Source organism: Rhizomonospora bruguierae (assembly GCF_018397995.1).
Taxonomy (GTDB): Bacteria; Actinomycetota; Actinomycetes; order Mycobacteriales; family Micromonosporaceae; genus Rhizomonospora; species Rhizomonospora bruguierae.
Map to the genome: position 1 here is coordinate 1 of NZ_BBQH01000024.1, position 115,343 is coordinate 115,343.

Genomic DNA, 115,343 nt, shown 5'->3' on the forward strand with positions numbered 1-115,343 from the left:
TTGGGCCTTGACACTCCCGGCACGGGCCACGACTGGTGGACCGCCGATCTCCCGGACCCGACCGGTGACACGGCAACGACGATCCACATCGACGAGCTGGGCAACATTCGGCTGCCGGATGGCACGCTCGTGCCGGCGCAGGGCTGGTCCCTGATGCCGGCCGAGGATGACGGGCCGATCCGTCTCGTACACGAGAGCGGGACGGAGATCGTTGCCCCCGCCGCGGGCGGCAATCCGTGGCTGCGCAGCGGGGCCGCCGGCGTCGGTCTCGGGATCAGCCCCCAAGGGAGGCTGGCGAGGACCGAGCGGGGCGTGGCGCTGCACGGCACCGATGTTGATCTTCCCTTCACCAGCAGGGACGGTTCCTCCCATCCCGCGCCACCGCAGCGCAGCGTTTCGGCGGCCGAGGTGACGCGGATTCGGTCGGCGGCTACCTCACCCAGGCCGGGGGCCCTCCGCCGCGGCGGAACCTGGCCGTCCGCGCCGGCCGATGACGTCGCGCCGTGGCGGCCGGTGCACGTCCCGTCGGAGCACCGGTCGGCGGCATCGATGTACTACGTGTTTTCCGACGGCAGCATCCTGCTGCCCGGCGACGAATGGGCGCGCGCCGACGAGTGGGTCCACGTCGCCGGGCAACCCGACATGCCAGGCGGGGGACTGCTACACCGCCGCACAGGCACCCTCATCACCGGTACCGGGCACGGACGAATCACACAGCTACCGGCGGAAGTCGCCGCCGCCATCGACGCCAGCGAGTCGCAGGGCCGGCTGACCCGCACCGACGCCGGCGTCATGCTGGACGACCAGCACTTCGCTCTCCCCTATGGAGAGCCGGAGTTGGCGGCGCCGCCGCCCATCAGGATGCCTGCGCACCCGCGGCCGGCCGGCCGGACCCGCCCATCCCTGCGGCGGGTCATTTCCGGCGGGTCCGAACTGGGTACGCCCGAGACGATCAGTTCGAGGACCCTGTCGGTGTCGAGCAAGGGGAAGAGCTCGGAACCGACAACTCCGGTCCTCGACGAGGAGTGGACAAGCGCGGAGACGAGCGCGCCGATGAGCCCGGTCCCCGCCGAGGGCGCGAGTCCGCTGGTGGACCCCGGCGACAAGTCTCCCGTTGTGGCTTCCACCACCCGCCGGGTCTCCTTCGCCCCCGACGCCGTTGTCGGCGGGGACGAGCTGAAGCGCCTGGTAGCGGAGGCTCCGAGCCGATGGTTGCGTCCGGTCAACGTCCCCGAAGCGGTGGCGGACGTACCGGAGCCGGACCGCCCCAAGACGCCGGAGCGCCCGCGTCGGCTGGTTCCAGCCGCCGACACCTGGTACACGCCGGTGCGGGCCGGCATCTACGGCCTGGGCCGGGCGCACTTCAGCGGCGACGGACGGACAGTGCTGCGCAACGGAGTGATGGTTGCGGCGGACGAGTGGCGCTGGTCCGGCAATGTGCTGGTGGACCCCGCACGAGGGCTGGTCCTGGACCTCGACGAGGGGATCGTTCGGGATGCGACGCCGGAGCAGGTGAGCGCCGCCGCTGACGAGCGGGTGACGCTGGTCGCCGACATCCTGGGCCTGACGGCGACCAGCGATGCGCAGGTGCGGTTCGCGCCGCTGGTGATGAGGCCGCTACAGGGACTGCACGGCCCGTACCGGGGAAGGTCGGCGCCGCTGAACGAGCAGCAGCAGATCCTGGTTGATCTCGCCCACGAGCACGCGGTGCAACGGGCGAGGACGGCCGACGATGTCGTGGCGACGCTGCCCACCGTACGGGACAGGGCGGACTATCGGCTGCGCGACGAACTGGCGATGTGGCAGTACCGCAATGACCGGCCGCGGCTGCTGCCGCCCGGTTTCGGCGATCCCGACCCGTACGGCCCCACGAACGAGCGGGGACGGCCGACGCGCCGCCGGTGGGCGACCGGCCACCACGGGCGGCTCCTGTGGTTCCGCCCGGCACAGCCGGAGGGGGCCGGTACCGCCGGCCAGCGGCGTTCGTTGACCGACCCGGAGTCGTTCGTGGACACGATGGTTGACGCGCTGGACCCGTCGCTCGATGCCAGGCTGTCTGCCGCGGTGCGGGAGGCGCTGCTGGCCCGCATCGCGCTCGACGGCACGCGCGGCGTGGCCCAACAGATGCTGGAGAACGTCGACGGCGTGCCGCTGGACGTGACCGTGCGGCGAGGGCTGCGCACGCGGACCTATCGGGTCCGGTACCGGATGGACATGGGCCGCCTGGGCCTGGCCGAGTACGTGCCCCTGCAGCTGGCCGAACAGAACGCGCCGGGCGAGGAGTGGCACAGCCCGCCCGTCGCCGGCCGCGAGGAGCACCATCAGCACGACACGGACGTCGGCGACCGGAAGCAGGCGATGGCGACTATTGGCATGCGAGATTTCATTCCCGCAGCCGAGAACTTCCTACGCGCCGGCCCGTTCGCGACCAGCTCGCGCACCGACGCCAGCAGCCACGCCGTGGTCTCGACGACCAGAAGCTTCCTGGAGTTGTCGGGCCTGTCGGTGTATTTCGACTTCGGCGACTGGTCGGTGCGCACCGAGGTCCGCCGCGTGGCGATGCCACGACGGTGGTCGCGCTCGAAGCCGCGGATCGGCGAGGAGTCCTGGACCGGCTCGCTGCGCGGAGTGGTCCGGGTCGAGTTCCCGGAGGAGGAGGTGCCTGCCGCGCCGGAGACCACCATGCCCGCGCGGTTGCCCGCCGCCCCGCTGTCCGACGGGATCGGCCTGGTCGGGCCGCGGGAGAAGCCGGACCGGACCCGACGTGTGGGCATGGACGCGCAGACGTACCTGGACGCGATCGAGGACGTGGCGCACCCTGGGGCCGCGCGGCCGCTGACGCGGGCGGAGGCGCAGGCGGAGGCCCTGACGATCGCGTTGCAGCACACGTTCTTCACGCTGGACTCGGTGCCCGGCCTTGACCGGCCCCGTGCGGCGGTTCTCGCCCGGCTCGACAGCGGCCGCAAGCCGCTGACCGCGAAGGCCCGGGACGCGATCTCGTCATGGGTCAGCGAGTCCACGTTCCACGCGCACATCCACAACCTCATCGCATCCGGGGCGCCGTCGCCGGGCTTCAAGAGCCGCAGGAAGGTGTCAGCCGCCCCGCTGAAGGTGAGGTTGCTCAACGCGGAGCCGATGGACACCACGTTCGCTCCCGTGGTGCAGAGCGCGCAGCGCGTCGTCACCAGCGCCGGGGAGACGGAACATCGGGGCACGTTCGGCGTCATCCTGGCCGACCTGTTGGCGGCCTTCGAGGTGCTGTTCAAGCGGATCAGCGTCAGCTTCGTCGGCGGTGTCAAGATCGACCTTGAGCACGGGTCGGCCCGTTCGTCCGGTGCCAAGGCGGGCGGCGTCGACGTGCGCAACATGACCTATGTCGGTGACTCCGTCCGCTATCGACTGACCGTGTACGTGGGGTCGGATGTCGTCACGGAGATGCCGGGCGTGCCGGCGAGGTCCACGGTGGGCGACGCCACCGAACTGTTCGTCTGGGTTCCGGTGCAGCAGCAGGAGCGGTTCGAGGACATGCTCCGCAGGGCGATGGCGCATCCGGAGACCTTCCCGATGGATGTCTGGCAGGACCTGGCTCCGGACCGGGATCCGGGCCCGAAGGATCCGGCCGAGGCGGCGACCCAACCGGCCGCGCAGGAGCGGCGTGAACCGCCGGACGCCCTGGCGGCGGGACGGAGCACGGGCTCTGCCGCCGTGGAGTGGCTGGCCGTGGCCGATGATCTCCCGGGCCACCTGGTGGCGATGACCCGGGAGGCGCTCGGGAAGGTGACGCGCCCGGGCCGCCACGATCCGCTCGCCGGGGCGTTCGAGCGCTGGAAGGCCAGCGCCCGGGTCGGCGGCGAGGCACTGCGCAACCACCACGTCCAGCTCGGCGGTGGCGACACGCTGACCTGGGTGGACGAGGTACCGGTCCGCGGCGGGCAGGCCCGCGTCCACTATGCCGTGCGGTTCCACCGCGACGCCGAACCGCGTGGCCGCGGCCGGGTCGCGGAAGCCAAGATCGACTTGGCGCCCGGCGGCCTGTCCGCGGTGACCGAGGCGTCGAAGCCCTCGTGGAGCATGACCCTCACGGTCAAGTTCGGCCTGTTGTTCAGGTTCATCACGTGGTCCCGCCCCGGACCGTACGGGTGGTTCAGCGCCACGGCCGGGCGCGAGCACACGACCTCCACGGCGACCACCGCGGTCCGGATCCGTGCGGTCCGCTACCAGGGGCCAGCGCGGTCGTTCGACTACAACGCCCACCACGAACTCGCCGTCACCGTCGAGATCCGTCGCGGGCTGATGAGCTGGTTCCTGTCGCTGCCGCGGTCGGTATGGCGCGCGTTGCGCGGCAACGGCTGGCAGTGGCGGCTCATCGAGTCCGCGGAGGCCACCCCCCGAAGCGCGCGTTCGGCCATCCGCTACCTGGTTCCCGAGTTCATGACGGTCACGCCGGCCACGGCGACGGCGGACGCGCCCCGGGTGACCGATCTGACCGAGCAGGAGGCCGAGACCGCCGCGGTGTCGACGGACGACGTGTCCACAAACGCGTCCGACTCCGGTGACCTGACGCGGCGAACGGCCACGGCGAGGGCCGATGCGCGCGGGGTGACCGACCTGCCCGAGCCGAAGGCTGAGGCCGCGTTGGGGGCGGAGGACGGCACCGGGCGCGCGCCGGTGACGATCGACGACGTGCCCACGGACGTGCTCGGCTCCCGTGCCCTGCGGGAACGAATCGAGAAGATGCTGCCGCGCCGACGGGCATGGTGGCGCCGGGGAGTGACCGATTCCGAGGCGCGGGTGTTGGCCGCGCGGGCGGTGGACACGTCGCTGCTCCTCGGTGCGGTCATGCACGGCCAAGGGCATGCCAGCCTGGTGACCAAGCGCTGGCTGACCTCCCGCAGGTACGACGTGTTCCTGTCCCCGCAGCCGTTGCGCCAGCGCCGCACGGGCGAGCCGCCGGTCGAGTTCATGCGGATGGACGAAAAGCTGGGTGGCCCGTCGATCGGCCATGGCGCGGCGAAGACCCCGGGCTTCGCCGGCGGTGGGGGACTCATGGAACGGTCCCAGATCGGTTACTCCGGGACCCTCGGCGAAGGCGGCATCGGCGGTTTCCGCGGCAAGCGCCGCGAGCGCACGCGGTCGCACGAGGCGCAGGCGGGTAGCCGCACCGAGACCACCCAGCGCCACGAGCGCACGGTGAGCGATGTGATCTGGCAGGTCACCGTCGTCAGAAGCCGCGCGGACGGCCGCCCCGTCGCCGCCCCGGTTGCGGTCGGCCGCGACGGCAGGACCCGGCTGCGCAAGGCGAAGCGCTTGCTGGACCCCCGGTACGTACACATCGAGGACGGACTGACGCGATTCCGGCCGATGGACCGGCAGGCGCCCGAACAGCTGCCTGTCGTTCCGGAACTCCCCGAGAACGGCACCCCGGTCACCACCCTGCCGGCTGATGCGGGTGCCCCTGCCGGCATCGACTCTCCTGTATCGCAACCTGACTGGGCCATGACCGTCCCGCCATTCGCCGGACCGTTCATCGAGGAGTGGACCGACCCCGAGCTGCGCGACGATCGAGTGGCGTGGGAGTTGGAAAGGCATCGGGAGGCCCAGCTACACCCTGGCACCATGCCCGGCCCGGTCGGCCGGACACTGGACCTGGACCAGCGAGCCAACCCGCCCCTGGCGGAGCCCGACGACCACGAGCGGCCAAGGCCGGTCACCATCGACAGGTCGACGACCGCCACCGACCTGCCGTTCCGGCTCGGCCTCGGTCCGTTGGCCAAGCTCGACCCGGTCGTGGAGCACGACTGGGAGGACACGGCGTCGTCCTGGGGTGACTCGCAGGAAACCCAGGGATCGGAGCCCGACCACGGCCCGCGGGTCCCCGAGGAGCTGGCGGAGCTTCCCGCCGGCGCCCTGACCGACCAGCTCGCCCTGATCGGCGGTGAGCAAGCCGCGCCGAACACCAACCCCTGGCAGGCCGCGGTGGCCGCGGTCCTGCCGCCCGAGTTCCGCGATGCCACCTGGGTGGTCGAGGGCAACCCGGTCCTCAACGAGAGCAGCATGACCACGCTGGCCGACTCGCTGCTGACCGGCATCACGCTGGTCGCGACCAAGTCCGGTCCCCTGCATCGCAAGGTCGCCCGGGTGGTGCTGAGCCTGGAGCCGCCGAGCGACGCCGATAGCGCCGGTAGTAGCGCCGGTAGTAGCGCCGGTAGCGCCGCCGGCGCCGACGCGCGTCCGCGCTACCGGCTGCAACAGGTGGTCGCCAAGACCGTCGTGACGGTGTTCACGGTGCACCGGAACCAGACGACGGCGGTGACGGAGCGCAGAGTCGGGGTGGCGGTAGCCGCTTCCGACCTACTGAACAAGGTGCTCGGCACGTTGCTCGGGCCCATCGCCGGGTTTAGGAGCGCGCGAAGCAGCGTCAACCGGCACGGACTCGGGCACGGCGGCGAGGCGTGGGACGAGATCGCCGTCCCCGGCCAGGCCGGCCAGTACGTCGGATCCCGCCAACTGCGGGCCCAAACGGTCGTGACCTGGGTGCCGTCCCGCCTCCTCGCCACCCTGCTGCTCGGGTTCGGGCGCTGGCTCGTCCGTACGAAAACCTACCCACCCGTGCTGGACGAGGTGCTACACCGGGCGATCGTCCCGCGGGACCTCTTCCTCGCCCCGATCGAGCCCGTTCCGGCGCCGACGGAAGGCCGCCGCGTGTGGGAACTGTCCGGCGGCGAACTCCCGGCGGACGCCGCGCCGCTGCCGGTCTCGAAGCGCCAACTCGACGAGCGGGATCTGATCGCCGTGCGGCCGAATCCCGAGGCGATTGCCGCGCTGAACCGCGCGGTGCTCGCACGCCTGCGGGGCCTGGCGGGCGCGGCGGAGGGGGCACCTTCCGTGCCCGGCGCCGTGCGCGAGCTGACCAATCCCTCCCAGAGCAGCCTGAACGCGATCAGCGACCTGCTGTCGGCTCCAGTGTTCATGCGGCTGGCGTCGTTGCTCGAAGGACTGACGATGCCGCTCGTCGCCGCCGGGGGCGCGTGGACCGATACGCACGGCGAGCTGACGATCAAGGCCGAACTGTTCAACCCGCGGGTACAGAACTACATCAACAGCTGGCAGACGTACTCGGATCTGTTCAGTGTCGACCACAGGCAGGGTCAGGGTTCCGCGCAGGAGCGGTCGCAGGAGGGCCACCTGCTGGTGCTGTGGGCGGGCATGTTGGTCACGCTCGGCGTCGGGTTGCGGCAGGCGTCCGGGTCGACCACGGCGGCGGCGCTGCGGACGCTGCCCCAGATGGTCGCCCGGCTCCGGGCGATGCCGGGTCTGCGGATGAACGCCGACGCGCTGGTCCACGTCACGGTGGACGCGCGCGCGGCCCGCGGCCTGCTCCGGATGCCCAGGCGGGGTCCGGTCACGCTGACCTTCTGGGTGCACGATCTGTTCGTGCTCCTGGCCTCGCCCAGGATGAGCATCGAGAACAACCTGGTGCCCTCCTTCGGGGTGGTGACTCCCGCCGGGTACTGGCTGCCGAGCCGGCACTCCACCCATTCGTCGTCCGGGTCCGACGTACGGCAATCCATTGCGGATTCGCCGCTGGCGGCCGGGGTGCGGGGTGCTGTGGCGGGTTCGCCGTCGGAGCCTGAGGTTCCGGACGCGGATCCGGCGCTGGTGGCTGAGATGTCGGCTGCTGTGGCGGGTGCGCCGTCAGGGACCGAGGTACGGCCTTCCACCGCCGATCCACGGTCGGACCCCGACGCGCGCCGCTCGAACGAGTTCCACGCCGCGATGGCGTTCCCGCACATCGAGGGCGTGGAAGTCTTCCACCTGAGGTCGGTGGTTGTCGGGGACACGGTCTATATCGAGAACGGCGATCGCCTGCCGATGACCGCGGAGGACTTCCACCGCGAGGTGCTCGTGCCACTCGGTTTCGGCGACCCGCGTCACCGTCCGGGCACGGTGCTGGCGTTCACCGGTTCGTGGTTGGGCCGCGGTGAGTCGTCCATCCTGGAGAGGCTCGCCACGCTGACCGGCAGGCTCATTGTGGGCTCGGCCGGCCGGGTGCACACCGACCCGGCCACCGGCGATGTGTTCGCCGCGGACCTGCGCCGGAGCGAGGGCCAGAGCTATCTGGTCGACATCGATACGTTCCAACTGTTCGACGGGTCCGCCGACGCGTCCCAGCCGCGGCCGATGCTGGGGATGGGGCTCGCCGACAGCCTGCGCGGGGGCATCTCGCCGCCGATCCGCAAGCCCGTCCTCCCTCCGCCGGAACCGGTCTTCTGGGACGACGGCCCGAGCGAGCCGACCGAAGCCCACCTCGGCACCGAGAGCTCCGCTGTCCCGCGGACGCCGGTCAGTTCGACGCGGTCCGCCGGCGACAACGGCGTCATCCTCATCCACCGGACGGACCAGCCGCCGAGCCCGGATGAGCGCGCAGCACTCGACGACGAGCGGACTCCGGCGGGCACGGCGACCATCCGGGTCTCCGGAGTCGACGACGTGCCGAGCCTGCTCGCCGAGATCGTCCGGGTCTTCCGCGAACTTCCGCCCGGGCGTCGCGGGGCCCTGCGGCTTCCGCTGCCGCTCGCCGAGCTGCGGGACCCGGGCGGGGTGTCGCTGGCGCGACGGGTCGAGCTGTTGGGGCTGGCACCGGTCCGTGTGGTCCTGGGCGACGAGGAGCGCCAGCGGATCTTCGACGAGCACATCGAAGCCAACGAGTTCGAGCGCCTAACCGCGCGAGCGCGGCCGGTCGCGGAGTTCGTCGCCGGCCCGGCCGGGGCAATCCTGAGCCGCCTGACCGAGCATGCACGCTCATCCCGCGCGCGCGGCGTGGCTGGTGCGGTCGTGAGTATCGAGACGCTGGCGGAGTATCACCCCGGCTACGCCTTGGCCCGGGGCGAGAACCCGGCAACCGCCACGGACCGGGTGAGCGAGGATACGCGGTTCTGGTGGGACCGGGCGCACGCCAGGGTCAGCTCCGGCCCCTTCGACGTCACGGTCGAAGCGGCGATGGCAACCGGGGACGGGTTCGAGGATCTGCTGGCCCACTACCGATCGGCGGGCTACCGGATCCATGTGCACCTGCTGGCCGCGCCGGAGCACGTCGGCGTCATGGACGCCCTGTTCGCTGACTACGGCAGCGCCTCGCCGGCACAGGTTCGCCTACCCCGTGACGCGAATGAGCGGATGCTGCACCTCGCCCAGGCCCTGGACAGCGCCGGCCCGGACAGCCCGGTTCGCGCCGACAGGGTGTTCGTGCGGCGGCTCACCGGTGAGTTCATCTACCGCAACGAGCACGACCCCGCAGACGGCTGGCTGTTGCCTGCCGCGGCCGCCGAGGCGCTCGCGTACGGGCGAATGGTGGAGACGGGGCCCGAGCGGCGATGGCGCCATCAGATGACCGACTACCTGCTCGACCAGGCGCGCAACGTGGCGGGGGTACGTCGTATCGAAGAACTCGCCGAGGTGGTCAAGGCGTACCAGACGCCGTTGCCGGCGGCGACGCCGCTGTCACCCGATCCCGATCCCGATCCCGGTGACGAGCCGCTGGCGATGGTGTTCAGGCCCGCACCGTACGCGCCGGAGATAGCCGCCTGGTCGAGTCGTCCGGCGCTGGACGATTCCGGAGCGGCTCGTTCACCGCTTGGCCGGGGCTGGGACGAGGATCTCCGTGACCTGTGGGCCAAGGTGGTGGAGGCCGACAACCGGGCCCGCCAGGAGGCCACCGTGGAGTACCGGCGACGGGTCGAGCGGATGGTCGGTCGTCGCCGCCACATCAGTGTGGACGGGGACCCGACCCGCGTCGAACTCGTTCTGCTGGCGTCGTTCTTTGACCCGATCGTAAAGATCCTGCGCAGGTTCGCCGATCCTGTCGCGGGCGCGAGAGAGTTGCGGCGGTTCGTGCTGGAGCGCCTGCGCGACGACCTCGACCGGTACGCGGCTGGCCAGGGTGACCACCCGCTGGCCGACCTGCTGCGCAGTCGAGGGCTTGACGTGGACGACGCGACGGTGCGGGCCCGGTACCTGCACGCGGTCGAGTTCGTCGGCCCGCGCAGCGCCGAGGAAGCCCAGTCGCTGGCCGACATCGAACTCGCCGCGCTCGGTCTGGCGGCGGTCCTGCTCGACCCCGTCCGCCCGCTGCGCATCGGCCACCCCGACCGCGAGCCGGTGGGCTACCTGTGGGGCGGGCACGGCGGGGTGGACGCGGTGTTCCACTTGAACCCCGATCGCCCGGTGCTCGCGCCCGAGGAGCTCTATCCGCGCCTGCAACCCGTCCGTGAAAGTCTCCGGCGGCGGGCGATCGACTTCATCACCCGGACCGAGGGCCTGCGCTCGTCCCGCTTCGAGCTCGCCCGGCTGGCCGCCCTCGCCGGCTCATCCCACACCACCCTCCGCGAGCTCGACGAGGCACTCGAGCAGTACGAACGGGCCGGCGAGGCGTTCGGCGGCTGGGTCTTCTCGAGGACGGACGAGCTCTACCGGGACGACGAGGAACTGCCACCGATCGTCGTCCAGGTGGACGAAGAGCTGGGGGCCTCGCCTGACCCGCGCTGGCACCGGACCGCGTCCGCGCTCGGCATGGTCCTGGCGGCGCACCGGCGCCTGGTCGAACTGGTGGTGCCCGACCCGCTGCCGGACGAGGCGGACCGGGGCGACGCGGCCCGCACCCGTGCGGTCGCCGTGCGGGCGCTGCGGGCGTTCAACGAACGGTTCGGTACGTCGTACCCGGTCGACGACCCCGAGCGTCTCGCGGACCTGATCGACACCGCGGAAAAGTCCATCGTGGACGGTCTAGCGCTGATCCTGCCGCTGGCGGCGGCCGACCGTCCAGCCGGTGAGCTCTCGCCCGGCCCGGCGCTGCCCATCATCGACCTGGCGCCGGCGTCCGAGCCGCCCCATGGTCTGGTCGTCGCCCGGCTGCACAGCGAGTCGGTGGTGGAAAGGTTGAACCCGGCCGACCGGGACCTGTTCGCCCGTCAGGGACCGCTCGGGTTGCTGATCGCCCGGTTCCCGCTTCCGCGGGTCTGGCGTCGCGTGGCCGCAGCCACCCACTACACCCATGGCGCCGAAGCCGCGGGGCTCGACAACCGCCGGATGCGACGCCATGAATCCGCGCTGCAGCCGACCGACCTGCTCTGGACAGACGTCGCTCGCGTCAATGTCTATTCGGGGGTACGTGCGGGCACCCCGGAGCCGCAGGCGTTGACCGAGCGGCAGGCGCACGCCCTCGTGGAGCACCTCAACGCGCAGCCCGGCAGGTCGTTTGCGGCCGAGTACGCGGGGTCGATCGGCTTGCCGGACGAGGCCGAGGCGTACGCGGCCCGGCGCATCCACGAGGTGTTCGGTGTGCCGGGCGAATGGCCCATGACCGAGGATGACCTGGTCGCCGCCCGCCGCATCGACGACGAGCTGGGCGGGCGCCCCGACTCGCCCTTCGCCTCCCGGCAGAACCTGCTGCGTCTGGCGCAGCGCAGGGGCCTCGCCGGCGCTGACACCACCGAGGCGCAGGCGCTGCGGGACCTGTTCCAGTGGGCCCGGTGGGCGTCGCTGGTCGAGCAGCTCTCCTCCTTCAACGATAGGGAGGGTGCCGCCTATCCAACCCACGACGCGAAGGCGCTCCTCGCGATCCTGGACGCCGTCGCCGCTCACCCCGTCCGCGAGGGCTACTTCATCACGCTCACGCCGGGCCGGGCGCTGGCACTGGGCGGCGCGGCGAACGTCGTGGAGGCCGGTGCGGTGCCGGTCTTCGTCACACCGCCGACGGCGGCGACCGCCCGTGACGTCACCGGGCAGGCGGGGCCCGCCTTCGTGGCGGTGTGGATGAGCCACTCCACAATGGCGCGGATACTTGAGCCCGACCATGTCGATTACGTCGAGCGGGCGGGCCTACTAAAGACACTGATAGATATCGAGCACATCGTCGCCCGCCGGGTGTTCGGACTTGTCACGTCCTACGGTTACGACCCGGCATTGTCCTTCGACCTTTATCGCGACAACATCCGCGCGTTGGAGGGTTTCGAATTGGCGGCGCCACTCACGTGGGGCGACGTCGACCGGCTTCATGTCAACTATGGAATCGACCCCGCCGCGGGGCTTGTGTCGCCGGTGCCGACCCGCCAGCACGCGCAACTGCTTGCCGATCACCTCAACCGCACGGCCTTCGCCGAGCGGGGTGAGGTCGCGCGGGTGGGCGCCGACGGCGGCCCGGCCGGTGCCGGGCACGAAGCAGCGGTGCTGCGCCTGTGGAGGACCTACGGCATCCCGCTCGACTTCCCGGAACTGGAGCGTGCGCTGGAGACGGCCGCCCGGCTCGACGTCGTGGCGACCGGGGGGGCCGCGGCGTCGTTCGCCGCGGACGAGCAGCTGCGATCCCTGGCCACGGACGCGGGCATCGCCCCGGCGAGCCCGGCCGACGGTCTGGTGGAACTCTTCGACATCGCCCATCACCTCCCGCAGCCGCTGCCCGCGGCCGCGGCCGGCCGCCAGGCGCTGCGCGCGGCGGTGGACGCTCGCGCACGGGTGGCCGCCGCGCTCCGGTCCGCCGAGCCGGAACCGGCCGATCCGGTCGTCACCGTCGCCCGGTCGGTGCTGTCCACATTGCGGGTCGCGTTGGCCGAGCGGGAGGGCGACCTGCACCTGACCCGCGTCGCCGCCGATGTCGAGGCGTCACCAGATCCGGCGACGGTCTGGCGTGCCGTGGTCGGTCACGTCCTGGACGATCCGCACCTCGCGGCTCAGGTCCGCACGGTCACCGACCGGGTGCGCCGGCCCGGCGACGAGGCCGGTGAAGGTCACCTACAGGTCGTGTCCCTGCCACGCGACGTGAATCGGCTCCTGGGTCTGGACCACCCCGGCCACGAACCGGAGGGGCTGTGGCAGCAGGGTGAGCTGACCCGCCCATACCCGCGCGAGGACGGGTCGGGGAATCCGCCAGCGGGCCAGCTGACGGACGACCGGTTGGATCCGGAGCCCGATCCGGCAGTGCCGGAGCGGCCAGGCTCGGTTGCGGGTTTGGACCCGTCGACCGGTCCGGTGGGCCGCGCCCTCGCCGACGCCGCCGACGGGGTGGTGAAGGGGAAGTGGGTGGATCGGGCGGCCGCGCCGGAGGCGGGGCTGGCTCAGCTGGACTTGCTCGTGGCCCGCGTGTACGGCCGCTACTCGGCGATCGAAGAGCCCGCACTGGGGGCGCTAGCGCGGTATGACCGGCTGGTCGAGGCGGAAGCCGCTATCGACGGGCTCAGGCCAAACCTCGGGGAGCTGAGGGAGGCTCTCGCACGGTCTGACAGACCCGCGCTGGAGATCATCCAGCAGATGGCCAACGACACCTGGTCGTTGTGGGGCGCTCCGGTAATGGAGCGGTTGGCGGCGATCGGGGTTGTCCTGGTGCTGCCGCAGCCGGCGGAGCCGGTTGCGACCGAGGAAGGCGTGACGGCTGACGACTTCCTGGCGGCGGCCGACCGGGTGGATAAGCTGTGGAACCGCCTTCACCGGTTGCGCGATGCGCTCGGCACGATGGAGATCGACCAGGTGCAGGACCTGGCCGATCGGGTCCACGCGTCGGGTGTCAAGCTGAGGCGGGCGTTGCGGGTTGTGGGCGTGGGTGTGGGCAGGATGGGCCGCCCGCGGGCCGAGCAGCTGTGGCAGGTGGCACGCCGGGCGACACCGAGCCTGGTGCGGTCTTTCGGGCAGCGACTCGCGGCCCTGAGCGGCGAGGTGACCAGCGCTGATGTGGCTCAGATCGACGCCGACTCGGTGGTGTCGTTGTGGGAGCGGGCCGAGGCGGTGTGGTCCGCCGGTGACGAGCTGCTGCGGGGCTTGGCACGGTTGGGTGTTGCGGTGCCGAGTATGCGTCGGTTGCTGGCCGAGGACGCGCTGCCGAGGTCCGTCCGGCCCGACTGGTCGGATGTTCCTCTGGTGGGTGTTTCGTCGACGCCGCCCCGTGTGGGGTTGACGCAAGGTTTGGGCTCTGCGCTGCCCACCGGAGCTGAGTTGACGTTGCGGGCGGTGGTGGCCTTCGCCAACGGTTATCGAGGTGCGCTGGCCTGGCGGGTGGACGAACTGCCGGCCGAGGGTGTCGAGGTGGGCCAGACGATTTACGAGGCGTATCTGCCCGAGCCGGTGGACTTCCGAGCGACTTTGACCGCCGGTGGCCCCGATTGGTGGGCTGGGCGCGCGGCGGTGCCGGATGCGGTGACCGGGGCGATCGAGGGCGAGCGGTTGGCGGTGGCCTGGCGGGTGACGAAGTCATCCGCGGCCGCGGTGACGCTGGTCGCTCACTTCCCCCAGGGGACCGACGACCAGCACCGGGCCCGCTTGATCAAGCGGATGACCACCCGGTTCGCGATGCGGGGGCAGGACGTCTGGGTCGAGCAGTCCCAGCCGCTTCAGGTACGTGACCTGCCCCGGCGGGGACTGCTGGATCCGGAGCGGGTGGTGGTGCTGCACACGTGGCTGCGCGAGGAGTTGGGCCACCTGACCGAGGTGGCACGGCGGGAGGGCCGCTCGGTCACGGAGGACGAGTACGCGTCGCTGCGGACGCGATGGATATCCGAGCTGGCCGAGGTGGCCGACGTGCCCGTGCCGGGCGTCGACGTGGAAGATGCCCTGCCCGCGGGTGACGGCTGGGTCGACCTGCCTGACTGGGCGCTAGTGGTTTCTTCCCCGTCGCCGCCCTGGGAGTGGTACGTGGCGATGCTGGCGACGGCCCAGGTGCACAAGCTGGCGGAGCCAGCGGTGCGCCGGTCGACCGAGGAGCATTGGCTCACGGCGAGCCCGCTGACGCAGGAGGAACCCGCGCCGCGGGACGACCCCCCGGAATTCGCGACCGCGACGGCGGTCTGGGACGAGGACGGCGATGACGCCCACCTGCACGTGGCCGGGCGGGCCGCTGAGTGGGCGGTGAACGTCTTCCGATCGTTGGGGGCCTTGCCGGGCTGGGAGTCGCGGCTACGCCTGCCGGCGGTGGCGGGGTTCAGGGCGACGTTCACGGCGGCCGGTGTGGAGTTGGTGGGCCGCGGCGTCCCTGATGCGGATAGCGACTCGGCGCCGCACCGGCGTAGCTACCCCGATCCGTTGCCAACGCCGGAGCGGTTGTGGGTAACCGTGGTGTTCCCTGATGCCTCGCTGGATTCGGCGGAGCCGGCGATGGTGGGGCTGGCCGGGTGGTTGGCATCGCTACCGGTTGATGTCGGTGACAGCGCAGTCGTGGAGCTGCGGGTCGCGGGTGGGCGCGGCTTCGCCGTGGATGAGTTGGCGGCGTGGCTTGCCGCCCGGCGGCTCGGTTTGTCGCGGCGGCTGGTGGCGGTGCCGATGTCCGGTGCGTCGCAACAGCCGACCCGGTCGCAGGCGACGTTGGCGGGGCCGACGTTGGTCGAGACGGCGCCGGGCGTAGGCGCGGGCTACTACGTGCTGAGCGGAGACGGGCGGGCCGCGCAGTTGCCGTCCCCATCCCTTGGTTCCTGGAGCGAGGCGTGGGAGTTGCCCCTCATCGATGGATACGCGCTGGTCGGGCTTGGCTCGGATGCGTGGGTGCGTCCGCCGGGTGTGGGCTCGGATGCTGTGCCCTGGGCTAGGGCGGCCCGTGGGGAGGGGCACGATGGCCGGTTGTTCCTGGGTGCGCCCGGAATGGCGGTGTCGCACGAGGTGCGGGCCGAAGCCATCGCGGTGCTGCGTGAGGTGGCCGGTCGCTTTGCCGAGGACAGCGTCGTCGATCTGAGTGGACCGGCCGGCTGGCTCGCGCCGTGGCGTACGGCGGTGTTCGGCGCCGGAGGTGGGGCCGATCCGGGTGCCGCGGCGCTCATGGACGAGCTGATGGAGGTGGCGCTGCGGGAGGCGGGGCACCGCTCGGACCCGGTCGACGAGGCGGCGATAGTCACGGCGATGACGGCGCTGGGCGCCAGGCTGAGCGACGGCCGGTCCACGGTCGACGCCACGGAGTTGCTGACGGTATACCGGCATGCCCGGGTGCTGTTCGCCCAGCCTTCGATCGACAATCTCCTCGGTATGGCGGTGCTGCTGGAAGCCGGCCGCGTGGCCGGCCTGCCGGGGCGGACCGGGCCCATTCAGCACATCCTCGACCGTCCGGGTGACCCGATCGGGCGTGCCCGAGCCGGACAGGTCGTCGTGGCCGCGGCCGCAGCGGCTCGCCGGCATACCCGGCCGGTCACCCTCGACCAGATCCGCCGGCGGTATCGGCCGGTCGAGGAACTGGGCCAGTTGCGGTCGCTCCTGGTGCACATGACCCGCTGGTACTGGGAGCTGACTGAGTCAGCGGTGTCGCCGGAGCCGGATCTGACGATGTCGTTCGAGGACAGCCTGAACGCCGTGGTGGCGGCCGTGCTCTCGGTTGACCTCGCCGGGGTCGACCGCGCTGAACTGGAGCGCCTGTGGGTGCGGACAGAGAAGGTGCGGTCGGCCGGCGACGAGCTGACGCGGGTTCTGGCGGAATCGGGTGTGGCGGTCCCGAGTCTGCGTCCGCGGCAGGCGCGGCGTGATGACACCGGCGGCATCGACCCGGCGCCGGCGGCGCCGCGGCGAACGGCGGTTGATGGCGATCGAAACGTGGCGGTGGGGGGTGGTCGCGAATCCGGGTCTGTTGCGGGGTTGGACCCGGCGACGTCTGTTGGGCCGGGTACCCCGCCGGTCGGGGGTCCGCAGGCGGCAGTCGAGAGTGGTGTGTTCTCGGCGAGCTGGGCGGATGTGCCGGGCAGCCGGGCCGTCGACACGTTGGGCAGCTCGTGGGTGTTTGTGGAGCGGGCCGCGTGGGGCCGGTCCGGCACTGCCGGTATGCGGGTGACGTGGCTTCGGCAGGCGTCGTTGCTGCCCGGGGAGGACCCGTCTCACACCGCTCCGGATGTTGGGCCGGCGGGTGCGGTTCCGGAGGGTGCCCGGGTGTTTGTGGTGGGTGCGCGGGATCCGTGGCAGCTGAACCCGGAGGTGGCGTTGCGGGGATTGCTGGACTTCCTGAACGCGGAGGTGCCGGCGGGTGGTCTGCGGTCGGAACCGGTGTTCGTGGTGGTGCATGGGTGGCCGGGTGGGTGGGAGTCGACGGTGGTGGCGGCGCACTGGGGGGCGGACGACATATGGCCCGTCATCGGTGCGGAGCACGAGACGTACGGCTGGCTGCCGGCGGGGTGGCACCTGCGCCCGGCCGAGGAGGGCGACCAGGGTCTGGTGGCGTTGTCGGCGCGGCTGGGTGAGGTAGCGGACCTGGTGGGCGCGCCGGAGCAATGGGGTCCGGCGCTGCGGTCGTGGCAAAGCCGAACGGCGGATCTGGCCCGTCGCCTGCCGCAGGTGCCCGACTCCTCGCGGCGGCGGGGTTCGGGTGAGGTGATAGGGCTGGCTCAACGGCTCGACCAGCTGAGCTCGTTGGGTCTGAGGCTGGCCGAGACGTATTGGTCGTGGCCGCGCGCGGCGGTGTGGCGGTTGCTGGAGAAATGGGCCGAAGAACCTGGTTGGGCGCTGTTGGCGGAATGGGCGGAGTCGTACTCGAACTACTATAACGATCCCGTGGCGCGCTATGTGGCGGACTGGTTGGATACAGATTTGATTTCAGCCGATGGCCGGACATTGTTGAAGGCATTGGTGATGATCGACTTTGCCCGCTGGGTGGGGTGGGCGCCGGTCATCGAACCGGCCGCTGCCCGCGTCGATCCCGGCGTTTCGCCCGGCACGTTCGAGTGGGTGATTCACGAGCGGTTCGATGAGTACCGGGCCGGGGGCGGCCAGGTGCCGGCGTTGTTGCGCCCGGTGGAGGAAGACCCGCGGGATGGGGCGGCGCAGCTGCGGCGCCTGCTGGCGCCGCTCGGGTTTTCCCCCGCGGTGGTGATGGTGCCGGATCTGTCCACGTCGGAGCGGGTGAATCTGTCGTGGGCGGTGAGCGCGTTCCTGATGGGGGTGCGGTGGTTCGAGGAGCGGATCCGGGACCTGGACGCGGCTCAGCCCGAGCCGGGCGCCGGCCCCGAGTGGATGGTGGACGGGGCCACGGGGCCGGGCCGGGTGGTGCTGGCTCGCCTGGGCGAGCCCGCGCGGGCTCTGCCGCGGTGGGTGCGGCAGGGTGTTGGCCGCGGTGCGTCCGCGGTGCGGCTGTTGGACACGTTGGCGCAGGTGCTGTATGACGCGCGGCCGGGGTGGTATCCCGACCTTGCGTCGCCATGGGATCGGGCCCGGAACCTGATGACCGTGATGGAGCTCGAACTGGGGGCGGAGCACCCGGCGTTGGTGGACCTGCGGGCCGGGCGGGGGGCCGACAGCTATGAGTCGGGCGCGCTGGCGGCGTTTGCGACCAACTTCGCGGTACGGATCCAGGTCATCCGCCGGGACGGCCAGGGGTGGGTGGCCGACCGGGTGCACGGCGGGTCAGGTCCGCTGCTGCTGGCGTCATACACGCCGGAGGGCTGGGACCCGTTGTTCGTCAGCGACAACCGCGTCCGCGCGGATCTGAACGGCGACGCCGCCGGGTGGGAGGCGGGGCCGGATCTGGCGGAGGTGGCCGGCCCTACCGCCGCGGGCACCGTCGCCGACGGGCAGCGCTCCGGCGGGGTGGGCCGCTTCCGCCCGGCCGTCTTCGATCTCAGCGAAGAGCCGGACGCGGGTACCGCGCAGCACATGGACGAGCTGATGACCCTGGCGCTGCGGGCGTCCGGCTTCCGGCCGGAGCTGGCCGACGCCTCGCGTGTCCTCGCCGCGATGGGCGATCTGGCGGAGCGGCTGCGCACATCGGACAGCCTCTTCGTGCACGACACCCGGCGTGCCGTTCGGCACGCCAATGACGGATCTTTGCGGATCTACCGATACGCCCGGACGTTGTTCGACTCCCCGACGATCGAGCAGCTGGACGGGGTGGCGATGATCCTGACGATGGGCCGGCGGGTCGGGATCAGTGGATTCACCGAGTCCCTCCGGGACATCCTCCGCGGCCCGGTCCACGGCAACTCCGCTGCTCGCATGGTCGATGCCGCCGCGGCTCGCACGAACCGGGCGATCACCGTCGAGGACCTGCGCGGTGCCGCGAGGGGCGACGGCCCCACGGCCACGGTGGCGGGCGAGCCCGACGACACGGCGGTGATTCGGACTGACCTGGGCCAGCGGTGGGCAGCCGCCACGGACGCCGCCGCCAACGTCGCGCGCATGAGGCGGGTGCAGCAGGCGCAGCGGCTCAACCGGTCGCGCACGTACTTGGGCCGGGTGCAGGCCGAGCTGACCAAGGCGACCGAGACGTACCGGACCCACCTGCGGACCGCGCGGGCGGCCGGTGCCCAGACCGTCGTTCAGCGGGCCAGTACCGAGGACCCCGTTGCGTCGCCGTCTGGCCCGCCGCTCGCCGGGTTGCTCGACCAGCTGGAGCAAGCCGTTCAGGACGTGGATGCGGCACTGGACGTGGCAGTGGCAATGGCTGGGGCTTGGGTTGCTTGGAATGGTTCGAACGAGATGACCCTGGCGGCGTTGGGGGTGGAGCGAGGTGTGGTAGAGCGGCTCAAACCGCGAGTGGAAGGGCCGCATGGCACGAGGGTTGATGGGGACTGGACCGACCACGATCTGGGGCGGCTCGGCTTCGTTCCCGTGCGGAACGTGGACGGGTTCGTGTTTGTCGAGCACCGCGAATGGGGCCGGTTCGCGGGTGATCGTTTGCGGTTGACCTGGTTGCGGCAGGCCGCGTTGCTACCCGGGGAGGATCGGTCTCGGACCGCTCCGGATGTTGGGCCGGCGGGTGTGGTTCCCGATGGTGCCGCGGTGTTCGTGGTTGGCATGCCGGACAGCCGGCAAAAGGACCCGGAGCAGATGCTGTGGGGGGAATGGGCGGGGTTGCCGCTCTACCTGAGCTTGGGCACGACGGAGTCCGGGCTGGCGTCGCACCCGGTGTATGTGGTGGTGCACGGGTGGCCACGTGGGTGGCTGTCCACGGTGGTGGCGGTGCATTGGGGTGATGATGATTTTTGGCCGGTGGGCATGGACGGTTTGTGGGTGGGATCGGAGGTGGACGAGGCGAGCGCGGCCGTGCTGCGGCCGGCGGGGTCCGCCGATGACGGTTTGCTGGCGCTGCTGGATGGCCTGGCGGAGGCGGCGGGGGTGGTGGGTACCCGGCAGGAGCCGGGCCGGGAACTGCGGTCATGGCTTGAGCGGCGGGGGGATCTGGCCCGTGGCCTGCCGCATCTGGATGTCGATTCCGCTTCGGTGGGTGGCTCGAGTTCCGCGGCCGCCGGTCCTGGTTCGTTGGTTGGGGTGCGGGCGCGACCCGGTCAGCTGGCGGAGCTGGGTTGGCGGCTGGCCGAGGTGCATCGGGTGTGGTCGGAGCAGCGGGTGCGCTCGGGTGCGCAGCGGGTGCCGGATCTGTCGTCGCAGGTGGCTGCGCGGTTGTCGTCGGCGGTGAGCGCGTTCCTGATGGGGGCGCGGTGGCTGCGGGAGCGCGTCGCCGATCTGGGGCCGGCCCGGCCGGAGCCGGATGGTGGTTCGGATGGGGTGGTGGAGTGGGAGGCGGGCCCGGGTCAGGTGGCGTTGGCCGGGCAGCGCGAGTCGGCGCGGTCTTTGCCGGGATGGGTGCGGGAGGGTACGGGGCACGGTGACGGCACGGGGCGCCTGGCGGACTCGTTGGCGCAGGTGCTGTTCGACGCGTGGCTGCTGCTCGACGCGCAACCCGACAGATATCCCGAGCTGGCCCGTTCCCAATCCCGGTCCGGCTACCTCCTGCGTGAGGTGCGCATGCGGGAAGCGTTGCGGGACATGTCCCTTGATGCCGAGCCTTACGATCCTGGTCTGCTGGTGGCCTTCACCGAGGCGTACGAGCTGCGGGTCCAGGTCATCCGGGTGGTGGAGTCGGGGTGGGTGGTCGACCCGGTCTACGGCAAGCAGGGGCCGCTGCTGCTGATCCGGTTCATCGAGGGTCGCTGGGATCCGTTGTTCCTCACGGACGACGAGGTTCGCGCGGTTCTTCACGGTGGTGTGAGCGAAGCCGTGGAACAGTTCGACGATCCGCAGGTGCGGGCCGACCTGGCGCAGCGATGGGCCGCTGTCACCGATCGCAAGGCGCGCGAAGCGCGCATGGACCGGGTGACAGAACTGGAGGGTCAGCTCGCTCACGGCGGGGCCGGGCGACACCGGGTCACGTCCAAGCAGTTCACCGACCTGACCGACACGTACCTGGCCCAGCTCGGGTCCCTCCAGGCGGCCGGTGAGCACCTGCTTGGTGTCCGGCCTGACACCCAGCAGGAGCTTCGGGCGGACCAGGTCGCGACGCTGTCCCCCTGGCGGCTCGCGGTGCTGGCAAGCATGCTCGACCGGCTGGAGCGAGCCGCCCGGATGGTGGACCAGAGCATGCCTGATCCCTATCGGCGGCCAACCGGGATGGTGACGCAGGCACTGATGGTGTTCAGGCGCCAACCTGCCGTCCCCGCTAGTTGGCGATCGTCGGGATCTCGTCTGGAGGATGCCGCTTCACGCTGGCAGGTGCCATCGGATGTGGCGCCGACCGCGGGGGACTGGGTGGCTGGATTGTCGGCTCGGTTGCGGGCGCTGGCGGCCGAGCACCCACACGGTTGGTTGGGGTTGGTGGCCGCGGTGACCGGTCAGCGCGGGGTCGATGCCGGGCTGGATGCGGCAGAGCGGATGGTGTGGGATGCGGCGCACCTGGCCGGCTGGACAGCCGGTGGCTATTTCACCGGCGAGGATCTGGTTGCGGCACATTGGATGCGATTCGCGGAGCTTCCGGATGGCCGGCCCGGGCGGGATATGCCCGGTGTGGCGGAGCTGGTGGATGACGTGCTGGGCGATCCGATGGTGCGCACTGCCGGGGCGCTGTCGGCCCAGACGACGCAGGAGTGGGCGGGCTTGCTGCTGAGCCTGGTGGCCGAACTCGGCCCGAGTGCGACCGTGGACGCGCTGGTCCGGCAGATGGCCGGCGTGGATGCGGTGGCGCGGCTGCGCGCCGGGAGCCGTACGCCGTGGCTACGGGCGCCGGGCGTCGGGGCTACCCCGCTGGACGGCATCGAGCCGGTCCGTGGGTGGGATGTGGAGCGTGGAATCCTCCGGCTGATCGCGGATGAGGCCGCAACCGATGACCCGGGGCGGTTGGTTCCGCGCCAGGTGGAAGCGGTGGTCTCGCTGGTGCGTCGCGCGGTCGGAGACCTGTCGCGGCAACCGACGCTGGACGAGTTGCATGGAATCCTGGCGCGTTCGCCGGAGGTCATGGCGGCGCTGCGCTGGCGGGTCCCGGCGGATGAGTTCGGGGTGCGGGTGCAGAAGTGGGTGGGCATCGGCGGGTTCTTGACTCGGCTGCGAGAGCTGGCGGACGGGCAGGAGGGAGGTTGGCCGGGGCTGGTGGCCGCGGTGACCGGCCAACGCGGCGATGCCGCCGGACCCGTTGCCGCCGAAGGCATGGTGCTCGACGCGGCGTATCTGGTGGCCGTGGTCATGAGGCCGCGCTTCAGCGTGGCGGATCTGGTGGTGGCACACCGGGCCCGGTTCGCGGGACTGCCTTCGAGCGACCGGAGCGGAAGGGGAGTGCCGGATGTGGTGCGGCTCGCCTGGCGGGTGCTGGGTTACCCGGAGCCCGAACCGGTGGCTTCGTTGGCGGATCAGGTGGCGGCCCTGGCCGCCGTGCTGGGCTTGGTGGGTGCGTTCGGCCGGGAGGTGACGGAGGCGGACCTGCACCGGCAGGTGATTGAGGTCGATGCGCCGGTTGATGCGGTGGTGCCGGAGTTGGTGGCCTCGCGGCGGGAGCGGTTGCGGGAGTGGGCTCGGCGGGATCTCGACGGGCTGCGCCAGGGTCTGGGGGTGCGGTTGGGGTCTGGTCAGGGGCGGCGGGTCGATCGGGTGCTGCGGTCGGATGACCGTACGTATCCGGACGAGGCGGAGGTGATCGCGGATGTCGTGGATCTGTACTTCGCGCTGTTCCCGGGCCGCACGTGGGACATGGCCACGGCGCAAGATGTCCGCCGTCTGTTGTATGTGCCGTACGAGCGCCGGCCGGCAGGGCAGCGGTGGAGGTCACTCAACGACGTATTCGGGTTCATGCGCGAGCACGGGTTGTTCGACTCACGACTGCGGTCGGGGCCGGGCATCGAGGACGTGGTACAGCTGCTGGGGGCGGTGCGGACGGCTAAGGAGGCCGCCCGCAAGTGGAAAGCGGTGGGGGAGAACGATCTGATCCGCGGTTTCCGGCGATCGATGCCCTCTCCCGCGGTGTGGACGCTGAGGGTGCCGCCGTCGTCGCAGCCGGATCGGTGGGTTGCTTGGTCGGGTGGTCTGGCGGGGTTGGCTGAGGTGGCGTCGGTGGTGGGGCGGGTGGGTCGGCGGCTGGGTCGGTTTGGGGGTGTGGAGGTGGCGGGTGGGTTGACGGCGCAGCTGAAGAAGCAGCGTGAAGCGTTGGCGGCGGCGGTGTCCGGTCTTGCGGGGGAGGTGTCGTTTACCGCGGCGGATGTGGTGCGGGTGCAGTGGCAGGCCGAGCAGTTGTTGTGGACGGCTGATCAGTGGGTGATGGCGCTGCGGGCGTCGCTGGGTGAGGGCCACGCTCCGGAGGATGTGTGGTCGTGGTTGGTGGCGCATGGACCGGATGACGTGGCCGGTGGCGGGGTTCTGGGGGCGGACGAACGAGGTCCCGCTGTGGCGGCCCGCAGTGAGCAGTTGGTGGCGTACCCGCTGTGGGTCGAAGAGGGCAACCACCTGGCCGGCGGCTCGTCGGTCGTGGTCGGGCGGCTGCGGTCGCGCTACGCCGAGGTGATGGCGTCGATGCCGGGCCTGGCGGTGCCGGAGGCGGTGCTCGATGCGGTTCTGGGTGATCTGGTGGCGTTGGTGCCGGACGGCTACCTGGCGGATCGGGTCGGTGAGGTCTTCGACAGCGACGAGATCGGCCATGCGTTGGTGTCGGTCGGGGCGGCGATCACCGCAAGCCAGGTGCGGTTCGATATCGCGGTCCTCGTCTCGCTGCTGACCGACGCGTTGGTGGCGGCGGCGGTGGCGCCGACGCGAGCGGCCACCACGGCCGACGGGCGCGCGTTGCGATGGGCGATCGCACCGGTGAGCGTGGCGGCGCTGAGCGCACTGCTGGACCTGGTGGCCGCCCGGTTGCGGGAGGGCCGCGACCCGTTGGCGACCCCGGAGTTGGCGGCGGTCCGTTATGACCGGGAGGAACCGGTCGCGATACGGTGGGCACGGCTGGGCCTGCTGAACCTCGACCCGGTGGTGGTCGAGCGGATGCTGGCGCCGGAGTCGGTGTTTTCGGCGCTGCTGCACAGCGAGGTGCTGCCCGAGGCGCTGTTGGCCGCCGGCGCGCCCGTGCCCGCGACGTCCTTCGGCCAGACCCCGAACGTGCCGTTGCCGTTGCCGGTACTGCACAGCGTGCCGACCGTGGCCGGGGTGCTGGCTGTCGCCCGAGGTCTGGCCGCGAACACCAGCCAGGAACTGGACCGGTTGCCGCTGATCGATGGCGGCGGCCTTACCGGGTGGGTCCGGGAGAGGCTGGCGGAGGCGGGGCGAGAGCTCGACGGGATCGAGGCCGACACCCGCGCGGTGGCCGCGGGATACGGCGGTACCGACGCGGGGCACGCGTTGCGGTCGTTGAGCGCTCGGGCCGGGCTCGCCCTGCACCGGGTGGCCTCGTTGACGGTGGCACACGGTTCGGACCCCACAACGGGGCCGGACGCCCGGTGGCCCTGGTTGACACAGCGCACCTCCGGCACGCGCTCGGCGGTGTTCAGCGCGGCGGTCAGCGCGCTGCTCGCGTTGCCCGTGCTGCGCTCGGTGGTGGACCTGCGTCCGTGGCTCGGCCACGGGCCCGGCCTGGATTGGCTGTGGGAGGCGGTGGCGTACGAGGGCGGCGTGCTCGTCTTCGACGACACGGGCGACGTGCTGATGCTGCGCGCCGAACGGGACGGCGGGCGGTGGTTCGTGGTCACCGGGCCGACCCGGGCCGAGGGCAGTCGGGTGGCCGTCGCCGACATCGGCTGGTACCTGGACAGCCGCGGGTTCAGCTATGCCGACCTGCCGGGACACTCCTCGCGGGCGGTGCGCCCGGCCGCGCCCGACGTGCTGCGGGAACTGGCGTTGCGCCACCGCGCGGGGGACCCGGGCGCCGGGCTCGACCAGGACCAGGTGGGGGTGTTGCTGCGGCGCCTGCTGGCGGCCGGATCGGACCGCGCCGACCGGCTGGCCGTCCTGGCGCTCCTGGCGGCCAGCGACGATGACACGCTGATAGCGCTGCTGAGCGACGATGCCGTGGTGGAGGCGCTCGACGGCTGGCAGGACGTCGTCGAGCGGCAACAACTGGTGAGCCTCGTCGAGCAGCGGATCGTCGACGGTTGGGAGGCGGCCCGCCAGGGCCACCCGGTTGCGCGGGGAGTCGCGCCGCCGGCGCAAACCGCCGGCATCACCCGGCTGACCGAACTGTTCCAGCGCGATCCGGACACGATCGTGGCCGCGGTCCGGGCGTTGCCGCCCCGGCCGCGGGCGTTGACGGAGCGCTGGTTGGCCATCATGCGTACGAGGCCCACCGTCGCCGCTGGCTCCATCGACGCCGGCCGGGGGCGGGTTATCGATGCAGCGACGCTGGACCGGGTGCTCGACGGGCTGCACCGCGATGCGGCGACCCGCGGCCCCCGCGACCCCGCCGTGTGGGCCGGGCTGACTCCGGCGCCGTCGGTGACCCAACGGCAGCGGCTCGCCGACATCGTGACCGGTGCCGTTGCCCCTCCGGTGGCCCCCGCGGCGTCCGCGCCCGGCCACGGGATCGCCGGTGCGTTCGTCGAGCGGCTCCCAGGTGTGGACGAGGACTTCGCGAGCAGGTTCGACAGCGCCTTGCGCTCCAGCCTCGACGACTCCTACCGGGCAAGCGGGGCGGCGGTGATTCAGGCCCAGCACATACCGGAAAACGCTGACCGGCTTCGGCGCATGTTCGATCACCTCGCGGACATCAGCCATCTGGCCAGTGCGTGGATCGACCGGGTCTTTGGTGCGCTGGCGACCGCGCCTCGATTGGTCGTCGGCAGAGATCTGCATGACGGCTACCAAACCGGTCTCGCGGACCAGTGGGCTACGCGCCCCGATCAGATCTGGCAACGGGTGACCCATGTGCTGCGCACCTTCATCTCGCACAGCCCCAAGCTTCAGCAGGTTCTGGCGGAGCACGGGGCGCGGCCGCGGCATAGCACCACAGAGCCACCTGCGCACGGGCAGTCGACCGGCGTAGCGGTGGCCGTACCGCTCAATGCCGAAGCCATGATCATCGAACAGGTGATCGCGCAACTGGCGGCGGACCCGACCGTCATCGACCGTGTCCTGGCCATCAACCGCGCGTGGCCGGCCTACCAGGACCGCAGGGGAGTGCATGTCCAGGTGGTGCTGCCCGGCGGGAGCCCGAACGGCCTGCGGCTGAGGTTGTGGGCGATGCCGGGCAGCCTGGTCCACGAGATCCTGCACGAGATGGCGAATCTGCGGTTCGTGGCGTATGCCAGGCAGTTCCTGCCGGGGTCGCGCGCATACCAGGTGCTGTTCGAGGGGATGGTCTCCTGGCTCACCCGGATCGTCATGGTGGCCGCCGAGGAGGAGATCTGGGACCGGGAGGCGCGCGGGCGGCTGCGCGAGCGGGTGGAGGGAGAGTGGGGCACCGGGCTGCCGGAGCCTGACGACGTGGACCTGCTCCGCGCGTTCTGGCCGAAGGACTACCCCGAGATCAGTGAGATCCGTGAGCTGGCGGCGGCGGTGGGCGGTCCGGACAACCTGTTCCTGGCATACTTCCAGGGCGACATCGAGAAGATCACCGGTCCACTGGGACTCATCGCCGCCGGCCGGCCCAGCGCGCCGCTCAACGCCGGCCAGATCTCGGCCGTGACCGACTTCCTCGCCGGGTTGCCGGCCGCGCAGCGACGGCTGCTGTGGGTGAACCTGTACGCCGACCCGCGCATGCCGGTCGCCCAGATCGAGGCGGCGCTGCGCCGGGACGGGGCCGAGACGCTGTCGATCTTCACATCCTCCGACCCCGGGCAGCGCACCGCCCCGGCCGTGGCCGGCATCGCCGCCGAGGACCTGGCGGCGTATCCGGCGCGGGCGGCGTCGTCAGGGCCCGACCCGTCGGTTGACCCGCTGCCTCGCGAAGCCGACTCGGCGGTGCGGTTGCGGTCGCGGGATCGTGACGTGGTGCGGTGGGCGTGGCGGGTCGGCCGGTCGGTGCACCCGGGGGCGTCGAGCCGGTCCGCCGCGGTGGTGGAGGCGGCTGAATGGATTGCGGGGTTGCTGGGCATTTCGCCGGTGGCGGTGCAGCCCGGGATGGGTGGGTTTGATGCCGCCACCTCTACCGTGCGGGTGCCGGTGGCCGTGGAGTGGCGGGATGTGTTGATGTCGTTGCTGGTGGGGATGGCGCAGGCCGAAGAGTGGCAGCGCAGTAGGTCCGTTATGGATGGTGAGGAGCTGTGGCGCCTGACCAAGGCGGTGGAGGCGGAGGCCGAGGTCGAGCCGACGGTGCCGGTGTCGTCGGTGCTGGCGAGCATCGTGGTCGAGTCCGAAGTGGATGGCGGTGGGGCTCGGGGGGCGGTGCCTGGCTGGTTCGTCGGCCCGGACGAGTTCGTGCAGGTCGATCCGGAGCGGTTGGTGAAGGTTGGTGAGTGGCGGCGCGGGCCGGGGGGCGGGTGGCGGCCGGCCAGGTTGCGGGGTGGACTGATCGGGGCTGAGGTCGAGCATCTCGGCGCTCTGATGATGGACTCCCAGACTCGGCCGCCCCGGGGGACGAGGCTGGCGCAAGCTCCCGGCCTGGCATCCGTGGTGACCGGCGGCCGTGGCGGCATCTTGGTGGAGTTGGTTGGTGCGCCCGCCCTGCTCTACGACGGCGAGGTGGGGGGTGCCGATCCGGACCGGGCCGCGGCCGCGATGGACGAGCTCATCAGGCGCCTGAGCGACAACGTCGGTGACACGGCCCTCGCGCGGCTGTTGCCGATGATGGACGTCGCACCCGAGTTCGCCAATCTCCTTATCGAGAGATTCCTCGACGATACGCTGTCTTCGGATGTCACGGCCGGCGATCGGCACGAGACCCTGTATACCGTCTTCGCGGATCTCGCCCAGCATCCACTCGTGAGAGAAAGGCGGTGGAAGAACCGGATTGAGGTGGCGATGTCGGTCGGTGCGATGGTCGCCCGGAAGTTGGGCGGTGCCCAGCCGCAGCCGTACCGATTCGGGCCGGACGAGATCGTCGCGGGTCACGTGGCCATGCTTTTCATGCTCTTCGCGGCCCACCTGCGGCAGCACGAGTCCGACGTGAATATCAAGTGGTTCGCCTGGGCGCCTCGGCCGGTTCCCAACGAAGCGTTCGCGGCCCTCCCGCAGCAACTGCGTATCGATCTGGAGATCCACCGTCCGTGGATCGAGCAACAGTTCGATCTCGCGTTCCGGAAGTACTTCCGGTCGCATTTCGGGCTCATCAAACAGGCCCGGGGACAGCAGGTGGATCTGCTGCGCACGCGGCTGCCGGGGCGCGACTACACCGCCGCGCAGGCCATCGAGGGCGGCTTCACGCCCCATCCGGAGCGGAGCGTCACCTCGGAGGAGGCGTTCGGTATCGCCGCCGTGGGCATGGATGACCAGAAGTTGGTCGTTGGTGAGTACCGCGTTCTGAACGATGTATCGGCGTCCGGCCAGCGCAAGACGGTGCTGGCGTGGGTGGGTAGGGGCAGCCGCGAGCGGTACCGACGGTTCATGGCCACGCGGCGGATCACCGGCGCGATGTTCGCCGAGCCCGTCGACCTGGACCACCTTGCCCGGATGTATCTGGAACGGGCCCGGGCCCGGCGCGGTACGGATCCCGGTCCGGCGGGCGAGGCGAAGAAGGATCTGCTGGTCCGGATGTATGCGGGCACCGGGTACCTGATCCGCGGGCTCTCGGGCGAGCCCTCACGCCTGGACCTGAGCCTGCTCCGCGCGGCGCTGGACGGCCTGGGCGGGCCGGAGTACGAGCGGGTGCTGCACGGGGCGGTGGAAGGCGTGCATGTCAACCTGGACGCCGCGACGCGCGCCCTCGTCGAGGAGGTGGACGCCACCACGGTGCGCCTGTCGCATCGGGACCGGGCGGCCGAGGACTTCGGAGCATGGTGGCCGAACGCGAGGGTGCGGGCGTCGGACGGCGAGCGGGCGGCCGTGCGGTTCACCGGTGTCGGCGACCGATACACGGGGGCGGACTCGGCACCGCGCCGCGTCGACCTGCATCGCCTCGACGCGCGGCTGGGCCCGGCCGGCGACCTCGGCGATCTGCAGCGGCTGCGGGCGGAGCTGGGGATAGCGCCCGAGCTTGACCCGGAGCGGGCCGCGCAGCGGGTGCGCGATGTCGCCTACCTCGCCGCCGCCGTGTACGGCCCGGACTTCGACGTCGCGAACCTGGTGACCACCTACCGGCTGGCCCGGATCTCCATCGGCTTCGGCCGGGTGGCGTCGCACTGGGCCGGCCTGGAGCGGATCGTCCGGTCCGTCCGTGGTGACGATCTCTGGCCCGGCGCCCGCCGGGCCGTGGACCCGGGGCAGGTCCGGATCCTGGCCGACGTCGTGTCCGGCCTCAACGACGGCTTGGACCTGGGGGACCTGCGCGATTGGATACATCGCCTGCCCGAAGTCGGGGCGGTCCTGTCCTGGGTGTCGGGGGACGAGTTCACGGCCGACGCTGACCCGGCACGCCTGCCGCGCATCTTCGCGCGGGTCGTGGCCCTGGCCGGGGCGGAGGGTGTGCCGGCCCTGATCGGCCATCCGGCCGGCTCGTGGCACACGGCCCAGGAGTTCTGGGACACGGCGCACCTGACCTTCGAAGCGGTCGGTCCCGAGTTCGAGCTCGCGGACCTGGTCGCGTTCCACCAGTTGCGCGTTCGGGCCGGTGGCCCCGAGCTGGCGGGCTGGCGCGAGATCGAGTCGCTGGTCGCGACCCTGCTCAACGAACCGGTGCGGTTCTCCGATGAGGACCCGCAGCTCACCGTTGCCCCCTTCGTCCGGCATCTGGTGGCGATCACTCGGGAACTCGGCGCCGAGGCGCTGACCGTCGAGAACCTGCACCGCCGGATCGTGGCAGCGGACTCGCGGTCGAGTGAGGCAGCCCGCGTACTCGCCGATGTGCGGCACGCCAGGCTGGCCGAACGACACCGTCAGGATCTGCTCGGCATCGAGGTGATCGGCGCGCAGCCGGCCCCTCGCCGGGTCGACATCCGGGCCATGGATCAGCGGCTGTGGTCGTTGGCCGCGGAGCACGGCGGGGTGTACGGTCTCGCCGACCGGATCGGGATTCCGGTCAGGGTTCACCGGTATCAGGCAGTGTGGGACGTGGCGTACCTCGCCGAGGTGATGGGCGTGCGCCTGACGGTGGAGAACCTGGATGCCATGCGCCAGCTCTCCAACCTGGAATGGCCGACGACCGGTCGGTGGGCGCGGTCGTGGACGAAGCTGGTGTCCGTTGTCGCCGGCCCGCTCATGCGTCCATGGGATTCGATTGACGGGGCGCAGATGCGCGCCGTGTTCGACCTTGTCGCCGGTCTCGGCGGCCCGGAAACCACGCAGCAGAATCTGCGGCGGCTGACGCGCACGCCGGCGCAGCTGCGGTCCATCATCGAGAACGTGCGCGGCCTGGATCCGCAGACCGTGACGGAGCACGACCTGGCCGCCCAGGTGTCCGGCATCGCGCGACCGCGCAGCGACCTGGCCCGAACCCTGGCCGACCTGCGTCGGGCGGACCTGGCTGAGCAGTACGAAGGCCACATCGCGGGCCTGCGCCAACGCCTTGCCGGAGGGCCCACCGACAGCCCGCCGGATTGGGCGGCAATCATCGATGTGGTCGGCGTCCACGAGGCGGTGTTCCCCGAATGGTCGATCGCGGTGGAGCGCGCGCAGGCGATCTTCCGGCTGCTGCGGATCAAGGGCGAGGCGCCACCGATGCGGTTCGCTTACCACCTGGTCGCTCTGGCGGACGAGCTGGAAGCGGGTGGCCCGCGACCGGCACCGCCGGGCGCCGATGCCGCGACGGTCTCCGCACTGGTCGAGGCGATGCAGCGGGCCATGGCGGCGGCCGGGTCCGGCCCCGTTTCGATGGCCGACCTCGCCCACCAGCTTCCCGCCGTGGATCGGGGTGGCGATGCCGGCATGGCAGCGGCGCAGCCGTGGGGGGCAGGTCACTCCTGGGGTGCCGCCAAGCAGACCGGGTGGGCCGCGGTCTCGGATGATGCGCGTGAGATGTCGGTGGACGAGGCGGTGGCTGGCGCGCACGAGATTCCGGCCGGTGTCGTGTTCGCCGGCCAGGATGCGGCTGATCTGGCGGCCGGCCAAGCGTTGCCGGTTGTGCCGGGCTGGTTCACCGTGGCGGTGCACGGCGATCTGGCGTCGGGGAGCGTACGGGTCGACGGCCGGCCGCTCTCCCGCCAGGTGCTCGTGGCGGCCCTGGCCGGCCTGTCCGGGTGGCGGCGGGCGGTGGTGGAGGCGCAGGCGCGAGGGCGGCCGGCGCCGGATGTGTTGTTGGTGCAGTGTGACGCGGCGGCGGCTCCCGGGTGGATGCTGGCGGAGTCGGGGTCGTCGTTGGCGTCGTGGTTGCGGGTCGAGTTGGGCAGTGGTCGGTTGTTGGCGGGCACGCATGTGGTCAGGTCGTACGGCGATGGTTCGCTTCGGGTGGAGGCGGAGGAGCCGGCCCGGTCGATGCTGTTCACCGACTATGGCATCGACCTGTACGGGGCGGACCTGGTCGAGGCGGCGCGGATCGCGGACTCGATCGAGACGGGCGAGCCCGTCGTGGGGGCCCCGGATCCAGGCACGTCCGCCGTCGCGGAGCCCGGACGGGTCTGGCGCTGGGGCATGGAGTTGGAGCACTTCGGAACCGACCTCAGCGCACCGGATCCCGATCTCCTGCACAACAAGTTCGTCCTGGCTCGGCACCCCGACCTTGAGATGCAGGCCGACGGGCCGCCGGACTACCTGATCGAAACGACGAACTGGCGGCCGGCGCTGTTGTACGACGACGAAGTGGTCGGAGCCGACCCTGATGCGGCGTTCGCCGCGCAGGCCGCCGCCGTGTTCACCATCCACGCCCGGGCCTGGCGGGAGCGTCCGATTCCGGAGTTGCTGCCCAGGCTCACCCCGACCGAGCAGGGCCGGGGTGTGACGGTGCGGCGCCTGCCCTATACGCGGCTTGAGGAGCACTACAGCGAGGGCCGACCGGTGGAGACGCTGTGGGCGATGTACCAGTCGCTGGCCAAGCGTAGGGGCCCGGAGCTGATGCACGTCGGGGCAGGGATGCGGTTCGGCGAGTGGTTGGCCGAACAGCTGGCCGGCGCCGCACCGTCGCTCGCCGGGATCAACCCCGACACAACGGTCGCCGGGTACGGCACGTACCTGTACACGCACTTCGCCGCCCAGGCGCACGGGCATCTCCTCTTCAGAGGGAGGCTGCTCAAGGAAGAGTTGGAGTGGGCGCAGCGATACTCGCTCGACGATGATTTCAAGAAGCTGTCGCGAGTGCCGCAACTGCTGCTCGAGGTCTACCGGCCGGTTATCAAGCAGCGCATGGCCGAGTTCTTCCAGGAGTACAACGTCGACACCTCTCAGCGGACGGCCATCCAGCGGCAGGCACCGCTGGACCTCCTGCACGATCGACTCGACAGGCGCGACTACACCCTGTCCGAGTACATCGACGGCGGCCTGATGGCGAAACCGGAACGCTCCTTCACGCCGGAAGAGTCGTTCCACATCGGAACGTATCTGACCGGTGGAGACACCAACGAGGGCAACCTGAAACACACGGCACTGACCGTCGGCGAGTACCGATACGTGGGAGCCCGGGACGCGTCGGACCGGTGGAAGATCGACTGGACGGAGCTGCGAGCCGAGGCTCGCCGGCACTACCGCGACTTCATCATGGCGCGGACGGTGGTCGGTGCGGACCACGCGGAGCCGGTCCTTTCGGCCGATGTGGTCATGAGCCTGAATAGGCGGGCGATGGTTGTGCGGCTGCAGGCGAGATCGAACCCGGACGCCGCGACGCAGGCCGATCACGCGGCGCGCATGATCGAGGGCGCTGTGGCGTTGTTCGAGGGGTTGATTATTCACCGTTCGCGCCTGGATCTCGCCTTGCTGGCCGGATCGCTGAACGGCTTGTCAGGCCAGGAGTACGACGACGTCCTGCACGGCGCGGTACAGAGCTTCCACGACTGGGTCGACGCGAGGCGCCGCGCTGAGCTGGCGGTCGTGGACGGCACCCAGGTGCGGCTCACGGACGAGGTGGCGCGGCAGTTCGGGCAGTGGTTGCCCAACGCCGAGGTGGTCACGGCGAGCGGCAGTCGGCCCGCGGTGGGGTTCGTGCAGCTCAGCGACCTGTACTACGGCGCCAACTCGGCTCCGCAACGGGTGGACATCCAGCGACTGCACCAGCGGTTGCACGAGCTGGCGGCCAGGCATGGCGGCCCGGCTGGCCTGGCCCGGCGGATCGGGATCCCGCCCGAGCCGAACGCGGCTCAACGGCTGCGGGACGTCGGATATCTCACCGCCGCGGTGTACGGTCCCACGTTCACGACGGAGCACCTGCACACCATGAGTCGCATGGCCGGGTCCGAGGCGCGGGACTGGCAGGATGTCGAGGACATCGTCCGGGTCGTGCGCGGCGACTCCACGAACCAGCAGCGTCATCGATCGCGGCCGGTGGCTCCGAGTCAGGTTCGCCTCCTCGCCGACTTCATCGCGGGCGTGCTGGGCGGTGATCCGCCACCGCAGGTGTTGGCCGAGTTCGTGGACAATACGCCGGATATCGCGGCCGCCCTGCGCTGGCGCCCACCGGTGGACCCCATCACGATGTCGCCCGCCCGCGCCGGTGTCCCGGTGCTGCACGCCCGACTCTTTGAGCTGGCGGGGAGTCCAGGAGGATGGGCTCGGCTGCAGGAACGCTTCGGCGGGCCGCAGAAGTTCTTCGACACGGCGCATCTGACCGCGGTGATGTTCGGTCCCCACTTCAGCAGGGCCGACCTCCACGCGGTGCGCAAGGTGCGGGATGTCCTCGCTGTCATGCCACCTCCCCGGCACGCCGCCCCGCGCGGCGGGTGGTTCCACTTCGAGGCGCTCGTCCGGCACCTGATTGGAGAGCCTCGATGGCGCAAGGCCGAAGACCCGGACTTCTATGCCAGCCCGTACGTGCCGTTGGTCGCGGGAATGGCCCGCGACTTCGGCGACGACGACAACGTCACCCTCGAGGTTCTCCGGCGGCAGGTGGTCGGCCTGGACCCGCCCCGCGGCGACGCGGCCCGCAAGATGTACAACCTGCGGCGATACAGACTGGCGGAGCGCAACGCCGAACGCATCGACCAGCTCATCATCGAGCTTGGCGTACGCCATGGTGGCCCGCAGACGCAAACGCGCCGCTTGGCCCATACCCCGGCCGGCGTCCGCAACGAAGAGGTGTCGGTGGTGCTGGATGTCCTCGGCATCGTCGGGGCCGCCTTCCCAGCGTCCCCTTGGGACCTGCGACGAGCAACAGACGTTCGTCGGTTGCTCGCGGTCGCGCGGGCCGGCAGCTACCTGCCGTGGGCTGCTGAGCGGCGGACGCCCTGGGAAGGCGTGCAGCGGCTGATCACCGATCTGCGTGGGCCGGACCGTCCGCAGCCGGTGGGGCCGGGAGCCGACATCGCGGACTTCACATCGCTGCTGGCGGCCGTGCGCCGAGCGAAGGAGGCACGCGGACACGAGCCGGTCCGCAAGCGCGACCTGCGGGAGCACTGGACCCCGCCGGACCGCTACGAGCCGCCCACGCCACCGCGAGCCGGGCCTGCCCGCATCGGTCGAGGCAGCCGGGTGAACAGTGGCACGACGGGCACTAGCACCCACCCCTCGCCGACCATCTCCCGACCGGAGCCGGCGCGCCGTACCAGTAGCGGGCTCTCCTCGGCTTCGTCCCCAACCTCCGGCCACCCGGGGTTGGTACGGCGAGGCTCCTTCGCCGGCTGGTACGCGGTTGAGGCCGACGTGCGGGTGACGCAGGGGGGAGGCTGGGTGACGCGCCGCATGAGCGGCTACGAGACGCCGGACGGGTCGCGGTTCGTCTCCGTCGACCCCGCTGACGGCCGGCAGACCGGCGAGTTCTCGCCCCACGAGGGGGGTTGGTGGCCGGTGCTACGAACGGTCGATCCGCCGCCCGGCGCGGCCCTCTTCCCGGCCCTGTCGATTGGTACCTCCGGGGGCGACGTGCCGCCCACGTGGATCGGGTTCGAGCTGCGGCAGGGCAACACCTTGACACGCACCTACTTCCGGGGATTCGTCGACCCGGCCTCGGGCTCCCTGTTCGTGGAGCACGCTGGCGGCTCGGCCAAGTTCGACCGCAGGGCAAACGGTACGTGGTTGCTGCTGCCCGGATACGACTTCGGCCGGATCGGCCCCGTATCTCAAACTCGCTCCTCGATGGCCGCCACGCAGACCGGACGGGCCACCGTCACGGATGAAGCGCGTGAGATGTCGGTGGACGAGGCGGTGGCTGGCGCGTACGAGGTTCCGGCGGGTGTTGTGTTCGCCGGGCGCGCTGCGGCTGATCTGGCGGCCGGTCGGGCGTTGCCGGTCGTGCCGGGGTGGTTCACCGTGGCGGTGCATGGTGATCTGGCGTCGGGGAGCGTACGGGTCGACGGTCGGCGGCTTTCTCGGCAGGTGTTCGTGGCGGCCCTGGCCAGCCTGCCCGGGTGGCAGCGGGCGGTGGCGGAGGCGCGGGCGGGCGGGCGGTTGGCGCCTGATGTGTTGTTGGTGCAGTGTGATGCGGCGGCGGCTCCCGGGTGGATGCTGGCGGAGTTGGGGTCGTCGTTGGCGTCGTGGTTGCGGGTGGAGTTGGGTAGTCGCCGGTTGTTGGCTGGCACGCACCTGGTCAGGTCCTTCCGCGATGGTTCCGTTCGGGTGGAGGCGGAGGAGCCGGCCCGGACGATGCTGTTTACCGAGGATGGCATCGACCTGTACGGGCCGGACCTGGTCGAGGCGGCGCGGATCGCGGACTCGATCGAGACGGGCGAGCCCATCGCGGGGGCGCCGGATCCGGGCACCGCTGACACCCGGTACGAAACCGAGGCATACACGGTGCATGTGCCGCATGAGGGCGGCTGGGTCGTGCGCCAACTCACCGGCTACGAGACGCCGGACGGCGAGTACTTCATCCCCACCGGTTCGGACGGCCAGCCGGACGGAGAGTTCTCCCTCGCCCGGGACGGCTGGTGGCCCGTCGTGCGGACGCTGCCTCCGGCGGCACCCGGTGCGCTCACCTCCCCCACGAGCGAGCTCGACGGGGAGGGCGAGACGGATGATAAGACCTACCGGATCGGATTTCGGCTGCGGCGGGGCCACACCTGGGTGGTCTTCGCGGTCACGGGGCGGGTCGACAAGAACTTGGGCGTCTTCACCATGGACGACACCCACGGTGCGAGTCCGATCGACTTCTTGCACCGGGCGGACGGGACGTGGGACCCGGCGAGACGATACGAACCCGGCGAGCCTGGTGCGCGAGCCCGCGGCCGCGACGTCGGACTCATGGCCGATGTTCCCTGGATCGTTCTCGCCGACAGTGACTCGTAGCCGGCGAGGACGGGGACCAAGATGGGTGGTTTACTACCTCCTGGGGGCGTCGGTCGAACCGGTGCCGACCGCCGCCCGTTATGCCGGTGGCGCGGGCAACTCCGAGCGGCAGACCCCGGCGGCAGGCAGGTGGCGGTGGCTGGGGAGAGAAGTGATGGTGCGGGTCAGTTTGGTGGGATGGTGAGCAGATGGCAACAGGGCGGATTATTCGGTTCAGCAAGCTGAACGGGTACGGATTTATCGAGGCGGACGACGGCGGTGAGGATGTCTTCGTCCACATGAACGATGTGGGGGAGGCGGCCCAGATCCTGCAGCCCGGGATGCGGGTGGAGTACAACACCGTGATGAGTGAGCGGGGGCTGCGGGCGACCGACCTTCGGGTCATCCCGTCGGCGCACCCGGCGCCGGTAGCGCCGTCCCCGGCACCGTCGGCTCCGCGCCCGGCCGGGTCTACACCGGCGCGTGCTGCGGGTCAGGGGGGCGCCGCGGAGGACGACGACGATTCCCTCATCGAGGTTCTGGGAGTCGTGGAGTACGAGCGGGAGATCACGGACGTGCTCATCGACACGATCAGCACCGTCACCGCCGCCGAGATCGTCGAGATCCGCCGGCGGCTGGTCAAGGCGGCGGCCGATCGCGGCTGGATAGAGTAACGGGCGAGACAGCGAAGCGCCGGCGGACCTTCCGGGTCCGCCGGCGCTTCGCTTGTGCGAGGGTCAGCGGCAGGGGCGGTAGACGGAGTCGTCCAGGTCGATCGAGAAGAGCACGCCATTGATGTTCGCCGCGTTGTCGGCCGAGCAGAAGGCGGTCGAGGAGCCGTACTCCGCGTGGAAGACCGGCTTGCCCGCCGCGATGAACGCCGCGTAGCCGCCGCACTCGTTGTACCGGCTGCACTCCTCGTTGAGCGCCATGTCGAAGTGGTTGACGAGATCGCCGATCTGGTCGACGTCGTTCTTCATCACCGCGCTCAGGCCCAGACCGTGAGCGGTTTCGGCGAGGAAGCGGTTGTAGGCGAGCTGGTCGGCGGCGGTGAGCGGGAACCCGGTCGAGTTGGTGTACCCGTCCATGTTGTCGAACTCCACGGCGTCGAACCCCTTGGCTCGGCACATGTCGATGCGGGCCGCCATGATCCGGGCCAGTTCGTTCCCGGTGGTGCGGATGCCGCGGACGTCGAGCCACCGTTCGCCGGGCCAGCCGTCCAGGGCGCGGCCGAGGACGCCCGCCGGGAACTGACCGGCGTCGGGGCGCCACTCCTCGTAGGAGCCCACGCTGATGTAGCAGACGACCCGGATGCCGGCCTTGTGCAGCGCGGCCACGTCCGCCGAGGACGCGTCGAACCCGTCGATGTCGTACATGTCGACGTCCCGGAAGGGGGCCTCCGGCACGCCGGCGATGGCCCAGTTCCAGCTCGTCCGAAGCGGCGGGTGCCAGCAGGTGGGGCAGGACGGCGAGTCGGCCGGCTGGGTGGGGCGGGCCGACGGGGACGGGGACGGGGACGGGGACGGGGACGGCGACGCGGTTCGGGACGGCGCTGGGGATGCGGTTCGGGACGGCGGCACGGTCGTCGGCGCCGGAACGGGTGACGCGGTCGCGGTGGGCGCCAGTGGCGTGCCGGAGCCGCCCGGCGTTGCCCGCTCGGAATCCCAGGTCAGCGCGATGGCGACGTAGTCGAGGTCGGCGGCGTCGCGGCCGTTGTTCGACTGGATCCGCAGCCTCAGCTCACCCGATGGCGAGACGTATCGGGCGTACGGCGCGGGCGTGGGCCAGGCAAGCGACGTCCACGGGCCCCAGTCCGGGACGCCGGCGTTCGTGCCCACCCGCACCCAGGCGTGGGACGCCCAGTCGTACAGCGCGAACGTCCAGGTCTGGGTTCTGGGCGCGGGACCGCGGTAGTTCACCCGCACCTCGACCGCGGTCACCGACTCCGGTGCCACGGCTTCCGGCGCGGCGAAGGTGAGGTACCCGCTGTACCGGCCGATGAGTTCGACGTAGCGGTTCCAGCCGTCCGTGGTCCCCGACAGATCGGCCTCCGCGAGGTTGGTCACCGGCTGGCCGCGGCCCGTGCGACCCTTCGTGGTCGTCAGCTGCGTCGCCGTGAGCGCGACCGTGCCGGCATAGGCGCGGGGCGAGACCGCCACGACCAGGCCGAGAACGACGGCCAGCACCACGGCGCCGACCCCGGCGAGGTAGAGAGTCCTTGTTTTGGGCATGAATGTGCTAGTCCTTCCCGGACAGAGGAGCGGCCCGCCCTCGCGGGTCACTACGACTCGAAGCGGATCTCGTCGATGTAGACGGTGCTGGTGCCGCCGTGCCAGAAGTCGAGCTGGAACTCGCCCGGGGCGGCGCGGTTGATGCCGTTAGCCGCCAGCGGGATGCGCAGATCCTGGTAGCTGGAGGTGATGTGCGGCCGGCCGCCGCCGGTGAGGGCGAGCTTGGACAGCCGGGAGACGACCCCGCCGAGGGTGAGCCCGATGTCGTCCTCCTCGCCGCCGTGTTCCCCTCGGATCCGCAGGACAAGGTAGGTGTACTCGGCCACGCTGCGGTTGACCTCGCTACCGAACCAGCCGTCGTCGTTGTACTTGAGCACCAGCGCGCCGCCGGTGACCTTGCAGCTGACGAACACCTCGCACTCGGTGACCTTGTCCAGGTCGTTGTGGCCGCGGCCACCGGTCCACCCGGGCGTGCCGTCGAAGTTGTCCACGAGCAGCCGCTTCACCCCCGCCTTCGGCTCGGCCGGCGGCGGGGTCGCCGTCGGCCCGCCGATGGCCGACGGCGCCGGGTCGGCGTGCGCCGGGGCGGTCGTGGTGCCCGCCGGAGGCGCCTCCGAGGAGACGGTGGTGGTATGTCCGGGGGAGAATCCGGGCGACGTCGGGTTCGTCGGGTCGGTCGGGTCGGTCGGGTCGGTCGCCCAGTCGTCGGGGAAGCTCGTGTCCCCCGTCCAGAGATGTTCCTGCCGGTTGGAGAGGTCCGGGTCGCTCCGGCGATCGCCGTCGTTCACCCCGATCAGCAGCAGCACGCCGATCAGCACCGAGGGCACCACGAAGCAGGCGATGAGTGCCTTCGCGCCGCGGCGCATGGCCTTCGTCCGCATCGTGTCTGGCATGGGTGGCTCCAGTCGCCGGCGGATGGGCCGGTGGCGGGCCTCGTATCTGTCGTCGCCGGACGTCCCGGTGTCACTCTCGTTCCAACTCATCTGAGCTCACCTGGCCTGTGTGTACGGGTATCGCTTAGAGGACGGCCGTCGAGGCGTACCCGTTCAATCTCAGGGTCGACGAGGTGGCGGCCACGGCGGATCGGGCAGCAGGAAGGGGACCGCGACGGCCGGCGGCAACACCAAGTGGCCGCGCCGGTGTCGGCGCGGCCGCTTCAGGCGTGCCGGTCAGCCAATCGCGTGGCTGTACTTCTCGCTGATGCCCGGCGACCGGGCCTCGATCATCTCCGCCAGGTCCGCGACCGTCGCCGCCGCGAAGAAGTCCGCGGCCGGCACGTCCACGCCCACCACGGTGCGGATGTGGGCCAGCAGGTCCATGGCGAGCAGCGAGTTGCCGCCGATCTCGAACAGGTCGTCGTCGACGCCCACCTCGGCCAGCGCGAGGGCGTCGGCCATGATGTCGGCCAGCAGCGTCTCGATCGGCGTCCGCGGCGCCGCGTAATCGGTGTCCGCGGTGCGCGGCAGCTGCTCGGGGGTGGGCAGCGCCTTGCGGTCGAACTTGTTCCCCGGGGTCATCGGCAGCTCGTCCAGCTCGACGATCACCGACGGGTGCATGTAGCGGGGCAGCTTGGCGTGCAGGGCCAGCCGCAGCCGCGGCACGAGGCCACCGGTGCGTTCGGCGGGCACGACGTAGGCCACCAGAACCTTCCGCTCGGGGCTGACGTCGTCGCGGCCGAGCACGACGGCCTCTTTCACCTCGGGCAGTCCACCCAGCGCGTTGGCGACCTCGCCCAGCTCGATCCGGTAGCCGTCGATCTTCACCTGGTCGTCGATCCGGCCGCGGAACTCCAGGTCGCCGTCGGGGTTGCGGCGCACCACGTCGCCGATGCTGTACATCCGCTCGCCGGGCCGGAACGGGTCGGGCAGAAACCGTTCCGCGGTGATTCCCGGCCGACCCACGTAACCGCGCGCCAGCCCGCTGCCGCTGGTGTAGAGCAGCCCCCACGCGCCGTCGGGCACCGGCTGAAGGTCCGGGTCGAGGACGTACAGGTGGGTGTCGGCGACCGCCCGCCCGATCGGGACGGAGTCACCGACCGGCTTGCGAACGACGTGGCAGGACGTGAAGCAGGTGTCCTCGGTGGGCCCGTACCCGTTGACGATCAGCAGGTCGGGGTAGGCGCCGTGCACCCGGTTGATGTGCAGCGGGGACAGCGCCTCACCGCCACCGAGCAGCTGCCGCAGCCCGCCGAGCTGGTCGAGGTGACCATCGATGAGACGGTGCAGCAGGCCGGTGGTGAGCCAGAGCGTGGTGATCTTCTCCCGGTTGAGGAACTCGGCGAGGTCGGGCAGCGACACCGGGCCCGGCGGGTAGATGACCAGCGTCGCGCCGTTGAGCAGGGACCCCCAGATCTCGAACGCGGACGGGTCGAACCGCAGCGAGCAGAACTGGAGGAACGTCTCGCCCTCGGTCACCGTGTCGTAGGCGTCGGTCTGGACCAGCCGCACCACGCCCCGGTGCGGCACGGCCACCCCCTTGGGCATGCCCGTCGAGCCGGAGGTGTAGCAGACGTACGCCAGGTTGTCCGGCCGGGTGCCGGGCCGGACGGGCTCGTCGGAGACCGGCAGGTCGCTCGCCCGGTCCAGGTTCACCACGGTGGCATCGACCGCCGGCACCCGCCCGGCCATCGGGTCGTGGGTGAGCAGTACCTTCGCGCCCGCGGTGTCCAGCATGTAGCGGAACCGGTCGGGCGGCTCGTTCTGGTGCACGGGAAGGTAGGCGCCACCCGCCTTCAGAATGCCGACGAGCGCGACCAGCATCTCGAACGAGCGCTCGAAGTAGACCCCGACCACGCTCTCCGGGCCGACGCCGAGCGAGCGCAGTTGGCGGGCCAGCCGGTCGGCGCGTGCGTCGAGTTCCGCGTAGGTCATGTCGACGCCGTCGAAGCGTAGGGCCGTCGCCTCGGGGCGGCGCCGCACTTGTTCATCGAACAGATCGGTGATAGTGGCGTTACGCCAATCCTCAGCCGTCACGGATACCCCGCTTTTGTTCGGCGCTGATTTCTCGCGTTCCCCGCTGTTTCGCACCCGGGGAGGGTCTATTTTTCAGTCGTCACAAGAACGCCGCGCCTCGCCTTCGCGGGCGGGTCACCTCTGGCCATGAGCCATTACCGCCCAGCTTGGTGTCTCTCCATGATCGTGTCAAGGGGCATAGGCTCTTCTGAATGATCTTCGGTGCCGGGGCCGGCCCCGACCGGCAGGTCCCGGGTGATCTCTGCCAGCAGGGCCGGGGGAGCGCCGAGGAAGGCGAAGTGGCCGCCGTCCAGGACCACCTCCCGGCAGTCCGCCGACGTTGCCCGCCAGCCGCCCATCAGCCCGGCCGGGATCACCGTGTCCCCGCTCCAGCCGATCGCGGTGACCGGGCAGGGCAGCCGCACCGGAGCGGGCACGACGTACCGCCGGTTGGCCTCGACGTCCTTGACCAGCAGCTCCAGGCCCAGGTCCAGCAGTGCCTCGGTGGGCTGCCCGCCCAGGTTCACGATGATGGTCGCGAGCTCTTCGCGCAGCTCGCCGCGGTCCATCCGAAGAAAGGAACCGTACGGGCCGTCGTGCGGCGCGACCTGCGCCGAGGCGAACACCCGGTGCGGCAGCGGCAGCCCGGCGGCGGCGAGCCGGCGGGTCACCGCCACCCCGGGCAGGGCGCCGGAGCAGTGGCCGAAGAAGGCGAAGGGCCGGTCGAGGTACGGCGCCAGCTGCTCGACGAGGTCGGCCGCGAGCCGCTCGTACGTCTCGTAGTGCGGCTCCCGGATGCGGTTCTGCCGCCCCGGCGGCTGGAGCGGGCAGACCTCGATGTCGCCGAAGCGCCGCGGCCACCGGTCGTACATGGTCGCGCCCGAGCCTGAATAGGGAAAACAGAATAAGCGTGCCCCCGCTTCGGGATCGGGCCGACGCAGCAGCCAACGTGACTTCTTGACCCCCGAATTCGCCATGGCCGCCAGGCTACCCCGGGACAGATGATCATGCGCGTACCCGCACTTTGTGGTACGACCGCCCGGCCGCCGGCAAGATCGATTAGTGCATAGATCCCCTTGACATCCCCCGGCTGCGGATCATAGCCTCGACATGGTCCGAGCCTGCCAGTTCGGGCACAGCTGGTTGCCCGGAGACATTCTCGGAGGGCCCTGTGCAGATGCCGTTTTACATCCTTTCTCAGCTCGTGGACTCGGAGATGCTGAGCAGTCTCAGCCCCGAGGAGTTGCGCGAGATGCTCGCGGAGCTGGACGACGAGGTCGTCAACAGCGACGAAGACCAGGACGAGAAGACCACCGCCGACGCCGCCGAGTAGTGCCGCCGCCGAGCGGGTGCGGCGGCGGTACCGAAGCGCCATCCCGGAATACCCCTTCGCCCGCGGTGATCGCCGCCGGCGCGGTCTCGACGACCCGCGCCGACGGACCGCCGGCGTGCGCACCGGGTGTCGCGGGGTCACGCCCGGCGCCGCTTCGGACTTCGCCAAACCAGGTCGACTGGAGTCGAAGGAGTATGCGTGTCAACTGACGCCCGTGGCCGGCCCATCGATGTCCAAGGCCGGCTGTCGCCGGACGAGTTCTACGCCCGTTACGTGGGCCGCGAGCCGGTGGTGATGCGCGGCGCGGTCGCCGGGCTGCGGGCGGTCTCCCGCTGGTCCATCGGCTACTTCGGGGACATCGCCCCGGACGCGGTGGTGCGGCTGAAGACCGGCAACGTGGACGCCGGGAAGACCACCACCATGCGGATGGCCGACTACGCGCGGGCCGTCGCCGACTGGGAGAAGCGGGCCGCCGATGTGGACGGGGCACCCGCCGACGCCGCGCGGGAGATCGGCGAACGGCCGCCGTACCTGCACGACGTGCCGCTGCTGTCGATCATCCCGAAGCTGCGCGAGGACATGGCCGGCTTCCAGGCCAACCTGCTGCCACCGTTCTTCCGCGACCGCTGGTGGGATTTCACCCAGTTCTTCGTCGGTCCCACCGGATCCCAGACGCCGCTGCACTTCGATACGCTGCTCACCCACAACCTGTTCCTGCAGATCTCGGGCCGCAAGCGGTTCGTGATGGTCGGCAACCGCGACCGGAACCTCTGCTACGTGCGGGACTGGCGCTGGTCGCCGGTCGACCCGGAGAACCCCGACCTCGACCGGTACCCGCTGTTCGCGACCGCCGAGGTGCGTACCGCCGTGCTCGAGGCCGGAGACCTGCTCTACATGCCACCCGGCACGCTGCACAAGGTGGTGGCCGAGACGCCGTCGATGTCGTTCAATATCGATTGGCACGACTGGCGCAGCGCACTCAACGGGGTGGCCGCCGCCCGCGAGGGCATGCCCGCCACCAACCTGCGCTACAACCTGCTCTTCGCCCTGGGCGTCGTCGGTCGGCTGCCCGCCGGCGTGGTCCTGCCGGCGCTCAAGTCGTACTACTCCTACATTTCGTGACCGTTTTTGTTCAGTCCGACCGAACGGGGGACGGAACGCAGTATGAGGGTTTTCGAGCAGCACGAGTCGGAGGTACGTAGCTACAGCCGTAGCTGGCCGGTGGTGTTCGACCACGCGTCCGGTAGCCGGCTGCACACCGCGGACGGCACGTCCTACCTGGATTTCTTCGCCGGCGCCGGCACGCTGAACTACGGGCACAACGACCCGGTCCTCAAGCGGGCGCTGATCACCTATCTCGAGCGGGACGGCGTCACCCACGCGCTGGACATGTTCACCACCGCCCGGGCCGAACTGCTCCAGACGCTGTCCGAACTGGTGCTGAGCCCGCGCGGGCTGGACTACAAGGTGGTCTTCCCCGGCCCGGCCGGCGCCACCGCCGTCGAGGCGGCGCTGAAACTGGCCCGCAAGGCCACCGGCCGCAGGGTGGTCGCGCACTTCGACAACGCGTTCCACGGCATGACGCTGGGCGCGCTGTCGGTGACCGGGGATGCCCACCGGCAGGCCGCGGGCGTGCCGCTGAACCACACCGCGCGGCTGCCGTACGACCTCGACCCCGACCGGCCCGCCACCGAGGTCCCCGACTTCGACGCGCTGCTGGCCGGGATCGACGAGCCGGACGACCTCGCCGCCGTGATCGTCGAGACGGTGCAGGGCGAGGGTGGCATGTTCGCCGCGCGGGCCGCCTGGCTGCGCGCGCTCGCGGCGGCGACCCGCCGGCGCGGCGCGCTGCTGATCGTCGACGACATCCAGATGGGCTGCGGGCGCACCGGGCCGTTCTTCAGCTTCGAGGACGCCGGTGTCGTACCGGACCTGGTCTGCCTCTCCAAGGCGATCGGCGGGTACGGCTGCCCGCTGTCGCTGCTGCTGATCCGGCCCGACCTGGACGTGTGGCGGCCCGGCGAGCACAGCGGCACCTTTCGCGGCTTCAACCACGCCTTTGTCACCGCCACCGAGGCGCTACGCGTGTACTGGAGCGACGACAAGCTGGAGAAGTCGACCCGGGCCCGCGGCGAGCGGGTCTTCCGGGCGCTGTCGGACATCGCGGCCGCCCACCCCGGGGCCGGACTCAGCGTGCGCGGGCGTGGCCTGGGCCGGGGCCTGCGCTTCGAGAACCCGGAGCAGGCGGGCCGGGTGTGCGCGGCGGCGTTCCGGCGGCGCCTGCTGATGGAGACCTCGGGCCGGCGTAACGACGTGGTCAAGCTGCTGCCACCGCTGACCATCACCGATCCCGACCTGGACGAGGGTCTGTCCATCCTGGACGATTCCGTGCGGCTGGTGCTGGGCGGCGGGACGCCGTGACCAGCCCCGGCGACAACACTGCCGCGGCCGTGGCGGCCGTCGACGCGGTGGTGTCCTACTTCTTCCGGCAGAACCCGTGTTTCGGCCGGCGAGCCGGCTGGCACCGGGCGGACGGCGTCCTGCCGAGCACCGAGCCGCGCGCGGCGGCGGAACTGGACCGACTCGGCAGCGCCCTTGGTGCCGCGCTCCGCGCCGGCCCGGCGGATCCGGAGCTGCGTGCCGACCTGGACTCGGCGCTGCACATGGTGCACGCGGAACAGTTCCAGCTGACCGCGCTCGGCCAGGCGTACCTCACGCCGCCGGAGGTCTTCGCGGAGACCGACGTGTCGTCCTACCTGCGCGACTACGCGCCAGAGGCGGACCGCGCCGCCGCGCTGGAGACACACCTGCGCGCGTTGCCGGACTTCCTCGCCGAGGCGGCCCGGACCCTGCCGGCCCGGCTGCCGGCTGGTGAACGACTGCGGGGCCTCGAGTCGGCGCAGGGCGCGGCCGCCCAGCTCGCCACCGTGGCCCGCCGGCTGGCCCGGCCGCGGGACCTCGCCGCCGCGGCCGCGGCGGCCTGCGAAGAGTACGGGCGAGCGGTCCACGCCACCAAGCCGACCGCGCAGCTGTACGGCCCGGACAAGCTCACCGAGTTCCTCCGCGTGGTCGACGGCATCACCTGGCCCGCCCGCGAGCTGCTCGACCGCGCCCGCGCCGAGGTCGCCGCCGCGCAGCACGGCCTGGACGCGCTGGCCAAACAGCTCGGCGCCGCAGACCGCCGCGAGGTCGTGGCGATGCTGGCCGGCCAGGTCAGCACGGACACCGACGCGGCCTTCGCCGAGATCATCACGCGGGTACGCGACTTCTGGGCCGGCGCGGACCTGGTGTCGACCGACACCGTCACGCCGTTGGCGATCGGGCTGGCCGACGGCCCGAGCAGCGCGGCCACCGTCGAGTTCCAGGTGTCCGCGCCGCTGGAGAAACCCCGCCCGCCGCACCTGCTGTACCTGCCGAACCTGTCCGGCACGGCCGGCGCCGCGCACCGGGAGTTCCTCAACGAACCGATGCTCGAACTGCTCGCGGTGCACGAGGCGTACCCCGGGCACTACGTGCACGCCGAGGCCGCGGAGGCCGGCGGCAGCACGATCCGCACCTGCTTCCCGTGGATCGACGGCCTCACCGAGGGGTGGGCGCACTACGCCGAGGAACTCGCCGTCGAGCACGGCCTCGCCGAGGGCCGGCCGCTGCTGCGGGTCGCCCAGCAGCGCTCCGCGCTGGAGTCCTCGACCCGGCTGGTCGCCTTCCTCACCATGCACCTGAAGCAGACCGGCTTCGGCGCCGCGGTGGCCGAGGCGGCCGGCGCCGCCGGCTGGTCCGACGAGCGGGCCGCCCGCGAGATCCTCGCGGTCACCAGCAACCCGCTGGGCGCCATGTACGCCCTCGGCAAGATCGTCATCCGGGACTGGCGGGACAGTGCCGGCCGGATGGCGCGTCAGGACCTCAAACACTTCCACGACCAGTTGCTGCGCTGCGGTACGGCGCCGCTGTCGACCGCTCGGCGGTACTGGCAGGACCACACCAATCAGCCCGCATCGAGTTACTCGGAGGTTTCATGACCGCGGCGATCAGCGGCGCCGGTCGGGCGGATCCGGCCGCGCACGAGAACCCGGCGGCGATCGGCGACGACCACTGGGTCACCGTGCCCGAGGGGCCGTTCCTGATGGGCACCGACGAGCCACCGCCGGACGGCGAGCCGAGCGCGTCGGCGCCCATGCACACCGTGCGGGTGGACGCGTTCGACATCGCCCGCCGGCCGGTGACGGTGGCCGACTTCAGGCGCTTCGTGGCCGACACCGGCTATGTCACCACGGCGGAGCGAAAGGGAGAGAGCTGGGTCTGGCACGGCGGCGACGACATCACCACCCCCGACCAGGACTACCTCTGGAAGGCCACCCCGGGGGCGAGCTGGCGGGCGCCGCACGGCCCCGGCTCCGACCTCACCGGCAAGGACGACCACCCGGTCACCCACGTCAGCTACCTGGACTGCATGGAGTACTGCCGCTGGTCCGGGACCCGGCTGCCCACCGAGGCGGAATGGGAGAAGGCCGCCCGCGGCACCGACGGCCGGAACTACCCGTGGGGCAACGAGCCGCCCACCCCGCAGTCGTGCAACCACACCATGCACGTCGGCGACACCACCCCGGTCGGCCGGTACCCGGCGGCGGCCGGCGCCCTCGGTCCCGAGGACATGGTCGGCAACGTCTGGGAGATCATGGCGAACGGCTACCACCGGTACCCGTACGCGCCGACCAAGACCAAGCGGCTGACCACCCCCAAGGGCACGGTCGACCTCGGCGTCATTCGCGGCGGCTCCTTCTACAACAACTGCAATCCGCGCGGTGTCCTGGTCTGGGTCCGCATCTACAACCCGCCGGACTACAGCTGTTACGACATGGGCTTCCGGCTCTGCCGGGCCTGATCCGCGACGTGAGCGGCGCCCGGAGGGGGTGGTGGTGATGACCGACGCGGTGCTGTGGGAGCGCGTCGAGGCCACGCGACGGGAGATGCCACGCACGGACCTGGTCCGGCTGGCACACCCGCACGTGGAACTGCACGCGAAGATGGAATCGGCCAACCCGGGCGGCAGCGCCAAGGACCGGGCCGCGTACTGGATCCTGCGGGAGGCGGTCCGGCGCGGCGAGATCACCCGCCGGACCACGGTGGTCGAGTCATCGTCCGGCAACTTCGCGCTCGCCCTGTCCTGGCTGTGCGCCCGCCTGGGCATCCGGCTGATCCCGGTGATCGACCCGAACGTCAACGCGGCGACCGAACGCACGCTGCGCGCGACCTGGAACCGGGTGGAGAAGGTCGAGGGCCCGGTCGACGCGGGCGGGTTCCTGCTCGCCCGGCTGGACCGGGTCGCCGAGCTGGTCAAGGAGCTCGACGACGCGTACTGGCCGGACCAGTACTCGAACGCCGACGGCATGCGCGGGCACTACGAGCTGACCGGTGCCGAACTGGTCGCGGCGCTGCCCACGCTGACCCACCTGTTCGTCGGCATCAGTACCGGGGCGACCATCGCCGGGCTGTCCCAGCGGGTCACCCACGACCTCGGCGACGTCACCGTGATCGCGGTGGACGTGGCCGGCTCGGTGATCCTGGGCGGCCCGCCGAGCCGCCGCTGGATCCCCGGCATCGGCTCCAGCATCCGGCCGCCGCTGATCGACCGGGCGGTGATCACCGACTCGGTGATCGTCTCCGAGCGGGAGGAGGTGGCCGGGTGCCACGACCTGCTGCGCGACCACGGACTGCTGGCCGGCGGATCCACCGGCTGCGTGTACGCCGCGATCAACCGCTACTTCGACGGCTGGCGGGGCCCGCCGCCGGTGGTCGCGTTCCTGTGCGCCGACGCGGGCCAGGCGTACCGGGACACCGTGTACGACCCGGCCTGGGTCAGCGCCCATCACCTCGGGTCGGCCGCGAGCGTGAAGGGGGCCTGACGTGGCCACGCCGGTAACCGAATGGACCAGCCCGCCCAGCGGTGAGGTGGAGTTCGTGTCCTGGTTGGACACGCTGCGCGAGCGGGCGCCGGTGCACTGCTCCCCGAAACAGGACGGCTGGCACGTCTTCGGGCACGCCGAGGCGATGGCCGTGCTGGGCGACCACGCCGCCTTCTCCAGCGAACAGCCCACCACCCTGCCGGAGGGCTCGGCGTTCCAGCTCTTCCGGGCGGGCAACCTGTCCTGGATGGACCCGCCGCGGCACCGGCAGCTGCGGGCGCTGGTCGGCCGGGTCTTCACCCCGCGCTACGTCGCCGGGCTCGCCCCGATGGTCGGGGAGACCGTCGAGGAGTACCTGGCCGCGGTGCGCGGCAAGCCGCGGTTCGAGTACGTCAACGAGTACGCCGCGCCGATCGTCTCCACCGTGGTGGCCCGGATGGTCGGCATCCCGCCCAAGGGCCAGGAGCTGTTCCGGCGGTGGTCGGCCGACCTGCTTGAGCTGATCGACCCACGCTCGGGCAGCAACGTGCTCCAGCGCACCGCCACCCGTGCCCGGCTGATGTCTGCCTACCTGCACGAGTACCTCGACCGGCGGCGCGCCGACCCGAGGGACGACCTGGCCAGCGCGCTCGCCCGGGCCGAGGTGGACGGCGAACGGCTCGGCGACGACGAGGTCGTGGGCCTGATCGCGCTGCTGCTGTCCACCGGCCAGGCGGCCACGCTCACGCTGGCCAACGCCATGATCGTCCTCGATGGACACCCGGCCGCCATGGCCCGGCTCCGCGCCGACCACGGCCTGCTCGGCCCGGCCATGGACGAAGTCATGCGCTACCGCAACCAGACCACCCGGGTCACCCGGCACACCCGCACCGACGTCACCGTCGGCGGGCAGCTCATCCCGGCCGGCCAGCCGGTCACGGTCTGGCTCGCGGCGGCGAACCGGGACCCGCGCGTCTTCCCCGGCGCCGACGAGTTCCGGATGGACCGGGCGCCCAACCCGCACCTCGCCCTGGGGCACGGGATCCACTACTGCCTCGGCGCCGCCCTGGCCCGGTTGGAGATCGAGGTGGCGATGCGCCGGATGCTGGAGGAGACCACCCACCTGTCGGTGGACTATGACGCCAGCCGGCTGCTCGACCCCCGGCTGATCTTCGGCGCGGGTGCGCTGACCATCGAGGCCACCTGGGCGGGTGGGGCCTGATGGACGAGTCCCTCGCCGTTGTGCTGCACCGGCACGCCGAGCGCGACCCGGACCGCACCGCACTCACCTTCCAGCCGCTCGACCCCGCCGATCCGGCAACCGTCCTGAGCTACGGCGACCTGGCGCGCCGGTCGTCGGTGGTGGCCGCGGCGCTGGCCGGGCGGGTGCGGCCCGGTGACCGGGTGGTCCTGCTGATGCCGACCGGCCCGGAGTTCGCGGCTGCCTTTCTCGGTTGCCTGGCGGCCGGCGTGATCGCGGTACCGCTGCCGCTGCCGCTGGACGAGGCGTCCCGCCGCCGGGTCGCCGGTGTGCTGCGCGACTGCGCGCCGGCCCTGATCGTCTCCACCTCGCTCGTGCGGCAGTTCGCCGCGGCCGCGCCCGACGACCTGCGCGGCCTACCGCCGGCCGAGTCGTGGCTGATCGCCGACGACCTTCCGGAGAGCGGCGGGACCGGCCCGGTGACCGTGCGGGACGCCGACATCGCCTTCCTGCAATACACCTCCGGCTCCACGAGCGCCCCGCGCGGGGTGCTCGTCTCGCACGCCGCGCTGCTGCACAACGAGGCCGCGATCGCCGAGGCGTTCGGGGTACGCCCCGACTCCACCGTGGTGAGCTGGCTGCCCCTGCACCACGACATGGGCCTGATCGGCGGCCTGCTCCAGCCCCTGTACACGGGTGCCCGCGGCGTGATCCTCGACCCGTCCGCGTTCCTGCGCCGCCCGGCCACCTGGCTGGAGACGATCGCGCGGGAGCAAGCGGACATCAGCGGCGGACCCAACTTCGCGTACGAGCTGTGCGTCCGCAAGGTGACCGCCGCCGAGCTTGCCGGGCTCGACCTCGGCCGGTGGCGGGTGGCGTTCAACGGCGCCGGGCAGGTGCACCCGCGTACGCTGCGGGCCTTCTCCGAGCGGTTCGCCCCGGCCGGGTTCCGCCCGCGGGCGCACACCCCCTGCTACGGCCTGGCCGAAGCGACCCTGCTGGTGACCGCGGCCGAGCCCGGTTCCGGCGGGAGCAGCAGGGCGTTCACCCGCGCCTCGCTCGAAGCCGGCCGGCCCGTCGCGGCCGTCGCCGGTGCGGCCACCCTGGAGCTGGCCGGCTATCCCCTGCCGAAACACACGTCGGTCACCGTGGCCGACCCGCGGACCGCGGCGCCGCTGCCCGACGGCCGGACCGGCGAGATCGTGGTGACCGGCCCGAGCAACGGCTCCGGCTACTGGGGTGACGCCGGCAGCGGACCGGCCGCCCCCGTGCGCACCGGCGACCTGGGCTTCGTGCACGACGGCGAGCTGTTCATCCAGGGCCGCAGCAAGGACCTGATCGTGCACCGCGGCCGCAACATCTACCCCGAGGACCTGGAGGCGGACATCTCCGCCTGCCACCCCGGCGTGCGCCCCGGCTGCGGCGCCGTGTTCGCCGTCGACCAGGACGGCGACGAGGCCGTGGTGGTCTGCCAGGAGATCCGGCCGGAGACACCGCCGTTGTCCTGGCCGGAGATCGCCGGGCGGATCCGCGAGACCGTCGTGCTCGTGCACGGCGTGGCCGTGCGCACCGTCCTGCTGGTCGCACCCCGCACGGTCACCAAAACCTCCAGCGGCAAGATCCAGCGGCAGGTGGCCCGCACCCGCTACCTGGCCGGGGAACTGACGGCACTGCTGGACAGCACCGTCGCCACCGACGGGGAAACCGGTGGGCCCGGCCTGACCGGCCCCTTCGACTCGGCCGAGCAGCTCGCTGCGGCGCTGTGCGAGCACCTGCGGGCCAGGCTCGGACTGCCCGACCGGCCGGCGCCCGGGGACGCCCTCGCCGCGCTCGGCGTGGACTCGCTCGCCGCCACCCAGCTCCAGCACGACCTCGAGACCGCCCTTGGCGTCACGCTGCCGATGTCCGTGGCGCTGCGCGCGTCCTCCATCGCGTCGCTGGCCGCGACGGCCCTGGCCGCGCCCGCCTCGACAGCCGCACCGGCCGCCGGCGACGGCTACGAGCTGACCCAGGCGCAGCGCGCCCTGTGGTTCCTGCACCGGGTGGAGCCGGACAGCACCGCGTACAACGTCACCCGGGCCTTCCGGGTCGTCGGCGAGCTGGACGTCGACACGCTCGACGCCGCGCTCACCCGGCTCGTCGAACGGCACCCGAGCCTGCGCCTGTCGATCCGCTCCGAAGCGGGGGAGCCGCGGGCCGAGCTGCGCCCGTGGCGGGTGCGCGTCGACCGCATCGACGCGCGTTCCTGGGACGAGCAGCGGCTCACCGGCTGGTACCGCGAGTTCGCCACCACACCGTTCGACCTGGCCGACGGCCACCTGCTGCGGGTGGCCGCGCTGCGCCGGGCCGGCGACTCGGTGCTGGTGCTGTCGCTGCACCACATCGTCTGCGACATCGCCTCGCTGACCGTCCTGCTCGCCGAACTGGCCCGCGCCTACGGCGGCGAACCCCTGGACGCCGGGTCGCCGGACATCAGCCCCGCGGGGCACGAGAAGGCGGTACTCGCCGCGCACGGCGACGAGCTGGCCGCGTACTGGAAGACCGCACTCGACGGTGAGCCGCCCGTGCTGGCGCTGCCGAAGGCCGCCCGCGACGAGCCGGCCACCGGCGCCCTGCGGTTCGACGCGCCGCCCGGGGTGACCGCCGCGCTCACCGACTTCGCCCGCCGGTCCGGGCTGACCCTGCACAACGTGCTACTCACGGCGTACCAGATCCTGCTACACCGGCTGTCCGGCCAGTCCGACCTGCTGGTCGGCGTCCCCACCGCCGGCCGCACCGACCCGCGGCTCGCCGCCTACGTCGGCTACCTGGTGAACGTCGTCCCGGTGCGGTCCGGCGGCCCGGACGGCCGGTCGTTCGCCGACCATGCCCGTGCCACCCAGGAGCGGGTGCTGGACGCGCTGGACCACCAGGACCTGCCGCTCGCCCAGATCACCCGGCTGGTCAACCCGCATCGGGAGACCGCCGGCGCCACGATCTTCCAGGCGATGTTCTCGTTCTACGGTTCGGCGCTGCCCGGTGGCGCCGCCGCGGCCGGGGTGATCGCCGGGGATCCGGCCGCGACCGTGCCGCTGGGCCGCGCCGCGACACTGCACGGCTTCCCGTTGCCCGACCTCACCGCGCAGTCCGACATCGGGCTCAACGCCGTGGTCCGCGGCGGGGTGCTGGGCTTCGAGCTCCAGTACGACCCGCGGCGGGTCAACCGGGCCCAGGCCGGCCAGGTCGCCGGGGCGCTGCGAACCCTCCTCGCGGCCGTCGCCGAGAACCCGCAGACGCCGGCCACGTGGCTGCCGCTGCTGAGCGCCGCCGAGACCGCGGCCGCGGTGGCCGCCGGCTTCGGGCCGGACATCGCCCGGCCCGGGCACTACGTCGACGCGGTCGAGCGGCACGCCGCCCGCCGGCCGGACGCGCTCGCCGCCGACGACGGCGAGCGCACCATGACCTACGCCGAGCTGGACGAACGGGCCAACCACGTGGCCGCCCGGCTGCGCGAACTCGGCGCCGGCGTGGACCGCAACGTCGTGGTGAGCGCGCGGCGCTGCGTCGACTACCTGGTGATCCTGCTCGGCATCCACAAGGCGGACGCCTGCTACGTGCCGGTCAGCCCGATCGAGGCGCCCCGCCGGGCCGCGGCCATGATCGCCGCCACGAGTCCGGTCGCCGTCATCGCCGACGACGCGGGGCGGTGGCTGCTCGACGAGCCGCGGGAGGGCCCCGTCCCGCTGCGGCTCGACGAGCTGGTCGCCGGGCGCAGCGCCGAGCGGGTGCCGCGGCTCGGTCCCGACCACGCGGCCTGCACGATCATCCACACGTCCGGGTCGACCGGGCTGCCCAAGGCCGCCGTCTCCACCAACTACGGCGTCACCAACCACATGTGGCAGATGATCGAGCACTTCGACCTCGGCGAGAACGACTGCGTCGCGCAGACCGGCCCGGTCTCGTTCGACATCTCCGTCTGGCAGTTCCTCGCCCCGCTGATCATCGGCGGGCTGGTCCGGATCGTGCCGGAACCCGCCTCGCAGTCCCCGGCCAAGCTGCTGGCCGTCGTCGCCGAGGGGGCGGTGACCATGCTGGAGCTGGTGCCGTCGGCGATCGTCGCGCTGCTCGACGCCGGCCTGGCGGCCACTCCCGGGCGGCTCAAGGTCATGCTCTCCACCGGTGAGGCGCTCACCCCCGAGGTGCTGCGGCGCTGGGTCGACGAGCTGCCCGCGATCCCGGTGCACAACGCGTACGGGCCGGCCGAATGCACCGACGACGTGACCGCCGGGATCTGTGCCGACGGGCCGGACGGGCCGCTCACCCCGTCCATCGGGTGGCCACTGGCCAACACCACGGTGCATGTGCTCGACGACGAACTCGCGCCGGCGCCCCCCGGCGTGACCGGCATGCTGCACGTCGGCTGGGGTGCGGTCGGTCGCGGCTACCGGGGCGACCCGCGCCGCACCGCCGAGAAGTTCGTGCCCGACCCGTACTCGCCGACGCCCGGCGGCCGCATGTACCGCACCGGCGATCTGGGCCGCCGTGCCCGGGACGGCGCGCTGGACTTCCTCGGCCGGGCGGACAGCCAGACGAAGGTGCGCGGCCTGCGGATCGAGCCCGGGGAGGTGGAGGGCGCGCTGCGGCAGTGTTCCGGCGTCACGGCGGCGGCCCTGCGCGTGCACCCGGGCGCGGGCGGCGCGGTGCTGGCCGGCTACGTCGTGCTCGGCGAACCGGCCGACGAGGACGGCGAGGGCCGGCTGCTCAGCCCGGCCGAGGATGAACGGCTGCGCGCCGCGCTCGCCGAGCACCTGCCCCGCTTCATGATCCCGACGCTGCTCGTCGCGCTGCCCCGGCTCCCGCGATCGAAGAACGGCAAGGTCGACTACCGGGCGCTGCGGTACGCCGAACCCGACCGGGCCGGCGTCGACGACCCGGGCCTGGCCGACGACCCCCTGGCCACCGCCGTCCGCGGCATCTGGTCCACGCTGCTCGGCGTCGAGGTCGGCTGGCAGGACAGCTTCTTCGCGCTCGGCGGCCACTCGCTGCTCGCGCTGGCGATGGTGGACCGGGTCGGTGAGCTGCTCGACGTCGAGGTGCCGGTCGACGCGGTGTTCACCGGGCCGCGGCTCGCGCAGTTCGTCGCCGGGGTCAGCCGGGCCGGCCGGTCGCCGGGCGGCGGGCGTGGACCACGGGCCGCCGCCGGCGGCGGCTACCCCGCGCCGGCCAGCGCCGCCCAGGAACGCTTCTGGTTCCTCCGCGAACGCCTTCCCGACCAGCCCACCTACAACATGCCCGGGGTGCTGCGCATTCGCGGCGAGTTGAACGAGGACGCCTTCGAGGCGGCGCTGCGCGCGGTGCTCGCCCGGCACCCGGTGCTGCTCGCCCGCTTCACCGACGACGACACCGGTCTGCGTTGGGCACCCGGCAGCCTGGACGACTTCGAACTGCCGCGGCTGGACCTGCGCGGCGCGGTGGCCGAGTTCGGCCCCGAGGCGTTTACCAGCCTCGCCGAGACGGAGGCGGCGGTGGTCGCCGACCTGCGGCGGGAGCTGCCGTTCCGGGCGATGCTGGCCCGGCTCGGCGCCGACGAGTGGCGCCTGCTCGTCGTGGTCGATCACATCGTCTGCGACGGGTGGTCGCTGTCGGTGTTCCTCGGTGACCTCGCGGCGGCGTACAACGGGGCCGGGGCGGCCGCGACGGCCGGATACACCTTCGCCGACTACTGCCACGACGAACTGGCCTGGCGGCGGGAGTTCGACCGCGACGAGGTGCTGGCGGAATGGCGCGGCGTGGCCGACGGGCCGCTCGCCCGGTCGCCGCTGCCCGCCGGGCGAACCGACCCGGCCGGCACCGGGCAGGCCAACACCGACCCGGCCGGCGCCGACTTGGCCCGCGCCGAGCCGGCCGGCACCGGGCAGGTCGTGCAATGGATCGAGGCCGACCTGGCCGAGGCCGTCCGCTCGCTCGCCGCGCGGACCGGAACCACGCCGTACATGGTCTTCGCGACCGCCCTCGCGGCGCTCACCCACAGCGGCGCGGACCGGCGCGAGACGGTGCTGCTGGGCACCCTGATCGCGCAACGCGACCGACCCGAGCGGCGCGGCGTCATCGGCCCGCTGCTCACCGTCGGCGTGCTCGCCGTCGACCTGGCGCCCGGCGACCCGGCGGCCACGGCGCTGCACCGCACCCGCGACGGCGCGCTGCGCGCATACCGCTCCGCCCACCTGCCGTTCCAGGAACTCGCGCCGCTCTTCCCCGCCGCGCCCGGCGGCGACGGATCACCGTTCGAGGTGCTCCTCGTGCTCCAGCCTCCGGACGCACCGGTGACATTCAACGGTCTACAGACCGAACTGGAGGACCTGGTGCCGGAGGCGCCGGCGTACCCGCTGGTGGTCGACATCGAGCAGCGCGGCGAACGGTACCGGGTGTCCTGGCGCTACGCGGCCGACCGGTACGACCACGCCGCCGTGACCGGTCTCGCGGCCCTGCTCGGCTCCGCCGTCCGCGCCACGGCGGCGGACCCGGACCTGCCGCTGGAGCGGCTGCGCACGCCCGAGACCAGAGGGGCCCTGCATGCGGAACAGAACTGACGCGCTGGCCGGCTTCAAGCGGGCCCTGGCCGCCGCCCCCGCCGCGATCGCGGTCGCCGACGACCACGGCGCGCGCACCTACGCGGAACTGGCCGCCGAGGCGGGCGGGTACGCCGCCGAGCTGGCCGGGCGCGGCGCCGGCCCCGGCGACCTGGTGGCGGTGGTGGCCGAACGGAGCCCGCGGTTCGTGGCGATGGTGCTGGGTGTGCTGTGGACCGGCGCGGCCTACCTGCCGGTCGAGCCGAGCACGCCACCGGATCGCGCCCGCCGGATGTGCGCCACCGTCGGGGTACGGGTTCTGCTGGTCCAGCCGGGCCACACGGAGTACGCGAAACAGCTGGGCGTGCCGAGTGTGGTGACCGCCGACCCGGCCGCGGCGACCGGCTTCGACCCGGTGCCACGGGAGCCGGACGGGCTCGCGTACGTCATTTTCACCTCCGGCTCGACGGGCGTGCCCAAGGGCGCCATGGTCACCGACGGCGGCATGGACAACCACCTTGAGGCGAAGCGCCTCGACCTGGCGCTCACCCCGGCCGATGTGGTCGCGCTGACCGCACCGCTCTCCTTCGACATCTCGGTCTGGCAGGCCCTCGCGCCGCTCACCGCGGGCGGCCGGGTCGCGGTCGGCTCCGCGGCCAACCTGTCCGAGCCCGCCGAGCTGGCCGCCTGGGTCGCCCGGCACGGCGTGACCGTGCTGGAGGTGGTGCCGTCCTACCTGACCGTCATCCTGGACGCGCTCGACGGCAGCCCCCGGCTGCGCGCCGCCCTGGAACCGCTGCGGCTGCTCGTCGCCACCGGGGAGGCGCTGCCCAGCGCGCTCGCCCGGCGCTGGCACGAGCTGCGACCCGACGTGCCGATCATGAATGCGTACGGCCCCACCGAATGCTCCGACGACGTCACCCACCACGTCGTCACCCCGGCCGACTGCGCGGCCGGCGACTGGGCCCCGATCGGTCAGAAGATCATCAATACCGACCTGTACGTCGTGGACCCGGCCGGCGCCGTGGTGCCCGACGGCGCCGAGGGCGAACTGCTCGTCGGCGGCGCCGGAGTGGGCCGCGGCTATCTGGGTGACCCGGCCGGCACCGCGCTCGCCTTCCGGCCCGACCACCTCTCCGGCCGGCCGGGCCGCCGCCTCTACCGCACCGGCGACCGGGTGCGCCGCGACGTCGACGGCACGCTGCACTACCTGGGCCGGCGCGACCGGCAGGTCAAGGTCCGCGGCCACCGCATCGAGCTCGGCGAGGTGGAGGCGCAGCTGCTGCGGGTCGACGGGGTGGCGGCGGCCGCCTGCGTGGTCACCGCCGGGCGGCTGCGCGCCTTCGTCACGCTGCGCGGCGGCGCGACCCACACCCCGGCCGCCATCCTCGGCGAGCTGCGCGAACTGGTGCCCGCGCACCTGGTTCCGCAGCGGCTCACCGTGCTGGACCGGATCCCCACCACTCCGGCCGGCAAGGCCGACCTGCGTACCCTGGCCGCCCAGCCGGACGAACCCGCGGGCCCCGCCGAGGCGCCGCGGGACGAGGCTTCCCGGATCGCGGCGCTGATGGTCGACGCGCTCGGTGGCACCCGGATCGGACCGGAGGACAACTTCTTCGCCGTGGGCGGCGACTCACTTCAGGCCATGCGGGTGGTCGCGGCCGCCCGATCGGCCTTCGGGGTGGACGGTGTCGCGCTGCCCGCCTTCCTCGCCGACCCGACCCCGCGCGGCCTGCTCGCCGCCGTGCGGGCCGCCGCCGCGACACCGGCCCCGGCGGCGAGCGTGGAGCCGGCCACCGGCAAGCTCTCCTCCGGGCAGGAACGGCTGTGGTTCGTCGAGAACCTCAACCGCGGCAAGGCCCCGCTGCTCATCCACCTCGAACTCGCGCTGCGCGGCGCGCTCGACCGGGCCGCGCTGCAACACGCGCTGGACGCCGTGGTGGCCCGGCACGAACCGCTGCGCACCGTCTTCGGCCAATCCCGCGGCGTGCCGGTGGCCACCGTGTGGCCGCACGCGCCGATCCCGATCCAGCCGCGCGCCGCGGACGACCCGCCGCCCGCCCCGGCGCTGTCGATCGGCAGCGGGCAACCGCCGCTGATGGCCGCGTACCTGGCCCGCACCGGCCCCGACGAGCACGTCCTCACGCTGGTCCTGCACCACCTGGTCGCAGACGGCTGGTCGCTGATGGTGCTCAGCCGGGACATCGCCGAGTACTACCAGCGCTACCGGGCCGGCGACCGTGCGGTGCCGCTGCCACCGGTCAGCTTCGGCCAGTACGTCGCCGCGGAACGGCAGTGGCTGGCCGGCCCGGAAGCGGCGGAGAGCGAGAGCTACTGGCGCGAGCAACTCGCCGGGGCGCCACCCGCGATCGAGCTGCCGCTGCGTCCCCGCCCGGCCAAGCCGGACTTCCGCACCGCCGCCGAGATCCGCGAACTGACCACCGAGGAGACCGCCGCGCTGCGCGCCCTGGCCCGAACGGCCCGGGCAACCCCGTTCATGGCGGTCCTGGCCGCGTTCGCGACCGCGCTCACCGACATCACCGGCGTCGACGACCTGGTGATCGGCATCGACTCGGTGAACCGCTCCTGGCCCGGCAGCGAGGACCTGGTCGGCACCTTCGTCAACCAGCTTCCGGTCCGCCTGATCGGCGCCGGATCCGGTTTCGGCGACCTGCTCGCGCTCACCCGGCGGCAGTGCCTCGCCGCGTACGAGCACGACCGCCTGCCGTTCCACAAGATCGTGGCCGCCGTGAACCCGCCCCGACAGTCCGGCCGGTTCCCGCTGTTCCAGGTCAAGGCCACCCACCAGAGCGCCTGGCGCACCGGCGTCACCCTGCCCGGCCTCGAGGTGACGCCGCGGGAGATCCCCGACCCGGTGATGGACCCCGACCTGATGCTCGACATGTCGGGGGAGTCCGACCGGCTCCGCCTCGAACTGGTCTACCTGCCCGAGCGGCTGGCCGCCGACACCGCCGCCGCCTGGGTCGATGCCGTGGTCGCCGTGCTGCGCCGCGGTCTCACCGCGGAAGGGAGGTGAGCACGATGACCGGGCCGAGCACCCCCACCGAGGAACTGGTCGCCCAGGTCTGGCGCGAACTGCTGGAACTGAACACCTTCGACCTCGACGAGGACTTCTTCGAACTGGGCGGCCACTCCATGGTCGCCGTCCAGGTCCTGTACGAGTTGGAGCAGCGCACCGGCATCCCGCTGGAGCTGGCCTCGTTCTTCGACCTGGCCACCGTGCCCCAGGTCGCCGCCGAGCTGGACCGGCTGCGCGCCCAGCAGCCCGGTCCGGCCACCGTGGCGGAGGGCGAGCTGTGAGCGGCGCCCGGGATCTGCTGCGCCGCCTCGACGAACTGGGCATCGGGCTCAGCCTCGCCGGCAACCGGATCCGCTACCGCAGCACCGACGGCCGGCTCACCCCGGAACTGCTCGCCGAGATGAAGGAGCGGCGGGACGACCTTGTCGGGCTGCTCGACCGGCGGGCCGCGCTGCGCTGGCCGCCGCACCGGGACGCCGCCCCCGGCGGCGAGCGCCGCGGGCCGCTGACCCGGGCGCAGCGCACGTTCTGGGCGACCGACCACTTCGTCGACGACGGCACCTACAACCTGGCCGGGGCGCTGCTGCTGCACGGGCCGCTCGACGAGGCCACGTTCACCGCGGCGGTGTCCGATGTGTACCGGCGGCATCCCGCGCTGCGCACCGTGTTCCCGGCCGAGCACGGCGAGCCGGTGCAGCGGGTGCTGCCGGTCGGCCTGGCGCCCACCGTGGAGCGCGTCGACCGCACCGGGCAGTCCCTCGACGCGTGCGTGGCCGAATGCGCCGAGCTGGCCGACCGGAAGCTGCCCCTCGCCGAGGCGCCGCCGGTGCGCATGCGCCTGATCCGGCTGGCCCCGGGGGAGCACCTGTTCTTCGTGGTCCTGCACCACATCGTGGCCGACGCCGTCGCCATCGGGCTGCTGCTGGCCGACCTGGCCGCGGGCTACCGCGGTTCCCGACTGGACACTTCGGACATTGATCTCATCGATGTCGCCGGCTGGGAACGGGACCGGCTCGCGTACGCGGATCTGGCCGCCGGTCGCCGCTACTGGCGGGACCGGCTCAGCGGCGCGGAACTCGGCGCCCTCCCGCTGCCCCCGCCGCTCGGGCCGGTGACCGACCGGCGCGGCGCCGCCTCCCGCCTCGACCTGGATCCGGCCACCGCCGCGGCGATCCGCGATCTCGTGGCCCAGCGCCGCGCCAGCATCTTCCTGGTGGTCGCGGCCGCCGCCGCCGCGGCGCTGTCCCGCCGGACCGGACGCGACGACCTCGTGGTCGGCATGCCGGCCGGCCGGCGCGACCGTCCCGGCCTGGAACGGCTGGTCGGCCCGCTGCTGGACATGGTGCCGGTCCGGCTCGACCTCGCCGGCGTGCCCACCTTCGCCGATCTGGTCGGCCGCACCCGGACCGCCGTGCTCGGCGCGCTCGCCCACGCCGAGGCGCTCGCCGACCTCCCGGCGGCCGGCCGCGACCTGTTCAACGTCACGCTCACCGACGCCGGGAGCACGCTGCCCGTGCCGTCGTTCCCCGGGCTGGCCGCCGAGCACGTCGAGGTGCCCCGCGTCGGCACCAAGTACGACCTGAACATCCTGGTCTGCGACGGTGCCACGATCACCCTGGAAGCCGAGTTCGACCGGGCCGCGATCGCCGAGACCGACGTGGCCGCCCTGCTCGGCACGGCCGCGGAGATCCTGGCCGCGGGCGCCGCGGACCCGTCCCGCCGGGTGGCCGACCTGGCCACCGCCGCGTTCGGCGACCCGGGCCGCGGCGCGATCGGCGCCGAACCGGCCTGGACGGTGACCCCGGACGACTCGCTGACCGGACGGCTGGCCCGGCTCGGCGCGACGCAGGGCGACCGGGTGGCGGTCAGCGACGGCGACAACCACCTCACCTACCGCGAGCTGGCCGAGCGGGTCGACCTCGTCGGCCGGGCGCTGCGGCTGCGCGGTGCCGGGCCGGGCCGGGTGGTCGCCGTCTCGCTGCCGCGCGGCCTCGACCTGGTCACGGCCATCCTTGGCGTGCTGGCCTCCGGCGCGGCCTGCGCGGTGCTCGACGACTCCTGGCCGCCGACCCGCCGCGAACGGGTGCTGGCCGACGCGGCCGCCCGCCAGGTGATCAGCGAGGCGGACGGCACCACGGTCGCCGACCTCACCCGCCTCGGCAGGGGCGCCCCGCCGTGCCCACCGGTGCGGGCCGGCGACACCGCGTACGTCATCTACACCTCCGGCTCCACCGGTCGGCCCAAGGGCGTGCACGTCACCCACCGCAACATGCTCAGCCTGCTGGCCGCCACCGGCGACGGCTTCGGCGTCGGCCCGGACGACGTCTGGACGCTGTTCCACTCCTGCTCCTTCGACGTCGCCATGTACGAGATGTTCGGCTGCCTGCTGCACGGCGGCCGGCTCGTCGTCGTGCCGAAGTGGCTGACCCGCGACCCGGAGGCGTTCGCCGCGCTGCTCGGCCGCGAGCAGGTCACCGTGCTGAGCCTGACCCCCTCGGCCATGTCGGTGCTGCTGCCCGAGGCGGCCCGCGACCCGAAGGCCCTCGACACCGTGCGGTACGTGCTGCTGGCCGGCGAGAAACTGGAGAACCGCCTCGCCGCCCGGTGGCACCGCGAGGTCGGCCGGGGCGAGCTGGTCAACCTGTACGGGATCACCGAGACCACCGTGCACGCCTCCTGGCTGCGGCTGCGGCCGGGCGCGCCGACCACCACCGAGTCCGATGTCGGCGTCCCGCTGCCCGGCACCTCGCTGTACCTGCTGCACGACGACGGCGCCGCGGTCGCCGACGGCTGCGTCGGCGAGATCTACGTGGGCGGCCCGCAGGTCAGCCTCGGGTACGTGGGCCGGCCGCGGGAGACCGCCACCCGGTTCGTGCCGGACCCGTTCAGTCGGCAGCCGGGCGCCCGGATGTACCGCTCGGGCGACCTGGGCCGGCGCACCGGCGACCGGCTCGCCTACCTGCACCGCCGCGACGCCCAGGTGCAGGTCAACGGCTTCCGGGTGGAGCTGCCCGAGATCGAGTCGGTGCTCGCCGCGCTGCCCGGGGTGGCCGCCGCGGCCGCCGCCGTCGCCACCGACGACATCGGGCACCGCGTGGTCGCCGCCGTGGTCGCCGAGCCCGGCGTGGCGCTGTCCACCGTGGACGTGCTGCGCGGGGCCGGCGCCGAACTGCCGAACTACATGCTGCCCCGGTCGATCGCGATCGTCCCGGCGCTGCCGCTGACCGTCAACGGCAAGCTCGACCGGGCCGCGGTCCTCCAAGCCGCCGGGACGGCCCCGGCCGCCCCGCGCCAGCCGGCCGGGGCAGCGGCGGGCTCGCCCGGCGCCGCCGTGCTGGTCGAGCTGTTCCGGCGGGTCCTCGACGATCCGGCGCTCGGCGCCGACGCGGACTTCTTCGAGGCCGGCGGCGACTCCATGCGGGCCATCCGCCTGGTGGCCCTGGCCCGCGACCACGGCCTGCACTTCAGCGCCCGCGAGGTGTACGCGGCGCCGCGCCCCGCCGCACTGGCCGCGCTCGCCGATTCAGCACCGCGTGCCGGCGTACCCGGCACAACCCTGCCGTTCGCCCTGCTGCCCGGCGCCGGGCCGGACGACTTCCCGGCCGGGGTGGTCGACGCCTACCCGATGACCGCCCTGCAAACCGGGATGCTCTACCACCAGGAACTCGCGCCGGACGCCCGCGTCTACCACATCGTGCTCAGCTACCGGGTCGACGGCCGGCTCGACCCGGCCGCGTTCCGCGCCGCCGCGCAGGCCGTCGTCGACGCCCATCCGGTGCTGCGCACCAGCCTCGACCTGGCCAGCCCGTGGGGTCCGGTGCAGCGGGTGCACGCCGGGCTGGAGACGCTGCCGCTGCGCATCGAGGATTTGCGCGGGCTGGACGGGACGGCGCGGGACGAACGGATCGCGCGGGCCGTCGCGGACGAGACGAGCGCCGACTTCCCGCTCGACCGGCCCGGCCTGTTCCGGCTCGTCGCGCTGGTCACCTCCGACGACGACTACCAGCTCGTCTTCAGCCACAACCACGTGATCCTGGACGGCTGGTCGGTCAACGTCTTCTTCGCCGACCTCAGTGCCCAGTACGCCGACCGGCTGGCCGGCGCGCCGCCGGCGCCGGTGCCCGTGCCCCGCACCGCGTTCGCCGACTACGTGGCGCTGGAGTTGGCGGCCGCGGACGACCCGACGCACCGGCAGTTCTGGCGCACCCAGACCTCGGCCGACGCGCCGCTGGTGGCGCCCGGCCGGGTCGGGCCGCCCACCATGCGGCAACTGCGCCGGGAGCTGCCCGGCCGCCTCGACGGGCTGCGCACGCTGGCCGGCCGGGTCGGCGTGCCGGTCAAGGCGCTGCTGTGTGCCGTACACCTGCGGGTGCTGGCCTGGCTCACCGGCGCCGACGACGTGGTCACCAGCATGGTCACCAACTGCCGGCCGGAGGGGCCGGACGCCGACCGGATCCTCGGGCTGTTCCTCAACCAGTTGCCGCTGCGCGCGTCGCTGGGCGGGCAGAGCTGGGTCGAGCTGGCCCGGTCGCTGCACGAGCGGGAGCGGCGGATGCTGGCCCACCGCTGGTACCCGGGCGCGCTGGTGCAACGCGACTTCGGGCCGCGGCCGATGTTCGACTCCGGGTTCAACTTCACCGATTACCACACCACCCAGCGGCTGGTCCGCGACGGCAGCGTGCGGTTCAGCGGCAGCGAGGAGCTGGAACAGACGCACTACGCGCTCAGCTCGGCGTACACCGTGGACGTGCGCACCGCCGAGCTGCGGCTGCTGCTGGAGTACGACTCGGCCGCGCTGGGCGGGCCGGTCGCCGAACTCGCCGCGCGGGCGCACGAGATGGCACTGACCGCGCTGCTGGCCGACGCGGACGCGAGCTGCCTGGCCGGGCGGTTGCCCGGTGTGCTGGACCTCGCCCGCGCCACCGCCTCGGCACCGGTCCCACCGGTTGCCGCCGGCCCGGCAGCCCCGGTCGACCCGGCGGCCCCCATCGCGACGACAGCCGAGGTCGACCCGGCGGGCGGCGCCGCCGACCCGGCGGTGGAGAAGCTGGTCCGCCAGGCGTGGGCGGAGGCGCTCGGCACCGAGGCGTCCGGCGCGAACGACAACTTCTTCGAGGTGGGCGGCGACTCGCTGGCCGCGATGCGGATGGTGGCGCGGCTGCGGGCGTCCCACCCGGGTCTCGGGATGGGTGCGTTCCTGGCCGAGCCGACCGTGGCCGCGCTCGTTTCCCTCCTTGCCGCGGGCACCCCGGCGGCCGCGGCGCAGACGCCGGCCGCGGACCGGCCCGAGCCGGCGCCGGAAGGCCCCGCGTCGGTGGTCGACCGGCCGCGGCGGTTCCCGCTCTCCCCGGCCCAGCTCCAGATGTGGTCCATCACGAACCGGCTGCCCGGCCTGCCGCTGTTCGCCATTCCCGGCGCCCTGCGGGCCGACGGTCCGCTCGACCCGGCGCTGCTGGAGCGCAGCCTCGCCCTGCTGGCCGGCCGGCACGACGCGCTGCGCACCCGGATGGAGGCCACCGACAGCGGACCGGTGCAGGTGGTCGAACCCGCCGCCGACCTGCCCCTGGAATACGTGGACCTGGTCGGCGGCGACGACCCGGTGGCCGAGGCCGAGCGGCGGATGGCGGCCGCGGTGCGCGACCCGATCGCGGTGGACCGGGCGCCGATGCTGCGCGCCATCGCGTACCGGGTGGCCGCGGACCGGCACCTGCTCTACCTCACCATCCACCACATGGTCTGCGACGGCTGGTCGCTGTCCCTGCTGCTGGCCGACGCCGCCCGCATCTACCGCGCCCTCGAGGCCGGCGGGGACGTCCCGCCGGTCCCGCCCGGACCGGGCGCGGCGGAGCTGGTCGCGGCGGCGGACGCCTGGCGGGGATCGGCCGAGGCGAAGCGCCAGCGGGCGTACTGGACCGAGCGCCTCGCACCACCCTGGCCGGCCCTCGCCGCCGGGCCGGGCAGCCGCTTCCCGGCCGGCCGACCCGTCTCGCCGATCGAGCGGTTGCGGTCGCGGACCTGCCGCTGCACCCTGGACGCCGCCACCACCTCGGCGCTGCGCGCGGCGGCCCGCCGGCGCGGGATCACCGACTTCATGGCGGTCACCACCGCGTACGCGATGACGTTGCACTCGTGGAGCGGCCAGTCCGACATGCGGATCGGCACCATCCTGGCCAACCGCGCCCGGCCCGGTGTCGAGGAGGTGGTCGGCCTGGTCGCCAACAGCGCGGTGCTGCGGGTGGCCGCCGCCGACGCCGGCCGGGACGAGCTGGCGGCCCGGGTGCGGGCGGCCTGCGAGGGCGCCTACGCCAACCAGGAGCTGGCGTTCGAGGATGTGCTCGAGGCGCTGAACGACGGCTACCCGGCCGAGCTGCGCGACCCGCCGCTGTTCGAGGTCATGCTGGTCATGCAGGAGGAGATCCGGGTGACCGACCCGGCCGAGGGCCTGCGCTTCGCCCCGTACCGGGCGAAGACCGACGTGCTCGGCGCGCCGGTCGCGGTGACCACCTGCGAGTTCCTGCTCAACGTCGTGCCCTGGGACGGCGAGCTGCTGCTCAGCCTCCAGTACCGGCCCGCGGTCACCGACCGGGCCACCGCGGTGGCGCTGCTCGACGACGTGGCCGCCGCACTGACCGCGCTGGCGGTCGGCTGATGGCCTGCCCCGAACACCGCCTCCGGTACGGCCGGTTGTGGCGGCTGCCCACGGTCCGGATGCTCGGTCTGGCGGCGGCCGCGGCGCTGGTCGGCGCCGCGGCCGCGGCCGTGCTCCTGCCGCCCATGGCCGCGGTGGCCGTGCTGCTGGTCGGCGCGGCCGGGAGCGGCGCCTGCGCGTGGCTGCGCCGGGCGGGCCTCACCATGGAGATCCGGCTGATCCGCGCGCTGGTCGCGGCCGCGCACGGCTGCCCCGGCGAGGTGGCGGTCGCCGGGCTGACCGGCCCGGTCGACGCGCGGGTCCGCTCCGACGGCGTCACCGAGATCGAGGCCGGGTCGTGGGCGGACGCGATCCGGGCGCTGGGCCACGCGATGGGCCGCGACCGCGGTTTCCAGCTCGACATTCTGCGCCGTTCGGCGGGCGGACGGCTCGCCCAGGTCTGGGGCAGGGCCGCGCTGCCCGCCGATCGGCGGTACCGGGCGCTCGCCCTCGCCCCCGCCGCGACCCGGGCCGCCGACGCCCTCGAACCACCCGAGCGGGAACTGCTCGACGCGTTCGCCGCGGGCGTCAACGCGGCCTGGGAGCAGCACGGACCGCCGTACGAGTGCCGGTTCCTCGGCTACCGCCCGGCCCGGTGGAAGCCCGCGGACAGCCTGCTGGTCGCGCTGCTGATGTACCACTCGCTGAGCTGGAACGAGCCGGCCAAGCGCGCCGAGGCGGTCACCCGGGCCGCCCTGCCGCCGCGGCTGGCGGACTTCCTCCTGCCCGGTGCCGACGACGTCCCGCTGCCGGCCGGGCTGGCCGGCCTGCGCGCCGCCGAACCCGCGGACGGGCTGGTCCTGGTCGACCGCGGCGTCGCCGGATCCAACGGCTGGGTCCGCGACGGGGTGCTCGCCGGCGACCTGCACCTGCCCCTGGCCATGCCGAACTCGCTGTACGAGGTGGACCTGCGCTGGCCCGGCGGCCGGGTGCGCGGGCTCGCCGCGGCCGGCCTGCCGGTCGTCCTGACCGGCACCAACGGCCGGCTCAGCTGGACCGTGACCAACCTCGGCGCCGACGTGCTCGACTTGCCCCCGGCGACCGGTCGGCGGGAGACCCGCACCGAGCGCATCCGGGTGCGCGGCCGCGAGGACGTGCTGCTGGAGACCGAGCGGGCCGGCGCGCTGCCGGTCTCGGCGCGTCCACTGCTGGGGGAGCGGGTGGCGTTGCGCTGGGCCGGCTACGACCCGCGCAGCCTCGACCTGAAGCTCCAGCGGCTGGCCGGGGCGGCCACCGTCGCCGAGGGCGTGGCCATCCTCGACGACGCCCAGGGCATCGCGCTGAACGTGCTGCTCACCGACGCCGCGGGCCGCATCGCCCACCTGGCCACCGGCCTGCTCCCGCGCCGCGACGGCGGCTTCCTGCCCGGCGCCGAACGGCCCCGGCTGTTCGACCCGGCCGAGGGGTTCCTGGTCTCCGCCAACGACGCCGCGCTGCCCGAGGACGCCACCCCGATCCTGTACGACCCCGATCCCGGCTACCGGGCGCGGCGGCTGCGCAAGCTGATGGCCGACGCGCCCGCCACCGGCCCGGCGATGCGCGAACTCCAGCACGACCTGGACGCCGAGGCGTACGCCACCTACCGGGACCTGGCCGTCGCCGCGCTGCGCGGCCGCGACGACCAGCTTGCCGACCTGCTCGCCGGCTGGGATGGCACCGCCGCCGGGTCGCGCGCTTTCGGCATGCTGGTCGCGCTGCGGCAGATCCTCGCCCAGCAGGTGCTCGGGCCCTACCTGACCGCCTGCCGCGAGCACGACCCCGGCTACACCTATCCGTTCCAGATGGTCGACCGCCCGCTGCTGGCCATCCTGCGCCGCCGCGACCCCGCGCTGCTGCCGCGCGCCGCCGAGCCCGGTGGGTGGGACGCGTTCATGGCCGCGGCCGCCGCCCGGGCCGCCGACGCGCGGTGGGAGAACGCCGTCGGGCTACGGCACCCCATGGAGTCCCTGGCGCCCTGGGCGGCCGCCCTGATCGGGGTGGCGCCCCGCCCGCAGCCGGGTGCGCTGCACGCCGTGCGCACCTGCGTCCCCGGGTTCGGCTCGGCCGGCCGCGCCGTCTTCACCACCGGCCCGGACGGGTACGCGGCCGTCGACCTGCCCGGCGGGCAGTCCGGTCACCCGCTCAGCCCGCACTTCACCGACCGCCACGAGGAATGGTCCGAGGCGCCGCCGCAGGCCCGGCGCCCGCCGCGGGCCCGGTGCGGCTACGTGCTGCGGCCGGCGCCGGCGGGCCATCGAGGAAAGGCAGCGTGATGAAGAACCCGTGGTTTCCGTTCGGCACCCGGCCCGACGCGCCGGTGCGGCTGCTGACCCTCCCGCACGCCGGCGCCGGGGCCTCGGTGTTCCGCACCTGGGGCCGGGGCCTGCCCGAGCCGATCGGTGTCGTGCCGGTGCAGCCGCCGGGCCGGGAGCGACGCTACGGCGACCCGCCGTTCACCCGGGTCGGCCCGCTGGTGACGGAGCTGGCCGCGGCGATCACCGCCGAGCTGGCCACGCCGTACGCCATCCTGGGGCACAGCACCGGCGCGCTGTGCGCCTTCGAGGTCACCCGTGAGCTGCTGCGCCGCGGCGGCCCGCCGCCGGTGCACCTGTTCGTCTGCGGCCGGCCCGCGCCGCACTTCCCGCGCGAGCGCAGCGACCTGGGCCGGCTGCCGGTGCCCGAGCTGGCCGCGTTCCTGCGGCAGCTGGAGGGCACCCCCGAGGCGATCCTCAACGATCCCGGTCTCCTCGAACGGATGCGGCCGATCCTGGCCGCCGACTTCGACGTCAACGAGTGCTACACCTTCGCCCCCGGCGACGACACCCCCCTCGACATTCCGATCACCGCGTTCGCCGGCCGCACCGACCCGGTCGCCGTCGCCGGACCGATGGCCGCCTGGGAGCGGCACACCACCGCCGGCTTCCGGCTGCACCTGCTCGACGGCGGCCACTTCGCGATCTTCGACCGGGTGGCGGAGGTGCACGCCGGGATCGTTGATGGGCTGCGGGACCTGACGACGGTGGAGGCGCGGCCGTGATCCTCTCCGGTGTGGGGACGAAGATGGCCAGCCCGTCCGGGCTGCGCAGCATCATGGAGGACATCGCCACCACCACCGCGGCCGCCGCCCCGGGCGAGCGCTTCCTCAACCTGGGCATCGGCAACCCGGCGTACATCCCGGAGGTGGCCGAGACCTGGCGGCGGCTGACCGCGGCGGCCCTGGCCACCGACTTCGGCGAGGCGAGCTGCCGGTACGGGCCGTCGCGCGGCAGCCGGGAACTGGTCGGCGCCGTGGTGCGCTACCTCGGCGAGCACCTCGGCTGGGACATCGGCCCGCGAAACGTGGTGGTCGGCCCCGGCAGCCAGATGCTCTGCTTCATCGCCGCGGCCATGTTCACCGGCGCCGGCGCGCCCCGCCCGGCCGGCCTGGTGCTGCCGATGTCGCCCGACTACACCGGATACCAGGGACTCACGCTCGCCGCCGGCCAGGTCACCGGCGTCGAGGCGGCGCTGCGCCGGGGCACCGACCGGTCCTTCACCTACGAGTTCGACTTCGACGCGCTGCGCCGCCGCACCGACCTCGGGCTGCTCATGCTGTCCACACCGAGCAACCCGACCGGTCGCAGCCTGACCGCCGCCGAACTGGACCAGCTGATCGACGTCGCCGCGTCCCGGGACGTGCCGCTGCTGGTGGACAACGCGTACGGGGAACCGTTCCCCGGCATCGGCGAGGACGCGCTCCCACCCCGCCGGCACGACAACGTCATCAACTGCTTCACGCTGTCGAAGGCCGGCCTGCCCGGTGAACGCATCGGCTTCGCGGTCGGGCCCGAGCGCTACATCGCGCCGATGGTGTCGTTCCTGGCCAACTCGGCGCTGCACGCGCCGCAACTGATGCAGGCGGCGGTGGCGGTGGCGCTGTCGTCCGGGGCGATGGACGAGCTGGTGTCCACCGCGATCCGGCCGTTCTACGCGCAGCGCCGCAAGGTCGTCGAGAAGATGCTGTTCGGGAAGCTGCCGGCCGGCATCGACTGGCGGCTGCACGCCGGCCAGGGCGGGATGTTCTGCTGGCTGTGGATCGACCAGCCGTGGTTCGACGACCTGGTGTTCTACGAGGCGCTCAAGCGCGAGGGCGTGTTCGTCGTCCCGGGCCGGCACTTCTTCACCGACCCGACCGGCGCCGGCGGGTTCGGCCGGCACGCCCGGCAGTGCTTCCGGCTGAGCATCAGCGCCGACCTGGCCGCGCTGTCCGACGGGATCGGCCGGATCGCGCGGGTACTGGACGAGATGAGCCACGGCGGCCCGGCGCCCGCCCGCACAAGGGAGACGGTATGACCGCGAGCCGCGCGGAACCGGTGGACACCGGGCAGGTCATTCACCTTGCCGTGCTCGGGCACGCGGCCGCCCGACCGGACGCGCCCGCGCTGGCCGCCGCCGGTCAACCGCCGATCAGCTACGGCGACCTGGCGGCGGCGGCGCGAACGTACGCCGTCGAGCTGACCCGGCGCGGTGTGCGGTCCGGCCAGGTGGTGCCGCTGCTGCTGCCGCGCTCACCCCAACTGGCCGCCGTCGAACTCGCGGTGCTGATGTGCGGTGCCGCCTACGCCAACCTGGACGTCCGCTGGCCGGCCGAGCGCCACACCGCCGTACTCGACATGATCGCCCCCGATCTCGTGGTCGCGCGCGAACCGGCCCCGGCGGGCGCCTGCTGGGTACTGGCGCCCGAGGATCCGCGCGAGGCCGCCGCCCGCGCGACCGCGTTCGCACCGGTGGTCGTGGACGCCACCGCGCCGGCCACGGTGTTCTTCACCTCCGGCACCACCGGCCTGCCCAAGGGCGTGGTGATCCCGCACCGGGCGGTCAGCCGGCTCTTCGGCCCGTCCGGGCTGCCCGGCTTCGGCCCCGGCCACGTGACCCCGCAGGCCGCGCCCGCGCCCTGGGACATGTACGCGTTCGAGCTGTGGGGCCAGCTGACCAGCGGCGGCTGCTCGGCCCTGGTGGCCGAGGACCACCTGCTGCCGGAGCGGCTCGCCGGGCTGATCCGCGACGCCGGCGTGGACACGCTGTGGCTGACCACCTCGCTGTTCAACCTGTTCGTCGACGAGGACGTGGACTGCTTCACCGGCCTGCGCGTCGTGCTGACCGGCGGCGAACGGCTCTCCCCGACACACGTCCGCGCGTTCCTCGACGCGCACCCCGGTATTCCGTTGCGCAACGGGTACGGCCCGGCCGAGAACTGCATGCTCACCACCACCCGGCTGATCCGCCGCGAGGACTGCGACCTGCCCGGCGGCATCCCGGTCGGCACCGACGTCCCCGGGACGAGGGTGCTGCTGCTCGGCGAGGACGGCCAGCGCTGCCCGCCCGACGTGCCCGGCGAGATCTGCATCGCCGGTCGCGGGCTGGCGCTGGGCTACCTCGGCGCACCGGAGCTGACCGCGGAGAAGTTCCCCACGGTCGAGGTCGACGGACGACCGGTCCGCATCTACCGCACCGGTGACATCGGTGTCGTCGACCGGGGTGGGGTGCTGCACTTTCGCGGCCGGCGGGACCGGCAGATCAAGCTGGGCGGCCACCGGATCGAGCTGGGCGAGATCGAGGTGACCGCGCGGCGGCTGGCCGGCGTGCGTGACTGCGTCGCCCTGCCGTTGACCGGGGCCGACGGCGCGGTCGCCCGGCTCGCGCTGTGCTACACCCGCGACGGAGCGGCGAAAGACCCGGCCGAGGTACGCGCGCAACTCGCCGCCCGGCTCCCGGCCTACCTCGTGCCCGCCGTGGTGCGCGCGCTCGACCAGTTCCCGGTGACCGCCAACGGCAAGGTCGACGCGCGGGAGCTGGAGCGGCTCGCGCGCCGGCCGGCCCGGTCGAACCGCCCGGCGCGCGCGGCCGCTCAAGCCGGGTAGTCGCGGATCGTGGTCAGCAGGTCGATCAGGGGCGGGGGTGCTTCGGTGAAGCTCAGGTGGCGGCCCGCGAGCACGGTGAACGTGGTCTCGCCGCAGGCCGTCCACCCGCCCATCTGCGCCGGCGTGACCTCGGTGTCCCCGGTCCAGCCGATGGCGGTGATCGGGCACGGCACCCGGGGTGGGTCGGGGCGCACGTACCGGCGGTTGACCTCTACGTCGGCCCGCAGCACCTCGGTGTAGAGCTCGACAAAGTCGTGCTGGGGGACGCCGCCCAGGTTCCGGATCATCGTGGTCATCTCGGCCGCGAGCTCGGTGTCGTCCATGGCGAGCATCCGGGCGTACGGGCCGTCCTGCGGCGCCACCTGGGAGGAGAGAAAGAGGCGGGCCGGGGCGGGCCCGGACGCCAGCTCGACGGTCGCCTCGTACGCGACGTTGGCCGACCAGCAGTGGCCGAAGAAGGCGTACGGCACGTCGAGCCAGGGGCGCAGCCCGTCGGCCAACCCCTTGGCCAGCTCCTGGTACGTCTCGGCCGGGGGTTCCGCGAAGCGCGACTCGTGACCGGGCAGCTCGACCGGCAGGAACTCGACGCCGTCGCGCTCGTGCGGCCAGCCCCGGTAGATGCTGGCACCGGTGCCCGAGTAGGGGATGCAGAAGACCCGGGCGGTCGCGGCCGGGGACGGCGGGCGGGCGAGCCAGGGATTGCGCACGGGCCCGGTCATGCCGCCGCCCTCGGCTTGGCCGTGATCGGCAGGTGCTTGTAGCCGGAGATGAAGTTCGAGTGCATCCGCGCCGGGGCGCCGGCCGGCTCGAAGTCGGTGAACCCGGACAGCAACTCGTCGAACAGGAGCCGCAGGGTGACCCGGGCCAGGGTGTGCCCGACGCAGTAGTGCGGCCCGATCCCGAACGCGAGGTGCCGGTTGGGCTTGCGGTGCAGCAGGAACCGGTCGGGGTCGGGGAACACCTCGGCGTCCCGGTTGGCCGAGCCGAACCAGACGACCACCGCGTCGCCGGCCCTGATCGGGGTGTCCCGGATCGTCACGTCCCGGGTGGCGTAGCGCATGAAGTAGCTGACCGGCGATGCCAGTCGCAGCGCCTCCTCGACGCCCGAGGCGGTGGCGCCCGGATCGGCCGCCCACCGGTCGAGCAGCCCGTCGCCGAGGTGCTCGGCCAGCACGTAGTTGGGCGAGTGGGGCGTGGTGACCGAGGCGCCCAGCAGCACGCTGTAGCAGTTGGACAGCACCTCGCCGGCCGACATGGCCCGCCCGTCGACCTCGGTCGTGATCAGCACGCTGATCAGGTCGTCCCCGGGCCGGCGCCGGCGGTCGTAGGAGATGTCCTGGAAGTAGGCGAACAGCTCCCGGTGCGCGGCCTCCAGGGTGGCCCGCGGACCGTCCGGGTCGCGGTACTCGGGGTCGTCGGGCGCGGTCGAGGCGTTGAGCAGCCGGACCAGCCGGGGCCAGTCGGCGCGGGGCAGGCCCATGGCGGTGCCGCCGACCGCGACCGGCAGGGTGAGCATGGCCTGGGCGAAGTCGAGTTCGCCGGCGCCGAGCGGGGCGATGACCTCGCGGACCAGGCCGCGGATCAGCTCGGTCTGCCGCTCGACCGACTTGATGGTCAGGGCCTTCTGGAGCCGGGCGCGCATGGCCGTGTGCCGGGGCGGGTCGGTCACCGGGATCTGCCGCCCGCCGGCCGGGTCCTGCTCGCCGAGGGTGAACAGCATCGTCCCGCGCTCCGAGGTGAACGTGTCGGGGTCGCGCAGCACCCGGTCGGCGTCGTGGTAGCGCACCACCGACCAGAAGCCGGACCGCCCGTCCACGTCCTGCCAGGCCAGCGTGTCCCGCCCGCGCAGCTCGGCCCAGACGGCGCGGTAGTCGCCGGTGCTGAACAGCACCGGGTCGGCGAGCCCGGCCGCGCCGTGGCTGACCGGGCAACCCGAGGGGCTATCGGACGACGGCATGCTCGGCCTCCTCCCGTACGTCGGTGGTCGCGCCCTGTTTACGCAGCTCGCCGGCCAGGTCGGCGATGGTCGGCCGCAGGTAGAGGGTGCGGGCCGGCAGGCGCACGGCGAACTCGTCCTGCACCGCCGTGAGCAACTCGGCCGCCATCAGCGAGTGCCCGCCGAGGTCGAAGAAGTTGTCGGTCACGCCGACCGGCGCCACGTCCAGGGTCTCGCTCCAGATGGTGGCGAGCCGCGACTCGACGCCGTCGGCCGGCGCGACGTACTCGTTCCACACGTTGCGCGGGATGCGGGCGGCGGGCAGGGCCGACCGGTCCACCTTGCCGTTCGGGTTGAGCGGGATGTCGGCCAGCACGATGACCGCCCACGGCACCAGATGGGCGGGCAGCGTCGCGCTCAGCCGGGCGCGCAGGTCGACGCCGAACGCCGGCCACTCGGCGCGATCCATCGTGCCGACCGCCGCGTACGCCATCAGCCGCACGTCGCCCGCCCCGTCGGTGTAGGTCAGCGCGGCCGCCTGCTCGACCCCGGGCTGGCACAGCAGCTCGTTCTCGACCGTGCTCGGCTCGACCCGGTAGCCCCGGATCTTGACCTGGCGGTCGGAGCGGCCGAGGAAGTCCAGGTCGCCGCCGTCCCAGCGGGCCAGGTCGCCGGTGCGGTACATCCGCCCGCCGGGCCGGTCGGCGGCCGGGTCGGCCACGAAACGGACCGCGGTGGCGCCCGGCTTGTTGAGGTAACCGGTGGCCACACCGTCGCCGCCGACCCACAGCTCACCGGTCTCGCCGGGGCCGACCGTCCGGAGCGCGTCGTCCAGCACGACCGCGGTCGACCCCGCGATCGGCACCCCGATCGGCACCCGCGGGCCGTCGCCGGGCCCGGTGGTCGTCCAGCACGTGCTGAACGTGGTGTTCTCGGTCGGGCCGTAGCCGTTGGTGAAGAGCAGGTGCGGGTGCGCCGCCAGCACCCGGCGCACGTGTTCGGGCGAGAGCACGTCGCCGCCGGCCAGCAGGTGGCGCAGGCCGCCCAGTCCGGGCAGCTGGTGGGTGACCATCTTGTGGAACAGGCCGGTGGTCAGCCAGAGGACGCTCACCCCCTCGGCCCCGATCAGATCGGTCAGCTCGGCCAGGTCGAGATGCCCGGCCGGGGCCAGCGCGAGCCGGCAGCCGTGCACCAGCGGCGTCCAGATCTCCCAGGTGGAGACGTCGAAGCCGACCCGGGTGAGCTGGAGGAAGACGTCGTCGTCGCGGACCTCCATAAAGGATAGATGGGTGATCAGGCGGTGCACCGCGCGGTGCGGCACGACGACACCCTTGGGCTCGCCGGTCGACCCTGAGGTGTAACAGACGTACGCCGGGGTGTCCGGTCCCGGTGGCAGGGGTGCCTCGCCGCCGGCCGGTGGCGGGTCCTCGGCCGGCTGGTCGAGCAGAAGCACCCGGGGCACGTCGGGGATCAGCGCCCGGTCGACGGCGACCGCGAAGCCGACCCGCGCGTCGTGGCCGACCCGGGACCGCTGCTCGGCCGGCTCGGCCGGGTCCAGGTAGAGGTAGGCGCCGCCGGCCTTGAGGACCGCGGTCAGCGTGACGATCAGCTCGGGGGAGCGGGGCAGGACCACGGCGACCGGCGCGCCGCCGCCGACACCGGCCGCCCGGAGTCGGGCCGCGAGAACGTCGGCGGCGGCGTTCAGCTCGCGATAGGAGAGCGTGCGGCCGTGATCGCTGACCGCGATCCGGTCGGGGGTGCGTGCGGCCTGGTCGGCGACGAGCTGGTGGATGCACGGCGGTCCCGAGCCGGCGCCGCTGCGGGCGCCGAGCGGGCGCAGGTCGGTCCACACCCGTTCGACCTCGCTCAGGCAGTCGTGCCGGGCGGCCGGACCGTGCGCGACCCGCCAACCGGCCGGCACCGGCCAGGCGGCCGGCCACAGCGAGTACTGCTCGTTGTCGTTGACCAGGACCAGGAAGGTCCCGGCGGGATCGTCGAACGGATTCACCGGCTCAGCTCCTCGGGTCGGGGCGGTCAGGTGGTCAGGTCGGCCGCGATCAGGTCGAGCATCCGGCGCTCGCCCTCGGGGGAGAGCAGGTGGTCGCCGGGCAGGGCGTCGAGGCGGAAGCCGGCCCTGGTCTCGACGGCCCACGGCCGCATCCGCTCGGGCGACGATTCCGGGTCATCGAGGCCGGCGAAGGCATGGATCGGCACGTCCACCGGGTCGTCGGCCGGGTACTCGTGCACCGACAGCAGGGTCAGGTCGGCCCGCATCGTCGGGACCAGCAGGTCGAGCAGGTCCTCGTCGATGAGCACCTCGGCCGGGGTGGCGCCCATCGAGCGCATGTAGTCGACGATCTTCTCGTCCGGCTCGGTCCAGGGCAGCGGGGCGTTCAGGCTGGGGGCGGTGCAGCTGGCCACGCCGAGCAGCCGGGGCAGGGGTCGGCCCCGGTCGCGGAGCACCCGGGTCAGCTCCAGGGCCACCTTGGCGCCCATGCTGATCCCGGCGAAGGCGTACGGCTCGGGGCCGGCCAGCAGCGGGGCGAGCCCGTCGGCAAGGGCGTCGACCAGGGGTGCCATCCGGTCGTAGGCCGGTTCGGCCAGGCGGCCCTCCCGGCCGGGTAACTGGACCGCGTACGGGTCGACGGACGGCGGCAGCCGGACCGGCCAGTCGCGGAACATCGAGGCGCCGCCGCCCGCGTACGGGAAGCAGAAGAGCCGGATCCCGGGGCCGGAACCGGGCCGCAGGCGCCGCGCCCAGCGGCCTGCCGTGAGCGTGGGCAGCGACCGTGCCGGTGGCTTGTTCAAGGGGGAGTCGGCGGCGTTTCCGGGCTCCGTCCGGTCGGCCATGCTGCGTGTTCTCCGTCCGAGGCGACCAGCTGTTCCATAGCCGTTCAGTGCACATCGGAGCATGTGAGACGGGGTCTCATGTGGGCGGGCCAGCAGCACGACCACATGGCCAAGATAGACGATCGAAGATCGAGCGACAACCGGGTGGAGCCCGGGGGTGGCCGGCGACCGGGCGCCCGCGAAGCCGCCGCAACGGAACCGTCGACGTCGATGACCCGTTCCCCGGGGGACGCCAACTGTGGCACGATGAGTGACCACGTGGATCTATTGGTGAAGGCGAAATCTCCCTATGGCGGGGCCCCATGCCATCCCGGCGCCGTCGGCGATCGCAGCTCGTCCGCGCGCCGTGTGAGAGGTGATTACGATCGACACCCGTACCTCGACCGACCGTCCGGTGACGACGGTTCCGGCGGCGCCGGACCCCTCGCTGGAGGCGAGCGTCCGCGAGGTCTGGACCGAGGTCCTGGGCATCCCGGACATCGACGCGACAACGCCGTTCTTCGAGGCGGGCGGGAACTCGCTCACCGCCATGCGGGTGGTCGGCCGGCTCCACGCCCGCCACGGCACCATGTCGTTGCGCGCGTTCATGTCCCATCCCACCATCGCCGGCCTGGCGAGGGTCCTGGCCGGCGCCGCAGCCCCGGCGGGAGCGGCCGCCGCACCGGCGCCGCCCGCCGCGGCATCGCCGGTATCCGGGGCCGCGGCCCGCTACCCGCTCTCCCGCGCGCAACGCCAGATGTGGGAGATCGCCAATCGCCTGCCCGAGGTCGGCTTGTTCATCGTGGCGAGCGCGCTGCGCGTCGACGGGCCGCTCGATCTCGCCGTTCTCGAGCGGGTCTTCGCGGAGTTGGTGACCCGGCACGAGGCGCTGCGTACCCGGTTTGAGGATGTCGGCGAGGGTCCCGTGCAGGTGGTGGAACCGCACGTGGAGGTCACCGTCGAGGTCGAGGACCACACGGCCGACCGGGACCCGGTCCGCAGCTGTGAGAGGCGCATGGCCGTCGCGGGGCGGGAGGCGTTGCCGCTGGACCGGGCGCCGCTCATGCGCGTCGTGGTGCACCGGATCGCCGCCGACCGGCACGTGTTCTTCCTGAGCATGCACCACATCGTGTGCGACGGTCAGTCGCTCACGCTGCTGGAGTCCGAAGCCATCCGACTCTACCGGGAGATCGCCGCCAACGGTGCCCGCACGCCCCGGCCGGTTCCGCTCGGCAGTGGGCGGCTCGCTGAGCAGCGCGCCGAATGGCTCACCACCGGCGCGGCGGCGCGGCAGCGGGCGTTCTGGCTCGACCGGCTCGCCCCGCCGTTCTCGAGGCTCGCTGACGGCCCCGGCAGCCGCTTCGCCGAACTGGGCACCGCGTCGTTCGCGCGGCGCATGCGGTCGGCGGCGACCAGCGCGAAGCTCTCGGCCGACGACGCGCGCACGGTCAGCGCCGCGGCCCACCGACACGGCATGACCGACTTCATGCTCGTGCTCGGGGCGTACGCCGCGACGCTGCGGGCGTGGAGCGGCCAAAGCGACATCCGCGTCGCCACCAACCTCGCCAATCGCGCCGCACCGGGCATGGACGAGGTCGTGGGACTCCTCACCAACACCACCGTCCTGCGCATGTCGCTGACCGACACCGACCCGGTCGCGGTCAGCCGGCAGGCCCGCGAGGTCTGCATCGACGCGTTCGAAAACCAGGAACTGCCGTTCGAGGAGGTGCTCGCCGCGCTCCAGGACCGGCATCCGGGTGCGGGCGCGGTCTTCGACGCGATGCTCGTCGCCCAGAACGAGATCGACGCCGTGACGCCGGCCGACGGCCTCGTGTTCGCGCCCTACCAGTCCGACCGCAACGTGCTCGGTGCCCAGGTCGTGGCGACCGCGTGCGACTTCGTCCTGACCGTCGTGACCGTCGAGGGCGAACTGCGGTTCGAGCTGCGCTACAAGAGCGCAACCACGTCCGAGGGGCTGGCCGCCGAGTTGCTCGACGCGATCACCACCGCGGTCCGGGCCACCGCGGCGGCCCTGATCGAGGCGGCGTGACACCGACGGCTTCCGTCTGACCGGCCCGGCGTGATCGCGCTGTCCGGCGCGGTTCGCGTCGATCCGGCGGCGGAACCTGCGGCGGTGGCGGGAACGCGGTTCCGTCCCGCCCGGCGAGCGGAGCCGCGCCCACCGGGGTCACCTGCTGTAATGAGGCGGCATGAGCACGTACAGCGAGGCGGCCAGGGCGCGGCTCGACGCGGCCGCGAGCGACGGAGGGCAGTCATGACAAGCGCCGTCGACGGCAGGCGCCAGGCGATCCTCGCCGCGCTGGAGCAGCTCAACGGCGGGCGGCGAGGGGGTGACGCGGCCCGGCTGGTCGCCGTCGCCTACCGACCGCCGCGGCCCGGCGCCACCCTCGCCGGCATCGGCGGTGCGATCACCGGGCAGACCGCCGCCGAGCTGCTCCAGCACTGCGTCACGCAGGCCCGCCGGCACCCCGGCGTCGTCGCCGTCCAACGCGACCTCGGCGTGGACGCCGTCGCCCTGGCCTGGCAGGACGATGCCCGGCAGATCGTGTGCGGCATGGACCGGTACGGCGACGAGTACCTGGTCGTCCGGCAGCGCGACGCCGGAGGGCACATCGCCCGCGTCGGCGCCGACGCGGCGGCCACGGTGGGCATCCCCGACGAGATCGTCGACCAGCTCGCCGAGCTGGTCTGGCGCCTCTGCGGCCCGGTACCCCCGCCGACGGGCGCCCGCATCCGGGAGGTTTGGCCCACCTCCGGCGCCACCGACCTGGACGACGAAGCTCTGGCGGAGCGGTACGCCCACCCCGCGACCGGGGCCCGGCACGTGCGGCTGCTGATGGTGTCCACCCTGGACGGTGTCGCCGCCGTCGAGGGCGTCTGCGGGCCGATCTCCAGCCCCGGTGACCAGCGGGTCTACCACATCGTCAAGCAGCAGGCCGACCTGCTCATGCTCGGCGCGGCCACCGTCCGCGCCGAGCGGTACGGCCCGAGCCCGCTGTCCCCGACGGTCATCGCCCAGCGACTCGCCCGCGGCCAGCGGCCGTACCCGGCGATCGCGGTCCTCACCCGCAGCATGGATCTCGACCCCGACCTGCCGTTGTTTCAGCCGCACGCCGGGCGTTACGCGCCGCCCCGGCCCATCCTCATCGCCCCGGCCGCCGCGGCCGGCGCCGGCGACCCGCGGCTGGCCGAGCGCGCCGAGATCCTGACCATCGGCGAGCGGGGCGTCGACCTGGAGCGGGCGCTCGCCGTCCTGACCGAGCGCGGGTACCGGCGCATCGTCTGCGAAGGTGGGCCGGCCCTCGCCGGCGAGATGGCCGGGCGCGGTCTGCTCGACGAGCTGTGCCTGACGCTCGCGCCGAAGCTCCTCCTGACCCCGGGACCCCGCATCACCGCGGCCGGCGACGGGGTTCCGCCGGTGGGCACCGAGTGGTATCCCACCCAGTCTCTTATGGACGAACGCGGAAACCTGTTCCTGCGGTACCGACCCGCACGGCCGGCCTCCTGAGTTGTGCGCAGGTCTACGCCTGGTACGCGGGCACACCGAGCAGTTCGTCCACCGTCACGAACCGGTAGCCTCGGGCCGTCAGCCCCTCGATCGTCTCGCGCACCGCGACAACCGTCTCGGCGCGGTTGCCGCCCCGGCCGTCGAACCCGTCGTGGAAGATGAGGATCGAGCCGGGACGCGTCTTGGCGATGGCGCGGCGGGCCATCCGGACGCCGGACGGCTGAAACACCTCCAGCGCATGGCCGAACTCCCCGGCGATCGGGTGCAGGCCGCGTCGACGCAGCATCCGTAGTAGGGCCGGCTGGCGCCACAGCCAGGGTGTGCGGGCCAGCGCCGGAGTCCGGCCGGTAACCCGCGCCAGGATGCGTTGGCTCCGCTCGACCTCCCGCTCGTACGCCCTCGGCCGCAGGTACGTGCTGAACCGGTGGCTCAGCGAATGGTTGCCCAGCACGTGACCGGCGTCGATCGCGCGTACGGCGACCCCGGGGTGGCGCTCGACGCACTGTCCGACGTGGAAGAACGTCGCCCGGATGCCGTGCGCCGCCAGGACGTCGAGGATCTGCGAGGTGTACGGCTCGTTCGGGCCGTCGTCGAAGGTCAGCGCCACCACCCGTTCGGCGGCCGGGCCGTGGTAGGGGTAGTCGCGCGAAGACGGGGCGAACGGCGACATCAGCAGCCAGTACGCCGCGCCGAGCGCGACCAGCGGTACCAGCACCGCCAGGACGATCACCGGTTCGCCTCGCGGCCGGTCGCCGGGGTTGCCTCGAACGCCCCGGCGTAGTCGCGGAACGCCGGTGCCGATCCGAGTATGGGTCGCCCCGCGATCCGGTTCAGGGCGTAGGTCAGCAGGTAGTGCACAGGCAGGGTCACGAACAGGTTGTACGCGAGCCCCCGGGTGAGCCTGCGGCCCGACGTGTACGTCGGGTTGTCGTGGTCGTAGACGACCCGGCCCTTCTTCCGCAGCCGGCGCAGCTGGTCGAGCTCGTCGCCGCCCTGCGTCAGGCTGGTGTCGTAACCCGTCCAGACCTCGCGGCGAAAGGCGATGTTCGTCGCGCTCGCGTACACGGCGCGGCCGGTCAGCCGGTAGACGCCGTTGACCACGGCGAACAGCATCCGGCCGTAGAGCCGCCCCCACCGGGGGCCGTCGGCGTATCGGCAGGGGCCGACGACCGCGACGGTGCGCCCATCGCCGCGAAAGCGCGCGTCGATGCGGCTGAGCCAGTCGCGGCCGTAGACCGTATCGGCGTCGGCCGAGACGACGATCTCGCCACGCGCCGCCTCCGTGCCGCGTTGGCGGGCGTTGCACACCCCGGGCACCGGCTCGACGACGACCCGCGCGCCGAGGTCGCGAGCGATGCCCGCGGTGTCGTCCGTGCAGTTGTTGTCGACCACGATGACCTCGCACACCCCGTCGAAGTCCTGCTTGCGCAGGGAGAGGAGAGCGTCGGTGAGGTAGCCAGCCTCGTTGAAGCAGGGAATGACGATGCTGAACCTGGGCGTCTCTGGCATGCGCATCAGTCTTGAGCGGTGGATCAGCCGGGACGATCCGGAACTCCCCCGATTTCAACCGGGGGCTATCCCCCCAAGGCGCATCGGCCTTCCCCTAAGCGGTGTGGGTGCGGATGCTCGCACCGTGCGCCGGTGGGACGCCCCGGCGCCCTCGCCGGTGCCGATCCCACTATTCGAGACGGCGGCCGCTGAATTCCTGGTCCGCGGCCGGCTGCTATGATCTTGCTAGTCGAGAAGTTCAGCGGGGCCGACCCCCGACACCAGCGGAGTTCGCACATGTCGCACGCACGGGCACCCCATCTGTGGATGCGCCTCCGCTGGCGGCGCCACGTCGATCTGATGCGCGTCTCCAGCGCGCTCTGTCGCGCCTGATCCAGGCGTCCCCGACGAGCGAAGAGGTTCCACCTCAGCTGGCCGCCGCCGGTCCATCCGGCTTTCGGCCACCGCGGGCGCGCCACTCCGTCCGGCCGGTTCAGGCCGGTGATTCCGTCCCGCACGTCGCCGCACGGCGCGACCGGCCCCAAGGAGATATGAGATGAGCAGCACCCCCGAGTCCGCGCCGACACCGGCGCCGAACACCTGGTCGTTCGAGACGTTGCAGGTGCATGCCGGCGCGGTCGCCGACCCGACGACCGGCGCGCGGGCGACGCCGATCTACCAGACGACCTCGTACGTCTTCCGCGACGCCGACCACGCGGCCGGGCTGTTCGCCCTGGCCGAGCCGGGCTACATCTACACCCGGATCAACAACCCGACGCAGGACGTCCTGGAGCAGCGGCTCGCCGCGCTCGAAGGCGGTGTCGCGGCGCTCGCGGTGGCTTCCGGCCAGTCCGCGGAGACCATGGCGCTGCTCAACCTGGCCGGCGCCGGCGACCACCTGGTGTCCAGCGCGAGCCTGTACGGCGGCACCTACAACCTGTTCCGGCACACCCTGGCCAAGCTCGGCATCCAGGTCAGCTTCGTCGAGGACCCGGACGACGTCGAGGCCTGGCGGGCCGCGGTCCGGCCCAACACGAAGGCGTTCTTCGCCGAGTCGATCGGCAACCCGCGCAGCAATGTGCTGGACGTGCGGGCGGTCGCCGACGTGGCGCACGAGGCCGGGGTCCCGCTGATCGTGGACAACACCATCGCCACGCCGTTCCTGCTGCGCCCGCTGGAGCACGGCGCGGACGTGGTGATCCACTCGGCGACCAAGTACCTCGGCGGCCACGGCACCGCCATCGGCGGTGTGATCGTCGACGGCGGCAGCTTCGACTTCTCCGCCCACCCGAAGCGGTTTCCCGACTTCGTCGAGCCGGACCCCAGCTACAACGGGCTGCGCTACTGGCCGGCGCTGGGCCCCGGCGCGTACGCGGTCAAGCTGCGGGTGCAGTTGCTGCGCGACCTCGGCCCGGCGATCTCCCCGTTCTCGGCGTTCCTGCTGATCCAGGGCATCGAGACCCTGTCGCTGCGGATGGAGCGGCACGTCGCCAACGCCCGGGCGGTCGCCGAGTGGCTGGCGCGGCATGACGACGTGAGCGAGGTGCACTATGCCGGCCTACCGTCCAGCCCCTGGCACGAGCGGGCCGGCCGGTACCTGCCCCGCGGGGCCGGCGGCATCGTCACCTTCGAACTGACGGGCGGGATCGAGGCAGGTAAGACCTTCGTGAAGGCCCTGAAGCTGCACTCGCACGTGGCGAACATCGGCGACGTGCGGTCGCTCGTGATCCACCCGGCGTCCACCACGCACGCCCAGCTCACCGACGAGGCCCGCCGGGCGGCCGGCGTCACCCCGGGCCTGATCCGACTCGCCGTCGGGATCGAACACATCGACGACATCGTGGCTGACCTGGAGGTCGGGTTCATCGCCGCCAAGGATGGCTGACCACCCGATGGGTCTCACCTCGTTGCGTGCCGGGACCGGTCGGCTGACCGGTCCCGGCACCGGTCATGTCTCCGGTCGCCGGTACGCCGACATCGGTGGCCTGACCCTGGAGTCCGGGCGGGTGCTGCCCGGCGTCCGGATGGCCTACCAGACCTGGGGCACGCTGAACGCCACCGCCGACAACGCCGTGCTGGTGTTGCACGCGCTGACCGGCGACTCGCACGTGGTCGGCCCGGCGGGCCCCGACCAACCGACGCCCGGCTGGTGGGACGGGCTGATCGGGCCCGGCGCGCCGCTGGACGACAGCCGGTACCTCGTCGTCGCGGCGAACGTCCTCGGCGGTTGTCGCGGCAGCACCGGCCCGGCCACGCCCGCGCCGGACGGCCGCCCGTGGGGTTCCCGCTTTCCCCGGGTGACCGTGCGGGACCAGGTGGCGGCCGAAGCGGCCCTGGCCGACGCGCTCGGCATCCGGGCCTTCGCCGCGGTGGTGGGCGGCTCGATGGGCGGCATGCGGGCCGTGGAATGGGCCATCATGTATCCCGACCGGGTCCGCCGGTGCATCGCCATCGCCACCACCCCGTCCTTCTCCGGCGACCAGATCGCCTGGAGCGCGCCGCAACTGGCCGCCATCCGCAGCGACCCGAACTTCCGCGGCGGCGACTACTACGACGACGCGCCGCCGCTGGCCGGAATGGCGATCGCCCGCCAGATCGCCCACATCACCTACCGGTCGGCGCGCGAGTTGAACGAACGGTTCGGCCGGGCCGCCCAGGAAGGGGAGGACCCGGCCGACGGTGGCCGGTTCGCCGTGCAGTCGTACCTCGACCACCACGGCGACAAGCTCGGCCGCCGCTTCGACCCGAACTCCTATCTGGTGCTGAGCGAGTCGATGAACTCGCACGACATCGGCCGGGGGCGCGGTGGGACGCGGGCGGCGCTGGCAACGATCCGCGCCGAGCTCACCGTCGCCGTGGTCGACTCCGACCGGCTGTTCCCGCCCGACGAGGGGGCGGTGCTGGCCACCGCGCCCGCCGCCCGGCCGCTGGTCACCATCCGCTCCGACTACGGCCACGACGGCTTTCTGATCGAGGCCGAGCAGGTCGCGGCGGTGGTCCGGGGAGCGGTTGAACCCGGCTGAGGGTCGGCTGGCCACCCGAAATTTCGGAGTATTCACACTCTGCTGTTGTCCCAGGTTCTGGAGCCGTCGCGTTACCGCAAAGCCACTTTCGCTGGGTATATTCCGTCCGATCGAGGAGTCTGCGGTGAGCCTGGCGTGCGCTGGTGGCGCCGGCCCGGTGGCAGGCGTTGACGGTCCCGAACCGGGGAGGTGGGGCGCAGCGCGGGCTGAGCGGTGGGCCTGCCACCATACCTAGATCAATTTAAGCGGTCACGGGGGCCCCGTATGCTCGAAGTTCTCGGTATCGACGCCGTCAGTGAACTCGTGTATAGATCGATTCTCGCCAATCCAAATTGGGGCGTGGTGGAACTGTCCGGCAACCTCTGCCTGGACGAGCGCGAGGTGCGCTTGGCGCTCGATCGGCTTTTCGAGATGACCCTGCTGCGTCAGTCTCTCGACCGACCGGGGCACTTCCGGCCGGTCAGCCCCGAGGTCGGACTCCGTGCCCTGGTCGCCCGGCACGAGGCGGAGATCGCCGCCCGCCAGCGCGAGATCGCCAAGAGCGAGGCCGCGATCGCCGAGATCGTGGCCCTGCACGTCGCCCGATCTTCCGGCGCCTCCGAAGTCGCCCGGGACGGCATGGAACGCATCGTCAGCATGGACGCCATCCACGCGCGCCTCGAGGAACTCACCGAGAGCGTGCGGGAAGAGATCGCCTGCTTCACGCCGGGCCCGGCGCGGAACGAGGAGACGCTGGAGGCGGGCCGGCGCAATGACGCCAGGCTGCTGGAACGCGGGATCAAAATACGGGACCTGGTTCAGGACAGCTGCCGCAACCATCCGGCCACGTTCGCGCATTTCAAGTGGCTGACCGACGCCGGCGCCGAGGTGCGCACGATCCCGGCGGTCCCGTCCCGCCTCATCCTCATCGACGGGCAGACCGCAATGGTGCCGATCAACCCGGAGAACAGCCGCGACGGGATCCTGCTTTTATCCGGAACGGGGGCGATCGCCGGATTAATGGCCCTCTTCGAGCAGACCTGGTCGGTGGCGACGCCGCTGACCCGCCTGCGGCAGCGGGATTCCCAGGGGCTGACCTCCCAGGGAAAGGAGCTGCTTCGGCTGCTGGCCGCGGGCCTGACCGACGAGGCCGCCGCCAAGCGGTTGGGCGTGTCCGAGCGTACGGCGCGCCGGTTGATGGCCGAGCTTATGGAGCGGCTCGGGGCCCGCAGCCGCTTCGAAGCCGGCTTGAAGGCCAAGCAGGCCGGGTGGCTCTGACGGCGCGGGTGCCCGATCCGCGCACCGGGTCCGAACCCTTCCTCCGGTTCGCAGCGGGAGGAGCGGGCCGGCCGCCGGGCCGTCGCGGCCAGCGTCGCACCTACCGCTCAGCTCGCCCGCGCGATCTGGTCCCTGAGGTCGGCCGCGAACCGGGACCACCGGCGAGCGCACTCCTCCGCCAGGTCGGCGACGAGGTAGGTGGTGTGCGGCGGCAGCTCCCGCATGATGCCCTGCCATTCCTGGCTCCGCAGAAAGCGTAACGACAGCCAGCGCAGCATCACCCGACCGGAGTCGGTGTAGCGCAGCGCCGGGTCGCGGCTGAGCACCTCGAGCGCCGACTTCGGGTCGGGCGGGTCGCACGGCACCCGCTGCAGCACCAGCTTGGGCGGTACCCGGGCGGGCAGGTTCGCCGGCTCGTTGGCGACCATCGCCGAGCCAGCCGAGCCAGCCGAGCCAGCCGAGCCAGCCGAGCCGGCCTGGGGGACCGAGGCGGCCGGCGCCGCCGGCGCCAACGACTCGACGGGCAGCCGCTGCCGGACATTCCGGACGGTCGCCGGCGAGACCCCCGCCTCCCGGGCGATCTGACGCAGCGAGGCGTCGGGCGAGCGCTCGATCAGCTCCCGGACTCGCTGCCGCCCGGCGGCGCCGTCGACCGGGCGGATCCGGCCGTCGCGGCCCATCCTGCGCTCGGTCGCGGCCCCTCCGGCCGGCATCTGCGCCCGGATTCCGGCGACGCTCGCCGCGCTCAGGCCCGCGGTCACCGCGATCGCGCGGTCCGACCAGTGTGGATTGTCGGTGATCAGGCGACCGGCCGCGGCGACCCGTTCGGCGTACGTCAGCGGCAGGCCGTGTGCGACGTTCACGCGGACCGCGGCCGCGAACGCCTCCCGCGCGGAACCGTCGAAGTACCGCACCTCGATGGCCGTCTCGCCGCGCATCCGGGCGGCGCTGACCCGGTGCGTCCCGTCGATGATCCGCATGGTCGGCCGGTGGACGAGGATGGGCGGCAGTGGCACCTCGGACTCCATCAGCATCCGGGTGTGGTTGACGTCCTCGCGGATGTGGCGCGGCGAGACGGCCGGGAGCAGCCTGTCGATGGGCACCGTCGATACTTCGCCGTCCGAGGGGTAGGGGGTACTCACTCGCATACGAGCGACTCCTTGCTCGCGGTGGCCATGGCAGGTCAGGGGCTTGGTGGATCATTTCGGTGTGGCGCGGGGTGCGGATCGCGCCAGTCAGGCGGCGCGGGCTCGGCGTCCGTCGTCTCGTGCGGTTCGGGCACGACCTGCGTCCGCACCGGGTCGCTGCTGAGGGACCAGCCATCGAAAGCGGTACCGGGGCCGATGGCGCGTTGCACGATCGCCAGCGCGCAGGTGGCCGCCAGGCTCGGTGAGGAGGTGACATGGAAGAACCCGACGTCGATGCTCAGGGCTCCTGGCCGGGCGCTGATGTGCTCGATCTCGTCGGTCTTCCCGGCGGCTTCCCAGAGCAGACGGGCGATCGTCGGTGCGGTCAGCTCCTGGGCCCGCGCCGCGTCGGCGCGGACAAGCGTCAGGATTGACAGATACATCCACCGGCTTCTCTCAGGCTGGCCGGGCGGTGCCGGCTTCCGGCGCGTTCTTGCCGGCGGATTCCCAGGTCATGTCGCCCGCTACCGCCGACGGGGAGGGCGCAGCGGTGTGCGCGGGGTTGACGAAGGCCATCATGAACAATGCGAGCGCCGGAATAAGGATGGCGGTGGCAATTGCGGTGGGCGCGGCAACGACGCGGTTACGACCGAGCATGATTGACTCCCGAAATCGATGGGGATTCGGTGTGGGATGTTTCCCGCTGCCTATTACATTCGCGATCGTCGGGCCCGGCGGGAAGAGTTGATCGCTGTCCGGAACCGGCCATCGCCGGGTCCGTCCACCTCGGCGGCGCGGTCGCCAGTGGCGCCGCCGCCCCAAGCGCAGGCCGATGAGCAGGTAATTCGCACCGAGGTACCGGTCTCCCCCCGCCGCGGGCCGTATCGACCCGGCGAGCCGGGGCGGTTGCCTGCCGTGCGCTCCCTCAGGGTGAGGCGGCAATGCCGCAGGGCGTACCGCCGACCGGGGATCGGGCAACACTTCCGGCGTGCAGACCATTACCTGCTACGTAATCGACAGCGCGTCCAGGCGCGGGAACCACCTGTTCCAGGGGCGGCGACAAAGCGTCCCCACTTCAGGGAGGTGAGGAGCGAAGCCGTTTGCTCGCGCCGTGAATGGGACTCGTCCGACCGCTCGCCGGTCGCTGGCGGCCGAAACGGATGTCAGGCGCTTCGCCGCCCGCGAGGGTTCCGCGGTCCGGGCCAGCCCCAGGCGATGTCGTCGACCGCGAGAAATGGTTCGTTGACCACCGTGGTGGGGGTCAGGCCGGTGAACGCCACGACGTCCCGGTGTAGGTGGGACTGGTCGGTGTAACCGCCGTCGGCCGCGGCTGCGGTCGCGTCCTGCCCCGCGACCAGGCGATGGACCGCGTGGTCGAAGCGGACCAGCTTCGCGGCGCGCTTGGGCGGCAGGCCGAGCTGTGACCGGAACCGGGACCACAGGCGTTTGCGGCTCCAGCCGAGTTCGTCGGCCAGGCGTTCGATCCGGACGGTGCCACGGCCGGCGACGATTCGACGCCAGGCCCAGGCCACCTCCGGGGCGACCGGCGCCGCCGCCGCGCAGCGACCGGCAAGCCACGCGTCGATCCACGCGAAGCGGTCCTCCCACGAGGGCAGGTCGCCCAGGTGGCCGCTGACCCGTGCCGCCTCCCGGCCGCACAGGTCGTCGAGCGTCACCGCGGCGTCACCCAGGTCGGTGGTACCCAGAACCGCGTGTGCGACCACCGGAGACAAGCGCACCTGCAGGGCCTCGAAGGCGTCCGTCCGCAGTGCGCGCAGGGCGTCGCCGAAGCCGAGGCCGGTGGCGAAACTGCCCTGATGCCGACGCCCGGTGGCGTCCTCCACGGCAATCGCGCCGCCGAACACCAGAACCAGGGTCACGCTCGGGTGCGGGATCAACCGGAGGCCGGGCGGGGTGACGCCACGGTCACGGAACCCGGCCATGGCGACCCCGGGCACGCTGCTGGGTCGGTTTGGGCAGGTGATGTCCCACAACACGGCGTCGTCCCGTGCCGGCAAGTCCCGCCCCATTCCGCCATGCTACGCACGCCGGTCGGAACATTTGTCCAAGCCATCGGCGCACACCGGCGGTGACAGTGCACGCATGACTGGTTTCAACGACAAGTCCCTGTACGGCGGCGAGATCCATGTGTGCCAGGACGGCCCGCGTGACGCCCCAGCGCTCCTGCTCATCCACGGGACCGCCGCGTCGGCCCGCTCGTGGGATCCGATGGTTCCGCTGTTGACCGGATCCCATCGCGTCATCCGGGTCGACCTGCTCGGGTGCGGCCAGTCGGCCAAACCGGACGGCGCGAGCTATGCGCTCCCGGGCCAGGCACGCGCCCGGCAGGGGCGGGCAGGGCCGTGCGGCTGCCCCGACACGACGTGCGGGAGCGGCCCTTCATCGTCATCTGGGAGGCCACGCAGGCGTGCCCGCTGGCCTGCCTGCACTGCCGCGCCTCGGCTGCGGCGCGTCCGCGTACCCGGCGTCGACCACCTTGTACAGCTGCAGGGCTCCGGCGGGTAGCAGCGTGGCGAACGACATCCAGGCCAGGCCCAGGTTGAGCGACCAGAACGACACCGCGGCCAGCCGCTACGCGACCCCGCCGAACTCGACACGGAGGCGGCCACCACGCTCATGGCGCAGGTGGCGGCCTTCGGCCGTCCGGCGTCGCTGTTCGTGATCACCGGTGGTGACCCGTTCCAGCGCCCGGACCTGGCGGAGCTGGTGCGCCGGGGCACCGGGCTGGGCCTGCCGGTCTCCGTGTCGCCCTCCGGCACCCCGACCCTCACCCGGGCCGCGCTGGTCGGCCTCCGGGAGGCCGGTGCCCGGGCCATCTCGCTGAGCGTGGACGCGGCCACCCCCGCCGGGCACGACGGGTTCCGGGGCGGTGCAACGGCCTGCTACGGACTGAGCGTCCGTAGAATAAATAAGATCACTAGTAATAACCAGTGCCCTTGGTCAAATCACACGGGGGCCCAGCGGACCCCCTTGTGGCTCCTTGCGTCGCTGGATCTTGGGCGGAGGTGGCGTCCGGATGCGGCCCCGTTCCTTCGCCCAGCGGCCAGGTGGCCGCTCCCGGATCGGGATCGTGCCGCGCGCGCCTGGACGGTCGGCAATTTAGCCGAAAGGCGTCGGGTAAACCGCGTTGACCGCAGGTGAATGCGCAGCTGGGGTGCGGCGGAACGCCGACGGCGCGGCTGTGGACCCGGGTCAGGTTCGGTTCCGTCGGTCCGGAACGGATGGGGATGAACGGACCGGGGTCGTGGCTCGTCGTCCCTCGTGAGCCGCACGGTGCGTGCTGTGCGGAGAGGTTCTAGCGTGTCCGCGAGGGTGGGAAGGATTGGTAACTGTCGGGTATCAACGACGGCGGCGGCCTGCGGCGGTCGCGGCGGTCGGGATGGCTGGCTCGGTTGTTGGTCGCCGTCGGTGTGCTCGCCGGGGCGGTCCTGGTCTCCGCGTCTCCGGCACAGGCATACGTCGGTCCGAACCTGCTGCGCAACTGGGCGACCGGCCGCTGCCTGGACAGCAACCGAAACGGCAATATCTACACGTCGCCGTGCGACGTCGGCCGCGGAAACCGGTTCCAGCTGTGGCAACCGGAGAAAATCGGCCAACAGGACCATGACGCGATCCGGTTGAAGAACGTTGAGACCGGTATGTGTGTCAGTTGGGGGCAGTGGCTCAATGGCCCCGGCAGGGGCTACGCCTACACACGTACCGACTGTTCGCATGCGTTCGGAGACTGGGAGGCGGAAGGAACAAGCTGGACGATGGTGCGATTCAGGGCGACCACTAACAACCAGTGTCTCGACAGCAATAGCGATGGTGCCGTCTACTACCTTCCGTGCAACACCGGTGGTTACCAAAAGTGGCGGTTGGGCTACTAGTTCCGTACCAGTGGTGTCCGAGCCCTATCGTTTCTCCTGAGCACGCAACGGCGAATGCCGCTGCTGACACGCCCAAGGGCAGCCGCGCGTGCGCGGCTGCCCTTGGCGGTCGGTGTTACCGGCCCTCGTCGTCCCGCAGACCGTCGGCGTCGATGCGTTCCTTGCGCACCTGGCCGCTGACCGGCTCGTCCTGGGTAATCTCGTCCGTGGCCAGCCGGACTCGTTCCACCGGGACGGTCTCCTTGTTCATCACCGGACGTTCCTCGTGGCGCACGACCTCGCGATCGTCGTCCGACATCTCCGATGACATTCCCCGGCCGCGGTCGGTGATCGGCTCGCGCTCCAGGTGCACCTTCTCCTTGCGTACCGGCACCGTCTGCTGCTGTTCCTCGGTTACCACGTACTTGCGCAGGTGCACCCGGCCGGATTCGACACGCTCCTGACCGACGTGCATCCGCTCCTCCGAGCGGACCATCGCGTCGTCGGGGCGGGGCATGTGCGTGCCCGATGGCATCGACGGCTGCGCCAGACCGTAGAACTCGCACATCTTGGCTTCGTCCTGCTCCGACAGGTGGCCGGCGCTCACCGGGTCGACGTTGGGCGCGTTGGAGATCTGGTCCTTGCTGAACGGCACCACGACCTCGCTGCCGCGCAGTTCCGCCGGCTCCAGCGGGACGAAGCTCTCCCGCGATCCGAACTTGCCGGTCTGTACGGTCATCCACTCGGGCTCGCCGGTGCGATCATCCACGTACACGTGCCCGATCGTGCCGATCCTGTCGTGTGAACCGTCGTATGCGGTGTTGCCGAGCAGGTTCGGGATTGCTTCTCTGGCGATCATCGCTCGCCCCCTTCGACACCTCTCGTGATCGCTACCCATTCGGCAATACCCCGCCGCCGCACAAATACGCCGCGAGTCCGGCGCACCGAAGGGGTTTCCCGCTTCGTCTTCCGGAGATAACCGCCGTGACGGCGAAAATCTCATGGGAGGTTGTGTCAGATGTCGAGCCCTGTGAACAGGACCGCCCCGGCCGTACCCAGCAGTACCGGTGCCAGCGCATTCGGCGTCGCGTCACTCGTCATGGGCATTGTCGGCATCTTCGTCCTGAATGTCATTCTCGGTCCGTTGGCCATCATCTTCGGCGCGGTCGGCCTCAACCGGGCGAACCACGCCGGTGGTCGGGGCAGGGGGGTCTCGATCGCCGGCATCGTGCTGGGCGTCGTCGCCCTGGCGGTGTTCGCCATCCTGCTCGCCACGGCAGCCCACCGAGGCTTCGTCTGGCACGTCTGACTCGGCGGCCCGTGGCGCGTCATGCGGCTCTTCTGTGGCGTGGGCAGTCTGGTGGGGCAGGGTTAGGCTGGACGGGCCCCAGGTCCGGCCACGCCTTGCCGAAGCCGCCACGGGCCAGGACCTCGTTGACCCGGTCGCCGGCCCTCTGTTGCAGCGAGACGGCTCGCTGAAAGAAGGGCGCCGCGGCCGGGTCGTCTCCCAACCGGGCGTGGCGGGGACCTTTCGGTACCCGCCACGCCCGTCCAACGGATTGTGCTTACCGCGACATCCGGTGTGGCCCGGACCGGTGCGCCAGCAGCCTCACACGCGCTCCCACATCCTTCACCGAGAAACGATAGGGCCCGGGCGCCACCCGTACGGGACTAGTAGCCCAACCGCCACTTTTGGTAACCACCGGAGTTGCAGTTAAGGTAGTAGACTTCGCCAGCGCTGTTGCTGTCGAGGCAAAAACCTATATTGACGTCTCTGAATTGTACCATCGTCCAGCTTGTGCCCCACGCCTCCCAGAATCCGAGCGCCTGATCACAGTCGGCGCGTGTGTAGATCCAGCCTCTGCCGGGGATCAGGTAAGCCCACTTCCCCCAACTGATACACATGCCAGTCTCGACGTTCTTCAACTGGACCAGGTCATGGCTCATGTAGCCGAAGTAAACCGGTTGCCACAGTTGGAACCGGTTTCCGCGGCTGGCGTCGCACGGTGACGTGTAGACGTCGCCGTTTCGGTTGCTGTCGAGGCAGCGGCCGGTGGCCCAGTTACGCAGCAGGTCCGGACCGACGTATGCCTGTGCCGGAGACGCGGAGACCAGGACCGCCCCGGCGAGCACACCGAGGGCGACCAGCAAACGAGCCAGCCAGTGTCCCGACCGCTCCGACCGCCCCGACCGCCACGGCCGTCGCGGGCCGCCGTCGTCGTCGTTGATACCCGACATGTACTAATCCTTCCTGCCCTCGCGGGCACGCTAGAACCTCTCCGCACAACCCGCCGCTGAACGACCGAGATCGACACGGCACGCACCGTGCGGCTCACGAGGGACGACGAGCCACGACCCCGGTCCGTTCATCCCAACCCGTTTCCAACCGACGAAACGAACCTGACCGACGGGCCGCCGGCGTTCCGGTGCCGATGAGATCCGCCGATGGCTTAAGCTGTCGGGTGTCGAACAGAGCGATGTAACTGTCCGCGGTCGCGCCGCCACGTCTAGAAACGATAAAGATGCCGCATCCCCTACGACACGGGCGCCGCCTGTACGGGATTAGTAGCCCAACCGCCACTTTTGGTAACCACCGGCGTTGCAGTTAAGGTAGTAGACGTCGCCGGCGCCATTGCTGTCGAGGCAATATTCATTCAAGGGCAAGACGAATTGCACCATCGTCCAGTTTGTGCCCCACGCCTCCCAGTCTCCGGAGCTCCAATCGCAGTCGGCGCGTGTGTAGATCTGGCCCCTGTTAGGGGCCGGGTAAACCCACATCCCCCGACTGAGACACATGCCGGTCTCGACGTTCTTCAACAGGACCAGGTCGGGTCTCTCCGGGCTCAGCTTGCCCCGGTAAATCGGTTGCCAGAGCTGGTACCGGTTTCTGCGGCTGGCGTCGCACGGTAACGTGTAGACGTCGCCGTTTCGGTTGCTGTCCAGGCAGCGGCCGGTGGCCCAGTTACGCAGCAGGTCCGGACCGACGTATGCCTGTGCCGGAGACGCGGAAACCAGGACCGCCCCGGCGAGCACACCGAGGGCGACCAACAAACGAGCCAGCCAGTGCCCCGACCGCCACGACCGCCGCAGGCCACCACCATCGTCGTTGATACCCGACATGTACCCAACCTTTCCCACCCTCGCGGGCACTAGAGCCTCTCCGCGCAGCACGCACTGCGCGGCTCAGGAGGGACGACGAGCCACGACCCTGGTCCGTTCATCCCGATCCGTTCCGGACCGACCGAGCCGAACCTGACCCGGGTCCACGACGGGCCGCCGGCGGTCCGTCGGAAACACCGCTCGAACGTCATCACCACCCCGGTTCCCGTTCGTACCGGAAGCCGGCCGGGTCGTCGCGGGCACCGCGCCCGCCGACCGTAAGCTAGTGTGGTTCGCGTACGTGCGGCCGAGCTTGGTTAGCCGAAAGAAACCTGCTGCGCTAACGGCAGCTCGCAGGGTCAGGAAGGATATGGCTGTGGGTTGCGGATGCTGTCCGCGGCGAGCGCGGCATCCGTCCTGGCCGCACCGTACGGGTCACCAGCGGCGACGTCTTCCAGCAGCGGAAGGAACCGTGGCCACCGGGTGTAGAACACGGCGAGTACGGCCTTGTGTCGCACCACCGCGCTCGCATCGGTCAGGCCGGCGCTGATCGCGTCGAAGACCTGCTGATCGAACGCCTCCGGACCACCCACACGTACTCCTCGGGCTGATCGCCGGTTGCCGGCCCTCCGTCGCCGAACTTCCAGCCCTGATCCTGCGCGAACCGGCCGAACTCCTTCGGGGACACCGGATTCGCGAAGACAACCCGGTGTCTCACGGTTGACGCACCCTCGTCATGCCGACTCCGATCTCAGGGGCAGGTATTCCCGCGGTTCCATTGGAGGAATTTGTCCAGCCGAGAATCGTCGACGAAAATCAGGTTCGAGCTGGCGGGCCTCGGCTCGGCGCCGGCACACCGGCCACCAGTCCGGCGCCACGGTATGCGCCACATCAGCGCCCCAGCACGGGACGTCATCGGTCGGCGGTCGGCGCCGCACTTGGCGGGGTGGCGGGGATAGGTGCGCTGGCGCGGCGCTCGGTAGATGTCTACACTGAACCCGGCTCAAGCAAGATTGTCTATGTACGGCACAACCACCTACCGCTAGATTCGCACGTTGCCACATCGCCACGTCCACGGGGGCAGGGGGCACGACTCAATGTCGATGACGGCTGGTTTAGATGACCTTGGGAGCGCTCCCAAGATCATAGATGAGATCGTGGAGCAGTATCTGGAACGGCTACGGGCGCAGGATAGCGGGCTCATTCGCAACCCCGATGCGCTCTGGCAGCTGAGGCGGCAGGTCGCCGTCATTGTGGACGAGGTCGTCGCCGCGACAACCGGCGAACCGGCGTGGCACGCGGGCCGATTAGCCGATGATCGGTCCAACCACCGGCTGGCCGTATACGACGCCGATATCGACACGGACGGAGCCCTCAGGGGCGTCCACCCGCTCAACTTCGTTCACGCGGCGACCTCGCTCTACGAGGTCGCGTTGCCCCTGATCGTGCGGCGCTGGTCACTGACCGACGCCGAAACCCTGGTCACCGCGGGGCGGGCCCTGCACGAGGCCATCCTGTGGCACCTCGCCCTGACCAGCGTCTCCTACGCCACGTCCGCCCTCGACAAGCTCCGGGTCTCCCAGGAGGAGGAACGGCTGCGCATCGCGCGTGAGCTGCACGATCGGATCGGGCACGGGATAGGACTCATCCTGCAGCACCTCGACATGTACCGGGTCCTGCTCGACCGGGATCCGGAACGGGCGCGCGCCAAGCTGGCCGCCGCCACCGACGCCGTCGGCGAGGCGATGTACGCCACTCAGCAGCTGTCCGCGGAGCTACGCCGCTCGGGGCTGAGTGGCGGCATCGAGTATGCATTGCGTAGCTATGTCGAGGCAGCCGTGCCCTCCGCAATTCACACCAAGATTACCGTTTGCGCGGATGTGCTGGGGCTACCGCAGGTCCTCAGCGAGGAGGTCTATCTCATTCTGCGGGAGGCCGTTCGCAACGCGGTGCGTCATGCCGGAGCCACGCACATTGAGGTGTCTGTCGATGTGACCGAGTCGGAACTCGTCGCGTCGGTCACCGATGACGGCCGCGGGTTCGAGCCGGATCTGGTAGCCGACCCGCATGGGCACGGTCTGCGCTCGATGAGCGAGCGCGCGGCGCTGCTGCAAGGAGTGTTGAGCATTTCCAGTCGGGTTCACCGCGGAACGACGGTCGATGTGCGCGTGCCGCTGGTCCGGAGCCGTTTGTGACGGCTGCCGGCATGGTCATCCGCGTCGCCCTGGCGGATGATCACAACCTGTTCCGTGCCGGTGTGCGGGAAATGCTGTCCACGGATCCGGGATTCAAGGTCGTCGGTGAGGCCGAGAACGGGAACGAGGTGCTGGCTCTCGTCCTCGCCCGTCAACCGGACGTCTTGCTGCTCGACGTGGAGATGCCGGGTCCCGGCGCGGCCGCGGTGATCCGGAAGGTGCGCGAGTCCTCTCCGCGAACCCAAGTCGTCGTATTGACGATGCATGATGATGCCGACATCGTGCGCGAGCTCCTGCGCTGCGGCGCCGCGGCGTACCTGACCAAGACGACGCTCCGCGACGAGTTCTTCGCCGCGATCCGATCGGTGGCCCGGTCCACCACGACCGTCCTGCTGTCGGTTTCCCGGCAGACGGTCGAGGCGCTCGACCGTCTCCGGGTGCCCGGACGGCGGGATCCGCTCACCAGGCGGGAGCAGGCCGTCTTGCGGCTGGTGTCGCTCGCCCTGAGCAACGCGCAGATCGCCACCCGGCTGCACATCACCGAGGCGACCGTCAAGCGTCATCTGACGAACATCTACGCGAAGCTTGAGGCGGTGTCCCGGGTGGACGCGCTGCGCAAAGCCAGTGCCGCGAACCTGCTCGACAACCGCAACGCCGTGCTGCCATCCGTCGGTGACTGACCGCCCGGCGTACCCGGTCTGCGACGTTGGTAGTAGGTCACACTACATCGAAGGTCGACAATGCCCTAGAGGTTTGCCCGCCACCTGGTGACCAGATATTCCGCTTTCTAGCGTGTGGCGCGGGAAGCGGTGCGGCGTTCGGAGTCCAACTATGACGGGGCAACCGGTACAGCTCCGGCTGATAGGGCCGGTACAGCTCGCCGAGCAGGGGCGGGTGCTGGACGTCGGGCCGCCACAGCGGCAGGCGGTGCTGGCGGCGTTGGCCGCCGACGCGGGCACGCCGGTGCCGGTGGAGCTGCTGGTGGACCGGGTGTGGGGCGAGCGCCCGCCGGACCGCGCGCGGACCGCGCTGTACGCCCACGTCAGCCGCCTCCGGCGGGTTCTCGCGCGGCTCGCGGCGCCGGTCCGGTTAGACCGGCGCAACGGCGCGTACCTGCTGGGCATCGACCGGGACCGGGTGGACCTGCATCGCTTCCACCGGCTGCTGGACCAGGCCAAGAACCCGCGCTGCGCGGACGACCGGCGCGTTCTCCTGCTCCGGGAGGCGCTGGCGAACTGGTGTGGCGAGCCGATGGCCGGCGTACCGGGCACCTGGGCCGCGGGGCTGCGCCGGGGCACCGAGCCCGTGCTCATCGGTGCCGCCGCACTGTGGGCGCAGGCCGAGCTGCGGCTGGGTCACGCGGCCGCGGTGATCGACCGGCTGTCGGACCTGATCGGCCGGTACCCGCTGGCGGAGCCGCTCGTCGCGGCCTTCATGCGGGCGCTGAGCGCGGTGGGGCGACAGGTGGAGGCCCTCCAGTGCTACGCGACGACCAGAGACCGGCTGCGCGAGGAGTTGGGTGCCGAACCGGGGTCGGACCTGCGCGACCTGCACCTGGCGATCCTGCGGGCCGGACCGGACCGGCCACCCACCGCCTCCGTGGCTACGACGGTCCGGCCGGCGTGGCCGGTGCCGGACCCCACGCAGCGCCCGATCCCTCGGCAGCTGCCCTCGCTCGGCGCCGGATTCGCCGGCCGCGTGCGCGAGCTCACCGCGATCGAGGCTGCGTTCGCGGCCGCGGCCTACGGTGGCGAGGCGGCTGTGGTGGCGATCAACGGGCGGGGCGGGGTCGGCTGCTCCGCCCTCGCGATCCGTGCCGCCCACCGCGTGGCCGACCGGTTCCCCGACGGCCAGCTGTACGTGAACCTGCGCGGCGGTGGCGCTGGAGGGCAGCGGGAGCGCCTGATTCCCGTGCTGCACCGGTTCCTGCGCACCCTTGGGGTGTCGCTACCGGCCCGGACCGGCGGGATCGAGGAGGCGGCCGGCATGTACCACCTGGCGACCGCCGGGCGGCGGCTGCTGGTGGTGGTCGACAACGCGCGAGCCGCGGTTGACGTACGCCCGCTGCTGCCGGCCGACCCCGGCTGCGGGGCCATCGTGACCAGCCGCCGGGCGCTGGTGGGCCTGGACGGCGCCACCCACCTGCACCTCGAACCGCTGTCCGAACCGGAGGCGCTGGACATGCTTCGGCAGCTGCTCGGCGCTCGCCGGGTCGCGGCCGAGCCGGATGCGGTCGCCGAGGTCGCGCGCTGGTGCGGCTACCTGCCGCTGGCGCTGCGCGCTGCCGCGGCGCGGTTCGCGGCCCGTCCAAGGTGGCCCCTGGCCGAGTTGGCCCGCCGGCTCGCCGACGACCGGCGCCGGCTTGATGTGCTGGACCTGACCGAACTGAGCATGCGCCACTGCCTGGCCGGGTCCTTCCGGGACCTGAGCGCGAGCGCCGATGCCAAGGACCACGCGGCGGCAGCGGTCTTCACCCGACTGGCCCGGTACGACCGGGACGATCTGTCCAGTTCGGATGCGGCGGTGCACCTGTGCCTGCCGGTGACCGAGGCGGAGGCGTTACTGGAGCGGCTGGTCGATGCGCGGCTGCTGGACAGCCCGGCGCCGGGCCGGTTCCGGATGCCCCACCTGCTCCGGCTGTACGCCCTGGAGCAGCCGCACCCGGTCACCGATCCAGCGAGATGATCACTAGCTGCCCACTGTGGTCGGACTGGCCGTCTGACGGGATGAACCGGTACCGGTGCACGGTGATGTCCGGGGTGGTGAACACCCAGTCGATCCGCCACAGCCGGACCTTGCGTTCGTCCCAGGAGACCGGGGCGAGCGAGCGGAGCGCCGGGGTGGCGTCCACCATCCGGCGCGGCACCATCCGCATCAGGCCCATCGCCGGCGAGGCGTTCAGGTCGCCGGCCAGGACCGCCGGCAACGGGTTGTGCTCGACGTCGTCAGCGAGCGCCCGCATGTTAGCCACCCGCAGCTCGTGCTGGGTGCGGCTGTTCAGCCGGGGATCCGGCGGCGGATCCGAGCCGCGCAGGGACAGCGCGACCGCCGGGGCGTACACGTGGGTGTTGTAGAACGAGATCGTGGCGGCACCGATGCGCAGGTCGGTGCGCAGCGACTTCACCAGGTGGTAGTCGGGGAGGCCGGAGCCCGGCGGCACGAGATCCTCGGTGCGGCCCGACCACGCCGTGCGCAGGTCGATCGGGCGCTGGTCGACGATCGGGAACCTCGACAGCGTCAACAGCTCGCCGGCCGTGGCGATGTGGTACCCGGGAAACTCCCGCCGCAGCCGGGCCGTGTCGTCGACGCTGATCGGGTCCCACCCGTCGGTGAAGTAGAGGTACTCCTGCAGCAGGTAGACGTCGGCCCGCTGGGCGTGCAGGTACCGGTAGAAGTCGTCGACGACGCTGGCCGGCGTGCCGCCCGCCGGGGGCCGGATGGACCCGTCACTGGCCTGCTGGTCCCAGTACCACGTGTTCCACGAGAAGACGGTCACCGCGTTCGGGGGCGGCGGAGCGGGCCGGTGCCACAGCATGGCGGGGTTGAGCCCGCTCAACCCGCCACCCAGCACGAGCGAGGCGACCAGCACCATGGTGATGCGCCACTTGGCCGGGCGGGCCAGCGGCGTCACCACCAGCATCAGGGCCGGCACCACCACGAACGTGGCCGGCGGGATCAGGTCGGGCAGGCTCCACCACCACACCCGGCCGGTCAGCCCGAGGTGCAGCGTCACGAACGCCAGCCAGGACAGCGCGGACGAGAACACCAGCCTGGTCCCCCAGCACCAGCGCCGGGTGCGGGCGCGGCGGACCGGCGCGGCGACCGACCCGGCGTCCACCGTGGATTGATCGGATACGGCCAATGCCCTGTCCTTCGGTTCAGCCCGGCGGCAGCCGGGAGACGAGGAGGAACGCTCCGGTCAGGCCCGCCCACAGCACGGAGTTCACCACGAGGGCAGGGTCCCGTAGCAGGATACGGACCGGGTCGCCGCCACCGCCGCCGACGATCACCAGTTGCAGGTACCGGAACAGGGCGAACAACGCCAGCGGTGCCAGCAGCGCCGCGGCCAGGGTGCCGTACTCGCCCAGCGGCGCCTCGGTGCGCAGATAGAGCAGGTACGTGCCGGCCGCGATGACGGCACTGAGCACCATGAGCTGGTCGATGAGCGGCACCGTGTAGCCGCGCAGCGCGGGTCGGTGCACGTTGCCGGTCGTCGCCAGTTCGTGGCGGCGCTTGCCGACGGTCAGCAGCAGGCACAGGCTGAACACGCAGGTCATCAGCCAGCTGGCGACGGCGGTGCCGACCACGACGTAGCCGAGCATGAGCCGCAGGCCGAACCCGGCTGCGACCAGGAAGACATCCAGCAGCGGTGCGTGCTTGAGACCCAGCGTGTAGGCGGCGTTGAGCAGCAGGTAGGCGACCACCGGCCAGGCCCACGCCCACGGTTGGAGGCTGAGCAGGCCGACGAGCAGCACCAGTTGGGCGGCCGCGAACCCGGCCGCCATCCGCGCCGAGATCCGGCCGGAGGCGATGGGCCGGTGCCACTTGTGCGGGTTGGCGGAGTCGTACCGGCGGTCCGCCAGATCGTTCACCGTGTACACCAGAACAGCGGCAACGGTGAACACCGCCACCGCCCAGGACAGGTGCCAGAGCAGGCTCGGGTACCACACCTTTACGTCCAGCACGGCCAGCGGGACAACGAGAATGTTCTTGGGCCACTGGCCGGGCCGGGCCACCTGAAGCAGATCCCGGGGCACCCGGAGGGTGTCCCGCTCGGCGCGGGCTATCGCGACCATCAGAAGAACACCTTCGCGGCCTGCAGCAGCCCCTGCCGCCACGGTTCGCGGCTGGTGCGGCCGGGCCGGACGCCCCCGGCTGCGCCGTCGCCGGTGGCCGCCCGTTGCTCGCGCCACCACTGGAAGGTGCGCAGCAGGGCATCCCGGTTGGAGTAGCGCGGCTGGAAGCCCAGCCGCTCGCCGGCCTTGTCGGTGCTCACGTAGGAGTCCGCCAGCAGCTTGAACAGCAGCCGTTCGTACACCGGGGACAGTCGGGCCCACTGCAGCATCCGCAGCACGGCCACCGCCGGCCGGGCCGGGATCGACACCACCCGGCGCCGGTGGCCGGCGGCGTCGAGGACCGCCTGGAAATCCTCGCGCAGCGTGCCGAACCGTGCGGCGGCCACATTGAAGGTGTCGTTGGCGATCCCGGCGTCCGCGCGCAGCACGGTAGCCACGCACTCCACCACGTCCTCCACCGCGCACATCTGGATGTGCACGTCACCCTTTCCCAGGATGGGAAAGTGCCGCCCCTCCTCGGCCCACTCGAACAGCATCGCGAACAGGCCCATCCGGCCCGGCCCGAGAAACGTCTTCGGGCGCAGGATCGGCACGCACAGGCCGTCCTTGCGGAACCGTTCGCACCACACCTCGGCCTCCGCCTTCGCGCGCCCGTACCGGTCCACCGGCTCGCGCGGATAGTCCTCGGTGGTCGGTACCACGCTCGGCAGGCCGTACACCGCGGTGGAGGAGATGTGGACCACCCGGGGCACGCCCGCGTCCCGCGCCGCGGTCAGCACGGTCCGGGTCCCCTCCACGATCACCGAACGGATCTCCTCGGGGGAGTAGCTCGGCAGCGCGCCGGCACAGTGCACCACCGCGTCCGCGCCCGCCACGGCCCGGGTCATCGCCGCCAGGTCGCGGATGTCGGCGATGGTGTGCTGCACCTCCGGCTCCGCCGCGCCGGCCGGCCGCACATCCACGCCCCGTACCGGCCAGCCCTCGTCGCGCAGGTGCCGCGCCACGTGTGAACCCAGCATGCCGAGACTGCCGGTGACGACGACGCGGGTGGCCGTGTCGCTCACCATGTCGCGGCCACCTTCTCGCGGACGAAACGGGAGAGCAGCCGGCCCAGTCCCAGCGCGAGCGTGGCGTCCAGCGCGGACAGGAAGTACTCCAGTTCGGACGGCTCGATGACGAGTGTCGGTGCCACGATCAGCGGGTTCTCCACGTTCGGGCTGTAGTACGTCATGATCTTGTGCTCGCGGTACAGGTGCGCGATCACCGACAGGGTGATCAGCTTGGTGCGGAAGTGCGGGTCGCCGGAGAAGCCGGGGACCAGCTTCCCGGCCAGGTCGAGCAGCTTCGGGCCGCCGCCGAGGAAGACCCCGTGCAGCGAACCCACGCCGGCGACCCGCTGCACCGTGTCCGGATGCGCCTTCTGGATCCGCTCCAGGCCCGGGGCGAGGATCGCCTCGATCTGCCGGGCCCGGGCCGGATAGTCGTCCTCGACCACCACGTTGACCGCTTCGAGGGCGGTGGCGGTCTCCTCGCCGAATCCGTAGTACGTGGTGCTGTGCAGGATCACGTCCGACAACCGGTCGTACGCCTTGCGGAACAACGGCTCCCGGACGGTGTACCCGGAGATGGACGCCTTGCCGCCGCCGAGTGACTTCGAGTACGTCAGGATGTCGGGGACCAGCCCCGGGTGGCGCATGAAGTAGAACAGGTTGCCGGTCTTGCCCCACCCGGTGTAGATCTCATCGAAGATCAGAATGATCCCTTCGGCCGTGCACAGCTCGCGCAGCTCGCGCAGGTCGGCCTCGGACCAGCAGCGTATGCTCGACGCGCTGAACGGCTCCGCCATCAGCGCGTAGATGTCGCTCTTGCCGTCCGGCCCGCGGGTGGACCGCACGATCTCGCGCAGCGCCGCGAGGTCGCCGTACGGGTACACGACAATGTTGGGCAGCCCGGGGAAGCGGAAGTGGTTCTCGGCCGAGCCGGTCAGGCTGCCCGCCCCCAGTGTCTTGCCGTGGAAGCTGATGTCCGAGCGCAGGATCGTGCCGCGCTTGCCGTCGTGGTACTTGTACGCCAGTTTGATGGCGCCCTCGTTGGCCTCCGCCCCCGAGTTCGGGAAGTAGGAGATGTTCAGATCGCCGGGCAGCAGCTCGGCCACGTTGTGGCTGAGCGCCGCCAGGTACGGCGAGAAGAACGCCTTGTGCACCTCCATCCGGCGCTGCTCGGCGAACCGACGCCGGGCGGCGAGAATGCGCGGGTGGTTGTGGCCGTGGTTGAGCACCCCGACCCCGCCGGAGAGGTCAAGAACCCGGCTGCCGTCGCGCATGTACACCCACGGACCCTCGGCGTAGTCGACCAGTTCCCGGCCGAACCCGAACGAGGTCATCAAGGACACCTGGCTGCGGCTGACATACGTGCGGTACAGGTCGTGCACCTGACTAGCGGTCAAGCGCTCGCACTCGTCGATGCTGAACAGTTTGGACATCGCCTTCCCCCTCTCCCGCTGCACCTTGGGCAGTTGACATGGACACGGTGTCGCCCGACCGCCCTCCGGCGGCGGCCGGCTTCGGCGTGCGTCGATGCACGACCTCGGCCACGGCCAGGGCGACACCGCCGAGAACCACTTCGCTGGCCGTGGAAACCAGGCGGCTGGCCAGCGCGACCACCGCGGCGGACGGCATCGGCAGCACCACGGACAGGGCCGCCGCCATCACCGCTTCCCGAACTCCGATCCCGTCGGGGAGCACGACCGCCAGCAGCCCGAGCGTCGTGGCGAGGGCGTACGCGCCCACGCACACGGCCAGCGAGCGTGCCGGAGGCGCCCCCATCGCCACCGCGAGCAGCCACAGGTGCAGCCCGGTGACCACCCAGGACAGGCTCTGCAGCGCCACCGAGAGCCGTACCGCGCGCGCCGAGGCCAACCGCACCGGCGCGCGCCGCAGCAGCCGCAGCAGCAGGCGCACGCAGTGGTTGACCAGGTCCGGCCAGATCAGTACCACCGCGACCAGGACCACGGCGGGTGCCAGCCAGCCGACCCGCGCGCCGAGTACCTGCACGCCCGGGAGCAGCCCGATCGACAGCCCGGTCAGCATGACCAGGCTCATGTTCACCCCGCCCGCACTGGTCAGCCGCCCGAAGGTCACCCCGCTGGCCCGCGCTACCTTGATCGTGGCGACCAGGCCGGGTACCCGACCCGGGATGTACTTGGAGAGGAACCCCACGAAGAAGATCCGTACGACCCGGGCGAAGCTGACCGGCGGTCCCAGTTCGAGCAGCACCACCCGCCAGGAGAGCAACCCGAACGCCAGCCCGACCGAGCTGACCAGCAGGGCGCCGATCAGCAGCAGGATGACCTGAGCGCGGTCGCGCTGCCGGAGGACGACCGCGACGACGCTCCAGTCCTGACCGGCCAGCGCCGATCCGAGCACGCCGACCAGGACCAGCGCGAACACGAGCCCCAGCAGCCGCCAGAGCAGGCGGCGTACCCGGTGCGGCCCGGCACCTCCGGCGCCGGGCCGCGGCCCGGACCAGTCTTCGGCCGGGTCCGCGGCCGGCGGGACCGCGCTCACCGAGCGTGCCTTCCGGTCGCGCTCACTGGTGGGCACCCGCCGACGCGGCCCGCGGGACGCCGGGCTGGATCGGCTCTCCCTGGCCCCGCAACAGCTCGTACGCCACCCGCAGCAGCCCCAGGCCGGCGCCGAAGAAGAACACGGCGTGGTAGAGCAGCTGCATGCCGACCACGAACGTGCCGAAGCGGGCGCCGCGCAGCCGGTACGCGAACCGGAAGAACTCCAGATTGACGGCCAGGAACGCGAGGAACACCAGGGCCTGGAGGGCCACCAGCCACGGTACGAGGAACACCACCGGCAGCAGCGACAGGGTCAGCGCCGCCGTCATCGACGAGATCCGGGGCGGGCGGCGGCGGGTCCGGGGCGCCGGCCCGATCATGTCCAGCCGGAACCCGGTCGCACCGTCGTGCCGCAGGCGCCGTGCCCGCATGACGATGACGGGCAGGGTGCTGGACCGGATGAACCGCTCCCACAGGCACGGCAGCAACTGGTCCTCATCGTCGGCCCGGGTGACGACCGACTCGGTGACCACGAGCCGGTACCGGGCCGGGACCCGGGTGCCGAACTCGAAGTCCTCGCCGTCGCGCAGCCGCTCGTCCAGCCCGCCCGCCTCGTCGAAAACCGCCCGCGGGATCAGCGTGCAGGACAGGAACGTCGCGGTGCTGCGGGTGCGGTCGAAGTTCTCCCAGGCCACCCGGAACTGCTCCACCATGCCGTCGTCGTAGAGCGGCTCCGTGTCGTAGACGCCCTGCACCATGCCGCAGTCGGGGGTTTCCCGGTACGCCTTGACCGCGTTCTCGATCGCGTCCGGCGCGAGCGCGGTGTCGGAGTCCACAAAGAACAGCAGCGGGGTGGTGCTGGCCGCCACGCCGGCGTTGCGGGCGCCCGACGGACCCTGGTTGCCGGCCAGCTTGACGATCCGGCAGGGGAACGACCGCGCGATGTCGAGCGAGCCGTCCGTGCTGCAATCGTCGACCACGATGACCTCGGCCGGGCGGTAGGTCTGCGCGTACACCGACTCCAGGCAGGCGCGCAGCGTCTTCGTCTTGTTGTAGTTCGGCACGATGACCGCGACGTCGTCCCGGTGCTCGATCACGATGTCTCCCTTCCGGCGGCGTATCCGGCGATCTAGTCGGTGCTGAGCGAGATGACCGTCCGTTGCGGACGGTGGTCGGACTGGCCGTCCGCGTCGAGCAGTTCATAGCGGTGTACGGTCAGGTCGGCGGTGGTGAGCAGCCGGTCGAGGCGCCACAGTTCGAACTCGCCGGCCAGCCACGTCGTCGGGTACAGGGACGACAGCGCCCGGGTGTGATCCACCAGTTTGCCGGGCAGGAGCCGGAGGATTCCCATCGCCGGCGAGGTGTTCAGGTCACCGGCCAGCACCACCGGGTTGTGGTTGGCCTCGATGTCGGCGCGCAGTGCCCGGTAGCTCGCCTCGCGCCGGTCGTACTTCCACCGGTTCGAGTCGCGCGAGGCCCGCCGGTACAGGTGCCAGTCCAGTGGCGGCTGGAGGATCTGTGTGTTGTAGAAGGACACCACGGTGCCGTTCAGCCGGATGTCGGTACGGAGCGTCTCGGTCGTGTAGGAGTCGGGGAAGTCGCGCATGTCCGCCGGGATCTCCCGTTGCTCCGCCGGCACCCAACCGCGCAGGTCGAGGCCGTGGTACGACACGATGGGCAGGCGGGACAGGGTGATCTGCTCGCCCGCCACCGCGACCTGGTAGCCGGGGAACTCGCGGGCCAACCGCGCCGAGGTGTCGATGCGGACCGCCATGTCGCCGGTGAACTTGCCATCCATGGCGTCGCCGCCGGCCGAGTACAGGTATTCGCTCAGCAGGTAGACATCCGCGTCGAGCCGGTGGAGGAATTCGTAGAAGTCGGCGCGGTGGCCGCCGTCACCCCGCCAGTCCTGGTCCCAGAACTCGGTGTTCCAGGCGACGACGGTGATGGCTCCCGGCGGTGCGGCCGGCGGGGTGTACCAGAGGGTGGCCAGGTTGATCCCGCTGAGCCCGGCGCCGACCAACCCGGCCACCACGGGGATCGGTAGCCACCGCCAGTGGAACGGCCGGACGAGGGGGATCAGGGCCGCGAGTACCACCGGTATCCCGATGAACGCGATCGGCGGCATCAGGTCGAACGGTGCCCACAGTGGAGTCCGGCCACTCAGCAGGCGATGCAGGAGCACGTACAGCAGCCAGCCGACGGATGCGGTCAGGACTAGGCCGATGCGTAGCCGCCGCCACCGCCTTCCCGACCGTGGTTCGGGTTGGCTTGACTCCGGCCGGTCCGGCGCGACCGGGGTGGGCGGCCGCTCGGCCACGCGGTCCTGATTGTTCACCAGCACACCATCCCGGTCGGTCAGCGGTTCGCCTCGGCGGTGCACCAACCTAGCGACCGATTCTTGTCGATTCCTTGTCGCGCCCGACCCCGGTGCGACAAGGTCCCGACAAGCTGCGGCGGCTAGCGTGGCGAGCCGCAGTGCGGTACACGGTTGACACCATCCCAGGAGCCAGCATGAGTCGAGCGAACCCGTTGGTATCGGTCATCGTGCCCAGCTACAACAGTGCCCGTACGCTCCAGGCGTGCCTACAGTCCGTGGCCGACCAGACGTACGCGCCGCTGGAGCTGATCGTGGTCGACGACGGCAGCACCGACGACACGGCCCAGATCGCTCGGGCCTGCGGCGCGACAGTGGTGTCCATCCCGGTCAACAGCGGGTCGGCGGTCGCCCGCAACGTCGGCGCCCAGAATGCCAAGGGCGAGATCTTCTTCTACCTTGACTCCGACCTCGGGCTGGATTCGCGCGGGGTCGAGGTCGCGGTGGCGATGCTGCGGGAGAACCCGAGGATCGGCGCGATCTGCGGCGCGTACGACCCCGAGCCGCTGCTGCCGCCCAGCCTCGCCGCGCGGTACCGGTTGTGCGAACAGTACGTCTGGTTCAACGAGATCAAGATCGGGCCGATCCCGGGGCTCTACACCGCCCTGTTCGGCATCCGGGCCGAGGTGTTCCGCGAGATCGGCCTGTTCCAGGCCGGCCTGTCGTACACGGAGGACATGGACTACGGGTTCCGGATCCTGCAGCGCTACGAGATCTGGGTGACCACGGCCATCCACGGCCGGCACGACCACGATGCGACGCTGCGCATGGTTCTGTCCAAGGTGTTCCACCGGACCTACGACGGCATGCAGTTGTGGATGCGGTACCGGTCCCTGCCGGGCGGCGCCGCGACCGCCGCGCGCGCGACCGCCGCCGTGACCATGTTCGCCGCGCTGCTGGCGCTTCCGCTGCCGTGGCTGCTGGGTCCGCTCGCGGCCCTGGTCTCGCCGCTGCTGCTGGTCACCACGGTGGCGCTGGACACCAAGATGTACCGTCACGCGTTTGCCAGCGGCGGGCTCTGGTTCGGCCTCTTCTTCAGCGTCATGCGCCTGCTGGTCACGGCCACCACGGGCGTGGCCGCCGCGGCCGGAGTGCTGTTGTACCTGCTCAGCCGCCGGCCCGACGAGCGGCGGCCGGCCGTCGCCGCCGACTCGGCCAGCACCGGCGCACCCACCGCCGTCCACACCCACCGGAGCGGGTCATGAGTCCTGAGAGCACGTTGGTTTCGGTCGTCATTCCGCACCGCGACCGCTCGCACCTGCTGCGCCTGTGCCTTCACGCCATCGCGCAGCAGACCCACTCGCCGATCGAAGTCATCGTGGTGGATGACGGCAGCACCGACGACTCCGTGCGGGTGGCCACGTCGATGGGTGCCACCGTGGTGCGCACGGCGACGAACAGTGGGCCGGCTGCCGCCCGCAATCTGGGCGCGACGCACGCCCGCGGCCGCGTTCTGCTCTTCGTCGACTCCGATATCGCGCTCGAGCCGGACAGTGTGGCCAATGCCGTGGCCATGCTCGCCGCGGAGCCGCTGCTCGGTGCCGTGGGTGGCATCCTTCTGCCCCAGTCCCTGGTGTCGGACACCTTGGCCGCGCGGTACCGGGCATTGCAGATGTACCACTGGTGGATGCCGACCGGACGGCCGACCCTGGAACTGCACGCCTGCGTGCTTGCCGTTCCGGCCGAGGTGTTCACCGAGGTCGGTCCGTTCAATCCGGATCTGCGCGACACCGAGTCCTCCGACTATCGCTTCCGGCTGACCCAGCGATACCAGGTTCGCATCACCGAGGCGGTGCGCGGCCGGCATGATCATGATTCGACGGTGCGGATGATCCTGCGCAAGGTTTTCCGGCGGGCCCGGATCAGCGCCGCCGAATGGCGGCGCGGCGAGACTCCGGGGGATTCGATGGCGCGGGCCCTCGCCGGTGCCCTGCTGCTGGCCGCGGTGCTGGCAATTCCGCTACCGGTGCTGGTGGGCGCGGCCGGTGCCGTCCTGCCCCTGGCCCTGGTCGCCGCGGCAATAGCGCTGGACGGCAAAACGTACCGCCGGGTATTCGCCGACCGTGGGCTGGCGTTCGGCCTCTACTTTGTCGCGGTCCATCTCCTGGTCACGTTCACCGGAGCCGCGGGCGGGGCGGTCGGTACATTCCAGCGCCTGCTGTCCCGACGGTCGGCCGGGACGCACCCGCAGCACAGTCTCGCCCGTTCGTAATTCCGCCGTGGTTCGCTTGTCCAAACGGGACCGGGATGACAGGATCGTGAATCGTGGAGTATCGGTACCTGGGTGGCAGTGGTCTACGGGTAAGCGAGTTGTGCCTGGGCACGATGACGTTCGGCAACGAGGCCGACGAACAGACATCCCATCGCCTGCTGGATCGGTACGTCGAGGCTGGCGGCAACTTCATCGATACCGCCGATGTCTACGGAGAGGGCGCCTCCGAGGAGATCATCGGGAGTTGGTTGGCACACCGGTCGCGAGATGATCTCGTTATTGCCACCAAACTGTTCTGGCACACCGGCGGCGGTCCAAATGATCACGGCGCGGGGCGCAAGCACATTCTGGCCGCGGTGCACGCGAGCCTGCGCCGGTTGCGCACCGACTACATCGATCTTTACCAGGTGCACGCTTTCGACGAGGCCACCCCGCTGGACGAGACGCTGTCCACGCTGGACGGTCTGGTGCGGGCCGGCAAGGTGCGGCACCTCGGCGCCAGCAACTACGCGAGCTGGCAGTTGCAGAAGTCGGTGGACGTGGCCCGCCACCGCGGCTGGGAACCCTTCGTGTCCCTGCAACCGCTGTACAACCTTCTCGACCGGGTGGCGGAGCAGGAGCTGCTTCCGGTGTGCCGCAACGAGGGGCTGGGCGTGATCCCGTGGGCCCCGCTGCGCGGCGGATGGTTCACCGGCAAGTACCGGCGGGGCATGGCCGCGGCGCCGCCGGACACCCGGTGGGAGGCGGACAAGCAGCCGTGGCTGGGCGACTGGGAGACCAGCGTGGACGAGCGCGCCTGGTCGGTCACGGACACCGTGCTGGCCGTCGCCGAGGAGACCGGCCGCAGCCCGGCACAGGTGGCCCTGCGCTGGTTGCTGCAACGGCCGGCGGTCACCGCGCCGATCATCGGCGCCCGGACGCTCGCCCAACTGGAAGACAACCTCGGTGCCTCGGGCTGGGTCCTGGACGAGAAGCACATCGAGCGGCTGACCACGGCCGGCGATGGCCGGTTGCCGTACCCGCACGGCTACCTGGCGCGCTCCCCGCGCCGGCGCCCGTGACCGACGTACCCCGCACGCCGTCGTCCGGGTCCGGCTGATCGTCGCCAACACCGGCGTCCGCGTGCCGCCCGGCGACGTCGAGCGCCTCTTCGAGCCGTTCCAGCGCCGGCGCCGGGTCGCCGACGACGGCCACCACGGGCTGGGCCTGTCCATCGTGCGGGCCATCGCCCAGGCCCACGCCGCCCAGCTCATGGCCGAGGCCCGGCCCGGCGGCGGGCTCAGCGTCCGGGTGCTCTTCCCGGCCTGAGCCGCCGCGGTAGCCACCGGGAAATCGGCGGCGGCGCTGCTCATCGGCGCCGTCGGCGTCCTCGGTGAACCAAATTCCCCGGGCCGCGCGATAGTCCATGTGTGCGGCGAAGAAGAAGCCATGAACCCGGGCGGCCGGTCGACGAGCTGAGCAGTGACGCCGAGTTGTTGCGTGCCGTCGCGGCGGAGCGGACCGAAGCCCTTCGCCTGCTGCATCACCGGCACGCTCCCTGGCTGCGCGCCCGGCTGCGCCGGCGCTGCGCGGACCCCGATGTGGTCGATGCCGCGCTCCAGGACACGTTCGTCGCCATCTGGACCGACGCCCACCGGTACGAGGTGACCGGCGCCGACGCGGCCGCCTGGATCTGGACCATCGCGGTCAGGCGGCTGGTGTCCGCGCTGCGTGGTCCCGGGCACCGCTGGCTCAGCGGCGCCACCACCGACCTGCCCGACGTCACCACGGCACCCTCGGCCGAGGAGTTGGTGCTGCTGGGCGTCGAGCACGGTGACCTGGGCGGAGCGCTCGACCGGATCCCACCGGAGCTGCGGGCGCTCATCCAGGCCACGGCCGTGGACGGCCTGACCGTGCGGGAGGCGGCCAAGCTGCTCGGCATCGCGGAGGGCACGGCGAAGACCCGGCTGCTGCGCGCCCGGGCCCGGCTGAGGGAGTTGCTGACATGACCGGCTGGCACATCGACGCGGCGCTGCTCGCGGAGTACGACCGGGGATCGCTCGACCCGAGCCGGGTCATGGCCGTCGACGCCCATCTGCTGGCCTGCGCCTCCTGCCGTGGGCGCGTCGAGGTCGACACGGTATGGCTGGCCGACAACTGGGCGGCCGTGTTCGACGCGGTCCACGCGCCCAAACAGCGGGTGCTGTGGCGGCTCCTGGGTCGGCTCGGGCTGCCCGAGCACCGGATCCAGTTGCTCGCCGCGACACCGGCACTGCGCTGGTCCTGGTTGGGCGCGACGGCGGCGGTGCTGGCCCTCGCGGTGGCCGCGGCGTATTTCGCCCAGCCCGGGGCGCGAGTCAGCGCCATGCTCTTCCTCGTCCTCGCGCCGGTTCTGCCGGTGCTGGCGGTCGCCACCGCCTACGGGCCGCCGGCCGACCCGATGCACGAGATCACCGGCACGATGCCGGCGGCCGGGCCGTCGCTGGTCCTCTGGCGCGCCACCGCGGTCGTCGCGGTCGCGGTGGCGATGGGCATGGGGGCGGCGGCCCTGCTGCCCGGGCCGGGCTGGTACGCCGTGGCCTGGCTGCTGCCCGCCCTGGTGCTCAGCATGGGGAGCCTGGCACTGAGCACCGTCGTTCCGCTCTCGACCGCCACCGGCCTGCTGGGCGGTGCCTGGCTGATCGGCGTGGGCACCGCGGCCACGGTCCATCGCGGGTCTTCCCTGCCGATCATCTTCGGTGGCACCGCGCAACTCGGCTACCTGCTCGCCGCGGCGATGGCCGTCGCGGTCCTGACCATGCGGCGAGGCCGCCTCGACCCGGGGGAGACTCGATGACCACCGTCAGCATCGGCGGGCTCGGTAAGCGTTACGGGGCCACGGTGGCGCTGGACAGCCTGGATCTGGAGATCGGGACGGGGGTCACCGGGCTCCTCGGTCCGAACGGCGCCGGCAAGACCACCCTGCTGCGTTGCCTGGCCACCGCGCTGGCGGCCGATCGGGGCCGGCTGCGGATTCTCGGTCTCGACCCGGCGGTCCCCGCGCAGCGCACCGAACTGCGCCGGCGGATCGGCTACCTGCCGCAGAATCCGGGGCTCTATCCCCAGTTCACCGCCTACGACCTGCTCGACTACGTGGCGGTGCTCAAGGAGCTGACGGACGGCCGGCAGCGCCGGGCCGAGGTGCGCCGGGTGCTCGAGGAGGTCGAGCTGACCGACCGGGCCAGGACCAGGGTGCGCAGGCTCTCCGGCGGTATGCGGCAGCGGTTGGGGCTGGCCCAGGCCCTGCTCGGCGAGCCGCAGCTGCTGATCCTCGACGAGCCCACGGTGGGTCTCGACCCGGAGCAGCGGATGCTGTTCCGGGCCTTGATCTCCCGGCTCGGCGAGCGGCGCACCGTGCTGCTGTCCACCCACCAGACCGAGGATGTGGGCGCGCTCTGCGAACGGGTCGTGGTGATGAACTCCGGGCGAGTGATCTTCGATGGCAGCCCGCGGGAGCTGGCCGCTGTCGCCGATGGCCGGGTCTGGCTGTCGACCACCGCTCCGGCCGGCTCCCAGCCGTACTGGCGCAACGCGGATGGGCTGTACCGGACGCTGGGTGACCAACCCGAGGGCGGTGAGCGCGGTCAGCCATCCCTTGAGGACGGATACCTGCTCCTGCTCGGACCGTCGACGCGGGCGGGGGCGGCCCGATGACGGTGCTCGCCCCGGCGTCGGTCCGGCCCAGCGGTCGGGTGGCGGTGGGCGCGCTCGCCCGCGCCGAGGCGCGCCTGCTGCTGCGCAGTCCGCTCCTCTGGGCCGGCATGGTGCTCTCCCTGGCGCTGTACACGGCGTGGGGGTGGACCACGATGCCGACCTGGGATGCGTTCGCCCAGAACGCCGGGATGGCCTCGCTCGTGCTGGCGGGCGCGCTCCTGCTGGCCGGGCACCTCGCGGCGAGCCGCGATCGGCGGGCCGGGGCGGAGAGCCTCGAAACGGTGCCGACGACCGCCGCTCGGCGCGGCCTCGGCCTGCTCGCGTTGGTGCTTGTGGCCGGTGCGGCCGGTGCCTCGGGCTGCCTCGCCGGGCTGCTGGTCATGCTGCCGGCCTGGCCGGTCGGGCGGTTCGACCCGTGGGCGCTGCTGGTCACCGTGGTCGTTCCGGCGATCGGTGCGGCGCTCGGGATCGTGGTGGGCCGCTGGCTGCCCACGGCGGCCGCCGGGCCGCTGACCGTGCTCGCGGCGGCGGTCGTCCTCGGCGCCCTGCCGGTGCTCAGCACCGGCGCCGACACCCTGGTCCGGCACCTTTTCCCCGTGCCGGACACACCGTGGGTGACCGGGGCGGCGCGTCCCACCGGGTGGCATCTGGTCTATCTGATGTGCGTCCTGGCGGCGATCGTCGCGCTGCTGCGGTGGCGACACTTCTGGATCATCGCGATCGGGGTGCTCCCGCCGGCGGTGGCGACCGGCGCCTTCGCCACCGACCAGCAGGCTCGGGCCACCCCGGCGGTGATCTACCCCGAGATGGTCTACGCGGTGGCCGGCCCGGCGGTGCTCCACTGCGAGACGCACGGCGACGTGCGCTACTGCGCCCTTCCGCATTACGGGGGCTGGATTCCGCTCTGGCGGGAGGCGGTCGAGCCGGTCACCCGCAACCTTCCCGCCGGGGCCACCCGTCCGACGGTCCGCCAGCTTGCCGGCATGGACGATGGCCACGTTCTCGTCCCCGAGGTGCCGGAGATCGCCACCTGGCCGCGCTGGGGGCGGCACGGCCACTGGGCGGAGCACTCCCGTACGCAGCTGACCATCGACTACACCACCGCGGCCACCGGACTGTTCGGGCGCGGGATCACGCCGTTCGACGAGGCGGCCAGGTCCGGTTGCTCCGGTGCCGGTCAACATCGCACCGTGGTCGCCCTGTGGCTGCTGGCCCAGGCCGTGCCGGATGGCACCCGCCACCTCGCCGACGGCGGTCTGAACCTGGGGCGGGTCCGCTACGACCGGGCGGACGCGCAGGCCGCAGCCGCGCTGCTCGCCCGGCCGCAGGACGAGGTGGCCGCGTTCCTGGTCGCGCACTGGCCGCAGGTCATGGACCCGGCCGGGCGGGCGCTCGCGCCGCTGGGGGTGACCGTGCAGCCGCCGGTGATCCCGGCCGGCGGCGAGCCCTCGGACCAGCCGAGGATCTGCCGGTGAGCGCCATCCGCCTCGGGATGCTGCTGCTCAAGCCGCTCGCCCGAGCCGTACCGTGGTGGCCGCTGGCCGCCGCGGCCACGCTCGCGGTGCTGGGCCAGCTACCCGTGCTGTTCGCCGAGCCGGTGGCGGGCCTCGCGCTGCCCGGCCTCCGGCTGGCCGCGGCCGCGCTCGGCGCGGCGGCCTGCTTCGCGCTGCCGGACCGGATGGCGTCGACCGTGCTGGCGCCGTCCCCGCGATGGGTGCGGCAGTGGCTGCGGCTGGCCCTGAACCTGATCCCGGCGGTCGCGGTCTGGGTGCTGCTCTACCTGGCGGTCGTGGCCGTCGGCGGCCGGCTCGTCGTCGAGCCCGCCGGTTACCTCACGTTGCAGGCGGCGGTGTGCGGCCTGATCCCGCTGGCCGCGGCCGCCGTGGCGGCGCGGTACCGCAACAATCTGGGCGCGGCGCTCACCGGGCCGCTGGTTCAGGGCGTCGCGCTCGTCGGGACGCTGTTCTTCCCGGGCACCAGGTCACCGTGGCCGATCCCGCCGGAGACGGGGTGGACGGTTGCCCACCTGTGCTGGCCGCCGGCGTTGGTGGTGAGCGCGGCCGTCCTGCTGTTCGCCAACCGGGACGTCGGGTGATCGGTACCTCGGGTCAGTGCCGTCCC

At 72.0% G+C, this 115,343-nt stretch carries 62 protein-coding genes and 1 pseudogene (1 of these 63 running past the window's edge); 37 read left to right on the forward strand and 26 right to left on the reverse strand.

Annotated features, from left to right (window positions below):
* Positions 1 to 549: 549 nt before the first annotated feature.
* Complete coding sequence (locus tag KJS59_RS13850; RefSeq protein ID WP_213453276.1) at positions 550 to 36,516, forward strand: zeta toxin family protein; 35,967 nt, start codon at positions 550 to 552, stop codon at positions 36,514 to 36,516.
* A gap of 188 nt (positions 36,517 to 36,704) precedes the next feature.
* Positions 36,705 to 37,169, forward strand: coding sequence for a cold-shock protein (locus KJS59_RS13855; protein WP_213453277.1), 465 nt, complete (start codon positions 36,705 to 36,707; stop codon positions 37,167 to 37,169).
* A gap of 63 nt (positions 37,170 to 37,232) precedes the next feature.
* Here KJS59_RS13855 and KJS59_RS13860 read toward each other — a convergent pair whose 3' ends face one another.
* The 4 genes from KJS59_RS13860 to KJS59_RS13875 form a co-directional block, all read right to left on the reverse strand.
* On the reverse strand, positions 37,233 to 38,726 hold the full coding sequence (locus tag KJS59_RS13860) for an endo alpha-1,4 polygalactosaminidase (protein WP_213453278.1): 1,494 nt from the start codon (positions 38,724 to 38,726) through the stop codon (positions 37,233 to 37,235).
* Positions 38,727 to 38,776: 50 nt separating this feature from the next.
* The gene (locus KJS59_RS13865; RefSeq protein WP_213453279.1) at positions 38,777 to 39,619 is read right to left on the reverse strand and encodes a hypothetical protein; all 843 of its coding nucleotides are present in this window, start codon (positions 39,617 to 39,619) and stop codon (positions 38,777 to 38,779) included.
* Positions 39,620 to 39,895: 276 nt separating this feature from the next.
* Positions 39,896 to 41,644 (reverse strand): non-ribosomal peptide synthetase, encoded by a 1,749-nt coding sequence (locus KJS59_RS13870; protein ID WP_213453280.1) that lies wholly within the window; start codon positions 41,642 to 41,644, stop codon positions 39,896 to 39,898.
* Between the two features lie 188 nt (positions 41,645 to 41,832).
* Positions 41,833 to 42,654 carry a thioesterase II family protein gene (locus KJS59_RS13875; RefSeq protein WP_213453281.1) on the reverse strand — a complete coding sequence of 274 codons (822 nt, stop codon included), beginning with the start codon at positions 42,652 to 42,654 and terminating at the stop codon, positions 41,833 to 41,835.
* Between the two features lie 554 nt (positions 42,655 to 43,208).
* On the opposite strand from KJS59_RS13875, the gene KJS59_RS13880 reads away from it, so the two are divergent.
* The 14 genes from KJS59_RS13880 to KJS59_RS13945 are packed head-to-tail and all read left to right on the forward strand — an operon-like array spanning position 43,209 to position 72,248.
* Positions 43,209 to 44,132, forward strand: a complete 924-nt coding sequence (locus tag KJS59_RS13880) for a cupin-like domain-containing protein (RefSeq protein WP_213453282.1) — start codon at positions 43,209 to 43,211, stop codon at positions 44,130 to 44,132.
* 42 nt (positions 44,133 to 44,174) lie between these two features.
* On the forward strand, positions 44,175 to 45,431 hold the full coding sequence (gene ectB / locus KJS59_RS13885) for a diaminobutyrate--2-oxoglutarate transaminase (RefSeq protein WP_213453283.1): 1,257 nt from the start codon (positions 44,175 to 44,177) through the stop codon (positions 45,429 to 45,431).
* Positions 45,428 to 47,029, forward strand: coding sequence for a DUF885 family protein (locus KJS59_RS13890; RefSeq protein ID WP_213453284.1), 1,602 nt, complete (start codon positions 45,428 to 45,430; stop codon positions 47,027 to 47,029). The genes ectB and KJS59_RS13890 overlap by 4 nt, the downstream gene beginning before the upstream one ends.
* Positions 47,026 to 47,892, forward strand: a complete 867-nt coding sequence (locus KJS59_RS13895; RefSeq protein WP_213453285.1) for a formylglycine-generating enzyme family protein — start codon at positions 47,026 to 47,028, stop codon at positions 47,890 to 47,892. The genes KJS59_RS13890 and KJS59_RS13895 overlap by 4 nt, the downstream gene beginning before the upstream one ends.
* 37 nt (positions 47,893 to 47,929) lie before the next feature.
* The gene (locus KJS59_RS13900; RefSeq protein WP_213453286.1) at positions 47,930 to 48,913 is read left to right on the forward strand and encodes a pyridoxal-phosphate dependent enzyme; all 984 of its coding nucleotides are present in this window, start codon (positions 47,930 to 47,932) and stop codon (positions 48,911 to 48,913) included.
* A gap of 1 nt (position 48,914) precedes the next feature.
* Complete coding sequence (locus KJS59_RS13905) at positions 48,915 to 50,114, forward strand: cytochrome P450 (protein ID WP_213453287.1); 1,200 nt, start codon at positions 48,915 to 48,917, stop codon at positions 50,112 to 50,114.
* Positions 50,114 to 56,662, forward strand: a complete 6,549-nt coding sequence (locus KJS59_RS13910) for a non-ribosomal peptide synthetase (RefSeq protein ID WP_213453288.1) — start codon at positions 50,114 to 50,116, stop codon at positions 56,660 to 56,662. Before KJS59_RS13905 ends, KJS59_RS13910 begins: the two co-directional genes overlap by 1 nt.
* Complete coding sequence (locus KJS59_RS13915; RefSeq protein WP_213453289.1) at positions 56,646 to 59,678, forward strand: non-ribosomal peptide synthetase; 3,033 nt, start codon at positions 56,646 to 56,648, stop codon at positions 59,676 to 59,678. The genes KJS59_RS13910 and KJS59_RS13915 overlap by 17 nt, the downstream gene beginning before the upstream one ends.
* Before the next feature lie 5 nt (positions 59,679 to 59,683).
* On the forward strand, positions 59,684 to 59,962 hold the full coding sequence (locus KJS59_RS13920) for a phosphopantetheine-binding protein (protein WP_213453290.1): 279 nt from the start codon (positions 59,684 to 59,686) through the stop codon (positions 59,960 to 59,962).
* Positions 59,959 to 66,330, forward strand: a complete 6,372-nt coding sequence (locus KJS59_RS13925; protein ID WP_213453291.1) for a non-ribosomal peptide synthetase — start codon at positions 59,959 to 59,961, stop codon at positions 66,328 to 66,330. Before KJS59_RS13920 ends, KJS59_RS13925 begins: the two co-directional genes overlap by 4 nt.
* Entirely contained in the window at positions 66,330 to 68,621 is a 2,292-nt protein-coding gene (locus tag KJS59_RS13930) for a penicillin acylase family protein (RefSeq protein ID WP_213453292.1), read from the forward strand. Before KJS59_RS13925 ends, KJS59_RS13930 begins: the two co-directional genes overlap by 1 nt.
* Positions 68,621 to 69,385 carry a thioesterase II family protein gene (locus tag KJS59_RS13935; protein ID WP_213453293.1) on the forward strand — a complete coding sequence of 255 codons (765 nt, stop codon included), beginning with the start codon at positions 68,621 to 68,623 and terminating at the stop codon, positions 69,383 to 69,385. The genes KJS59_RS13930 and KJS59_RS13935 overlap by 1 nt, the downstream gene beginning before the upstream one ends.
* Complete coding sequence (locus KJS59_RS13940) at positions 69,382 to 70,680, forward strand: aminotransferase class I/II-fold pyridoxal phosphate-dependent enzyme (protein ID WP_213453294.1); 1,299 nt, start codon at positions 69,382 to 69,384, stop codon at positions 70,678 to 70,680. Before KJS59_RS13935 ends, KJS59_RS13940 begins: the two co-directional genes overlap by 4 nt.
* Positions 70,677 to 72,248: an AMP-binding protein gene (locus KJS59_RS13945; RefSeq protein ID WP_213453295.1), complete on the forward strand. Its 1,572-nt coding sequence runs from the start codon at positions 70,677 to 70,679 to the stop codon at positions 72,246 to 72,248. The genes KJS59_RS13940 and KJS59_RS13945 overlap by 4 nt, the downstream gene beginning before the upstream one ends.
* On the opposite strand, the gene KJS59_RS13950 is transcribed toward KJS59_RS13945, so the two are convergent.
* Genes KJS59_RS13950 through KJS59_RS13965 form a run of 4 tightly spaced genes read right to left on the reverse strand, consistent with a single transcriptional unit; the run spans position 72,236 to position 77,034 of the window.
* Positions 72,236 to 72,967 carry a thioesterase II family protein gene (locus KJS59_RS13950; RefSeq protein ID WP_213453296.1) on the reverse strand — a complete coding sequence of 244 codons (732 nt, stop codon included), beginning with the start codon at positions 72,965 to 72,967 and terminating at the stop codon, positions 72,236 to 72,238. The genes KJS59_RS13945 and KJS59_RS13950 overlap by 13 nt on opposite strands.
* Complete coding sequence (locus KJS59_RS13955; RefSeq protein WP_213453297.1) at positions 72,964 to 74,205, reverse strand: cytochrome P450; 1,242 nt, start codon at positions 74,203 to 74,205, stop codon at positions 72,964 to 72,966. Before KJS59_RS13955 ends, KJS59_RS13950 begins: the two co-directional genes overlap by 4 nt.
* Entirely contained in the window at positions 74,189 to 76,192 is a 2,004-nt protein-coding gene (locus tag KJS59_RS13960) for an amino acid adenylation domain-containing protein (RefSeq protein ID WP_213453298.1), read from the reverse strand. Before KJS59_RS13960 ends, KJS59_RS13955 begins: the two co-directional genes overlap by 17 nt.
* A 26-nt stretch (positions 76,193 to 76,218) precedes the next feature.
* The gene (locus KJS59_RS13965) at positions 76,219 to 77,034 is read right to left on the reverse strand and encodes a thioesterase II family protein (RefSeq protein WP_213453299.1); all 816 of its coding nucleotides are present in this window, start codon (positions 77,032 to 77,034) and stop codon (positions 76,219 to 76,221) included.
* A gap of 394 nt (positions 77,035 to 77,428) precedes the next feature.
* On the opposite strand from KJS59_RS13965, the gene KJS59_RS13970 reads away from it, so the two are divergent.
* Entirely contained in the window at positions 77,429 to 79,063 is a 1,635-nt protein-coding gene (locus KJS59_RS13970; RefSeq protein WP_213453300.1) for a condensation domain-containing protein, read from the forward strand.
* A 225-nt stretch (positions 79,064 to 79,288) separates the two neighbouring features.
* Positions 79,289 to 80,542, forward strand: coding sequence for a dihydrofolate reductase family protein (locus tag KJS59_RS13975; protein WP_213453301.1), 1,254 nt, complete (start codon positions 79,289 to 79,291; stop codon positions 80,540 to 80,542).
* A gap of 13 nt (positions 80,543 to 80,555) precedes the next feature.
* Here the strand turns inward: KJS59_RS13975 and KJS59_RS13980 are convergent, their stop codons facing one another.
* Both KJS59_RS13980 and KJS59_RS13985 read right to left on the reverse strand, forming a co-directional pair.
* The gene (locus KJS59_RS13980; RefSeq protein ID WP_213453302.1) at positions 80,556 to 81,272 is read right to left on the reverse strand and encodes a polysaccharide deacetylase family protein; all 717 of its coding nucleotides are present in this window, start codon (positions 81,270 to 81,272) and stop codon (positions 80,556 to 80,558) included.
* A complete protein-coding gene (locus KJS59_RS13985; RefSeq protein WP_213453303.1) occupies positions 81,269 to 82,051 on the reverse strand; it encodes a glycosyltransferase in 783 nt (260 codons plus the stop codon). Before KJS59_RS13985 ends, KJS59_RS13980 begins: the two co-directional genes overlap by 4 nt.
* Positions 82,052 to 82,586: 535 nt before the next feature.
* Here KJS59_RS13985 and KJS59_RS13990 point away from each other — a divergent pair.
* The 3 genes from KJS59_RS13990 to KJS59_RS14000 all read left to right on the forward strand — a co-directional run bounded on the left by KJS59_RS13990 (position 82,587) and on the right by KJS59_RS14000 (position 86,310).
* On the forward strand, positions 82,587 to 83,915 hold the full coding sequence (locus tag KJS59_RS13990; protein ID WP_213453304.1) for a bifunctional o-acetylhomoserine/o-acetylserine sulfhydrylase: 1,329 nt from the start codon (positions 82,587 to 82,589) through the stop codon (positions 83,913 to 83,915).
* A 7-nt stretch (positions 83,916 to 83,922) separates the two neighbouring features.
* Positions 83,923 to 85,053, forward strand: coding sequence for a homoserine O-acetyltransferase MetX (metX, locus tag KJS59_RS13995; RefSeq protein WP_213453305.1), 1,131 nt, complete (start codon positions 83,923 to 83,925; stop codon positions 85,051 to 85,053).
* Between the two features lie 264 nt (positions 85,054 to 85,317).
* Positions 85,318 to 86,310 carry a helix-turn-helix transcriptional regulator gene (locus KJS59_RS14000; RefSeq protein ID WP_213453306.1) on the forward strand — a complete coding sequence of 331 codons (993 nt, stop codon included), beginning with the start codon at positions 85,318 to 85,320 and terminating at the stop codon, positions 86,308 to 86,310.
* 107 nt (positions 86,311 to 86,417) lie between these two features.
* Here KJS59_RS14000 and KJS59_RS14005 read toward each other — a convergent pair whose 3' ends face one another.
* The 4 genes from KJS59_RS14005 to KJS59_RS14020 all read right to left on the reverse strand — a co-directional run bounded on the left by KJS59_RS14005 (position 86,418) and on the right by KJS59_RS14020 (position 89,467).
* Positions 86,418 to 87,413 carry a ParB/RepB/Spo0J family partition protein gene (locus KJS59_RS14005; protein WP_213453307.1) on the reverse strand — a complete coding sequence of 332 codons (996 nt, stop codon included), beginning with the start codon at positions 87,411 to 87,413 and terminating at the stop codon, positions 86,418 to 86,420.
* A gap of 80 nt (positions 87,414 to 87,493) precedes the next feature.
* Positions 87,494 to 87,880, reverse strand: a complete 387-nt coding sequence (locus KJS59_RS14010; protein WP_213453308.1) for a hypothetical protein — start codon at positions 87,878 to 87,880, stop codon at positions 87,494 to 87,496.
* A gap of 13 nt (positions 87,881 to 87,893) precedes the next feature.
* A complete protein-coding gene (locus tag KJS59_RS14015) occupies positions 87,894 to 88,094 on the reverse strand; it encodes a hypothetical protein (protein ID WP_213453309.1) in 201 nt (66 codons plus the stop codon).
* 506 nt (positions 88,095 to 88,600) lie between these two features.
* Positions 88,601 to 89,467 carry an AraC family transcriptional regulator gene (locus tag KJS59_RS14020; RefSeq protein ID WP_249714103.1) on the reverse strand — a complete coding sequence of 289 codons (867 nt, stop codon included), beginning with the start codon at positions 89,465 to 89,467 and terminating at the stop codon, positions 88,601 to 88,603.
* 199 nt (positions 89,468 to 89,666) lie between these two features.
* Between KJS59_RS14020 and KJS59_RS31135 the strand changes: the two genes are divergently transcribed.
* From KJS59_RS31135 to KJS59_RS14025, 3 genes and pseudogenes are all read left to right on the forward strand, one after another.
* Positions 89,667 to 89,963, forward strand: a complete 297-nt coding sequence (locus KJS59_RS31135) for an alpha/beta fold hydrolase (protein ID WP_376771173.1) — start codon at positions 89,667 to 89,669, stop codon at positions 89,961 to 89,963.
* Positions 89,846 to 90,326, forward strand: a pseudogene (locus tag KJS59_RS32215) (radical SAM protein); the annotation flags it as partial. The gene KJS59_RS31135 and the pseudogene KJS59_RS32215, both read left to right, overlap by 118 nt.
* Positions 90,327 to 90,850: 524 nt before the next feature.
* The gene (locus tag KJS59_RS14025; RefSeq protein WP_213453310.1) at positions 90,851 to 91,327 is read left to right on the forward strand and encodes an RICIN domain-containing protein; all 477 of its coding nucleotides are present in this window, start codon (positions 90,851 to 90,853) and stop codon (positions 91,325 to 91,327) included.
* A gap of 115 nt (positions 91,328 to 91,442) precedes the next feature.
* Here the strand turns inward: KJS59_RS14025 and KJS59_RS14030 are convergent, their stop codons facing one another.
* On the reverse strand, positions 91,443 to 92,165 hold the full coding sequence (locus KJS59_RS14030; RefSeq protein WP_213453311.1) for a DUF2382 domain-containing protein: 723 nt from the start codon (positions 92,163 to 92,165) through the stop codon (positions 91,443 to 91,445).
* Between the two features lie 159 nt (positions 92,166 to 92,324).
* Here KJS59_RS14030 and KJS59_RS14035 point away from each other — a divergent pair, with 159 nt between their 5' ends.
* A complete protein-coding gene (locus tag KJS59_RS14035) occupies positions 92,325 to 92,615 on the forward strand; it encodes a DUF4190 domain-containing protein (protein WP_213453312.1) in 291 nt (96 codons plus the stop codon).
* Positions 92,616 to 92,977: 362 nt separating this feature from the next.
* On the opposite strand, the gene KJS59_RS14040 is transcribed toward KJS59_RS14035, so the two are convergent.
* From KJS59_RS14040 to KJS59_RS14050, 3 genes are all read right to left on the reverse strand, one after another.
* The gene (locus tag KJS59_RS14040; RefSeq protein ID WP_213453313.1) at positions 92,978 to 93,544 is read right to left on the reverse strand and encodes an RICIN domain-containing protein; all 567 of its coding nucleotides are present in this window, start codon (positions 93,542 to 93,544) and stop codon (positions 92,978 to 92,980) included.
* A gap of 324 nt (positions 93,545 to 93,868) precedes the next feature.
* Entirely contained in the window at positions 93,869 to 94,426 is a 558-nt protein-coding gene (locus tag KJS59_RS14045) for an RICIN domain-containing protein (protein WP_213453314.1), read from the reverse strand.
* Positions 94,427 to 94,764: 338 nt separating this feature from the next.
* A complete protein-coding gene (locus KJS59_RS14050) occupies positions 94,765 to 94,998 on the reverse strand; it encodes a hypothetical protein (protein WP_213453315.1) in 234 nt (77 codons plus the stop codon).
* Positions 94,999 to 95,562: 564 nt separating this feature from the next.
* Here KJS59_RS14050 and KJS59_RS14055 point away from each other — a divergent pair.
* The 3 genes from KJS59_RS14055 (at position 95,563) to KJS59_RS14065 (ending at position 99,285) form a co-directional block, all read left to right on the forward strand.
* A complete protein-coding gene (locus tag KJS59_RS14055; RefSeq protein WP_213453316.1) occupies positions 95,563 to 96,600 on the forward strand; it encodes a sensor histidine kinase in 1,038 nt (345 codons plus the stop codon).
* On the forward strand, positions 96,597 to 97,280 hold the full coding sequence (locus KJS59_RS14060; protein ID WP_249714104.1) for a response regulator transcription factor: 684 nt from the start codon (positions 96,597 to 96,599) through the stop codon (positions 97,278 to 97,280). The genes KJS59_RS14055 and KJS59_RS14060 overlap by 4 nt, the downstream gene beginning before the upstream one ends.
* A gap of 151 nt (positions 97,281 to 97,431) precedes the next feature.
* Complete coding sequence (locus tag KJS59_RS14065) at positions 97,432 to 99,285, forward strand: AfsR/SARP family transcriptional regulator (protein ID WP_213453317.1); 1,854 nt, start codon at positions 97,432 to 97,434, stop codon at positions 99,283 to 99,285.
* Here the strand turns inward: KJS59_RS14065 and KJS59_RS14070 are convergent.
* The 7 genes from KJS59_RS14070 to KJS59_RS14100 are packed head-to-tail and all read right to left on the reverse strand — an operon-like array spanning position 99,266 to position 107,299.
* Positions 99,266 to 100,462, reverse strand: a complete 1,197-nt coding sequence (locus tag KJS59_RS14070; protein ID WP_213453318.1) for an endonuclease/exonuclease/phosphatase family protein — start codon at positions 100,460 to 100,462, stop codon at positions 99,266 to 99,268. The genes KJS59_RS14065 and KJS59_RS14070 overlap by 20 nt on opposite strands.
* Positions 100,463 to 100,478: 16 nt before the next feature.
* The gene (locus KJS59_RS14075; protein ID WP_213453319.1) at positions 100,479 to 101,396 is read right to left on the reverse strand and encodes a UbiA prenyltransferase family protein; all 918 of its coding nucleotides are present in this window, start codon (positions 101,394 to 101,396) and stop codon (positions 100,479 to 100,481) included.
* On the reverse strand, positions 101,396 to 102,463 hold the full coding sequence (locus KJS59_RS14080) for an NAD-dependent epimerase/dehydratase family protein (RefSeq protein WP_213453320.1): 1,068 nt from the start codon (positions 102,461 to 102,463) through the stop codon (positions 101,396 to 101,398). The genes KJS59_RS14075 and KJS59_RS14080 overlap by 1 nt, the downstream gene beginning before the upstream one ends.
* Positions 102,457 to 103,878 carry an aspartate aminotransferase family protein gene (locus KJS59_RS14085; protein WP_213453321.1) on the reverse strand — a complete coding sequence of 474 codons (1,422 nt, stop codon included), beginning with the start codon at positions 103,876 to 103,878 and terminating at the stop codon, positions 102,457 to 102,459. The genes KJS59_RS14080 and KJS59_RS14085 overlap by 7 nt, the downstream gene beginning before the upstream one ends.
* A complete protein-coding gene (locus KJS59_RS14090) occupies positions 103,832 to 104,962 on the reverse strand; it encodes a lysylphosphatidylglycerol synthase transmembrane domain-containing protein (RefSeq protein WP_213453322.1) in 1,131 nt (376 codons plus the stop codon). The genes KJS59_RS14085 and KJS59_RS14090 overlap by 47 nt, the downstream gene beginning before the upstream one ends.
* A 22-nt stretch (positions 104,963 to 104,984) precedes the next feature.
* Positions 104,985 to 106,058 carry a glycosyltransferase family A protein gene (locus KJS59_RS14095; protein WP_213453323.1) on the reverse strand — a complete coding sequence of 358 codons (1,074 nt, stop codon included), beginning with the start codon at positions 106,056 to 106,058 and terminating at the stop codon, positions 104,985 to 104,987.
* A gap of 32 nt (positions 106,059 to 106,090) precedes the next feature.
* Complete coding sequence (locus tag KJS59_RS14100; protein WP_213453324.1) at positions 106,091 to 107,299, reverse strand: endonuclease/exonuclease/phosphatase family protein; 1,209 nt, start codon at positions 107,297 to 107,299, stop codon at positions 106,091 to 106,093.
* Positions 107,300 to 107,475: 176 nt separating this feature from the next.
* Between KJS59_RS14100 and KJS59_RS14105 the strand changes: the two genes are divergently transcribed.
* The 9 genes from KJS59_RS14105 (at position 107,476) to KJS59_RS14145 (ending at position 115,317) form a co-directional block, all read left to right on the forward strand.
* Entirely contained in the window at positions 107,476 to 108,543 is a 1,068-nt protein-coding gene (locus KJS59_RS14105) for a glycosyltransferase family 2 protein (RefSeq protein WP_213453325.1), read from the forward strand.
* On the forward strand, positions 108,540 to 109,550 hold the full coding sequence (locus KJS59_RS14110; RefSeq protein ID WP_213453326.1) for a glycosyltransferase family 2 protein: 1,011 nt from the start codon (positions 108,540 to 108,542) through the stop codon (positions 109,548 to 109,550). Before KJS59_RS14105 ends, KJS59_RS14110 begins: the two co-directional genes overlap by 4 nt.
* Positions 109,551 to 109,603: 53 nt before the next feature.
* A complete protein-coding gene (locus KJS59_RS14115) occupies positions 109,604 to 110,611 on the forward strand; it encodes an aldo/keto reductase (protein ID WP_213453327.1) in 1,008 nt (335 codons plus the stop codon).
* Positions 110,553 to 110,858: a sensor histidine kinase gene (locus tag KJS59_RS31780; RefSeq protein ID WP_213453328.1), complete on the forward strand. Its 306-nt coding sequence runs from the start codon at positions 110,553 to 110,555 to the stop codon at positions 110,856 to 110,858. The genes KJS59_RS14115 and KJS59_RS31780 overlap by 59 nt, the downstream gene beginning before the upstream one ends.
* 101 nt (positions 110,859 to 110,959) lie before the next feature.
* Positions 110,960 to 111,538 (forward strand): RNA polymerase sigma factor, encoded by a 579-nt coding sequence (locus tag KJS59_RS14125; protein WP_213453329.1) that lies wholly within the window; start codon positions 110,960 to 110,962, stop codon positions 111,536 to 111,538.
* Positions 111,535 to 112,365 (forward strand): zf-HC2 domain-containing protein, encoded by an 831-nt coding sequence (locus tag KJS59_RS14130; RefSeq protein ID WP_213453330.1) that lies wholly within the window; start codon positions 111,535 to 111,537, stop codon positions 112,363 to 112,365. Before KJS59_RS14125 ends, KJS59_RS14130 begins: the two co-directional genes overlap by 4 nt.
* On the forward strand, positions 112,362 to 113,222 hold the full coding sequence (locus KJS59_RS14135; RefSeq protein ID WP_213453331.1) for an ABC transporter ATP-binding protein: 861 nt from the start codon (positions 112,362 to 112,364) through the stop codon (positions 113,220 to 113,222). Before KJS59_RS14130 ends, KJS59_RS14135 begins: the two co-directional genes overlap by 4 nt.
* On the forward strand, positions 113,219 to 114,697 hold the full coding sequence (locus tag KJS59_RS14140) for a hypothetical protein (RefSeq protein WP_213453332.1): 1,479 nt from the start codon (positions 113,219 to 113,221) through the stop codon (positions 114,695 to 114,697). Before KJS59_RS14135 ends, KJS59_RS14140 begins: the two co-directional genes overlap by 4 nt.
* Positions 114,694 to 115,317, forward strand: a complete 624-nt coding sequence (locus KJS59_RS14145) for a hypothetical protein (RefSeq protein WP_213453333.1) — start codon at positions 114,694 to 114,696, stop codon at positions 115,315 to 115,317. Before KJS59_RS14140 ends, KJS59_RS14145 begins: the two co-directional genes overlap by 4 nt.
* Positions 115,318 to 115,330: 13 nt before the next feature.
* On the opposite strand, the gene KJS59_RS14150 is transcribed toward KJS59_RS14145, so the two are convergent.
* Positions 115,331 to 115,343 carry the end of a DUF1707 SHOCT-like domain-containing protein gene (locus tag KJS59_RS14150; RefSeq protein WP_249714106.1) on the reverse strand. It continues 548 nt past the right edge of the window, so only the last 13 of its 561 coding nucleotides appear in the window; its start codon lies off the right edge, out of view; the stop codon is at positions 115,331 to 115,333.

Bases quoted from the DNA above. Each gene is read 5' to 3' on its own strand.
- KJS59_RS14020 (WP_249714103.1), bottom strand. From the start codon at position 89,467: ATGGGGCGGGACTTGCCGGCACGGGACGACGCCGTGTTGTGGGACATC.
- KJS59_RS14035 (WP_213453312.1), top strand. From the start codon at position 92,325: ATGTCGAGCCCTGTGAACAGGACCGCCCCGGCCGTACCCAGCAGTACC.
- ectB (WP_213453283.1), top strand. From the start codon at position 44,175: ATGAGGGTTTTCGAGCAGCACGAGTCGGAGGTACGTAGCTACAGCCGT.
- KJS59_RS13850 (WP_213453276.1), top strand. From the start codon at position 550: ATGTACTACGTGTTTTCCGACGGCAGCATCCTGCTGCCCGGCGACGAA.
- KJS59_RS13945 (WP_213453295.1), top strand. From the start codon at position 70,677: ATGACCGCGAGCCGCGCGGAACCGGTGGACACCGGGCAGGTCATTCAC.
- KJS59_RS14085 (WP_213453321.1), bottom strand. From the start codon at position 103,878: ATGTCCAAACTGTTCAGCATCGACGAGTGCGAGCGCTTGACCGCTAGT.
- KJS59_RS14140 (WP_213453332.1), top strand. From the start codon at position 113,219: ATGACGGTGCTCGCCCCGGCGTCGGTCCGGCCCAGCGGTCGGGTGGCG.
- KJS59_RS14130 (WP_213453330.1), top strand. From the start codon at position 111,535: ATGACCGGCTGGCACATCGACGCGGCGCTGCTCGCGGAGTACGACCGG.
- KJS59_RS13990 (WP_213453304.1), top strand. From the start codon at position 82,587: ATGAGCAGCACCCCCGAGTCCGCGCCGACACCGGCGCCGAACACCTGG.
- KJS59_RS13930 (WP_213453292.1), top strand. From the start codon at position 66,330: ATGGCCTGCCCCGAACACCGCCTCCGGTACGGCCGGTTGTGGCGGCTG.
- metX (WP_213453305.1), top strand. From the start codon at position 83,923: ATGGGTCTCACCTCGTTGCGTGCCGGGACCGGTCGGCTGACCGGTCCC.
- KJS59_RS14010 (WP_213453308.1), bottom strand. From the start codon at position 87,880: ATGTATCTGTCAATCCTGACGCTTGTCCGCGCCGACGCGGCGCGGGCC.
- KJS59_RS13965 (WP_213453299.1), bottom strand. From the start codon at position 77,034: ATGGCCGACCGGACGGAGCCCGGAAACGCCGCCGACTCCCCCTTGAAC.
- KJS59_RS13955 (WP_213453297.1), bottom strand. From the start codon at position 74,205: ATGCCGTCGTCCGATAGCCCCTCGGGTTGCCCGGTCAGCCACGGCGCG.
- KJS59_RS14030 (WP_213453311.1), bottom strand. From the start codon at position 92,165: ATGATCGCCAGAGAAGCAATCCCGAACCTGCTCGGCAACACCGCATAC.
- KJS59_RS13855 (WP_213453277.1), top strand. From the start codon at position 36,705: ATGGCAACAGGGCGGATTATTCGGTTCAGCAAGCTGAACGGGTACGGA.
- KJS59_RS13875 (WP_213453281.1), bottom strand. From the start codon at position 42,654: ATGGCGAATTCGGGGGTCAAGAAGTCACGTTGGCTGCTGCGTCGGCCC.
- KJS59_RS13900 (WP_213453286.1), top strand. From the start codon at position 47,930: ATGACCGACGCGGTGCTGTGGGAGCGCGTCGAGGCCACGCGACGGGAG.
- KJS59_RS14110 (WP_213453326.1), top strand. From the start codon at position 108,540: ATGAGTCCTGAGAGCACGTTGGTTTCGGTCGTCATTCCGCACCGCGAC.
- KJS59_RS14045 (WP_213453314.1), bottom strand. From the start codon at position 94,426: ATGTCGGGTATCAACGACGATGGTGGTGGCCTGCGGCGGTCGTGGCGG.
- KJS59_RS31780 (WP_213453328.1), top strand. From the start codon at position 110,553: ATGGCCGGTTGCCGTACCCGCACGGCTACCTGGCGCGCTCCCCGCGCC.
- KJS59_RS14075 (WP_213453319.1), bottom strand. From the start codon at position 101,396: ATGGTCGCGATAGCCCGCGCCGAGCGGGACACCCTCCGGGTGCCCCGG.
- KJS59_RS13860 (WP_213453278.1), bottom strand. From the start codon at position 38,726: ATGCCCAAAACAAGGACTCTCTACCTCGCCGGGGTCGGCGCCGTGGTG.
- KJS59_RS13910 (WP_213453288.1), top strand. From the start codon at position 50,114: ATGGACGAGTCCCTCGCCGTTGTGCTGCACCGGCACGCCGAGCGCGAC.
- KJS59_RS13985 (WP_213453303.1), bottom strand. From the start codon at position 82,051: ATGCCAGAGACGCCCAGGTTCAGCATCGTCATTCCCTGCTTCAACGAG.
- KJS59_RS14040 (WP_213453313.1), bottom strand. From the start codon at position 93,544: ATGTCGGGTATCAACGACGACGACGGCGGCCCGCGACGGCCGTGGCGG.
- KJS59_RS14065 (WP_213453317.1), top strand. From the start codon at position 97,432: ATGACGGGGCAACCGGTACAGCTCCGGCTGATAGGGCCGGTACAGCTC.
- KJS59_RS14080 (WP_213453320.1), bottom strand. From the start codon at position 102,463: ATGGTGAGCGACACGGCCACCCGCGTCGTCGTCACCGGCAGTCTCGGC.
- KJS59_RS14135 (WP_213453331.1), top strand. From the start codon at position 112,362: ATGACCACCGTCAGCATCGGCGGGCTCGGTAAGCGTTACGGGGCCACG.
- KJS59_RS14105 (WP_213453325.1), top strand. From the start codon at position 107,476: ATGAGTCGAGCGAACCCGTTGGTATCGGTCATCGTGCCCAGCTACAAC.
- KJS59_RS14000 (WP_213453306.1), top strand. From the start codon at position 85,318: ATGCTCGAAGTTCTCGGTATCGACGCCGTCAGTGAACTCGTGTATAGA.
- KJS59_RS13895 (WP_213453285.1), top strand. From the start codon at position 47,026: ATGACCGCGGCGATCAGCGGCGCCGGTCGGGCGGATCCGGCCGCGCAC.
- KJS59_RS13950 (WP_213453296.1), bottom strand. From the start codon at position 72,967: ATGACCGGGCCCGTGCGCAATCCCTGGCTCGCCCGCCCGCCGTCCCCG.
- KJS59_RS31135 (WP_376771173.1), top strand. From the start codon at position 89,667: ATGGTTCCGCTGTTGACCGGATCCCATCGCGTCATCCGGGTCGACCTG.
- KJS59_RS13935 (WP_213453293.1), top strand. From the start codon at position 68,621: ATGAAGAACCCGTGGTTTCCGTTCGGCACCCGGCCCGACGCGCCGGTG.
- KJS59_RS13975 (WP_213453301.1), top strand. From the start codon at position 79,289: ATGACAAGCGCCGTCGACGGCAGGCGCCAGGCGATCCTCGCCGCGCTG.
- KJS59_RS14015 (WP_213453309.1), bottom strand. From the start codon at position 88,094: ATGCTCGGTCGTAACCGCGTCGTTGCCGCGCCCACCGCAATTGCCACC.
- KJS59_RS13915 (WP_213453289.1), top strand. From the start codon at position 56,646: ATGCGGAACAGAACTGACGCGCTGGCCGGCTTCAAGCGGGCCCTGGCC.
- KJS59_RS13865 (WP_213453279.1), bottom strand. From the start codon at position 39,619: ATGCCAGACACGATGCGGACGAAGGCCATGCGCCGCGGCGCGAAGGCA.
- KJS59_RS13920 (WP_213453290.1), top strand. From the start codon at position 59,684: ATGACCGGGCCGAGCACCCCCACCGAGGAACTGGTCGCCCAGGTCTGG.